Raw genomic sequence first — 115343 nt, 5'->3', positions numbered from 1 at the left:
GGAGCTGTTGGAACGGGTGGAGTTGCTCTTCCAGTCACGCCAGATGCGACGACAACAAACCTTGCCATGGGAGGTGCCAGCGGTAAAGTTGCTCTCGTTTCTACTCTTGCGCAGAATGTTTGCGGTTCTTCAACCACTCCTTGCAGCTCAGCTCAGCTAGCCCAAATTGTTGATTGGGTTGCTTATGGGGCGGCAGGAAATGGGACAGCTGGTAACGGCGAAGGCGGAACAGCCGTAAACAATGGGGCTGCTCTGACGGCAACCCAGGGCTCGGTCCGCAAAGCGCTTGGTTGCACCGATACCGACAACAACAACCTTGATTTTGATGTAGTAACGAATCCTGTCCCAAGAAATACAGCTACCGCAGTCAACATCTGTGCCGCCGGCCCGACACCGACGCCGTCACCAACGCCGGCTTTTTCGCCGACGCCGACTCCAACCCCCTCTGGTACGCCGACACCGACCCCAACGCCGGGAGCTGGCGGTTCGATCGTGATCAGCCAATTTCAAACCGGTGGAGCGACGGCTGAGGACGAATTCATCGAGCTTCATAACACCGGCACCGATCCGGTCGATCTAAATGGTTATCGCCTCGTCTACCGCTCCGCATCCGGCTCGACCGATGTGGGCCCTTTTGCGACATGGAGCACTCAGACGCTGATTCAGCCGGGCCAGTACTACCTTATCGCGGCGACCAGCTATGACGGCAGTGCGGCGGCTAACCTCACGTACAATCCCGCCACCTGCTCATGCTCTATGGGTGTCGCGGGAGGCGGTTTGGCCCTTCGCCCGTCAGTAAATGGAACGCCGGTCGATATGGTCGGATGGGGAACCGCGACAAATGCGTTTATAGAAGGTGCGGTTACGGCCGCGGCTCCGGTTAACGACAGCCGCTCGCGACAGAACAGCGGCTGCCAGGACACGAACAACAATGCGAACGATTTCGTCGCGACCAGCCCTTCTACGCCGCGAAATCAATCGTCAACCCCATTTCTGTGCAGCGGCAGCAACGGGGCAAATCTTTTCGCCTCAATGAACGCCAACCCCACTGCAGTTGCTCCCGGGGCCAGCATTTTGTTTACGGTAACGGTTACTCCCGCAACGGATCCGGCCAGCACCGGAATCGGCGTAGACGGCAACCTATCAACGATCGGCGGCCTTGCGACTCAGCCATTTTACGATAACGGCACCAACGGTGACGTTGCGGCTGGCGATAATATATTTTCGTACTCAGCAACCGTTCCCGGAGGAACAGCCGGCGGCAGTTACGTCATTACATCGGTAGCCCACGATGCACAAAACCGCACGGTAAACCTGAGCCAGACGATCATCGTCAATGCTCCGTTCGCCGGCGATAACCCGATAACATTTGGCAACCCGTCGAACGCAACGCCCGACACGGCAAATGAGAACAATTACCTGATGCACAAGCCACAGTATTCGCTCTCGTACAATCGATCCAAGGCAACGTCGAATTGGGTCGCATGGAGAATCGACAGTTCGTGGATAGGCAGTGCGAACCGACAGGATGATTTCCGCCCTGATCCGGCGCTTCCTAACGGCTGGTATCAGGTCGCCGACAATGATTATTCGGGTTCGGGCTTCGACCGCGGCCACATGTGCCCGTCGGGCGACAGGACGCGATCCGTTCCTGATAATTCCGCAACATTCCTGATGACCAACATGGTTCCGCAGCTCGGAGCCAACAATCAGGGTCCGTGGAACGATTTTGAGAATTACCTTCGCTCTCTGCTTTCGACCAATGAGGTCTACATTATATCCGGTCCGCAAGGCGTGAGTTCCATAACCCCGACGATATCGAACGGACGCATCACGGTCCCTAAATGGACATGGAAAGTCGTCCTCATTTTGCCGAACGGCACAGACGACCTGCGTCGCGTCAACCGCTCGACCCGTGCCTTCGGCATAATTGTGTCGAACGAATCGGTTACAGGCGGCAACGCGTGGCGGAATTATCGCGTCACAGTGGATCAGGTCGAAACCCTGACCGGTTACGACTTTTTCTCTAACGTTCCTAGAAACACGCAGGAATACATTGAGAGCAAGCGGGATACGCAGTAAATCAGGTTCAGCAGTATGAAGATCAGTTCTATAGTTTTACGCACGGCCGCGAGTGCCGTACTGGTGCTCGGCATCAGCGTTTCGCTGTTTGCTCAGAAGGAATACACGATAGCCCAGGTACAGGGTGACAAGGGCTCTTCGCCGGTCGTTAATGAAAATGTCCGCGTTACCGGCGTCGTCACCGCGATGCTTCGGAATGGGTTCTTTGTCCAAACGCCTGATGATAAGGCCGACAAAGATCCTAAATCCTCAGAAGGTATATACGTTTACGGTGCGGAAAGTGTCGCTCAGGTCGCCATCGGCAATTTGGTCCAGGTCGATGGTACCGTCACCGAGTTTCGTCCGCGAACCGAGAGGATCTTTCTAACCATCACAGAGATCACGAAACCGACCGTTAAAGTCCTTTCTAAAGACAATCCGCTTCCCGCTCCGATAGCTCTAACCCAAGCCGATCTGGATCCGAAAGGAAAGCTGGATCAGATGGAAAAATACGAAGGGATGCGGGTCAAGGGCGATTTTGTAGTCGTCGGCCCGACTGGTGGCTTCACGAATGATAAAACCCAGATCGCGACGTCGAATGGCGTGTTTTTCGCGACATTACATGGCACGCCGCGGCCGTTTCGCGAACCAGGACTGGGCATCCTGCAAATAATCGTCGATAAATTGCCATCCACGACACCGGCGTTCGACATGAATCCTGAGATCCTTCGCATCGACAGCCAGCAGCAAACTGGTGCAAAGGCCATCGACGTTCCGACCGGTGCGACAATCAAGGAAATGACCGGCGTTATCGACTATTCGCGTAAATTCTACACGCTCTACGTCGATGCCGCTACGCCGCCAAAGGTCGAGAATATCAAAGGTTTCGTACCGCTCAGTCCCGCCGGCGAACGCGAGGTAACGGTTGGCAGCTTTAACATCGAGAACTTTTTTGACGACGAAGTGAATTCCAGCAACGTCGAAAAAGAGGTGACCGTTCCTAAGGAGGTCTTTCAACGACGCCTCGCAAAAGTTTCGCTCGCGATCAGAAACGTCCTCTCGCAGCCGGACGTTCTTGGCATTGTCGAGGTTGAAAATTTGAAGGTCCTGCAGAAAGTAGCGGACAAGATAAACGCCGATGCCGTAGCGGCAGGCCAGCCGAGCCCGAAATACATGCCTTATCTAGAAGAAGGCAATGACGTACGCGGTATCGACGTTGGGTTTCTCGTAAAATCGACCAAGATAAAGGTCCTCGAGGTCAAGCAACTCGCCAAAGATGCCAAGATCGAGGGCGTTGCCGGAGCCGAGGGCCAAAATCTTTTCGACCGTCCGCCGCTCATGCTTCGGGCAGAGGTGATCGATGCGAGACCCGCCAAGCCCCTCGCATTCTCCGTCATCGTCAACCACCTCAAATCATACAACGGCATCGACGACGAAAAAGACGGCGATCGCGTCCGACAAAAACGCCGCCTCGAGGCCGAATGGCTTGCAAATTTTGTCGTCGAACGGCAAAAAGCCGACTCGACCGAACGCATTCTGCTCTGCGGCGATTTTAACGCGTTCCAGTTCAACGACGGCTACAACGACTTGATCGGCACCCTCAAAGGCAAATCGGACCCTAACGTCCTTGCTCCCTCAAAGACCTCATACCCGACCGGACTCGTCGCTCTGATCGACTATCTGAGCGACCCATTGAAGCGCTATTCGTATTCGTTCGACGGAGCAGCTCAGGCTCTCGATCACATCCTGATCAATAAAGCCGGGCGAGAACGGCTTCTTAAATTCGGCTACGCCCGCGTCGATGCGGATTTTCCACTCGTCTGGTCAAACGATGCAACGCGGCCGGAACGAATTTCAGACCACGATGCTCCAGTCGTTTTCCTGTCGCTTGACGAACCGGCACCAAAACCCGTAGCTTCGCCGTCACCGACACCGGGAAAGTAGATCAAGAAGAAGAGTAGCCACGAAATAACACGAAAGAAACACTAAAAAGAGCATTCTTGTTTCGTGTCTTTTCGTGTTATTTCGTGGTTACCTCCTAATATTTTTCTAGCAGAACCTGAGCGACCGCATGATCGGTCGTGTGGGATAGGGAGATGTGAACGCGGTCGGCACCGCGTTCTTTTAGTATGACAGCGGCTTCCCCGGTGATGACGAGATCGGGAACGCCGTCTTCGCCCGAGACGACCTCGATGTCGTGCCAGGAAATTTTGCCACGCCAGCCAGTTTTGAGAGCTTTGAGAAACGCTTCCTTGGCAGCAAATCTGGCGGCATATGACTGAGCGGCGGCAACGCCCTTGCTCTCACAATATTCGCGCTCTGCGGCGGTGTAAACACGTTCAGCAAACCGCGGCGTCCGCGCGATGCTTTCGCGGATGCGATATACTTCAATAATGTCGATACCGATGGAAAGGATCATGGAGCAGTTGTCAGAATCGCCTGCCTCAGCGAACAGTACGAAGTTAGAACAGGAACAACAGATTTTAACCGAAACTGGCTTCGCTTGGCGAGAAAAGGATGGCGTGAAGGTACTGGTTTGCTCCGCACTTGAGCACGCAGGTTTCACCAACGGCTTCTCAACTCGCCTCGGCGGCGTCTCCGCGTTTCCCGCGGGTGACCTGAATCTAGCAGGCTTTAACGAGGATGAAGCCGAAAACATCTACGAAAACCGCCGACGTTTTCTAAAAGCCTTCGACGGAGATTTTCGCCTCGCGATGGTCTGGCAAGTCCACGGTGATCAGATCAAAACCGTGAATTCACTCGACGAAATAGGCGATTCCGAAGAAAAAGCCGACGCCGTCATCTCAAACCTCACAAACGTCCTCGCCGGTGCCAAAACTGCCGATTGCGTTCCGGTCCTGATCGGCGATCCCGTGACCGGAGCCTTCGCCGCGATCCACGCCGGCTGGCGCGGAACAGTCCAATCGATCGTCGTCAAAGCCGTTAACAAACTCAAAGTTTTGTACGGCGCCGATCCTGCCAACATGATCGCAGCCATCGGCCCGGCGGCTGGATGCTCGCACTATGAGATCGGTACCGACGTCATCGATGCGTTCGCCGCAAACTTTGCAGGAAGCGAAAAGTACTTCAAAAGCACCCGCGAAGGTCATGCTCTTGTCGATCTGCATCAAGCCAACCGCGATCAACTCATCGCCAGTGGCGTGAGCGATAAAAACACTTACTCCGCGCCGTTCTGCACGATGGAGCGTCCCGATCTTTTCTTTTCATATCGCCTCGAAAAGCAACGCGATGGCAAAACCGGTCGCTTACTCTCGGTCATCGGCCGAAAAAACTAAAGTACGCGGGCCGTTAAAGTTACTTCCTTTGTTTTTGGCGGATAGCAAACTTCATCGTTACAAGCCTGATAACGAATGCTCGCGTTCACGCGGATCGATGACCCTTTAAATGTCGCGGGAACTGTTACCGTAAATGGAAATGAAACTCGGCCTTCGTAAACGTTGATAGTATCAGACGAAAAGCTGAATTTTCGGTTTTTTCCCCGAGGATAGCTGACACCTCCAACCTTAATTCCGGGCCCGCTAAGCCGAACGGTCGTAGGGATCGCGTATTCGCTTCCGGGACGATTGGAATTAGCATGGAGGCCGCCGGGAATGCTGAGAACGATCGTTCCCCGCGTCGCTTTGCCTTTTTCTATCGTGCCATTTCCTATCGAGCCGCTCACCGACTGAGCACTGACGTTCGCCACTACTCCTGTAGCGATCAAAAATAGAACTGAACTAATACTTCTTAAGACGATCTTTTTCATATCTCTCTTAGATGCTAAAAATAGCAGTTTTTATTTCACGTAATAGCTGGAAGCGATACCTGTTATTTTACGCGCGACGTCCTCGTTTGTTTCTTCGAGGGCAGTGATCTTTAGTTCGATCACATCACGCCCCGATTCGGTCAGCTTATAAAGCTCGACCATTCCTGCTCCTTTTTCAACGCGTTCAGCCTCGATCAGCAGGTATTTTCGCTGGTCGATGACTTCCGTCGTTTTCGACGTGATCTTTGCCGATCCACCTATTGTAGCGACCGCATCTTTTAGGGAAGAATTCCCGATCTTTCTCACCTCGACACGTCCCTGCCTTATATCTTCGGCCCCGTCGCCACCGAACTCTCGCGAATATCCTTCATAGTCCAGTTCCGGCTTGCCATTGAGCACGGTTAAAAATCCCTCAGGCTTTTCAAAATAAAAGAGCTCCGTGTCGATCGTCTCCGGCTCGAAGGCCTGCGCCGCCGATTTTTTGATACGCGTCGACGCATACACCATGAGTGCTACGAGAATAAGGCCCGGGATCAAAAGCTCCATAACTTATACCTATCTAAACCGTCCGGATCTGTACCAAATTCGGCTCGCTCTTTGCCGCAAGCTGACCACAGGCGGCATAAATGTCGCGTCCGCGCGGTTGGCGGACATACGCCGAAACGCCGCGAGACTCAAGCACGGCTTTAAACCGATCGACGCGTTCCGGTGTTGAGGTTTGGTAATCGAGCTGCTCGGCTCCGTTGTGCGGAATGAGATTAATTTTCACACGCGTGAGTTGATATTTTTCGAGCAGTTTCACGAGTTCGATCGCGTCGGCATCCGAATCGTTCACGCCGCCGAGCATTACGTATTCGAAGGTGAACCGCTCGCCGCGTCGCAGACTTCCCTCAAATTCCTTCGCCGCCGTCATCAGTTCGTCGAGATTCCACTTTTTGTTGATCGGCATCAGTGTATCGCGAAGCCCGTCCTTCGCCGACGAAAGCGAGATGGCCAGATGGGGACGGTTTTCGAGCCCCGCGAATTCATAGATCTTCGGCACAATGCCGGCGGTCGATATCGTTATGCGATTCGGCACTATGAAAAGCCCATCTTCGTCGGACATTAGATCGAGCGCGGCGATCAGATTTTCAAAATTCAGGAACGGCTCGCCCGCTCCCATTCCGACCAGATTCGTGCCATGCGGCGTCTCGCCATTGACCCCATAAACATCATTTAGCACAGTAATTATCTGCTCGACGATTTCGCCAACCGTCAGGTTTCGCAACAACCCAAGCTTTGCGGTCAGACAAAAATCACATTTCAGCGGACAGCCGGACTGCGACGAAAAACAGATCGTATCGCGATTCTCACTCGGTAAAAAAACTGCTTCGACTGGATAGCCGTCCGTTGTTTTCATTAAATAACGCCGCGTGCCATCGATCGAAACATACTTATTTTCAACTACCAGACGCGAGATATCCGCTGTCTCTTCCAGCTTCGCCCGCAGCTTTTTCGGCAGATCTGTAATCTCATCAAACGACTGCAAACGCCGCTCGTGAACGGCCTTAAAGACCTGCATTGAACGATATTTCGGCTCGCCAAGCGATAGGAAATATTCCTCAAGCTCTGTGCGGTTCATGCCGGTGATGTGAAGTTTCCCAGTCACTTTTTCTATTCTAACGCATTCTCAGCTGACTGGCTCTTCGGCGCTGGGAAAGAAGAGATCCGGTTTGTCCAGATCTCGTAGCATCCCTTGAATTTAATTGTCAATCGTAAACCGGGAAATTGTTAATTGGTAGGAATATTCCACGACCCAATTAACGATCAACCAATTTACAGTTAACGATTCAAAACAGGTCGGGCCAGACACAAATTCAGCACCGCAATATCAAGATACGACCAGAAATCCGCTCCGATTTGCTAAACTCGTCCCATCACTTTCTAATGAACCCATTCCGACACATACTGCTCCGGTTCGCACTGATGTCGATGATGCTCGCATCGAGCTCGTGTCAGCGAATATCTGATGGTACGAGCGGCGAACCTGTCAAACAACCCGATCCGCAAACTCCGCAAGTTGCTCTTTTACCGTTCGGCAATCCGTCAAATGCCGCAACCGACCCTGACAATTACCTGCTCATCCACCGAAGCCATACGCTCTCATACAACAACAGCCACGGCACGTTGAATTGGATCGTGTGGCGTACAAGGTCCAGCGACCTCGGCGAAAAACGGGAACGCAGCCGCTTTGAAGAAGACCCGTCGCTGCCAAACGGTTTTCGCCGCGTCCAGTATTACGATTATTCCGGCAGCGGCTACGATCGCGGCCACATGGTTCCGGCGGCCGATCGTTTTGCGGACGAGAGTTTGATGGAAGAGACCTTTTTGATGACCAATATCGTCCCGCAAACCGGCGATCTCAACCAATTCCCCTGGAATAAACTCGAATCCTACGCCCGCGGCATCGCCCGCAGCGGCAATGACCTTTACACCATCGCCGGAGTTTACGGCGAGAATGGCCGCCTGCGTGGCAAGGTTACGGTACCGACCAACTGCTGGAAAGTCATCGTCGTTTTCCCTCGCGGCCAAACGACAATAACAAGAACAACCCGCATCATCGCCGTCGATATGCCAAACATCGAAGGAATAGAGAACGAGAATTGGCAGCGTTTCCAAACGACCGTCCGCGATATCGAACAAAAAACCGAACTCGATCTTTTCTCGGCACTTCCAAGAGATGTTCAGGATGTTATAGAGACAAAACGTGTTTTAGCATCGCCATAGTGGAGTTCCGATGTCGCTCCGTGAGTTCCGTGGTCGGTATCTTGGAAGGTCTCCACTACTGTAGGCACGGAATTGGACGGATCGGATCACAGGACAAAACCAGCAAATGGACGTAGAATAATGATCATGAAAAATCTTACGATCATAATCTCAATGCTCTTTCTGCTCTCGTTCGCAGCCATCGCACAGCCGCCGACTACTTCGCCCACACCAAAAGCCGCCGATCCAAAAGACGTCGGTTCGCTGGACAGTATTATGAAGGCCGTCTATGACGTCATCTCCGGCGACGCAGGGAAACCGCGTGACTGGGATCGTTTTCGCTCGCTCTTTCACAAAGACGCGAGGCTGATCCCAACTGGCAAAAACGCCACGACAAAGGCAGTAACCGCGACATCCTTCACGCCCGAGGAATACATTAAACGCGCGGAGCCCAGCTTTGCCAAAGACGGTTTTCACGAACGCGAACTCGCACGCCACGTAGATATGTACGGCAATATTGCTCAGGTTTTCTCGACCTATCACGCCTTCCGGAAATTTGATGATAAGGATCCGTTCCTTCGCGGCATCAACAGTTTTCAACTCCTAAATGACGGAGCACGGTGGTGGGTCGTAACCATCTACTGGCAGGCGGAAACGCCGGATCAGCCGATTCCAAAAGAATTTCTAAAGAACCGAAACTGAAAAGCGAGTGACCACGAAAAGAACACTAAACGGAACACAAAAAAGGCTCCGTCCTATTTCGTGGTTACTTATTTTTATGGCCGAACATGTACTTACCCGAAAACAAACGCTCTACCTGCCCATCAAGGAGGTCTTTGATTTCTTCGCCGACGCCGGCAATCTCGAACGCATCACGCCGCCCGAGCTGAATTTTCAGATTATCACGCCGCAGCCGATAGATATTTACCAGAGCACGCTGATCGATTACAAACTAAAAATACGCGGCATCTCAGTGAAATGGCGAACCGAGATCTCCGTCTGGGAACCGCCATTCCGCTTCATTGATCAACAACTCCGCGGCCCGTACCGCCAGTGGATCCACACCCACACCTTCACCGAACTCAGCCCCACGCAAACCCTAATGGAAGACGAGGTCCGCTACCGCCTACCGTTCGAACCGCTCGGCGACCTCGCTCATTTTTTTGTTAAGAGTGAGCTCGCCTATATCTTCGATTATAGGCAGAAGGTCGTGACTGAAATTCTTACAAGCAAAAACTAAGCGGGCCAAATACCCGAAAACGCCAGATCGGCGCGTCCGTTAATGACAATCTCGTCGTCGTCACGCCAAACGACCCGGGTTGTGCCGCCTTCGGCTTTTACGTTTACGACACGTTCGGTTTTTAGCAGAAATGCCGAGAGAACTGCTGCCCCGCTCGAACAGGTACCTGACGACGAAGTTTCGCCGGCGGCTCGTTCCCAGATGCGTATCTCGATATTCTCGAGGTCGATCACCTTAACGAAAACGATGTTCGACCTTTGCGGAAAGACCTGATGCACTTCCATGGCCCGCCCGACGGTACGCCAATCAAAGGCGAAAGTCTCGACAAAAATACAGGCCACCGGATTACCAACATTCACCGCCGAAAACGAATGGATCTGGCCGTCAACATAGATCTTTTCATTGACGATCGCTTCGCGCCACGTACCGCTCCCGACCGGGATAAGGTCGCTCGCAAATATCGGTTTCCCGATCTCAGCCTCGAACCAGAATTCGCCGTCGCCTTTGCGTTCGATCAACTGGTACGTCTTAATTCCACTACGAGTTTCCAGCCGCAGTTTCGGTTCGCTCCAGATTTTTTGGTAATGGAGATATGCAACTGCACAGCGGGTTCCGTTTCCCGAGAAACCGGCTATACTCCCATCTGGATTAACGATCTCGCAAAAGTAATCAGCCGTCACGCCGTCCAGCTTTTCCAGAACCGCGATTCCGTCACCGCCCACGCCCGTATGGCGGTTGCAGATAGCCTTTACGAGTTCACTTAGATCAGCCGTCTGAGGAATCTTCGTGCGTTCGATCACGATATAATCGTTGCCAAACCCGTGAAACTTGCAAAAATCTATACTAGTCATTTTGTCTTTCCTATCTTGGTGATCGTCTCGGTCCCAGCCTTATATAGGATCGTAAACTCCACCTTGTCGCCGAGAGCAAGTCCTTTCAACAGGTCTTTGTCCGAGACGTAAAACTCCATCCTCATAGCCGACATCAATCCCGGAACCGCTTGATGATCCATCTCGACCGAACCTATGCCGAGATCGATCTTCGTGATCGTTCCCGTGCCCGCATAATCGCCGTCTTTAGGCGGCGGTGGATTCCCCGTCGTCTGATGCGTATTTGCTGCTGGGTTGGCTGTCCTAATATCCACCGTTCCGCAGCTAAGGCAAAAGGATATGGCTACAATGATCGGAAGAGAGTATCTCATAAGCATTAGAGCTTGATCGACCTGATAAACAGATCTTTGATGCTGGCATTCGACGCCGTCACATCTCGAACGGTTTTCAGATCATTCGCCGTAAGCCGATCACGAAGCTTGCCATCCTCGATCACGCGAACAGCCTTCGAACCCGAAAAATAAACCCGCCGCTCCGCCGGCACCTGATCGTCGTTTTCCGCCTTTTGAAAATAGAACATCAAAACGCCCGCGTCGGAGTAAAAAAATTCCTCGCTGTAATTTCGGTTCGATTCCCGCCGCTCGGTTTTGACGAAAACGAGCCTGTCGGGATACAGATGTTTCTCACTGTCGCCGCCGGCGTAAAAGAATTTGTAGGTCAATTGATGAATGCCAACGGCCCGCCATTGATGGTTACGGCTGTTGATCGTGAGCGTGTTCATTACGAGGTCGCCATATTGTCCGAGCTCTCCGTCGGTCTCACAGCCGCGGGCTTTCTCGGCGATGACTTGGTAACGGCTGCGAATAGATTCAACCGTTTTATCGACAGACTGAGCTGAAATGCCGGCGGAGAGCAAAAGCAGAAAAGCGATGATAGTCAGCTTAGTTTTCATACTGTTAGTGAACGCTCCACGCGGAGAAACTTGTTCTATTTAGACCACTCATCCGCAGTGTGAATATCGACCTTGATCGGCACCTTGCCAACGAATTCCTGCCCGGCGGTTAACATCGCGGAAGCGAGTTTCTTAACCGTTTCATCAGCCTCGGCTTTGTCGCATTCGACGATGATCTCGTCGTGGACGATGTTCACAAGCTTGCCCGAGGTGCCCCGCAGATCATCATGCAGCAGCCGTAACGCCCGCTTCAGGATGTCCGCGGACGTCCCTTGGATCGGCATGTTTTTAGCGTAACGCTGAGCCGCTCCGACCGACGAACGGTCGTTCGCGTCGAAGCTGATCCTTGCCAAACGCCCCGACTTCGTCCGTGCCGAACGCTCGGTCAGCACGCTCTTCGACTGGTTTCGCAGCCACTCGTCCATCTTCGGGTACGTCGCAAAATACTTCCGCAGCGTGCTCTCGCCCTCCGAAAGCGACAAGCCCGCCATCTGCGCAAACCGCGACGCCCCGAGCCCATAAACCACGCCAAAATTCAACCGCTTTGCAAACGAACGCTGATCCGGCGTCACATCTTTCGCATCGATCCCAAACACCTGAGCCGCTGTCGCCGAGTGAAAATCCTGGCCCGATTCGAACGCCTCTATAAAATTCCTGTCCTCTGAAAAATCCGCGAGGATCCGCAACTCGATCTGCGAATAATCCGCGATCACCAGCATTTTCCCGTCCGGAGCGCGAAAGCACCGCCGATATTCCGGCTCGTGCGGTATCTGCTGCAAGTTTGGTTTCGAGCAAGCAAATCGCCCTGTCGGAGCACCGATCTGCCTGAAATCCGCGTGAATTCTGCCCGTCGCCGGCTCGATGAATTCCAAAATATTCTCACCAAAACTCGATATCGATTTCGCGACGCCGCGATATTCCAAAAGCTTCGCGACCACCGGATACTCCTCTGCCAGAGGCTGCAGCTCCCACGCCCGCGTCGAATTCGGCATCGGAATTCCCAGCCCGACGAGAGCGTCAGTGACCTGAGCCTGCGAATCCAGATTGATCGTCGGAGCCCCGAACAACGAAGCCTGAGCGACACCAGCCGACAGCATAAACTGCAGTTCCTCAGCCGCCTTGACCTGAACCTTCGTCACCTTTTCGAGCTGCTCACGCGAACGCCCTTTGTCGATGTAAAACCCGTTCAGCTCCATCTCGGCGATCGGCATTACACACGCATTCTCAAGCGCCAAAACTTGTTCCAGCTCATCCGCGACGATGCGCTCGTGCACCTTTTCCCGCAGCTCCGTCATGATCGCCGCGTCCTTCGCCGCGTACTCGATCTGCGACTGCGACAGCGTTTCCGCTCCCCAATCGCTCACCTGCTCGGATTTGTCGAGCGTCCGCCCCAGGAAAAACTGCACCAGATCCGCCAGCCCGTGCCGCCGCTCACCCTCACCCGCCGAGATCAAAACGCTCGCCAAATAAGTGTCATAAACCGCCCCGACCTCACACCCAAGATGATGCCGCACCCACTTAGTATCAAACTTCGCATTATGCGCGATCTTCACCGATTTGGTGGAAGAAAGCAGTTCGCGCAAAGGAGCCAACTCCGGATTCGCCCTCAGCACACTGGTGCTGCTGCCGCTGCGACTGCCACTGCTCGAGCCCCACTCACCACCCGCAAACTCCTTCAGATCAATGACCTTAGTATTAGCCCCATCGCTCAACTGCACCAGCCGCACATCCCCGCGATACGGATCCAGTTCAGTCGTCTCCACATCAAACCCCAAAAACGCCTTCCCCGCCAGCTCCCCACAAGCGCGCGCCAAAGCCGCCCCATCGCGAATCAACTCAAAATAGATCTCCATATTCGATTGTCTTTATTGTAACGCGGTTTCGGATCGTGCGCCGAATCGGAAGCGGCCTTCCAGCCGAACATGTAGTGCGAGATCATCAACTTGGGCTTTTTATATTTACTTAACGATTTGATTCGTTTATACTACCTCCGGTTTGCACCGTTAGCGTTTAACACTTGCGGGGAAAGAGCAAACGTCAGAAGATTTTTTCAACGGACTTAGGTCTAACGAGATAAAGAAATTATTGGGTCTGAAGCACAATTTCCCACGGGAAATATTGGTGCTCCCCGAGGGCGAAAAAGCTAGAGCTTTTCGCTAAAAACGAGATTCCAGCGTGATCAAAATTCAATACTTGTCCTTTTGGAAAACTCCAAAATCAAGCTATAAAACCAAACTCGCACCCCTCGTTCACCCTCGAGCTACGGCCTAGAATTCTACCTAAGTTCCACAATTCTGACGCACTCTTCGTCCTCGCAAAACGGGCAATAGAAAACCCAATTTTTGAGGAAATATTTGCATGTCAAAAGAAATGATAGTCTCGGTCAACGGCCGGGAAAAAAAGATCGCCATTCTGGATAATGGTAAGGTCACCGAATTTTATATAGAACGCGGCGAGGAGAATTCCGGCGTCGTAGGTAATGTTTACAAGGGCCGCGTAATGCGCGTACTGCCGGGGATGCAGTCGGCCTTTGTGGACATAGGACTCGAGCGCGATGCGTTTTTGTATGTCTCTGATTTCTTTGACGAAGAGGAAGAGATCGAACGCGTGGTAATGGAAAAAGGCCGCAAGGGTTCCCCGGAAGACGCGAAACGAGAGGCCAACGAACAGATCGAACGCTCCAGAATTGAGCGTGAAAAACAGATGGACTCGACCCAAGAGCTCGCCGAGCCAATGGCCGAAACTGAAGCAATAGTTGAAGATACTCCAGTCGAAGAGCCCCGCGAAGAAGAGACCCGTCCATTCGTCGAGGACCGCCCCGAAAAAAGCAAACGCTCGCGTGGCGGCCGCGGTCGAGGACGTAAGGAAGAGCCAGTTTCGGAGCCCGCTCAGGAAGCTCAGCCCGAGCCGGTCTTTGAGATCGAGTTCGATAATTCGGGCTTCGAACGCATTAGCGACGATAGCGATACGGGCGAGATGTTCAAGGATGCCTACGTCCAGGAAGCCATCGTCAACCGCGTCCGAGCGGTGGAGTTCGACATGGAAACGACTGCAGAAGCTGCAGTTGGCTCGCTTTTAGGTGAAGTCGGAGGTAATGCGGGTGGCTTCGAACGCATCGCCGATGAGGACGAGGACACTCCCCCCACGGCCCCGACCAAAGGCCGTCGCAAGACAAAAACTGCAACTGAAGACCCGTCGGAAAGTCCGGCTCCAAAGAAAAAAACACCGGCCAAACGGGCACCTGCGAAAGGAAAATTCTCCAAGACATCAAAGGCTAAAAAGTCTAAGGACGACGGCCTCGAAGATGCCGAAGCCAGCGTAAAAGAATCCAGCGATACTGCCGAAATGGCGGTTCGAAGGGGTGGCCGAGGCCGTCGTCGCGGTGGTAAATCCAAGGCTGAGGACGGGTCAGAGGAGAGCCTCGACAGCACCGAGTCCGGTGATGATGAGGTCAATGGCAACGTCGCGGTACTGGAAGAATCAGAGCCGATCATTAGTGTCCCAAAGGAAGAATCCGCTCTCGGAGAACCACAACCAGAATCCGGCGAAGACCAATCTTCATCGTCCGACGATCGCCCACGTGGACGAAATGACCGCGATCGGAACAGGCGCGGTGGTAGAGGAAGAAATGACCGTCCTACCGGTGATCGACCGGCTAATGACCGCCCAAGCGGCGATCGTCCAACAAGCGATAGGCCGAGCAACGACCGTCCAAGCAATGATCGCCAGGGCAACGACGGCAAACGATTTGACCGTAATGACCGCAGTGACCGAGGCGGACGCCCGCCTCAGCCGACGATCTCAGATCTGCTTCGCGAAGGCCAGGAGATCCTTGTGCAGATCGCAAAAGAGCCGATCGCTAAAAAGGGTGCACGCATCACTTCGCACATAGCACTGCCGGGCCGATATCTCGTTTATATGCCGACAATTGAGCATTTGGGTGTGTCGCGAAAGATCGAATCCGCCGCGGAACGCAGCCGTCTTCGCACGTTGATCCAGCGTATTCGCCAGGACGCTGAGATCCCTTCGGGCGGCTTTATTGTTCGCACGGCGGGTATTGGAGTGGCAGAAGAAGATCTCAGGAACGACGCCAAATACCTAGCCCGCATGTGGGCTGAGTCGAAAAAAGGCTCCGAAAAGAAACGCTCGCCGGCACTGATCCATCAGGATCTCGACCTCGTTCAGCGGATCCTTCGCGACCAGCTTGCTGACGATTTCACGGCGATCCGCGTGGATAGCGAAGAGGAATATCTCCGCACCGTCGAGTTCATAAATCTGATCCAGCCGCGGATGGTCAACCGGATCAAACTCTACACCCGTGATGAACCGATCCTCGATTATTACGGGGTTCAGGAAGAGATCGACAAGGCCCTTAAACCCCGTGTTTGGTTGAAATCCGGCGGCTATCTCGTCATCAATCAGACCGAAGCTCTCGTTGCGATCGACGTCAATACCGGCAAATTCGTCGGCAAGGGCAATGCCCGGCTCGAAGACACGATCACCCGCACCAACATGGAAGCGGTCGATGAAATTGCCCGTCAGATCAGGCTTCGAGACCTTGGTGGGATCATCGTTTTGGACCTGATCGATATGGAAGACCGCCGCAATCGGCACAAGGTTTCACAGGCTTTGCAGGAAGCTCTGTCGACCGACCGCAGCCCGACCAAAGTGTTGTCTTTCAACGACTTCGGGCTGATCATCATGACCCGCAAGCGCGTCAAACAGTCGCTCGAACGCACGATGTGCACGCCTTGCGATTACTGCGAAGGTGCCGGTTGGGTCAAATCGCCGATCACCGTCTGCTACGAGATCCTGGCCGAAGCCCGTCGCCTGACCAAGAGCGTCGAGGACGTCCGTCATACGACTCTCCGGGTCCATCCGGACGTGGCCAAGGCCTTCCGCAGCACCGAACGTGAGGTCCTCGACGAGATCGAAGCCTACCTTGGCCACATCGACATCGCCTCGGACAAATCGATCCATCAGGCCCAGTTCGATTTCGCGTTCATCTAGACCGTCGAAGTCAATTTTAAAGAGCGGACGCATCCATTTTGCGTCCGCTTTTTTGCGCGAATTTTTCGTTCAACGCTAAATTTTCCCAAAATTCCCCAAAACGAAGCGATGCTCCCATTTTTACTGACTTTGGTAGAGCACTTTGGCCACTTTGGTACAGGAAAACCGTGAGATTGGTAGAGTTATTTCCGGGATTGGTCAAACGTTTTTTTGACCACAAAAATGACAGTTTCCGGGTCGCATCACCGCCAAATTTGATGGATCGCCGCTGACCGCCGAATTTCTCTCTATGGGCACCAAGATGGGGATAAGATGGAAAATCATGGAAATATTTGGCGGCTTCACTTCAGCCTACAACCGGTGCGGCCCGCGTAGAGCGACTGGTGTAAGCATTGGAAAGGTTTTGCAATAGACCGAAGATCTCATAGCTTCGTCTCGAAATGAACGAAGCTTTTTCCTGTTCCAACCGTAAAAATCATGTGATAATATCGAAAACGTAATGGAAATAGTAGTGGGCACAATTCCAAAACCCGTCAGAAAAGACTCGTATGGCGTTCTTCGCGTCGGACGAACGCATGTCCCGCTGGACTCCGTAGTCTACGCCTTCAACCAAGGCGAGGATGCCGCTGAGATTCAGCGCAATTTCGACACGCTCTCACTTGCCGAGGTCCATTCCGCAATTGCATATTACCTCCACAACAAAGCAAAGGTCGATGCGTATCTCGTGGAACAGGATCGCGAGTTTGAAAAGAAACGGCTGGAAAATCTAAAGGATTTTCCGCCGCGTTTAACCCGTGAAGTGCTTCTAGCCCGCAAGAATGGCTTTTCTCCAGACTGGAAGAAATGATCCGGTTCTTAACCGACGAACACTTTAGATCGGCTATATACGATGGCGTAAAGCGGCGTTTGCCCGAGCTTGATATCGTTTAACCGAGCGGTTAGCCCGGCGAGAATTGCAATATTGCAGGCCTGACCCCCGAATTTTGTCAATTTATCTGGCTGAATTGACCAACGTTTCACGCATATACTCTTGAAGCGATAAGAATCAAACTCTGTGCCGGAGGCCCAATGACGAATCGAACCGCCACCCGAAAACGTAAACAAAGTCGCAGCTATTTGCCAGCAAAGACACTCGTTCTCATAGGCGTTGCGGTGATCTTCGCCCTCGGTCTGTCGCTGGCTCATCATACGCAGACTGCGGCGATGCAAAAGATCGACCGAGATATGCCGTCGCTGAAGGGCGACTCGGCCGTTGAATATCTAGAAAAAAAATCTAGCTACGACTCGCTTGCGAACGCTTTCAAGTCGATCGCGGCCGACGATCTACGGGACAACCCCGAGGCCATGGTAAAGCTCACGCCGAATGACGGCATAGCGGGTGGGTTCTTCGGCTCGAGCGTGGCGATCTCCGGCAATACAGCGATCATCGGAGCAACGAACCTTCCTGAGGGCAGTGGCGGCAGTATTCCGGGAGCAGCCTACATATTTGTTCGCAACGGGGCATCGTGGAGTTTCCAGCAGAAATTAACCGCTCCTGATAGTTCTCCGGGCAATGGAAATGCCTTTGGCGACACCGTAGGTATTTCCGGTGATACGGTGGTCGTCGCGGCCCCTTACCACGATGTGCCTGAATCTTACTCAGGTGCAGCATACGTTTTTGTCCGAACCGGCACCACCTGGGCGCTCCAGAAGAGATTTACGAACGCTGATACCCCGTTGGTGTTTAATGGCGATATCGGTTTCAGCGTGGCGATCTCCGGCGATACGGTTCTTGTCACTGCATTCGGCTTCCTCCAATCTTCTCCCCACCGTGACTTCGTTCATGTTTTTGTCCGCGAGGGGACGACATGGACGATCCAGGCCACGCTCATCACAGGGGGCGACGAGACTTTTACATCGAGAGTAGCAATATCAGGTAATACGGTCGTGATTGGTAATCCTAACACTGCCGGGACAAGGCAGGAGGCGGCGTATATTTATGTTCGCTGCGGTACGACCTGGACCCAGCAACAACGACTGATCCCAAGCGATGGCTCAGCCAACATAGATTTCGGCGGCAGCGTCGCGATCTCAGGGAATACGGTGATCATCGGTGCCGAGACGGACCAACTTGGCACGAACCAAACACAAACAGGATCGGCATACATTTATGTATCCGACGGGACGACCTGGACCGAGCAGGCAAAGCTGACAGGAGCTGTCCATCGTCTTAATTTCGGCCGAAGCGTAGGAATTTTAGGCAATACGGCGATAATCGGAGCACACAATGGAACCTTCCAGGGAGGCACTCTAGCGGGCGGCGCAGAGGTCTTTGTGCGAAGCGGCACGACCTGGACGCGCGACACTACGATCACTGCGCCAGACGGCCAACCTAGTGATTTTTTCGGCTACAGCGTGGCTATTTCGAGTGACGTGATCTTCGTAGGTGCAACATATGACGACTTTGGCTCGAATAATCAAACAAATGAAGGGTCGGCTTGGGCCATAGACCGCACCACGGTAGCGCCGCCCCCATCGTCTCCTCCGTGCGACGATGACATTGAAGTGAATATTACGACCGATCAGCCCGACCTAGACCTCGAAGATGACGTGTGCGATGTCGACATGGCCCAGTCGGGAAATCAATGTAGCCTGCGCGCAGCCATACAGACGGCGAATGCGAAGGACGGGCCGGATGAGATATTGTTCAACATCCCCGGCGGCGGAGTTCAGACGATCTCTCCGGCGAGCGTCTTACCGCCGATCACAGAGAAGGTCACAATTGACGGTACGACTCAGCCCGGATACAATACTCGGCCCGTGGTCGAGGTAAGAGGGGCACTTTCGACTCCGACCGGCCTAGAGTTTGCTCCCGGAAGCGATGCATCCTCGCTACTCGGCGTAAGCATCTTGGGTTTTAGTGAACGCGGCATTCTACTGGTTTCAAATAACAATACGATCAAGAAATCGCATATTGGAACGGATTCGACCGGCCTGACCTCGGGCCAGACTCAGGCAGTGGGAGTCACCGTTAGGGGCAGCGGTAACAAAATAGGTGATACCGATAGTGGTAACTTGCTAGTCTTTAATGAGGAGAGCGAGATACGGATCGAAGGCGCGGGGGCGACCGGCAACTTCGTTAGGAAAAATGTGATCGGCTCTAATGGGAACGACGAAGTGGAAACGTCCGCAGAAGCTGGAGTACTTATAACTGATGGTGCCTCGGGAAACACCATTGGCGGGAATGGCGAACCAGACCAAAATAAGATAGCTGCTGCGCTTGCCGCAATTGAGATAAATCGAGGGTCGAACGACAATGTGGTCACGGGAAACGTACTGGCGTTCTCAGAAGTCGGTGTGCTCGTTCTAAATTCTTCCCGCAATCGGATCGGGGGCGAAATTGTTTCTGCAACGAACGTCGAAGGCAACCAGATCGACACAACGAAGTTTGGAGTGCTCTTGGATATCGAAGCTGATGTGCGACGGACACTTCCAAAATGGGCAGGTCAAGCGCGAATATTTGATGGAGAGCGGCCAACCGCAGTTGCTGGTGGTGCCGGTTCCGACAATAAGGTATTCGGAAACGTATTCGTAGTGAGTGACCCGGAATTCGCAGAGGAGGACAGCATTGGAGTAATGGTGGGCACGGCAAACGACTCTAAAATAGGTAACGGGCAGGGCAGCTTTCGGAATGTTGTGCTTGACTGTTCTTATGTCGGGCTGCTGGTGCTCAAAGGTGCTCAACGGACCAAAATCGAAGGAAACTTCGTCGGTCTTGCATCAGCGACTGTGATAAAGCCAAACAAAACGGGTATCAGGCTTGCAGGTTCCGGAACCGAGGTTAGGAACAATATTATCTCCGGCAACACCGAGGAAGGAGTATTGATCAATCGGATTGACTCTGAAGACGACATACCGACTTCAAATATCATCCACAACAACTGGATCGGCACCGACACCGCGGGTACGGCACAGTTTCCGAATCGCAATGGAGTGATCGTGGATGGTCGGCAGAACACACTAACCAACAATGTAATATCTGGCAACACATTGGTCGGGCTTCAGATTCAGGATAACCAAAACACAATTGAGAACAATCGAATCGGAACAAATGCTGTGGGTGATGCTGCAAATGGGAACGGCGACGGAGGAATGCTGGTCTTAAGCTCGAACAACACGATCTCAAATAATACCGTCTCAGCCAACGAGGGCGGGATCGCAATAGCTCGAGATCCCGAGAGGCCGACAATTCTCGCGAATAATAATACATTGCGGGGAAATACGGTTGGGACAAATCGTGCCGGAACGGCGGGACTGGGCGGTCAAATAGCTGGGATTATCATCGCGAACGGATCCCAAAACAATGTAATCGGCGGGACGAGTGCCGGTGCTAGCAATGTGATCTCGGGGAATGCACAGACGGGAATCTTCCTGCAGCTCGGAGAATCTCAAGGTGCTGTACCTCCAACCGACAACAAGATCCAAGGCAATTTCATCGGCACCAACATAAGCGGAACCGCAGCAATTCCGAACGGTCAGGACGGCATTGTGTTGTCGACTGCAACGCGGACTCTGATCGGCGGTTTCGGTGCAGACATGCCCGCGGCCCGGAACACTATCTCCGGAAACGGGCGCAATGGGATATCGCTCGTAAATGGTGCGAACTTGAACCGAATCTCTGGAAACTACATTGGTACCAAGGGAGATGGCCAAACTGCACTCGGTAACACGGAACGTGGAATTCGCGTGGGCGTATCAGTATCGGGAACGATCATCGGCGGGCCCGAGCAGAATGCGGGGAATACTATCGCATTCAATGGCTCGAACGGTATTTCTCTTACCAACGACGCCGGAAATAACAACATCATCGACCCGAACCGTATCTTTGGTAACGTGCTCGCGGGCATCGACATAGGCGAAAATGGGTTTACGCCGAATGATCCGGCGGATGCGGATATCGGGCCGAACAAGCTGCAGAATTATCCGACGATGACGCTGGCGCTCGTCGGTGGTGATCTGATCGTGAGTTATCAGGTCGATTCGGCTCCGCAGCATTCAACGTATGGCGGGTCGGGGATATATGTTGAGTTTTTTGAGGCGGACGCGACTGGTGCGGGGCAAAACTTCCTAGGGTCGGATCACTACCTTCTTAGCGACTACACTAACGGCACGCCAGGCATCCGGCAGAAGAATCTGGGGAACGCAGCCGCTCTAGGAATCGTAGCCGGCGACAGATTGACGGCTACTGCGACCGACGCAGACGGGAACTCATCCGAATTTACGCCTGCGGTCAATGGTCCGGGAGCGTCGCCTGTCACGGTGGGCGGTCGAGTGACCACGCCGACCGGGCTGGGGCTTCGGAACGCAACCGTGTCTATGATCGATCCGCTGGGTGTGAGGCGGACAGCAACCACGAGTTCCTTTGGATTGTATTCATTCACCAACGTCGCGGCGGGCGTGAGTTACACGATCACCGTCTCCTCGAAACGGTACCGATTTTCCCCGCGGGTCATGGTGATCTCGGACAATCTTTCAAATATAGATTTTGTGGGTCTCGAGTGACATCGCCACCGGCGACCTTACTACCCGAAAGCATCCAGGTGGGAAATTCGGCTTCTGAAGTAGATATCTCAGGCTGGGTAAAAGCGTTCGCAGAAAAGGTTCTTTTTCTCAGAGAAAAAGAAGGTTGACGTCCTTACATTTGGGCGACTTACGCCACTCGGATAAGCCGTTGAAACGGGCTGGAGGTCAGGCCGCAAACCCAGACCACGCCCTAAAGCCGCGTGGCTGTTTGCTGCGAGGAGGCGGTGTGGCCGTTGACAAAACGCGGATCGGTTGAGATCAATGAAGAATCCCGGTCGCGGTGGGTGGCGATGACCGCGAGTGCGAGGTTTTGTTCTGGGCGCGACTCGGCGGATGGGCGGGCCGTTGGTGTGATGAATTTGGGGCCTTCGCCGGTCAGGATCCAGTCGATCGAGGCTCCGGTGGCTTTTTTTATTCCGAGGAGCAGTTCGGCGGTTGGCAGGGTTTCGCCGTTGACGACATCGTCTATTTCGCGCCGTGTCGATCTGAGGCGAAAGACGATGTTCGCGATGCTTTGGTAGCCAAAAATCTCTAATATCCGTCGGCCGATGTTGAGCGAGATCGGCAAGATGTCTTCACGCTCTATCAGCCGCTCGCCCGGTTCCGAGGTCTCGCACATCGGCTCTGATTCCCTACAAATTCTTTTCATAAAAGCCTCGATAAAACTGCTTTCTGTTGAACTGATCTGATTGTATTTCAGGGCAGCTTGGCGGTATGTAGTGCTCGATACATTTGGAGAAAAATCGCGTTATAGAATGTGCATCTTGTAACGGCGGCTCCGTAGGAGCTAAATGTTTGTAGAAAAAGGCTATAGAAAATGAACGAAGCTCCGTAGGAGCGGCATCGATTCTCTTAGGACAGGAATATGCCGCTCCTACGGAGCTCAGTTAATTTCGTTTGCGATCTCTACAAACATGTCGCTCCTCCGGAGCTGCATGCGGATCCGCGGTTGCAGACGGTCTTTATGCTGCCGCTTCGCCTTTGGGGGCGATGTACATGATGCGGGTGCAGTTTTCGCAGGTGATGATCTCGTCGCCTTTTTTGACGTTGAGCTGGACCTGCGGGCGGAGCTGGATGTTGCATGCGCTGCATGAGCCGTTTACGACCTCGGCAACGGCGATGCCGTCGCGGCTGCGTTGTGATAGGCGGTCGTAGATCGACGCGAGGCGTGCCGGAAGCGTTGCAAAGGCGGCCGCGCGATGAGTCGTTTCCTTGTCGAACTCTTTCTTATCCGCCGACATCGACTTATCAAATTCGGCGAGGGCGGCGTCGCGTTTTGTGTCGAGCGTACTGATCTCTTCGGCACGTTCCTCGAGTTCCTTTTCGACGCCTTCGACCTCTTCGAGGATCTCGACGATGGTCGTTTCAAAGGCCGTGATCTGCTTTTGCAGAGCGTCGGTCTCGCGCATCGCGGTCTCGTATTCTTTCTGATTCTGGGCGTGCTTTAGATTGCGGTCGGCACGTTCGAGATAGGTTTTATTTTCGGCGATCTGCTTTTCCAGATCTGCCCGCTTTGCCTGCAGCGTATCGCGTCGGTTCTGTATCTCGCGAATAGAAAAGGCGTGCTGTTCAAACTCTTGTTCGATCTCGGCACGCCTTTGTATAGCTGTCTCTAGGGATTTCTTTAGTTTTCTGAGATTTGTATCTGTGGTCTGTAACTCTATCAGTTTATCAAGTTCTGCTATCACGTTGTATGCTTTACTCCCGTATTTCGAAACTAACTTTCAATATTACCGCACATTTTGCCGATAACAAAGGCGAAGTTTACGAACCGAGAAAAATCTCGAAGTGACGGCTGATCTCGCTGCTTTCAATGATCGAATCATCTTCGCCGAGCCATTGCGGCAGCGAATCGCCATGGACCAGACGAATTTCGGCCCCGAATTTCGGCATTCCGAAATGAGAGATCCGTGCGAAGGCAAGCGCACCGCTGAGCATAATTCCATCCGACGGCGTTCGCGCCCAACCTGCTGCGACCGAGAGACATCTCACTCCTTGACGAATTTCGAGGAGCGAGCCGACCATATTGGAATTTCCGCGGGCAAAATTGTGCGGCTCTTCGCGTTCGATAGTGATATTGCGGCGGTCTCGCAGGGCGTCAGACGCGATCTCGATCACGGTGTCGAAGAGCCACGAAACGCCTGCTTTTCTGATCGCATCGTTCGTTGCCTTCAGCCGCAGGTAGTCGACGATGTCCTGACGACCGGCGTTCGAAGCTTTGAAAGCTGCTTCGTCGAGCATTTTGGACCAGACGTGGTCGAGTTCGAGCATAGGCGAGGAAACGGGCTTGTCCGTGCTATCATTTTGACATCGGCGACGTGTTTTTACCATTGTTTTATGAGATTTTTGGGTGTTCTTTTCTTTTCCGGCGTTCTCGCCATGACCAGTTTTGCTCAGGCGGCAAAACCTAAACCGACGCCGGCCAAACCCAAGCCCGCCGCCGCTAAGCCAACGGATACCAAGACAAAAACGGCCGCAACCAAACCCAAACCAACGGATAACAAGGCGAAAGCCGCCGCAAAACCTAAACCGACGGATCAGGCGAAGAAGGTTGCTCCCGCCAAACCGAAACCAACGGCATCTAAAAACAACCCGATCTTGCCGAATCCAACATCCGCGAGCCAGAAGATCAAACCCGCCGAGGTAAAGCCAAAGCCTAAAACAGGCAGCCCGACGCCCGAGGAGATCGCTAAGAAGGAAGCGGACGAGGAAGCCGCTTACGAGCAGGCATCGACCGTCACCGACGGGGTCGACAGGATCGCGGCTCTGAAACGATTCATTAGAAAGTACCCGGCCGCCAAACGCATCCCCGACGCGGCAGGCTTGATCGTCACGGTCGAAACACAGCTCGGCAACGACAAATTGACCGCCGGCGACGTCCCCGGAGCGGTCGAATACTACAGAGCGGCCATTACTGACGCACCGAAGCCGGTTCCCGATCAGCTTTTCGCTGATACGCTCGCTCGATTTCCCGCAAATCTGTATTTTCGCGGTGCCAGGGCCGAGGGTTTTGAGCTGGCGAAGGCGATCGAGGCAAAGTGCGAGGCCAGCGTATCGCAACTTCTGGGCGTCGCAAATTTTTACATGAGCATCGAGAACGGCTCGGAGGCTCGCCGCGTCGCCGATGCCGCGCTTAAGCTTGATCCGCTTTCCTCGGCCGCGTACCAAACGCTCGGCCTCGCGAACCGGATGGATTTCCTGCTCGATGATTCGGCGGCGGCTTATGCCAAAGCACTCGAGCTCGACACCGAATCGCTCACTGCCCGCCGCGGCCTCGCCGAGATGAAGCGAGCGACCGGCAAAGCGGACGACGCGGTCGCCCTGTATCGCGAAATTCTGGCTAAAGATGAGGCAGACGTTCCAGCACGAACCGGGCTCGTTCTCGCTCTATTTGACGCCGGAAAACGCAGCGATGCCGAGGCCGAACTCGCGAGATCGCTCGAGGCGAATCCGGGCAATATCATCCTCCAAGCCGGCGCCGCGTATTGGTACGCGGCAAATAATGAGGGCGAAAAGGCCGTCGATCTCGCCCAAAAAGCGATCGCCACCGATCCGCGTTTCATTTGGTCTCACATTGCTCTGGCTCGCGGATTTATTGCTCAGAGAAATCCGATCGCGGCTGAAAAGACACTCATCGCTGCCCGCCGCTACGGCAATTTCCCGACGCTCGAATACGAGATCGCTTCGGCACGAGCAGCGGCAGGATTCTATCGCGAGGCGGCCGAGGAACTCGCGAAAAGCTTTTCCGTAAAAGATGGTTTGGTCTATACGAATCTTGGCGGGCGGATCAATCGCGGATCGAAGGACTTTAACGAGCTTGTCGGGTTTGAACGACGTGCCAGCATTTTCGCCCCGGTCGCGGCTGAGAGCCCGGAAAACGCGGCCCGCATGGCAGCCTTGCTCGACCTTAAGCAGGAACTCGATAAACCGGAGCCGAATGCGGCCGAGGTCGCTAAGGCAGCGGACGAATTCGTCAGCGGCGACGATAAGATGAAGGTGCATCGCATCGTCTTTGCCAGCTCACAGCTTTTGGATAAGAAAGTCGCGTTGCCAAAGGTCGTCGAGCTGACCAAGGCCGCCCCATCGGCGTTGGATGCAGGGCTCGAGGTTGCCGATCCGTCTGCCGCCGTGATGGCAAGCGAGCTTTACGAAAGTCGCACCATCGCATCGACCAGCGGCACCTATATCAACGTGCCGGTTGTTGCCCGGCCTACGCTTTCGGCTGTGCTCCGCGGCCGCGTTGAGGAGATCAACGGTTGGGCACACTTTCAGATGGATGATGCGCCTCAGGCGACGGTACATTTAAAACGGGCCGTAAGCGTATTGCCGGCTGACAGCGCCTGGTGGCGTTCGAGCACCTGGCGCCTCGGCACATCATTGCAGCTTGAGGGGAAAAACGCCGAGGCGCTTGAGATGTACATCCGCAGTTACAAGAGCGGCCAGCCCGACCCGCTGCGATACAACGCTATAGAAGCTTTATACAAACGAGTCAACGGCCATACAATGGGCCTCGAAAACCGGATCGGGCCGAATCCTTCGCCCACGGTTTCCACAGAGACCGTTGCGGTGCGTCCGACCCCGACGCCTGCGATCCCGATCGCTATTGCCCGATCGACGCCGACGCCAAGGCCGACGCCGATCGCAACTCCCAATCCAACTCCAGTTCCAACACCGGAAGAAGTAAAGGCAACGCCGACACCGGAACCGTCTCCGATCCCGACACCGATCGAAACACCAAAGGTTGCCGTCGAAGAGCCTTCGCCGAGCCCGACGCCTCTCGCGGTTCCATCGCCAACACCCGAGGAAACACCAAAAGTGACCGCAGAAGAACCAAAGGCCGAGCCCACGGCATCGCCAACGCCCGAGGCGACACCTACGCCGGAAGAGCCAAAGCCTACTCCGTCGCCTTCGCCTTCGCCGGAACCTTCGGCTACGACCGTTGCAAAGGAAAATACGGCATCAACAAAGTTGATCGACAACACGAACGGACTGTTTCCGCCCGTTATCATCAACATTCCGCCGCCGCCGGTAACGACAAAATATGTGCCCAAAGCGGAGCCAACGCCGGAAGCAAAACCAACGGAGACGAAACCCACAGACGCCAAGCCCGCAGAAGGGCGGCCGAGGGTGATCGACGGCGTTCCGACCAGCGAAGAGATCAAGCCGTGCACGATAACCATCGATCAGGAAACGATCAGCGTTCAAAGCACGGGGGTTGACCGGGCAGTCGTCGTTCGCCGAACGGACGACGGTGACATCGAAGGACTGACGGCGACATCGACAAGCCCGCAGGATGTCAGCATCAGGCGCGAGGCGATACCCGGCGTGAAGTGGACCGCGCTTTTTATTCTGCGGTCGGTCAGCTCAAAAACCGGAGTTTTTCAGGTGAAATTCGAGGCTCCGTGCGGCGAGAAAGAGGTTGTTGTCAGGGTGCAGTAGATCAATGATGGCGTTTCGATGGCCGGTCGTGAGCTGCTATCGCAGCCGTTGCAATGGCACAAAGCATCAGAAAGAAAAACGCATTTGAGGGCGTACGCAGCGGAAAATCAAAGAAGCTGTGGACAAGAACGCCTAAACATCCTGCCAACGCTCCGATCGCGGCTTCGTTTCTAAAACCGGAGGAACTCGCGATCGTCTTCAGCCCTTTCTTAAACAACAGGACGATGAAGCCCGCGAGGCAGATGAAACCAACGATCCCGGCATCCGCGAGGGTTTGAAGGTATTCGTTGTGGGCCTGTTCGACACGGAATTCCCCGCTCATTGTGTCGTATTTTGTGAAGGCGACCCCGAACGACTCGAACCCGGCGCCCAATATCGGATGAGCCAGAAATATCTTCAAAGCGATCGGCCAGAAATGCAGCCTGCCCGTCGAAATATCCCCGTCAGCCAGCACAACACCAGTGCCGCGAAGCAGAGCATCGTTCCCGCCGATCAGAAGTACGACACCAAAAATGACCACGATCAGAGCAATGCCGGCGGCAGCGATAACAAAATTTCGCTGCATGCCTGCCTTTGAACGGCTCTCACCGGACCAACGGCCGGAAAGAAAATTAAGCAGCGAAACAAAAGCCAAAGTCGCCAGAAAGCCCAACAATCCACCGCGCGAACCGGTCGATACCGTCGCAACGCCCATCACAACGATGCCGGCCGCAAGCAATATCTTCTGCTCCCGCCCTGCTTTTTTTCCGAATAGTAATGCAAGGGCAAGGCCGCCGGTCATCTGCATGAACGTCGCGAAATGATGCTGATTAACGAACGGACCGAAAGGCCGGGCACCGGACGTTTCCCGCACGCCGTAGATGCCCTCAGGACTTGCGAGGCGCTGTAGGATGCCGTAAAGCGCCATCAATGCCCCGAATATGATCACGAAATAGACCGCTTTTTTTAGACGCTTCTCATTATTAATGAAGGCGAGGCAGGCGGCAAAATACAAGAGATATACAACCAGTTTTACGGCAAAGAACCGGGTCGAATAAGGGTCAAGAGAGAGGGCATTCGAGGCGGGAACCGCTAAGCCTGTGACGGCTCCGCCGAGCGGCAGCAGCTGGACGAGGGCGATCAGGAGAAAGCCGGCAATCGGTATCTGAAGCGAGCTCGAATTTATCAAAAGGCCGCCCGTCGTCCATGTTTCGGCTATCCAAAGTAGAACGATCAGTGCCCAGGCTATCGAAATGAATATCCAGGTAACATTATCGACGCCGCCGAAGAGCACCGTCGCGAACAAGGGCAAAAAACACAGCAAAAAGAACACGGCCTTGCTCGGCAGCGAGGTATGATCACCGATGGTGACATCCTCGATCCCAAATATCGAATTCCCTTTTTCCTGCAGTTCGCTCATTTATAAACGCTTGATCGAAAGATCGTCAAATGATAATCGCCCGGTTATGCGGCAAGCCGGCCCGCCGCACCCTTCGCGGGCAAGCCTGATGATGATGCCATCACTGCCAGCGGGCACCGTAAATTTCACCTTGAGAGTCGTCCAGTCGCCGGCCAGTGCAAAGGGCGGCGTGCTGACGATCGTTCCCGTCGTCGCCGCATCCGCGATCTCCAGCTTCAGCGCCGCCGGTGTTTTCAGATCGGAGCGATAAAAGCCTTCGAACTCATATTCGGCGCCGGGAATGACCGCAACGGTTTGCGATACGGTGCGAAAATGCGACGAATCGAACGAATTGAACAGCAAAAACAGCCCGTACTGGCCGGAGCGTTTATGGACGTCGCTCTGGCCGACCTGCGGCTCGGCCCCCTCGGCGATCTGCCATTCAAAAGGCCCGGCTCCGCGAAGCTTTATCCCGCTTTCAAAACTTCCATTCACTATCTGCCCAACAACTGGCTTTTCCGTTCCTTCTGGAGCAAGATCGGAAACAACGCGAGCCGCGAGACGGAACTTTTTCGCGGAGAGCAGCTTTTGAGCCAGATCTTCCCCGAGCTTTTTGTAACGGGTGATTTTCGCCTGATCCGGCAGTTTCGCCCACGATTCGACCGCATCGTCCTCGCGTTCCTGGCCGATCAGCGATGTCGCGAGTGCCGCGTTTATCGCCTCGCTGTCGCCGAGCGACGTTCGCACCTGAGCAAGGTCCCCGTCAAAGATCTGAAGAGCCAGAACAACGGCGCTTCGGGCAAAATCGGAGTTAGTTTCTGCGGCTTTTGCCGCCAGCTTGAATCCGTCGTCGGTCTTCCCTTCGCGGATCAGCAGATTGCCGTATGCCCATTGTACGGCCGCGTAGTTCGGGGCCAGTTCCGATGCCCGTTTGATGGCCGCCTCACTGCCTTCGGTGTCGCCGTTTAGGTTACGCGCCCGGCTCACGTTGAGCCACATCAGATAATTGTTTGGAGCGAGCGCGGCGGCGGTTTCGTATTCGCTCAACGATCTCGCCAGATCACCGGGGTCGAATGTTTTTTCGAACAAGGCCGCCGCGGAATAATGCGTCTGCGGATCTGACGGGCCGAGGCCGATCAGCCAGTCGATGACGAGTTTTGATTCCGGCCGCTTAAGGTCGAGGCGCGAGGCGATGGCGTTCGAAAAGTTCCAACGGATGAAAAAGAACGTCGCCACCACGCAGATCAACGCGACCACGACGAGCGAAGCCTTTGCGAACTTTGGTTCGATTTTTATGAGCTTTAGCGACAAAATTGTTAAATAATATCCACGGCTTCGATCTTTATCTGGGCTCGTTTGAGCGTAACGTCCGCCTCGTCACAGGTCTTTCTCAGAGCGGTCAACTTCTCGGCCGGAAAATGGCGAACCGAGATGAGTATCTCGGCGACCTCTTTTTCCTTGCAGATCTCGGCCAGCGATCCGTTTCCGTCAAAAACTTTTAGCCCGTGGATGACTTTGTCTTTTTTCTTCGAGTCGTCATCAATAAACCCGATCGCCTGCATGTTCCATTCGGGATTGTTATTCAGCTCGCGAAGCACCATTTCGCCGCCGTCGCCCGCGCCGTAGATCAGAACCTTGCGGCTGCCGTGGGCGGCGACCGCCGGCAAAACCTGCCGTATCAAACGAAACGCCATTCGGCTGCCCATTACGCCGAGCAGCAGCAGCAAGGCGTCGACAAAGAAAACCTTTCGCGAAAATCCTTCGAACCGATAGATCGCAAGCACCGCGAGCATACTCGCCGCAGAACCGAGAACCACGCCTTTTCCGAACGTAATTGCATCGCCGATACTGGTGTATCGCCACAGGCCGCGATAGACGCCGACAGCGAGAAAGGCAGCGAGTTTTATCAGCACAAGCAGGGGCACAGTCTGCAGAAACAGCGTCCAGCTCGTCGACTCTTCAAAATTGCGATAAAGCAGCGCCCACGCGGAATAGTAGGCAAGCGTGATCAGAAATGCGTCGAGAAAAACCTCGAAGATCCGCCGTTTGTGCGAGACGTTGACGAGGAAGGCGAACACGGCGTTTTCCTGAATAGCCTGCTCCTCCTCGACGCCTTCGTAAACCTTGACCTTTGAAAGATAAACGCCGACGATCACCAGCACGATCGTAAAAACGCCGATCAGGCCAAAGCTCCTGAACGGCCCGACCCGCGCGACCATCACTGCCAAACCGCCGGCGATCACGGCAAAACCATATAACATCAGGACCGCATTTCGCTCGGACAATCCAAGGGCGACGAGCCGATGAGAGGTATGATCGCGGCCGCCCTGCGATGCTTTGCGGCCCCACAATTTACGTAAGACCGTCACGAATGTCGTGTCAAAGATCGGGACAAAAAGTATTAGAACCGGAACGGCAAGAATGGCAACGATACCGCGCGAACGGCCGCCGACTTGATTGAGCAGCACCGACCCGGAAAGCAGAAATCCGATAAACATCGACCCGGAATCGCCCATAAAGATCGACGCCGGATTGAAGTTGAAAACAAGAAACCCAACGAGAGCGCCGACAAACGCACTTGCGAGCAGCAGCTCGTTCGTCAATCCGCTCGATGCAAAGTTCATCGCCAGCGAAAACGCCGCAATAGCCGAGATCCCGGCCGCGAGGCCGTCCATATTGTCGAGCAGATTTATCGCATTTGTGATGCCGATCACCCAGAAAACGGTGATCCAGATATCAACTATCTCAAAACCGGTGAGCGGCAATTTCAGCCCGGAGATGACCAGAATTCCGGCGCCGATCAACTGCCCGATCAGCTTTTGATAGGGCCGAACGCTGATGAGGTCATCGATCAAACCAACGAGAAAAAGGAACGCACTGCCGCCGATAACGACCAATGATTCCCGGCTGATCGGAACAAGCGTGAAATATACGACGTTCGTCGCGATAAAGATCGCGATGCCGCCGTGCATAGCAGTTGGTTTCTTGTGCCAGCGATCCGATTTCGGCTTGGCGACAAACCCGTAGCGCACCGCGATCGACCGCACGGCGAACGTACAGATCACCGAGAGTATCGCCGCTACGGCCCCGACAAAAAATGGGCTTGAGACCAAACCGGGCATAAAAACGTAATTACAAGCCAATTATCGCAGAAAATCAACCGTTTTGCGTTTTCCGGTCAAAAGCAGCGATACGATCCGCGTGGCGTTCGAGCAGCATCTGATAAACCTCGGATATATCGGCGACCATTTTCTCAGTCCGGAAATTGGGATCGACATGGATCCTGCCATTGTCGCCGAGCTTCTTTCGCAGTTCAGGATCTTCGAGCAAATGGGCAATGCGATCTGCGAGCCCGACTGAATCGAACGCTTTGACCAAATAACCCGTGTAATCGTCGATAACGACCTCAGGTGCTCCGTCGATGTCGAACGAGACGCAGGGCTTGCCCATCGCGAGCGACTGCGGCAGAACGCGTGCGAGGCCTTCGCGTAAGGATGTATGGACGACTATGTCCATCGCCGAGATCATCTCCGGAATTCGTGTGCGGTCGATCAAACCTGCAAATACAAAGTTCTCAAGGATCCCGTATTCCGACGCCCGCTTTTGCAGATGCTCGAGCAGAATGCCGTCGCCGATCAGGAAAAACCTGACATTCGGCACGCGTTTAACAATCTCGGGAGCCGCGTCCATCAGCTCGTCATGGCCCTTGAGCGGGAAAAGTCTGGCGATCTTGCCGACAACTGGAGCGTCAGGCGGAATGCCGAATTCCCGCTTTACCGCGTCAGCGTCAAACTTTGCATTCAGGAACCAATCGAGTTCCATTCCACTGTAGATAGTTCGAAATCGCTCGGGCTCCGCGATATTCGCGGCAATCGCTTTTTTAACGATGATCTCTGAGACGCTGATGTAATAATCGGTTACCCGCGCGCACACTTTTTTAACAACACGCCAAGTTCGGTTGACGAGCCACGGCTGGTATTCATGGAAAACAAGACTGTGCAGCGTGTGGACGATCAACGGCGTTCCGGCGAGCCAAGCCGCGATTCTGCCTAAAACGCCAGCCTTCGACGAGTGCGTATGAACGATGTGGTATCGGCCTTTTTTGATGAGCTTGTATAGTTTCCAGAGGGCGACGAGATCTGAAAATGGGTTGATGCTGCGGCCCATTTCGGGGACGATGATAAGGTTTGTCGTCTCGCGTGCCTGCGAAAGCAGTTCGCCTTCCTTACCTTTGTCGATGCCGCTGATGAAATCAACCTCGTACTCAGGCATCGCGTCGAGACCGACAACGGACAGCAGGGTATTCTCCTGCGCTCCGCCGACGATCATTCGCGTAATGATGTGGAGGACGCGGATCGGGTCAGAACCGCCTGCGTGAGCGGGCGGCCTGGCCATTGATATCGCAGGACGTGCAGAATTATCGCCCATGCCGCCCGCTGACGTAGGCGGTTCTGACAAAAAGCTAGACATCGGCAACTACCAAATAATCGCGATCGAGATGAATAAATTCAAAGTTTTTTACGCCGGATTTAGCGAGGATGTCGCGAACCTGCGGCTCGGTATAGAGAAAAAGCGGCGTACCTTTCATCCAGAAACGAAGTCGACGCAGCGGCACGCGCCATTCGACCGCTTTCGGAAAACTCATGATCAGTTTGCCCCTTGTCAGCTCACGCATACGCGTTATAATCGGCACGGGATGCTCGACATAGTCGAAAAATCCATTCCCCGTACAGGCATCAAATGGCCCTTCGTCCAGACCGATCGCCTCGGGAAATCCCCCAACGACAAATTCGCAAATATCGCCGACGCCGGCCTCGTTAGCCAGTTCATCAGCGATCTCGATCATGACCTCGGCAAAATCAACGCCGACGACCTTCTCGGCCCCATTCTGCGCAAAGGCAATGCAAAACCTGCCCGATCCGCAGCCGACATCGAGTATCTTTTTTCCCTCGAAAGGCTTCAATTTCTCGACGTTGAGCTCGAGCCGTTTTTGTACGACACCGCGCCAATAATTATCGATAAAACCGGCGATCAGCCCTTTTTTATCGTCGTAGATCGCGTCGAACCGCTCGGCGTCATCATCAAAATGATCGCGAACTTTGTCCTCGACCGTCGTATTTCCCTTGTCAGTCATAAAACTCTTTGCACAAGCCCGCGCGTAAGCAAGGGCGACCCACTCAACGCTGTAATTCTAGCGGTGTGTCAATATTCAAAACCTCGCGCATCGGTGCCATCTTAAAATCTTTCAAAAGCTTTCGAAGCCGTCGCTCCGTCGCACCGAGATTAAAATAATGCGTTAAGGCGATCCGCCGAGGCACGTCGATCCGCGGATGTTCCGGGTCGAGTTCCCACGGGTGCAGATAAAACGTGACCGGCTCGCCGCCGCGATTCACCGACTTTATCGCCTGTTTCGTCACCTGATATGGGTAAATTCGGAAATACGCACCACCCGATATCGGCATCGTAAAACCCGGCAATTTGAGCGTCGAGATCGGAAACTCGATAAACTCAAATTTCTCGCGCGTGATCTTGTACGGAAATCGAGGAGCGTCTGCGATGCCATACCGGTAATTCAACACCGGGAAAATACTCGAATCGTACTTGATCCCAAGTTCGCCCAGAATATCTAAGGCCCAAAGCGATTCCTTTGTTATCGAAAAAAACGGGGCACGATGCCCGAGCACTTTTTTGCCCGTCAGATCCTCAAGATAATGGATCGCCCGCGTCAATTCCTGCTTAAAAAGCTCAGGCTCCTGCTTATAGATCAGCGTATGCGAAAACCCGTGCGTCCCGATCTCGTGGCCCTCGGCCTCAATGCGTTTGACAATCTCGGGGTGCTTTTCAGCAACGTAGCCGAGCATGAAAAACGTTGCTTTGGCACCGCCGTCGTCAAGAATTTTCAACAGCTTGTCGCCCGCAAACTCGATCCGGTCTTCAAACTTGTCCCATTCCGAATACGGGATCTCGATGCCTTGATACCAGTCTTCAAAGTCGATCGTTAAAGCATTCGTGATCGGGGCCTTGGCCATAAAAAACTCAGGCGGCAACCGGCAAATAAACCGCGCCCCGCAAATAAATGCGGGCGGCGGAAGATATGACGACAGTGCGGGGAAGTCGCTGCCGGTTGCCAATCCCCTATTTTACACCACCGTCCTACAAGTCGCATCTCGAGTTGTAAATTCGGAATAAGTGATAAGTGCTAAGTAAAAAGTTATAACTTCTCACTTAGCACTTATAACCTATTCCGGAGACATCTCCCACTAGTCGATAAACCGTTGAAACCACAGCTCGAGCATCAGAAATGTCCAGAGTTGGAACGAGTGGTCGCGTTCACCGGCAATGTGTTCGTTTACGTACCTTTCGAGAATGTCAGGCTTAACTATGCCGCGTTTTAAGGATCGCTCGGATAGCAGAACGCCGCGGACAAAATCCTTCATCTCGCCGCGAAACCATTTCCCTATCGGCACGCCGAAGCCCATTTTGCGCCGATAAATGACTTCCCTCGGGACCAGCCTTGCCGCAACTTTCTTGAGGAGCGATTTTGTGCCGACCCCGCTCATTTTCATGCTTTCCGGCAGGGTTGCGGCAAACTCGATCAGTTTGTGATCGAGAAATGGCGAGCGTGCCTCGAGCGAATTTGCCATCGTCGCGATATCGACCTTGACGAGCAGATCGTTTGGCAGATACGTCATCTGATCGGTCAGGAGCGTTGCGTCGAGCGTGCCAGTTCCGTTGGCCTTAGCAAACCATTTATCGAGCAGCGACAACGGGTCTTGTCCGGAAACTGACGCGGCGAAGTCCGATGTATAGAGTTCCTTCTTGGTATCGCGGTTAAATGTCGTCACCCATCGGAAATAGCGTTCGGTTCGCGGCAGATTTGCAGCTCGCAGAAATCGTTTCGCATCGCGAAAGCGGCTCCGTTTCAGTTCCGATGTTGGCAATAGACTCACAGGAACTTCAACAAAGACCTTTCGCAAAGCTGCCGGAACTCGGGCGTATGCCTCCGCGATCCGCATCGCGGCATAGCGTTCGTAACCCGCGAAGCTTTCATCGCCGCCGTCGCCATTTAGAGCGACGGTGACGTGCTTTCGCGTCTCTTTCGCCACGTAATAGGTCGGGATCGCACTCGAATCTGCATACGGTTCGCCGTAATGATCGACGAGGGTCGGAATAACGTCAAGAGCATTTGGGCGGACGATAAATTCGTTATATTCGGCTCCGACGTGCTCGGCAACGCGTTTTGCGTACTTCAGCTCGCTGAAATCCTGTTCTTCGAATCCGATAGAGAAGGTTTTGACCGGCTGTTCGCTTTCCTGCGCCATCAATGCGACAACAGCCGAAGAATCGACGCCGCCCGATAGAAACGCTCCGAGCGGAACTTCGGAGATCATTCGCAGCTTCGTCGATTCACGCAAGATCCGCGTGGTTTCGACTATCGCTTCTTCTTCCGTGATCTTGATCTTCTTTGAGAAATCAGGCTGCCAATATCGCTGCGTTTTGATCTCGCCGTCTTTCCAGAGAAGCCAATGCCCCGGCTCGAGCTTGCGAATCTGCTTGAATGCCGTCATCGGTGCCGGAACGCAGAGGTACGACATGTAATTGTCGATGGCCTCGAGATCGACCTCGCGGGAAACTGCCGGATGTTTCAGAACCGCTGAAAATTCCGAGCCGAAGATCAAATCGCCGTTCGGCTGATGCGAATAAAGGATCGGCTTTTTCCCGACTCGGTCGCGGGCGAGGAAAAGTGACTTGTCGCGTTCATCCCAGATCGCGATAGCAAACATGCCGCGAAGGTGCTGCAGGCCTTCCACGCCGTATTCGTCGTAAAGATGAACGATGACCTCGGTGTCCGATTTTGTGTAGAATTTGTGGCCGAGCTGGTCGAGTTTTTCGCGAAGCTCCTGATAGTTATAGATCTCGCCATTGAAAACGATGGCCTTCGTACGATCCTCGTTATACATTGGCTGCTGGCCGCTGGCAAGGTCGATTATCGCCAGCCGTCGCATCGCTAGGCCGACATTTTCCTTAACGTAGAAACCGTCCTCGTCCGGGCCGCGGTGGAAAATAGCCTGATTCATCGCCTCCAAAACGGAGCGATCGACGGCCTCGCGGTTAGAATTTACGAATCCGGTAATTCCGCACATTATCTAAGGGTACCGCCTCTCGCCGGCTCATACTGCATTTCGATCTCTCGCGGCTCTGCGTTTGCTCTAAGCTGCTCTTCGATACGTCGTTGGGCGGCCGCCCGGGTAAGGATCTTGTTTTCCCGATTTTCCTTAAAGACCGTCCATCCCGCACCGATCAGAATAAACAAAAACACCTGGATCTGCGTTCGCTGCCGGTAAGCCGTACCGACGTTTCCCTGAAAAACCGAATAAGCGATCGTGAGCATCAGGCTGAACATTAAGATCGGAAAGGCGTTTCGCAGCTTGTTCTTGATCGTATAGATCAGGCCCATTATCAGGAACGGGATCATCGCCCACCAGATCAAGACCTCAGGTATCGTGATCGCTTGCCGCAGATTTGTCGCCTGCCACGGGTAGGGAGCAAACATCAATACCGTAAAGCCAAGTGGTATAGCGGTCAGAGCTCCTTCCGCGGTGGAAACATCGATCTCTTCGCCGAAGCCGGTTTCGGCGGCACGAGCAAGATCCCTGCGGCTGCCCTCGATTCGATTAAGGTTGGTAAATGTGGTCAGCTCAACAGTAGCTCTCTGTCCGACACCTAAATAGGCAAGGGCAAATCCGATCACGAGCAGGATCACCGTGCTTCGCAGCAGCGATCGCTGGGTGGTGGACATACCAACTACGAAGCTGCCCACGACCGCCACGACCACCATGTAAAAAATATAGAACCGAAGCGAAAGTATGCCGAAAAGCGAAACGATCAGGATCGCAACCGCGGCATAACTGATCTTTGACTGCAGCTGCATCACCATCGTCATCGCGACAACGAGGAGAAAGATGATCAATCCATCTTTGAGCAGCTGTCCCGACCAGATAATGAAAGACGGAAAGATCGCGATCGCGATCGCAGCAAAACGGGCTACATTCCTATTGTTGTATATCTTTCTCGAGCAGAAATAGACCATCGGAGCCGTCGCCGCACCGAGGACCGCACAAAATGACTGGGCCGCGAAGATGTTCCTGCCAAAAATATAATAGATGCCGGCCGTGATGTAATACATTCCCCACGCGACGCCGCTGCGAGGATCAAATTCGAAAAATGTACTGTCAGGGTTGATTGCCAGGCCCATCCACGCCTCGACCATCTCGGCGCCCTTTGCATCATATGAGAATGCGTCACCGCCAAAGAACTCGCGAAGTTCGTAAATATGTATGAACAGGCCAAACGCCATTCTGAGAGCCAGGGCGACCAGAAAAACCGTCGTGATAAACTCTTTTTCCTCGGTGTATTTCCTGAATGCAATGATAAATAAACCGGCCAGCGCCATCACGAACGCGATCGCGGCAGCACCATCCGGAAATGGCACGAGAGCGATGCCCATCGCGATCACCAAAATACATGCTAGTGAAATGAACCGGTTTAGCATCAGCTAGTTTTCGTCGCGAAGAACGAGGTTGTTTTCAAGAACAAGTGCGTCAAAATTGGCGTTGCCAAAAGTATTGATCGCGTCCTGCGGGGTACAGACGATCGGCTCCTGCACATTGAATGAAGTGTTCAGCAGCATTGGAATGCCCGTGATCTTTTTGAATTCGTTGATGAGATTCCAGTAACGCGGATTCGTCTCTTTGTTGACCATCTGCGGCCGAGCCGTACCATCGACGTGAACCACGGCTGGGATCTTCGATTTGTATTCCTCAGCGACTTCGATGACCGTGATCATGAACGGATCATGATGCTCAACGCCGAAAACCTCATTCCCATGTTCCTCGAGCATCGACGGAGCGAGCGGGCGAAACCATTCGCGAAGCTTTACCTTGTGATTCAATATCTCGCGCATATCTGCGCGACGCGGATCGGCGAGAAAGCTGCGGGCACCGAGGGCTCGCGGCCCGAGTTCCATTCGCCCGTTGAACCAGCCGATGATCGCACCTTCCGATATCATTTTAGCGAGCTTTGGCAGTAGCTCTTCGTCAGGTAATGTATGATATTTGAGCCCGGCGGTATCGAGCGCGGTCTGGCATTGTTCGTTCGTAAATCCCGGTCCCCAATAGGCCGAATTCATTACGAACTTTCTAGGATTTCCCAGCTTTTGATGCCAAACCATCATAGCCGCACCGAGCGAGCATCCCGCATCGCCCGCCGCCGCCTGAACATAAAAGCGCTTGAACGGCGTCTCGTGAAAGATCCGCCCGTTCATCACCGAGTTGAACGCCACGCCGCCCGCCATGCATAGATTTTCCTCGCCGGTGATCTCTTTTAGATGCTTGACGAGATGTATCGCGGTCTCCTCGACTGCTTTTTGGGCCGAACACGCGATATCCCAATGATGCTCGTTCAATTCCTCACCCGGCAGTCGTGGCGGGCCGAGTTCGTTGACGATCGCGTCGGGAAACTGATAATGCTTAGCAAGATGATGGTCGAGAACACGGATGTTGAACTTGAAATCGCCCCTACCGTTGGTCGTCAACACCTTCTCGCGAAAGAAGTCGTAGTGTTTTGGCTGACCGTACGCCGCAAGGCCCATCACCTTCCACTCGTCGCCGGCAAACATATCAAACCCGATAAAATTCGTCACCGCGGAGTAAAACTGGCCAAGCGAATGCGGCAATTTGATCCGTTTCAGAACCTCGATCTTGTTCCCTTTTCCACGGGAAAAAAGCGTGGTTGTATCTTCTCCCGTTCCGTCCCACGTCATGATCGCGGCGGAATCGAATGGTGAGACAAAAAAAGCTGAGGCCGCGTGCGATTGATGGTGTTCCAGATAGTGAAATCTGAAATTCGAAGGCCCAAAATGCTCGCGGAGCCGCTTCGGATGCTTGAACATCCCCAAATAGCTATCGCTAACCTGCGCGATTCCGCGATCGGCACGAGCCTTGAACATGTCCTTCGAAATAAACGCCGACTTCGCCGCCTGCATCGCCTTGTGCCGCAGGATCCACGGCTTCCAATAATGCCCGACGTGCTCGACATCCTTCAGCTCGATCCCCGCCTGATCCAAACAAAACTGGATCGCCCGGTAAGGAAACCCCGCATGATGTTTCTTTCGCGAAAAGCGCTCCTCTTCCACGGCAGCCACAAGCTCACCGTCCTTTATCAGCGACGCCGCAGAATCGCCTAGTGTTGTCAGTCCGAGAATGTACATAAGAAAATAAAAGCAACAACGGATTAACGCAGATTTGCACGGATTATTCTATAAATTGCGTGCATAACAATTTTCGCTTCTCTCAAATTATCCGCGAAAATCCGCGTTAATCCGTTGTTAAAATTCCCGGTCTACTCAAACGGTTTATCAACCGATGATGCTCGAAGATTTTAGCCCCAAAATTAAAGATCATCCCAAGTTCGACACCAGTCGCTTTCAGGAAGTTGAGTACCTGCGCCTTATGAACATCGGTTATTCTATCCGCCACCTTAAGCTCAATCAGCACGTTCCCGTCAACCAGAACATCTGCACAATAATCGCCGACAATTTCACCTTCGAACCTAACTTTGATTGGGCACTGCTGTTCAGCATGGATCCCATTCTTACGAAAGAGAACCATCAATGAGTTCTCGTAAACCCGCTCAAGATATCCATTCCCCAATGTCGAATACACCTGCATTCCTAACCCGATCAGCTTGTAAGTTAAGTCACCGAAGGCCAGTTCACTACTCATAAACTAATCTCCAACAAATCAGCGAAAATCCGCGTTAATCCGTTTTTATGACTCCTATTTAACAAGACTCCGCTCCGCCAACTCCGCCGTGGCACTTTCGACTTTATCTTCAGCTTCCTGCTCAGCGAGCCAGTTTAACAGCTCGGCCAAACCATCCTCCAAGGTCACTTTCGGCTCGTAACCAAGCATCTTTCTCGCTTTCGAGATATCCGCAACACAGTGGCGAATGTCGCCTTCGCGGTATTTTCCTACGAGGATCGGGGCGATATCTTTGCCTAATCCGGCGGCGAGCAACTCGGAGATCTTCTTGATCGAGGTCGCTCGTCCGGTGCCGATATTGAAAGCATTGTAATCCCCGCCATCGGTTTCAAGGGCGAGAAGGTTTGCGGCTACGATATCTTTTACATTGACGAAATCACGCGACTGTTCGCCGTCTTCGAAAATGGTCGGAGCCTGATCGTTCATCAGTCGTGACGAAAAGATCGCACAGACGCCAGTGTATGGATTCGACAGAGCCTGCCGCGTACCGTAAACGTTGAAATATCGAAACGCGACCGTCGGTATCTTGTACGCACGGCCGACTGCGAGGCAGTATTGTTCCTGATCCTGTTTGCTGACCGCGTAAACCGAGGTCGGGAAAAGCGGTTTCACTTCGTGCGTGCCGATCGTCTCAAGCTGTCCGCCGCAGGTTTCGCATTTGAATTCCCAATCGTGTGCGGCAAGCTGTTCGTTTGGCCGCAGAAACGGAAAGACGGTTTCATTGCAGGTATTGCAGCGATACGCTCCTTCGCCATATATCGACATTGACGAAGCGACGATCAGCTTCTTGAACTGCTTCGGCCGTTTGATCATCTCCTCGAGCAAAACCGCAGTTCCGAGATCGTTTGCCTTCACATACCGCACGATCTCATACATCGATTGCCCGACACCGACCTCAGCCGCCTGGTGATAGACGACATCAATACCGTCGAGAGCCTCGGCAACAGCCTCGGCGTCGCAGACGTCGCCCTTGATAAACTCTGCTTCCGTGCTGAGATGAGGCGGCGGCGTGGGGCCGTGGACCTGTTCGACAAGTGAATCGAAAATGCGGACCGTGTGGCCGCGTTCGACAAGTGCGTCAACTAAATGCGAGCCGATAAATCCGGCTCCGCCCGTGACGAGAATATTCATTTTTTCCATCTAAACCTTCTTTTTCGAGGCATTTACCGCAGTTTCGAACACCTCTAAAACTTTTGGAGCTACTGCCTTGGCCGAGTATTCGCGCTCGACCGTTTCGCGTCCCGCACGTCCAAGTTCGCGTCGCAGCTTTGCCGAATGCATCAGCCGTTTGATCTTGTCGATCCACTCGGCCTGGCCATCAGCAAGGAAGCCGTTAACTCCGTCTTTGATAATTGTAGAGTTTACACCGACCGGCGAGCAAATCGTTGGAATGCCGAGGGCCATGTATTGCAGAGCCTTGAGGCCGCATTTTCCCTTGGTCCAATTCTCATCCGGCAGCGGCATCAGGCCGATATCGATCTGCCGCAAGTCGTGAAGCTCCGTCTCCGAACGCCACTGCATCGCCTCTGTATCGACACCAGCGATCTTGTAAACCGGAGCCCCGATCACCCGTAGCCGGAAATTTTCTTGCTTGGCAAGCTCCTGCAAGGTCTCGCGGATCGTGTCAAGGTGCTGGATCGTACTAAAACTTCCGGACCAGCCAATTGTGATCGTCTCGGGCTCGTCCGTTCTCTCAATAAAGTCGTATTTGTCGGTATCGATCGTCGTCGGAATTATCGTCACGGCGTGATTATTTGCCCGAGCATAGTCGGCGAGATATTCATTTCCCGCCATGATATGCGTCGAGAGCTTACAGATCTCAGCGATCTTTCCGGGGAACTTGAGGTAGCTCAAATAGCCATTTGACGGGCTTTTGTACGAAACAAACACTGCATCGTCAAAATCAAAAACCACCGGAACGCCTGACTTTGCGATCTTTCGCTCGAACCACGGCGGTCCCAAAAGTGCGGCTTCGCGGAAGATATAGACGAGGTCGTATTCGGATACGTCCGCGAGTTCAGCACGACGCCGTTTCATGTTACGCGTGACCGCGCTGACCTTGGTCAGAACCTTTCCGCCTTGATATAAAACGGCACGCAGCTCGTCATTCTCGAACGGCGCGTACGTGATCTTAACCCCGCCTTCGCGAAGGATCGGCTCCCACTGTTCTATTCGAAATCGCTGGCCCGGCGAGGTGTCGTAAATGGAAGGAACTACAGCTAGAACACGCATAAACAAAGGAGAAATCGTAACAACTAATTACCCTCTTTGCAAAAAAGCCGCTCGTAAAGGCTCCGGTAGCGAACGCCGCCGACAGTTTCCAGATCGAATCGGCGGAGAGCGACTTCGCGGCATCGATACCCGATATTTCCCAACCGCCGAAGCCGAAAGATCGCGTTTTGATACGCCTCGCGGTTGAATTTACCTATGAGCAGGCCGACGTTCTCGGTCTCGATCAATTCATCGACATCACCGACGCCGGAATTCGCAATAACGGGAAGGCCCGCGGCAAGATACTCCGGGATTTTGGTCGGCGAACGCGACTGAGTCGCGTAGGTCGCTTTCACAAACGCAAGCCCAAAATCCGCCGCGATCAGGTAGTCGAAGATCTCCGATGGGGCGACGCGTCCTATAAAATAATCGTTTTCAGTAAATCCCCGTTCGGTCAGAAGCTTTTTTATCTCGGCAGTGTCGGATTGAGTAAGAAACAACGCAAATGAACGGGGGTCGAGTTCGCGTGCCGCTGCAAGGAAATCGGCGAGTTCCTTCGTCAAATAAAGTCCACCGAGAGCCCCGATGTGTGCGTAAACCGTTCGCCCTGAAACACTGATCTCTTCGCGACGGCGTTCTCTAACACGTGGATCGATCCACGGAAAGCGAGCGGCAAAATCGACGCAGCACGGAATAACCTCGACCGGACGTGTCTCATCCGCGAGGATCATTGAACGGGCTTTTTCAGTAAGAACAACAAAGCCGTCTGCCACCTTCATCAGCCATTTCTCAACGCGTTTCGCTCCGCGAAACAGCAATCCTTTCTCAGGCCAAACGCCCGCATCGGTGTATTCCTCGGGAAAAAAACCGCGAATATCAAAGATCAGCTTCGGCTTTCGCCCGGAAAACTTCCTCGCCAACGCCCCCATCAACGTCGCCACATGTATCCGCCCATGAAGCACATCGAACTTTCGTTCGCGGATCTTTCGTCTGACAAAGAGCGTTCCGGCGAAAATATCATATGCAGTGGCGAGAGCAGACGGCGAGCGATGGTACGCTAGTGCATCCCATTCGATGCCTTCGGACGCCAATGTTCGCTTTGTTTCGGCGATCTGTTCCGCCGACCATTTTGCCTTAAGATCCGGCTCAAATGTGACAATCCCAACGCCAATTCCCCCCTTCACCAACTCACGCAAATACGGCAGAACCTGCGTTTGCACAAGCGGCTCGCGCATTCCAAAATAGCAAATATAAAGGGTTTGTTTGGCTGCCTCAGTCATTTTTGAACTCGGCAAGGATTATCGCACGATAGCCGTTCGCCTCGCTCGCCTTCGGCATCAGCGGAAGCAGAAATCCGGCGGCGAGATTGCCGAAAAGGTATAGGTATTTTGAGGTCGATGCTGCATTTCTCAGAAATCTTGCGACTGAGAGATGTTCGGAATGGTGGATCGTGACCTTTATTTTCCCCCCGGTATTTTCGGCCTCAGTTCTGAGCATTTCTGCAACTTCATTCGCATCCGGATACGGATTTTCAAGATGTTCCGACAGCCAGTCAGGAACTTCCTGGTGCGATGCGACAAGCTTAGTATTAAAAGCTTCATCAATCTCGCGGGCAATTTTCCCAGCCGGAAAAGTAATGATTATCGTATCTTTAGCGACCCGAACAAGCTGCCTGATCGCCTCGGGCCGCAGGCCTTCAGGCAGATGTTCCAGCACATCGACCAATGCCGCGACCGAAAACGAGCGCTCTGCAAACGGCAGCGTGATGATGCTGCCGTGAATGAAAGTAAAGCCATCGACCTTAACATCCGTCGGCAAAATATCGACGCCGACGACGCTTTTCGCCGCGACGAACGCCGACAATCCGTATTCCCCGCAGCCCGCATCAAGCACGGTCGTCTCCGCGTTCACAAACGGCCTCAAGATACGGGCGACGTCGACATTACGGCAACGCGTGTCCCACGCCATTTTGTAAAGAGTTTTTCGGATCGATCCACCCATGCAAATTACGCCTCGGCCTTTACGCCTCGCCGATTCGACGGACGGCGGCCGAATTTAAGGAAATAACTGATGTTTCGCGGCTCAAAATACAGGCTCTTGATCGAGTGGAAAATGAATGCCGGATAATTCCCTGCCACGAAATACGAACCCGCGAGAATCTGATGCAGGCTCCCATAGGCCGTCCGTTTTGCAGCCTGGATCTCCGCGTCGTTCGTGCGAAAAGCCTTTTCAAATGCCAACATCATGTCGTGTTCCATAACACCGACATTCGCGTGCATGTTCGAATTATGGACGCGATATTTGAGCAGTAACTCGGGCACAAAACTGACCGTATATCGCTCACTAACACGATATTGCAGATCCCAATCTGCCGAGGTCGAAAGCCGCAGGTCGAATCCGCCGATCTCGTCAAAAACTCTTCGCGGAACCATCATCCCGCTCCCGCCGCCGAGCACGCCTTCGCGTTTGAGCATGAGTAAAATTGTTGAGACTTTGCCTTCGACACCTTCGAGCCGCTCGACAAGCGAATTGCCGTCAGCGTCAACCTCTTCAACTCCAACGTGGACGAGCCCGAGTTTCGGATCGCTGCGAAACCTCGCAACCTGCTTTTCGATCTTCGTCGACAGCCACGCATCGTCGGCATCTAGGAAAGCGATAAATTCGCCGCTGCTTTCCTTAACTCCATTATTTCGAGCTGCGGAAACACCTTGATTCTGCTGAAAGATCGTGCGGATCTTGTCGCCGTAACCCGCAAGTATCTCTTTCGAATCATCCTTCGAACCATCGTCCACGACAATGATCTCGATCTCGTGATACGTCTGAGCGAGGACGCTGTCGATCGTCTCGCGCAAATAATGCGCGTAGTTATAATTTGGAATTACAACGCTGACGAGACCTTGTTTCATTGACGTTTCCAGCAAACTGCGACCAGCGTAACCGCCGTCGCAACCGTCGCCTCATCAAAATTGTAATCGATTTCCGTCGGATAGAACGGCTTGCCCCAGATCGACTGGCTCAGGCGTTCTCGCGTCGCAACCGGGATCTTGTTAAAAACCTTCCACCCGAACAGCCTCGCCTGCGTCCCAACATCATTCGGCATTCGCTTTTGACCCTCAAAAAATGGCGAGACCTTGATCGAGGCGTTGAGGTCCTGGCCGAGGAAGCGTTCGACGGTAAAATACTCTTCCAACTCAGCCTTTAGTTCGCCGGGCTCGTATTCGTGAATATGAAACGGATTTGCCGGAACGCCATTAACGGGCTGTGAGTAATTTGCATTCGGCGTGGAAAGGATAAGAGTGCCGTCAGGTGTCAGAACACGCTGTAATTCCGCCAAAAAGTCGCCACGTTCGTGCAGATGTTCGAGCGTCTCAAACGAAGTGATGACATCAAAAGTCGCCTCATCGAACGGCAGCCCCAATCCATTTCCCAGCAATACTGCTCCGTTCTCACCGCATTCCGCTTTCGCCTCGTTAGCGGCAACGGGATCGATATCAACGCCGGTCACAAACTTCGCCTTCGACCGCAGCAAGCCAATCCCGTAACCTGTTCCGCAGGCGATATCCAGAACTCGCTTGTTTTCGACAAACGGCAAGGCAAAGACATAGCGAGCCGCGTGTTCACCCCAATACGGCGACAAACGCCCGGCGTCAACCACATTCGCTCCCTGAAATCTCTCCGAAACCGCCATCCTTTTCCCTGGGAACGCAGGCGCCCTCGCCTGCAACGCCGGTTCCTCCGGCGTAACCGAGTCTAGTATTCTTCAACCAGTTCAATCACCACTCGTGTCAGCATCCCGAAGCGGAACGCTTGCAGGCGGGGGCGCCTGCGTTCCCGGCTAAGCGAGCCACTTTTGATAAAGCTCAAATTGCCGCTCGACCATCCGCTCCGCCGTAAAACTCTCGGTCACTGTTTTTCTTGCCGCGACGCCAAGCTGCCGCCGTAATTCCGGGTCGCGACTCAAGCGAATGACTTCATTCGATATCGCCGAAACGTTATTCGGCTCGATCAGTACGCCGTTCTCACCGCTCACGATCACTTCGTTCGCACCGCCGACATTGGTCGCGACGACTGGCAAACCAACGCCCATCGCTTCCATTATCACCTGACTGAATGCCTCGGAGAGCGACGGCTGGACGAAAATATCGATCGCATTTAGAAACGCTGCGATGTCGTTTTGCCAGCCGGCGAAAACGATCTTTCCAGCCGGAAACTTCGCTGCGGCTTCGTTAACCTCGGCGATCTCGCCGCGTCCAGCAAAAACAAGCCTAGCGTTTGGGATCTCAGCCGCGATCTTTTCAAATGCCTCGACGAGCTGAATATGGCCTTTGCCGTGAGCGAAATTCGCGACATAACCAACCACGATATCTTCTTCAGCAAAGCCGAATTCTGCACGAATCCGCGATCTATCAACGGCGCTCGGCGCTAGTTGCTCAAAATTAAACCCGAGATGAACAACCTCGATATCATTCCGCCTGATGCCATCCACATCTAGCATGTACGCCTTGGCCGCGTTCGAAACGGTCAGCACGTGATCGGCTTTTTCAGCCATCCACTTGTCGGCTTTGACATGAAAACGCGAGCCGAGCATCCGCACGACGCTCGTGTGATGCCGCATCAGGGCGACGATCGAGCGGTTGCCCAAGCGCCTTGTCAAAACCCCGATGAGGCCTGAGTAAAAAAGGTGCGTGTGCAGAATATCGACCTTCTCGGCCTTCAAAAACCGTGCAAGATGACGGACGGCACCGGGATAATGCTTCTTGCCCGCTGCGTTCAGCGAACGATACGTTACGCCCGAAAATTCTCCCAGCCACGTCGGCGGCTTTCCCGGCCCAAGCTCAACCAATGACACACGAACGCCCTTTCGCGTAAGCCCGGCGGCGATATTGCGAAAATAATCGCCCTGCACCGACGAGTCGCAAATGTGGCAGACATGCATCACTAAAAAGGTAACAAATTAACGTCGAACAGAGCAGGCTGTGAGCAAAACCAATCTTTCTCGGCCGGTTTGCCTTCAAAAATGACCTGCATTTTGTATTCCGCGAGGATCGCCCATATCTCATCCAGCGACTGCCCGTTCTGCGTGATGAACGGCGGATGAAGCCCGAGCCGCGCAACTGGACGATGCGTGAGAAAAGTCTCGCGTGCTCCCTTGAGAACATCGAGTTCGACACCCTCGACATCGATCTTCAGGCAATGTGGCTTGATGCCCTTTTCTTTTACAAACTCGTCAACACTGATCAGCGTGATCGGAATTTCCGTCTTGCTGCGTTCGGTTTTCACAAGCGAATTGGCGTTCGAGATCGTATCGCCCGTGTCAAAGAAAACCGTCTGGCCGCTCTTCGACGAAACTGCCTCTGAGCGAACTTCGACAATGTCCGAAAGGCCGTTCAGATCAACAACCTCCTGCAAAACGCCACGCGTGAACGGCGTCGGTTCAAATGAGTAAACCTTTCCTCCCGCGCCAACGAGCCTCGCGGTTACAACCGCAAAAAGCCCGATGTGCCCGCCGATATCGAGGACGGTATCGCCCTTTTTCACATTCTGTCGAAAGAAAGCAAACGTCTCGGGTTCGTATTCAGCCTCGTAATATCTACTCCAGCGGGCCGGAAACTTGATGTATTCACCGCCGATGTTTCGCCCTACGCCGCGGCCGAGCGTGACGATATCGAGGGCTTTGTAGGCGATCGTTTTTATTGCATCCATCTAGTTTTCCATCTCTCCGCGCCGCAGGTATCTGAAATATTTGAGTAGTCCGCTGGGAATGCTCGATGAGATTATCTGCCGGATCACGTTCGATTCACGGACGACGCTCGCGTCGTATTTCAGCGAAGCTACATAATACGAAAACGCATTTCGGTTGTCATTGAGCAGGAAATAGTTGTCGCCGATATTGAGATAGAGCCTCGCTATCGCGGGCTTTTGTTCTTCGAGAGGAAATTGCGGCACGACCTCGGCAAGGTGTTTTCGCGCGACCTCGATCGCCGTGCGGCGAACTTCCGTCTTTGACGTGTTCGTCCCATGAAATCTATATCGCTGAACAATATCCGTCGTGTCAAAAAGACTGCCGTGAGCGGCTAGTCGAAAAGCGAAATCGAGATCCTCGGCCGCCGAATACGCCGTGTCAAAATGGATCCCATTCGCCCTGATCAGATCTGTACGCACCATGTAGCTTCCCGGCGAAAAGAATACATCGCGAAGAGCCCGAAGATACGCCTTTCTAATAAATCCGCGTGCGACCTTACCGACATTTTCTGCATAAGGCCCGCGGATCGTTTTCCCGTCGTCATCGAAGAACTCGGCCCGTCCGATGATCACATCCGCTTCGGGATGTTCAGCCGAATGCTTGTGAAACGTCTCCACCGCGTTCGGCACAAGCTGATCGTCGGAATCCAAAAAAACGATCCAATCGCCTTTTGCTGCGTCAATCCCGAGATTACGTGCCGCCGAGCGGCCCTGATTTGTTTGATGCTGGTACTTAAAACGGCTGTCTGATCCGAATTCTTCGAGCAGCGTCGAGGTATCGTCAGTCGAACCATCATCGACGACAATAACTTCGAGGTCATCGACCGTCTGCCGCAGAGCGCTGTTCACGCTTTCGCAGATGTATTTTTCCCGGTTATATGTCGGGATTATGACGCTGACTTTCGGCATTTTGCGGCTCGCTCAAATATCTAGATTACCGCATTTTGATGCGGGCACGGCGATCGCGTTCGTAAATCCCCATTTGTTGAAGTGCAGCCCCGAAAAATCCGAGACCGGTTCGATCCGGCCATTGACCACCTCAAAGAACCGATATTCCGCATTTTCCAGGCCTTGCAGAAAGCGAAATGTGGCGTCTGCTTCGACCTCAAATGCCTGCATTGACTTCGGATTCACCTCGAACATTATGATCGGTGCATCCACGCGGTCGAGTGTTGCTCTGGCTCCCCTAAAAACTGACAGTTCCGCTCCTTCGACATCGCATTTGATAAAGTCGGGCTGCGGGGCCTTCCCCTCGGAGATCAGATCGTCGAGCGGCTGCATTTGGCAGGTTATTTTGTTGACCTTCCAGCCGAGGTCGTCTGTCCAGTTCGTTAGGCTCGCCATCGACGCGTCTTCCCACGGCACAAAGAAATCGACCTCGCCCGTTCGATCCGATAATGCGACGCCGTGCAGCGTCACGTTCCCAAGCTTTTCAGCGGTCATCTCGAGACAGCGATGCAGGCTGCTGTTCGGCTCAAACGAATGAACATGGCCCGTGGGCCCGACCATTTTCGAGAGATATGCGGTGTAAAGGCCCCAGAAAACGCCGATGTCAAACGCCGTTTCGCCCGCCGAGACAAACTTTCGCATCACGATCTCTTCGTCCGTCTCCTGTCCCGAATAGACGAGCAGCCCGCGATAAACCGGCATTCGCATATCGCCGAAAACGGTGCCGCCGTTCGTCTCGAATGGCACCGCTTCCAAAAATTCGAACCGCTGAGACAGAAACTCCGTCAACCGGCTGCTGCCGCGAAGCCCGCTGCGGAAATAGGCTCCGAGAAATTTGATAATAAGATTCTTCATCGAGAAATAAACGGCAGACGCAAACGCTCGGCGAGCCAGATCAGTTCCTCACGCTCGAGAACCCAACGCCAAACCAGAAGTGCGTATATCGACAACGCCACGAGCGTCGCCGCTGCGACCCAAATATCGAGTTCGCCGAGATAAAAATAAAGTGCAAGCGGCAGTGCCATAACCAGTATTGTCATACAAAACCGCCCGACACGCTGAACTCGAAATGAAACTCCCGCCACATTCTTTGCGATCACAAACAGGCAAAACGTATCCACGATCCCGCGAATGCTCCACGCCGCCGCCGCTCCGGCGATGCCGAATTTTGTCGTCAGCAGCCACACCAAGGGAACGTATAGCACGAGCTGGATCCAATACAGTTTCGCAAATATATCCGTTCGCCCCGCCGCGAGGATCGAGGCGTATGGAAAATGCGCGAGAACGCTGAACGCGATACCGCACAGCAAAAGATAAAGCGGTCGAGGGCTCTCGCGAACGAAATTCTCATCCTTGAGCCAGAGCGCCAAAAACGTTTTCGCCACGATCGCCAGCACGACCAGTGCCGGCACGGTAACGATCATATTCAGCCGTAGGCCGCGGGAGAATAGTGCGTTCAACCTTCCCAGGTCTTCCTTACCCTGAAGCTGCGAAAACGCCGGGATAAGCGACTGTATCATCGCGACCGAGAACATTGGCACGATCGCCGCGACCGTAAATGCGATCGAGTAATACCCCAGAGCGTCGGTCGAAACTGTTTTCGCGAGAATGCCCTTTTCTGCATTCACGAGTACTGTACCGGCGAGCCCGGCTCCGACAAAAGCTCCGCCAAACTTCAGCAAGGTACGCATCTGTTCGCGTTCGAGCGTCAGGGCAAAAAGCTGCGGCAGCAGGCGGCCTGAAATATACAGATGTCCGGCCAGCGTCAGCAAACTTGCCCCCAAAAGGACTCCGGCGGCAGCCGGGATCCCAAATCCAAGATACAAAACCACCGGCGTCGAGATCATCCCCAGCATCCGAAACCCTGACGTCACGAACGTATTCAGATCCATCCGCAGACGCGTGAGCTGCGGTGTGTTGAATATCGTGTTCATGAAATTCACCACAAACGTGATCGCGGCAAGTTTCAGCCCCAGTGAGGCGTCGGCAAGGAACTCCTCTCGCACCTCAAAATACCTCGCGATCCACGTCGAGAAAGCGAACATCGCGATCGCGAACGGAAGGCTTGAAAGCAGGGCGACAAATGCCGTCGTCCGCACGATCCGTGCTTCTTTCTCAGGATCGCCGTCAGCAAACGCCTGTGACGCGAACTTGGTCGAGGCAATTCCCATCCCAAAATCCCCAAAAAGAAAATACGTCGGTATCAGGCTGACCCACACCAGCACACCATAGCCCTTGTCGCCCAGCATCCCGATCACGAGCCGCGCCGTGACAAATGAGACGACCAACGGCGCGACCTGCCCGGCAAGCGTCCAGAATGAGCCCTTGACGACCTTGGTCGTCAATCCGCCCCTCGGTGCCTCTTCCGGCGCCATCTCATCGGCTGCTATCTGGTCTGGATTCACTTTGGAAGTTTATTGACCGCGTGGATGATGTGTCAAACTAGTTGTTACGTCTCGCCCTAGATATTGTCGGCTGTTTCGCCGCCAACCAAGCTGGTCGAGTAGATCTCTGCTTTCAGATTCCGCAGCAAAGCTGTATATTTGCTTCGCTACAAAATTTTTCACCGTACAATTTTCGCGAATATATGACTAAAGTGAATCGCCGTGACCTATTAAAAACTCTCTCACTCTCGCTCGGAGCAAGCCTTGTTTTACCAGCCTCCGGGTTTTCTGAATCAGAATTAACGGCTGAGACCGAGCGAGTTTTCCGGTCGGATCTGCAACTAGATAAACCCGTTACGGCGATCACGCTCGGAGCCGGATCGCGCGGGAATGTTTATGGGAATTACGCCGTCAGCTACCCGAAGAATCTAGATATCATCGGCGTAGCTGAGCCTATCAAGATCAGGAACGAGCGATATACAAAAAAGCACAACATCCCTGAGAGCAATAGATTCGATACATGGGAAAGAGTGTTTGAGCGTCCGAAATTTGCCGATGCGATCATCATTTCCACGCCCGACAATCTTCATTACGCTCCGTGTATGAAAGCTCTCGAAATGGGATATGACATTCTGCTCGAAAAGCCGATCTCTCCAAGCGAAAAGGAATGCCGCGACATCCTGCAGTCGGCCAAGCGAAACAAACGCATCGTCGCCGTTTGTCATGTCCTGCGTTATGCTCCATATTTCATCAAGTTACGCGAATTGATCCAGAGCGGCGTCCTCGGAAAGGTTGTCTCGATCCAGCACCTCGAGCCTATACAACACATACACATGAGCCATTCCTACGTTCGCGGGAATTGGCACAACAGTAAGCAGACCACGCCGATAATTCTTGCGAAATCTTGCCACGATCTCGATATCCTCCGATGGATGCTTGGCAAACAGAGCAAGAGTATTCAGGCATTTGGCGATCTAAGCTGGTTTAGAAAAGAAAATGCTCCAGCCGGAAGCACCGCGCGGTGTTCAGACGGCTGCAAGGTCGAGAAGTCATGTCCATATTCGGCACTCGAGATCTATCATCGCAAGAGGACGTGGACATACGTCTTTGATCTGCCCGAGAAGAAAGAAGAGCAGGGTGATTTCATCATGGAGCATCTGAAAACAACCAACTACGGCCGCTGTGTTTACCGGATGGAAAACGACCAACCCGACCACTACACCACCAATATCCTGTTCGATGACAACGTCACCGCTTCATTCTCAATGGAAGCCTTCACATCATACGACGGCCGGAGAACCCGCGTCATGGGAACGCTCGGCGATGTTGTCGGCGATATGACCTCAATGACGCACACCGATTTCCTGACCGGCAAGAAAACCGAATGGAAACAGGAATCCGACGGCCACGGCGGCGGCGACTGGCGATTGGTAAATGACTGGCTGCTGGCGATCTCCAAAAAAGACCCGTCATTGCTGACCTCGACCATCGACCAGTCGATCGAGAGTCATGTAATGGGTTTTATGGCCGAGAAAAGCCGAAAAACGAAAAAAGTGATGGATATCAAGATGTAATCTTCCGACCGACGAACCTGATCACCGAGCCTTGTCCAACGTGATAAAGCCCTTCGTTCAGATCGATCTCGGTTTCATATAATTCGAGAGCGTCATAATTTGGAAAATCGGCTTTGATCTCTTCGATCGAAAACAGCGAGCCGATATCCTTCGGCCCGCCCATTTTGGGATCTCTTGCGAGATATTCGAGGTGTTTTTTGCTGAAAGCTTCGAAAATAATCACGCCGCCTGGCCGTAAATATCTGTCCAGCGACCGATGGATCTGAGATTTGATCTCGGAAGGAAAGTGAGCGTAGATGAGCGCGATGGCATCGAATTGACCGTCGGTGTAGTTCAGATCTTGCAGCTCGCCGACTTGATAGTCGATAGTTACATTGTTTTTTGCCGCCAGGCTGAGAGCTTTCTTCCTGCCCTCAGAGCTGATGTCGAAAGCGAAGATATCCCAGCCAAGTTTGGCAGCAAAGACCGCATTTCGCCCTTCACCTTCCGCCGGAAACAGAATGCTTCCGGCGTCCAGTTTTTCCAGTTGTTCTCTCAGATAAACGTTGGGCTCTTCGCCATACGCGAATTCGTCTTCGCGGTAACGTTCGTCCCATCGGCTTGTCCAAGCGTCAGTCATATTTTCTCTCGCTGAATCAATGATGGTCGCCGCCGCCTTCCGGCAAGTTGCCGTGGTAGATCTCGCTGCCGGTGGCGACAAATTCCCTCGCCTTCTCGCTCATGCCTACTGCCAAAGCCTTTTCAGCCTCGATATTCTGAGCATTTGCGTAATCACGAACGTCCTGCGTGATCTTCATCGAACAGAAATGCGGGCCGCACATTGAGCAGAAGTGGGCGAGTTTTGCTCCTTCGGCAGGGAGCGTTTCGTCGTGAAACTCTTTTGCTTTTTCAGGATCGAGGCCAAGGTTGAATTGGTCTTCCCAGCGGAACTCAAATCTCGCTTTGCTTAGAGCATTGTCGCGATACTGCGCTCCTGGATGTCCCTTTGCGAGGTCGGCCGCGTGAGCAGCGAGTTTGTAGGTGATAACGCCTTCTTTTACGTCCTGTTTGTTTGGCAGGCCTAGATGTTCTTTGGGCGTGACGTAGCAAAGCATCGCCGTGCCAAACCAACCGATCATCGCGGCTCCGATGCCCGAAGTGATGTGATCATAGCCCGGAGCAATGTCGGTCGTCAGCGGCCCGAGCGTGTAGAACGGAGCCTCGCCACAGATCTCGAGCTGCTTGTCCATGTTCTCTTTGATGAGGTGCATCGGCACGTGGCCCGGCCCTTCGATCATCGTCTGGCAATCCATCTCCCACGCGATCTTGGTGAGTTCGCCCAGCGTATCAAGCTCGGCAAACTGCGCCTCGTCATTCGCATCGGCGATCGAGCCCGGACGCAATCCATCGCCCAACGAGAACGCAACATCATACGTCCGCATGATCTCGCAGATCTCTCTAAACCTAGTGTATAAGAAGCTTTCCTCGTGATGGGCGAGGCACCATTTCGCCATGATCGACCCGCCGCGGCTGACGATGCCCGTCGTCCGTTTTGCGGTCATCGGAATGTACGGCAGACGCACACCCGCATGGATCGTGAAATAATCCACGCCCTGCTCGGCCTGTTCGATCAGAGTGTCGCGAAAAATTTCCCACGTCAGATCTTCAGCTTTGCCGTTAACTTTTTCGAGAGCCTGATAGATCGGCACCGTTCCGATCGGTACAGGTGAATTTCGCAGGATCCACTCTCTAGTAGCGTGAATATTCTTCCCCGTCGAGAGGTCCATCACGGTGTCTGCACCCCACAGCGTCGACCAACGCATCTTCTCGACCTCTTCCTCGATGCTTGATGCGATCGCGGAATTACCGATATTGGCGTTGATCTTCACCAGGAAATTACGGCCAATGGCCATTGGCTCAGATTCAGGGTGATTGATGTTGTTCGGAATGATCGCCCGACCGCGAGCAACCTCGTCGCGCACGAATTCCGGTGTGACAAACGTCGGAATGGACGCTCCGAACGACTCACCTTTATGCTGATGATTCAGAGACGATCGGTCGCTTCGTTCTGCTTTTGTGAGGTTGTCGTATTCCGCCTGTCGCCCAAGATTCTCGCGGATCGCGACGTATTCCATCTCGGGCGTAATGATGCCCTTTCTCGCGTAGTGCATTTGCGTAACGCAATGTCCGGGTTTTGCCCTGAGCGGCGCACGACGCAGGCCGGGAAACTCTTCCAACGTACCGCGTTCATTCGCCTTCGCGATCTCCTCAGCACCTTTGGTCAAATAACCATTGTCCTGCGGCAAGATCTCGCGGCCCTCGTATTCCTCAACATCGCCACGCCCGACTATCCATTCCCGCCGCAACGCCGGCAAGCCTTCGCGAACGTCACATTTCTCCGCCGGATCGGTCCAAACGCCGCTCGTGTCATACACGCGAACCGGAGCATTTTCGACAATAGTGCCGTCCATCTCCTTCGACGGCGACAAAGCTATCTCGCGAAACGGAATTCTTAAATTATGTTTGTTTTGATTGACCGTAGAGCCGTTCGTCTCAACATAAACCTTCCGCGAAGCAGGCAATTTTACCTGATCGCTGGTCATCTCCACTGACAACTGACCACTGATATCTGACAACTGTTCTTTCATCGTTTTTCTTCCTCCGGCGGCATTATCCGCGTCAGGTTTTTAGGGTAATGTCCGGCTCCACCGAACAACTCTCAGCTGGCTTGCTCCCCTGAAAACATGCTTTCTAAGATTCTAGCGAAATCCGGCAGTTTTGCCCAGACAGACCGTCGCTGCTACGCAACGTCTTTTACGAGAACCCAAGTCGTCATACACCTTAGATTTTCAACATTGGTAGTCTTGATCGGCTCGAGAAAATGGCCTCCGACAGCCGCCGTTGCGTCTCTCAGAATTTGTTCATCAACAACAAAACGCTCAGATCCATCGGGCATCAAAAACCGGCCGTTCGAGGTTGGGATAAGCAGTTCCTCGATGCCGATCGACGACGCAAGCCGTGCAAAAAATGCTCCGCCGGGTTTGAGTACACGCCATTGCTCGTAAAGCCATCGGTCAAACTGCTCTCGATCATCGGCAAAATGCATTACAGCATTGCAGATCACCCAGTCGAAACTCGCGTCCGCAAATGGCAGCGAATCAAGCGATGCGACCTGAAAATTCTCCTGCGGAAGCCCCGGAGAGAGCCTTTTTGCCAAATCCTGGATAGCGCCGATCGCGTCCGGGTTGATATCGACAGCGAAAACGTCGAAGCCATTTTGCAGCAGCCAATAGATATTTCGCCCGCCGCCGCAGCCGGCATCTAGGACCTTCATCCCGGGCACAAACCGGCCTTTCTGGATCTGATCGAACAGATAAATATCGATATCACCGAATGTTTCGCGAAGATCGTCCATCTTTATTCCTCAACCTGGATCCAACCGATCTTTCCTTCCTTATTCATCCTGAAATAGTAATAGACTTTCTTTCCCGGAAGCGTCATTCGGTAGCGAATGAATTCATCCGCCGTTGCGTCGAGCATGAAATGATCGGTTGTGATCTTTTCACGGCCTAGATAAACGAAAGATTTCATTTGTTTCAGATTTTCTGCGAGCTGCTTGCGAAAGGCGTCAGGAACCTTCGCGGTATAATTTGTCGACATCTCGCCGGTCGATCGACCGGCGGCGATCTCGCTCAGGATGTGAAGCGCGTTTTTCGTTTGCCCGGGCGTCAAATCGGGCGTTTCCTTCATACCGTCGGCAAATGCTCCCGGAATAAAATGATCAGCGATGCGTTTAGCGATGTATTCGGCACCGAAGCCGCCATCCTCGAGATTGCCGATGACAGAAACTGTTATTTTTTCCCGCGGGTAGTAACGCACGATGCTGCCAAATCCGCCGACCGTCGAGCCGAAATGCTGCACCACCTTGTGTCCATTGAACATATCGGTAAAGAATGCAAAACCATGCGCGACCGATCTGCCGTCATTTAGCCTCGTCGGTGTAAGCATCTGGTCGAGGCTCGCCGGTTTCACTACGCGGCCTTTCATCACCGCTTCCCACCAGCGGGCAAGGTCGGTTGCGGTTGCCAATATGCCGCCGCTCGCGGCGATCACTTTTGGCCGAAACGGCTCGCCGTTTTTCAAAACATCGTTTCGCAAAACATAGCCCGATGCTCGATTTGCAACGACATCTTCCTGATGCTTGAACCGAATGGTCGGAAAATTCAAGGGCTTGATTATTCGCTCGGTCACAAACTCCTCGAACGTCCGCCCGCTCGCTTTTTCGACGATAATGCCGATCAGCGGCAAATTCGTGTTCGAATAAAGCCAGTTGTCGCCCGGCTGAAATCCGATCGGAAAACCCTTGACCAGATCGACAAACTCCTCCGCCGAATATTCACGTCGGTACGAGAACTCCTTTATTTCTGTCCAGTCCTTCAAGCCCGAAGTGTGATTCAGCAAATTGCGGGTCGTGATCTTTTGCCAGATTTCAGGAGCATTTGCGGGCAGGTATTTTGTGATCGGATCGTCGAGGTTGATCTTACCATCCTCGACCAGGAGCATTACGGCCTCTGCGGCGAATTGCTTTGAGATCGACCCGATCTCATAGACACTATCCTTTGTTGCCGGAGTTTGCGATTCGAGATCGGCAAAGCCGTAGCCACTCTCCCTCACGACCTTTCCGTCACGCAGAACGGCGATCGATACGCCCGGGATCTTTCGCTGCTTCATCTGGCCGGTGATGAACGTATCAAGCGAATCGGCCCGCGCGAACGACACAAAAACAAATAGCAATACGACCAGAGCCCACGCTTTAAGTTGCTTCTTCACGGCTGCCATTTCTCCCAACCAAAAATCCTTTAATTCGTCGATTGTACGCGAAAATCTAAGAGTACCGCATGCGAATTTTGAGGCCAGCGATCTTCTGCGACAAGCTTTGGGAACAATTCCCATGAAAATGCGTGTAAAACGCAGTTTTGTTAATTCCCAGTTCAGAAAATTGAAAAGATCCGCTTATGCAACCTTTTGCCTTAAGCGCTATACTAATCACAAGAATGTTTATCATTGATAAACGATTCATACACGGGGGTCCGGGAAAATGAAAAAGTTGGTACTGGCGATATCGGGCGTTTTCTGTCTTCAGTTAGGTTTTATTGCGTATCATTCAAGCGATCCGGCGGCCGAAACGTCGTTCCTCGTGGTTGACGAGCAAGCGACTGACCGAAGTTTAAAGAGCAACGTGGTTGAGCCATTCGTGGGTAATGGAGAGATCGCGGAGTTCGACCCGGACTCTCTGGACGAAACTCCAGAAACCTACGAGATCGAGCGATCCTTCTATCCGCGTCCTGACTCCGCTCCGCAGACGGCCCGCTATGTTGCCCGTAAACGTCCTGCTCTCAACACTTTCGTATCTCAAAATACTGCCGACGATCTGCGTCCGGTCAGCGTCACGTACAACGTTTACCAACCTGTCGAATTCAAAACCCGATCCATTCGCCCTCGTACTGAATACCCGCGAGCTATCGCCGACCAGGCTCCGCAAACATACGAAATGAACGCGAAGATAGCCTCGAAACCCAAAAAAAAGAACTTCTTTGGCAAAACGCTCGCCGTCGTCAAAAAACCTTACGACTGGCTAAAGGCCGTCGGCTCGACCATTAAGTGATAGCTAGGAGAATTGCTTGGATCTAATTGTCAATCGTAAACTGGCTGATTGTTAATTGGCAGAAGAATTCCTCCTTCCAAATAACAATCTGCCCGTTTACAATTGACGATCTCTAGACGTTTTGTGCGTCGGGCTTGTACCTCGCGAGAACTAGATTTAAACTCAGAACCTATGAGTTTACTCGACACAATAATCGCCGATATGACGACCGCGATGCGGGCGAAAGAGGCTGAAAAGCTCTCGACGCTTCGCATGGTCAAGGCCAACCTGATGAACCGCAAGATCGACAAAGGCGGTGAGTTGACCGACGAAGAGATCTCAAAAGCCCTGCAGTCGCTCGTCAAGCAGCGGCGAGATTCGATCGAGCAGTACGAAGCCGCCGGACGCAGCGACCTTGCCGCAAAAGAAAAAACTGAGATCGCCGTCATCGAAGTCTATCTGCCGCAGGCAGCGACGCCTGAAGAGATCGCCGCCGCCGTCGATGCCGCAGTTGCCTCGACCGGAGCTTCGACGATGAAGGACATGGGAATGCTGATGAAAGCGGCCCTCGCGAACCTCGCCGGCAAAACCGCCGACGGCAAACTCGTCAGCGAAACCGTAAAATCGAAACTGTCATAATCAAATGAGCTGGGCCGAATCAAAGCTGGAGGAACGCGGCCGGCGGGCTCTCGAACGCCAGCTCGATTACCAGGAACACAAATCCGCCGCATATTCGCCGCACGAAGCCGAGCTCGTCCGGACAAATTTCCTTCGTTCGCAGCAAGTCCGTCAAAAGCTGGAATCGATAAAGCCTTTTCGCGAATCCGACATGGTCCTCGAGGTCGGCAGCGGTGCTCACGGCCTGGTTTTCGGCATCGCGAACAGCTTCGGCGTCGGCGTCGATCCGTTGGCGGTCGACTACAAAAAACTCTTTCCACGCATCCAGCAAACCGCTCCGACCGTGGCTGCGATCGGTGAGGAACTTCCATTCGCTGACGCGTCATTCGACATCGTCATGAGCGACAACGTCATTGACCACGCGACGCGGCCGTTCGCCGTGGTTGACGAGATAATCCGCGTTCTAAAACCCGGCGGGCTGCTTTATTTCACGGTCAACGTCCATCACCCGTTCTACGATCTCGCCTCGCGAGCCCACGGCGCGTGGAATGCGATCGGTCTCAAATTCGAACTCTCCGCCTTCGCCGACCACACCGTCCACCTCAGCGAAAAACAGATAGCCGACGTTTTTGCCAAACTCCCGCTCAAAGTTTTCCAGCAAAACACCACGATCGCCGCGACCAAAAAAGCCCAGCGATCCGCCCCGCTGACAAATCTCGACGCGTTATTGAAAAAAGTATTTTTTAAGAATGCTTTGTTCGAAGTTGTCGGAGTCAGAACCGAAGAGCGATAGCGACCGGGTTCTTCAACCACTGGAAGAAATAGGCCACAGATAAACGGACAAGATGGATTCACACAGATCTATTTAAATATCCGTGTAAATCCGTCCTATCCGTGGCTAATTTCCTGTCTCTTTTTGAGTTGCCACTAGCTTCAGCTAGTGGTTGTGGTCTAACAAAACAAAGGCTTTAGCCGAATTCCTGATAAGGCTTTTGCTAAAGCCTTTTATTCTACATACCTTGTCCACTAGCTAAAGCTAGTGGCAATTCATGGGCAAAAACAGCTGAGGAGAACAATTAGTCCGGCTTCTTCTCATCCCCAACGGTCGCATCTTTGACCTCGGTCTCGAACCGCCGGTAATCGCCATATTTGATGAGATTGTTGATGTTTATGCCTGCGAACAATATCTTGATCTGCAGGTTGATGTCAGCCTGCGACGGCAGCCAGATCTCGTTGTTGACGATCTCATTCTCGAGGCTGAACGATGCTCCGCGTTTCGCCTTCGCCAGGAAGTTCCCGGCACTTTGCGTCAAAACCGCTTCCAACCGCACTACCTGTTTCGTGGCAGTATCTACCCAAACGGCTCCGTTGCAAAGAGCAAAAAGCTTCTCGTTTCGCGTCTGCGGCTTGAAGGCCGGATTCGGCTCATAGTCAAAAACGATCACATCGCGGTTCTTAAAACGCTCGCGGCGAGGGTTCGTCAGGAGCGATCCCTTGAGAGATTCGGCGATCGTAATTCTCTGCCCCTCGCCCTTCGGCTGGCCGACAACGCCGGCTGCTACTGCTTTCTTTTCTTTTTCCGCGATCTTTTTTTCGATCTCAGCGACCTGTTTTTCGACGTCCCGATCTTCTTTCGCCTGATCCGAAGCAGAAAGCGGCTTGTTGTTTTTCTCGAGAGTCCGGCTGATACGATAGCCCTTGTAGAACGTGTACGAACGCTTTTCAGAGCCTTTGACAACAAAGTCGCCGTTGCTGTTCAGGTCGCGGTCGATGCGGGTCTCGGTGTAGCTGTAATTTTCGAGGATCTCATCGACCTTGTCAGCGTTCGCCCGGATCTCATTCAGCAAACTCGGAATATCCGGCAGCGGTTCGCCCGCCATCTTCGGAAAGTCGAACGACGAACGAGCCACCGCGACGTTGTATTTAACGTCATCAAGCTTAACGTCATACGTCTCGTCTCCATCGGCAAAACGAAACGCAAACGGCGTCGGTACGCCATTAACAACCCGATGATCGCTGTACTCGAACGACTTCCCGCCCTGCGGCACTTCCTCGCGAACCAGCATTCCGGTTGCCGCATCGAAGAAAAGCTTGAGCTTTACCGCCTTTGCTGTGGTCAGCACGACGACGTTTGCAGGCTTTCCATTGACAGTCGCTGTACCACCGGCGGTGAGCTTCGATTTCTCATCCTTCGCCCTTAGCCAGCGGGTGTTGCGGTACACCGCCTCCGCCTGAAAGGCATTCCCGGCTTCTCCTGTCAGCGTTTTTAACCCATTTTTCGAATCCCGTATCCAGCCCGACTTCCCGTTGTAGCCGTAAGCAACCTCAAACCCGTTCAGATCATACATCCCGCCGTAGAACGTCCCACCCGACCCAAACGCCGAATAATTGCCAGCCGCCCCGTCCGAAACACGCGTTATCTTCCCCGTCTGCTGCCACGAAGTAATCGCTTTAAGCGGCTTTTCACCGCCAAGAGCCTTGTTAGCCTGGCTGATCACCTTCGAAGGCGACTGAGCCAAAAGCCCTGCAGTTAGAACAAAAACAAAAGCGAAGGATGATAGCAATTTCATATCAATTCGGTATCCACTGTATCTACGGAAATAGTACACGGATAAAACGGATGTAACGGACCTTCAAAGATGATATTTTTCATATCCGTGTAAATCCGTCCGATCCGTCAAATCTGTACCCTATTTTCGGCCCGGCTAATGCCGCTTTTGCAGAGCCATATTCGACTCGCCACTCCTGCTTCTACAATCATTTCGCTCCTCGGAAGCTAATAGATGCGCTGCGTCTAATCGATCTTAATATCATATTTCCCCAGCAACCCCGCGATTCCCGCGTGTGAGAATTTCGCGCCCTTAACACGATTCAGTTCCGGGGCAAGGCTGTAATTGAACGCGGTGCGGAAATCGGCCTTTTCGAGATTGGTTTGGACGAACGAGGCTTTCATCAGATCGCAGTTGTGGAACACTGCAGAAGTGAGATCGGCGGACGTGAAATTGGATTCCTTGAGCGAGCAGTCCGCGAACCGCGTTGCTTTTAATTTCTTCTGGAAGAAAGACGAATAGTCGAGCTGGCAATTCTGAAAACTCACAGCAAAAAGAAAATCGCTGCATTTGCCAAAATCTACGCCAACGATCTTGCAATCGAAAAGATCGACTGTTTTCAGGGCGGCTTCCTTTAGTTTCACCAGCGATAGATTGCAGTCACGAAAGACGCAATCGACGAAAACCGTCCCACTGAGATCGGATTTGGAGAGATCACATCGCAAGAATTCACAGCTCTCGAATTCTTTGTCGGTAAGATCTTCTTCCTGAAGATCGACTCCGTCAAATTCCTGATCTTCGTAATATTGAGCGTCCATATGGTCAGAACCGCCTGCGTGAGCGGGCGGAACGGTGCCGGGGCTTTCAAAACCGTTGCATTGGATCCTCGCTGACGTCATTCCGCCCCCTTACGGGAGGCGGTTCTGACACGGGTCACGGCGTCGGAATTTGCTCGACCAGCACAGCGTTCCCGGCTTTGTCGAAATAGGTACACGTCATAGCAGCCATGTCGATCGTCCAATGGTCGACGCCGGTTTCTGCGCAGTCGCTGCAGAATTTCGGATAGTCAGTACCGCCCTGCTGATGTAGCTTCAACCTGGCTTTAAACTCATCGACGTCGCACGCGTCAGCTATTTCTGTCGAGGGATACGCCGCGTCAGAAACCAACCGCTCTCCGTCCTTATCCCAATATTCCGCATGGCCATCGGCCACGAAAATGCTGTTACCGGTAACGCCAAGCTCGATCAGATCCTGCAAGAACTGCGGAAAATCCGCACCACTTGTGACGCGTGAATGGGCTTCGTGTATCTGTTCGAGAGTAAACATTATTTTATCAGCGGCAAATGACTGGAACGCAGGCGCCCTCTCCTGCAACGCCGCAGTTTCTGCGGTGTGACAGACGCCGCCATTTTACAACGCACGAGTATTTCTTTGCCGAGGCTTCACGCCGGAGGAACCGGCGTTGCAGGCGAGGGCTCCTGCGTTCCCGGGCTCTACCCAAAAATATTCCGCACCTTATCGATGAACGACTCGTCCGAAAAATCTACATCCTCGATCTCGGCGAGCTGTTCGAGCAGCTTTCGCTGTTCTTTGGTCAGCGTCTTTGGCGTCACAAGCGTGACGGCGACAAAAAGGTCGCCTTTGCCGCGATGGCCGAGGTTTGGCATTCCCTGGCCCTTGATGCGAAAGACGGTACCGGTCTGTGTTCCCGACGGGACTTTCAGCTTTTCAACGCCGTCGAGCGTTTTGACCTCGATCTCAGCTCCGAGTGCGGCCTGAGCAAATGTGACCGGCACGGCAGCGTAAAGATCGGCTCCCTGACGCTCGAAATTCTCATGCGCCGCCACGTGCAGCACGATGAACAGGTCGCCAGACGGCCCGCCGTTCACGCCGGCTTCGCCTTCGCCGGTGACGCGCAAGCGGGAACCGGTCTCGACACCCGCAGGTATCTTGATCTCGATCGTTTTTTCTTTCTCTACGCGGCCCTGGCCGTGGCATTTTTTACACGGCGATTTAATGATCTGGCCCTTGCCCTGACAATTGCCGCATGGCCGCATTACGCTGAAAAAGCCCTGCTGATATCGCGTCTGCCCGCTGCCGCCGCACGTGACGCAAGTCTCGGCGGTCGTGCCTTTTTCGGCTCCCGTGCCGGTGCATTCGTCACAGGTTTCTAAACGCGGGATGCGAAGTTTTTCGTCTTTGCCGGTTGCGGCATCCTCAAGCGAAATTTCGAGATCGTATCTCAGATCCGAACCGCTGAACCGTCGTCCGCCGTTTGCCCTGCTGGCCGAACATATCGCCGAACCCGAAAATATCGAAGATATCCTCGATATTAGAAAACCCGGGATCAAATCCGCCGCCCGCACCGGCACCAACGCCTTGATGCCCAAAACGGTCGTACGCCGCCCGCTTTTGCGCATCCGAAAGCACGGAATACGCCTCGGCAGCCTCTTTGAATTTCTCTTCCGCCGCCGGATTGTCAGGATTCTTGTCAGGATGATACTGAACCGCGAGGGTTCGATAGGCACGCTTGATCTCGACCTCGGTCGAGGTCTTCGTCACGCCCAGAATTTCGTAATAATCTCGTTTGCTCATTTATAAATCTAAAAATGCGACAGTCCATCGAAAGAACTGACGCTCTTATATTTTGCGACAACCTTACTTTTTTTTCAACTTTTGAGCCTAACCCGATGCAAAAGCCCAGGCATTGCCCAAGCCCGCGCGTGAGCAAGGGCGATTAATCCAACTTAACCATCACTCGACCAAAAACTCGATTCAAGTAACCCCAAAATGAGTGAATCGCCCTTGCTCACGCGCGGGATTTCGCACCGTTCTCCATCCGCAGATTTCCTCTTAAGAGACATTTGAACAATCTCCCAAATACCTCTACCAATCTGCCGGCAATGACGTAAAAACGCCCTATTTACCTCTACATACCCATTGGCGATTTTTCGCCCGATCGATGTGGTCCTGTTCGCTGAAACCCAGTATTTACCGGCATCTGAGACTTCGATTTAGCAAAAGTGTGAAACGATTCACACTTTTTATGCCGTATTTTTTGGTAAAGATAGCGAAAAACGGAAATTTCACAAAAATTCCGGTCGAATCCGACTGGAGCGCGAGCGTCTCGCTTGCCCGCGGCGAAGCTCGTGGTGTTCCGGCGTTGCAAGCGGGACGCCCAGCGCTCCCGTCGCTCTCCAATCAAAAAAGCCACCCTTGCAGGCGGCCTTTTTGCGCATTAGCTCAAGATCTGTCTTAGGACATATTCAGCATCGCTGTCGTGATGCGGTTGGCGGCGCCTTCGACCTTGTCGAACTGGATCTTCAGTTCCTCGACGCTGCCTGATTCGAGCATCGATTCAGCCTCGTTGAGGATCTCGTTGATCGCCTGCTGCTCCTGCAGATCGAACGATTTGCCGATCTCGGACATTGCCCGGCGTGAGTTGCGAACCAGCGTATCGAGACGATTTTTCTCGACGATCAGTTCCTTTTCATCCTTGTCACGCTCGATCGACGTTTCGGCCTCGATGATGAGGCGTTCGATCTCGTCCGGCGAGAGCCCCGACGAAGGCGTGATCTGAAGAGCCTGCTCGAGGCCCGTCATCTTGTCCTTAGCCGAAACACTGACAATGCCGTTCGCGTCGATCTCAAACGAAACATCGACCTGCGGAACACCGCGTGGTGCCGGCGGAATGCCGACGAGTTCGAATTTCGCGAGCGAGCGGTTTGCCGAAGCGATCTCGCGTTCGCCCTGCAAAATGTGGATCTCGACCGATTGCTGATTATCGACAACCGTAGTAAACGTCATCGTATTCTTGAGCGGAATGGTCGAGTTTCGTGAAATAAGTTTGACGAACAAACCGCCGCGAGTCTCGAGACCGAGGCTCAATGGCAGAACGTCGAGCAGGACGATATCCTTAACATCGCCGGTAAGAACGCCGCCCTGAATAGCAGCTCCCATCGCGACGACCTCGTCCGGATTGATCTCCGCCGACGGCTCCTTGCCGAAAACTTCTGTAACCGTTCTCGTAATGATCGGCGAACGCGTCTGGCCGCCGACCAGGATGACCTTATCAACATCCGAAGGCTGCAACTTAGCATCCCACAGAGCTTTCTGGCACGGCTCTACCGACGATTCGACGAGATCCTGGACCAGCTCTTCGAACTTGGCTCGCGAGAGCGTCATGTTGATGTGATTTGGCCCTGTCGCATCAGCCGCGATGAACGGCAGGCTGATGTTCGTCTCCGTTACGCTCGAAAGTTCGCATTTTGCACGCTCAGCGGCTTCCTTCAAACGCTGCAACGCGAGGCGGTCACCGCGGAGGTCGATGTTGAATTCCGTGAGGAATCCCTCGACCAGCCAATCAATGATCCTATGGTCAAAATCCTCACCGCCGAGGAACGTGTTGCCCGAGGTAGACAGCACTTCGAAAACGCCGTCGTTGATCTCGAGGATCGAAATATCGAACGTACCGCCGCCAAGGTCATAGACGGCAACCTTTTCGGTCTTGCTCTTGCCAAATCCATAGGCGAGAGCAGCGGCCGTAGGCTCGTTGATGATGCGTTCGACCTCAAGGCCGGCGATCTTACCCGCATCGCGAGTCGCCTGACGCTGCATGTCGTCGAAATATGCCGGAACGGTGATGATAGCTTCCGTGATCTTGTCACCGAGAAATTCTTCAGCCGAGAGCTTCAATCTCTGAAGCACGATTGCCGATATCTCTGGCGGACTGTAAACACGGTCGAGAACGCGGATGTGAGCGTCGCCATTAGGTGCCTTGACGATCTCGAATGGTACGGTCGTACGCATCTTCTCGACTTCCAGCGACTCAAATTTGCGGCCGATCAGTCGCTTGACAGCGTACAGCGTGTTCGCAGCGTTAGTCACAGCCTGACGCTTGGCGATCTGGCCGACGAGCCGCTCGTCTTTATCGGTAAAACCTACGACCGACGGCGTTGTGCGGCCGCCTTCTTTATTGGAGATGATCTGGACTGTGCCGCCTTCCAGAACGGAGACGCAGCAGTTTGTTGTGCCGAGATCGATACCTATTACTTTGCCCATAGCTTTGAATTCCTTTGAGGGGTTTTGGTGATGTGATTATTCTGCGGGGTGGCTGTTCTCATCCTCGTTGTTATACGGCGGATCGAGATCGGGGAGTTCGTTTTCGGGAGATGAGAGAAGGACAATTTCTCCTTCAGGCGCCGGACCGGCATCCTCCGGAGAAGCAAATTTTACCGGCTGAGGCCCGAGAGTGACTTTCACCATTGAATGGCGGATCACACGGTTGCCAATTCGATAGCCGCGAAGCAGTTCCCCGGACACAGTATTTCCGGGGATATCGCTCCGCTCCTCCGTTGCGACTGCCTCGTGGAAATTCGGATCGAACGGCTCGCCAACCGTCGCTATAGGCTGAACGCCCATTTCGGAAAAGACTTCGTTCACCTGCTGATGAACGAGAGCGATGCCGTCGTAAAACTGTTGGAATTCAGCAGATTTCTCGGCCTGCGACCTGTCGAGTGCCCCCATCGCCCGGTCCAGATTGTCGAGAACAGGCAGCATCTGCTGGGCAAGGTTACTTATCTGATCGATGAAGGCACCGCGGCGTTCGCGGTCCATCCGGTACTTGTAATTTTCAAAATCCTTTAACCGTCGGTCGCTTTTTTCCTGAACGTCATTCCTCTCCGCTCGAAGCTCCGAAATACGCCTGTTGAGCGTATCGATCTCGTTCTCAAGCTCAAAGACACGCGTCTTCAATCCCGGCTGTTGAAAGCCTCCCGGAGATTCACCCTGACTCTGCATACGTTCCTGAGCGATTTCCTGCGGAAGAAAGTCCGGAACCGCCCGCGGGTCATACTCTGACTCTGAGATCTCGATCTTCAGATCCGACGTTATGTGCAGGTCCTTTTCCTTTGCTTCGAGTTCCTTGATGAAATCATCGACCGAGGCAAATGCATCCATATCGAGCTCATCGAGCGATTCGTTGGGCATTGGGATTGGTACTTTGGGGTTCATTTGTTAGGCAGCGCGGCAGGAACGAACGCTGGATCTAGTTTTTCGAAAGGTCTGCCGACATCAATTTTTCAAGCGTGCGGGCGACATAGCTGACTATCGAGATCATTCGCGCGTATTCGATCCGGGTTGGGCCGAGTACGCTGAGTGTTCCGATCGCCGAACTGTTGCCAACCCGGTATGGGGCCGATATCAGCGTACAGTTTTGAAAGGACGGCGTGCGGTTCTCAGAACCGATAAAGACCTGAACATCGCCTTTTGCGGCCGCTTCGCGTTCAATGCATTCGGTGAGGATCTGCATCAGACGCGACTTCTCGCCTATAGTTCTCAAAAGGTCACGCAGGCGTTCGAGGTCGGCAAAATCGCTTTTCGAAAGAATATTCGACGTGCCGTCCACAAAAACTTCGCCCAGCCGGTCGCCCTCGTCCTCGATACTGCCAGAACAAAGGATCACCGCCGTTTGAAGAAGCTTGTCAAACAAGGCCTTTTCCTCGTGCATCAGTTTCATGATCTCTGCACGGATCTCGGCCAAACTCTTTCCTGCAAATTCCCTGTTCAGATAATTTGCGGTGCGTTCCAACTCCTCCTTCGAAAAGGTCACGTTGAGCCGGATTATCTTGTTATGGACAATATTCGGCGCTGAGACCAGAACGACGAGGATGCGGTTGTCGCTCAAGTTAACAAACTCGATATGCTGCAGGCGATCACTCGCCAAAGACGGCGAAACCACGATGCCCACATTATTAGAAAGAGCTGAAAGTAACTGGGAAGTACGTTCCATCAACCGGTCCGGCGTGTCTGAAATATCAAGCGAATTCAAACCGTATTCCTCGCCTATGCGAAAGAGGTCGTCATTCGAGATGCTCAAAACACCGAGCAGATTGTCAACGTAAAACCTGTACCCCTTGTCGGTGGGAACCCGTCCGGCCGAGGTGTGAGGCTGCTCAAGCATCCCCATTTCCTCAAGTTCACCCATCACGTTGCGGATCGTTGCCGAACTCATTCCGGCGAGATTCGCAAACTTGTCGGCAAGCACTTTCGAACCGACAGGCTCGCCCGTGACAAAGTGTTCGTTTATTATGGCCGTTAAGATAACCTGACCGCGGGAATCGGGGAAAACGGTATTTTTTTCACCGGCACGACCAGATATTTGGTTCATTTGATGCATACAGCCAACGGGGCGTATGCTGTTCCCATATAAAGAGATAGCATTTACGCAGCCGCAGTGTCAATAAAAATTGTTTAAACCTGTTGTAAAAACATTATAAAGCTTGCTCGAACAGATCACAGAACTCTACAAAGAAGCTTTCCGCTGGTACGACCCAAAGCGTGCCGTGCCGTCGCTCCACGTTTCATTTTACCCGTATATCGGCATAAATCATACAATTAGGATCCGCAATGCCGAAATTTTTGTTCGCATCGGCATCATCTGCGAGGAAATGCCGCTCGTCTGCCACAAAGGCCTCGCGTACATCCTCGTGGGAAAACTGCTCCGCAAGAAAATTCCAGCTGGCGCCCGCGAGGTCTATTCGGCTTATGTAAAATCCGAAGCGATCCGCCTAAAGGCCACCGATAGCAAGCGTACCCGGGGCCGCAAGGTAGTAACCAGCTCAAAAGGCTCGGTTTACGACCTAGAAGAGATTTTCGACCGCCTGAACACCCAATATTTCCACGAAACTATCTCAAAACCGGCCCTGACCTGGTCGGCCCGAAAAACGTTCCGCATTCTCGGCCATCACGATGCGACGCACGACCACATTACGATCAGCCGCTCGCTCGATTCCCTAACCGTGCCGAAATACGTGGTCGAATACGTCGTTTTCCACGAAATGCTCCACATCCACCACCCGACCAAACACATCAACGGCCGCCGCTACAACCACACCCCAGCGTTTAAACGCGACGAACAAAAGTTCGCGCATTACATCGACGCCGAAAAGTGGATCGAGAGAAATGTTAGAAAGCTAAAGAAAGACGCTCGTCGCGGCTGAAAGCACGAAATTTACACCTACTCTGCGGTCGTCTGGACGGTCAGCCAGCCGATGAATCCGAGATCGGAAACGGTGCGTCGCTCAATTCCCCATCGGTTGAAACGCGTTTCGGTAATTGACATGATGTTGACAGGCTTAGCGTCGGATTTCTTTTCGGACAGCAGATCGGCGATCTGAAGGGCTTGTTCGTTCTCAAAACTCAGTGACGCGGCTGAGTTGCCCGGACGGAAAAGCTGAATGGTCGCAGGACTGAGATTTGAGCCGCTGGACTTAGACTGAAGGCATGCAGTAACTGCGTCGCTGTCGCCGGCAATGATAGTGCTGCCAGCAAAAACGGCCATCGAATCTTCGTCCTTCAAAACCTCAAGACCGAGCTGGTCGCTAGCTGCTTTGTCCGGTTTGAGATCTTTCGAAAGGGCGCGTCGCACGGCTTCAGCGTTGGTGATGTTCGCGATCAACGCAGGTTGATCGCCCTCGGCATCGGTTCGAATGCTGACGATATTCGGACCGACACCCGAAAGGAAGAGTTCTGCGTCGCTGATCGCATACGGTTCAGCAAAAGCGTTCGAGAATTCGCCGATCATCTTTGCTCCGAACGCATCGACCTTTGAACTGGTCGTCGAGATCAATCCTCGCCACGCGACGTTCGGTTTATTGAGGTTGTAAAGCGTTACTGCCGAGGCCTTGTTCGTAACGAACTGGAAAAGCTCCGTATTCACCTGTGACGCGGGAGCAAATGTCTCGCTCATCACGGGTGCCGTGTCGGGAGTTCCGCCGAACGCAAATTTATCCTCGTAACCTTTCGCCCCGCGCGTCGCTGTCCAGGAAATATCGGTGACGGTTCCGCGGATCAGTTTTGGCAAAACACCAGCGACAGCACTCTGAACCTCTTCGTCATCGCTCGCCTGCGTCGCGAAACTCAGCCCGGCGAGGGCTGCGATCTGGGCGACTCCGTCGGTCGAGACGTAGCCTGAGGCGAGCGATTCTGGAACGCGGTTGGGAAGTTTTCCGGTTTTTGCGATGCTGTCGGATTCGCCCTTTTTGACAGCGACGCATTTTTCGATCGCGGTCGCGTCATTGCCGAAATAGATGAGGCTGTCGATAACCAGAGCGAACGCTTTGCGGCCGTCTTTTGCTGTCCACGTGAAATATTTACCGCCATGTTTTTCCGTCTTCTCGAGTTGCGGCTCGCTGCGGTAAACGTCGGCAACAAAGCCGCCGAGTTTCTTCTCGGCAAACCCGACCGCCTGATAGTTCCACGCATGCGTATCCGCCACCGCCACAAACCTCGGCTGCACCCGTCCCACGGAATTCTCATCCGTCAACCGCTCCTCGCTGGTCTCAAACCCGGTCACGGCAATTGCCATCTGAACGCCTTTAAGAGCCGAAAGATCCGGTGTAGTTTTCGCAGCTTGTTTGAATGCGTCGCTGTCCAGGATCGGTTGGATAGCTGCGGCGAGGTCGTTCGTTTCGAGATAGATAAGCGACTCTGCCGGAACGAGCGTACGGAGATCGGAAGGTTTTGAAGTGCAGGAGCCTAGGAAAATTAACCACAGATAAATACAGATGAAGGCGGCTATTTTTTTCCAAGAACGAACACTCCTCTTTGTTATCTCCGAATGGAATTTTGGATGCATTGGTTTTCCCTAATTCGTCGTCAAAGCCCAAGTCTGTCCAAAATCGGTGGTCTCATAGATAACTCTGAGGCTACCGTTCTTGTCATAGTAGTCCTGCAAATAAATAGAGCCTGTACCGTCTGCGTCGATGCTGACTCGAGGAATCTCGTGATTGTCAAAACGTTTGATCTTGTCTCTATCCGTCATCGTGCTGTAAGCATCAAACAAGTGCCAGTTCTTGCCACCATCAACGGTGACTCCGAAGTATGTCATCCTGAAGAAATAAGCTATGTTGGGATTCAAAACGCGTACTTCAAAATCAGTCAGCGGCCAAGGATCCTCTTGGGCCCATTTAACGACATTCCACCAGTAACCATCGCCTCGAGCAGAGTCGATGGCATAAGCGTAGGGCCCCATTGGTAAAAGACTCGTAAGCGTAGTGGCCCTTCGGATGCGAAGTTTGAATCCGCCATTCTCGGATACGATCTGATCAGACTTAGCCACGTCCCCGCATGAAAAGGAGAAAACGCCAAGCATTAAGGCGATCGATGCAAGCAGAAATTTGGCCCCCCGTCTTCTGTAGCTGTTCATCTGCGGTTACCTCTCTTTCTCTCTATGCTAAAATCCCTACCAATATGGAAAAAATATTCGCTGATAACATTTTACAGGGTAAGGTGGCGTTTGTAACTGGTGGCGGAACCGGGATCACGGGCGGCGTGGCTCGAGCATTTGCTGAGCATGGTGCAAAGCTTGCGATCACGAGCCGCAAGGAAGAGAATCTCGCCGCGATGAAAGCCGAGGTCGAGGCGTTTGGCGGCGAGTGCTTTACGGTCGCGGCGGATGTTCGCGATTATGAGGCGGTCGAGAATGCGATCGCTAAAACAGTCGAACATTACGGCCAGATCGACATCGTTGTGAACGGTGCCGCCGGGAATTTCCTGTGTGCGGCTGACCAGCTTTCGTCGAACGGTTTTGGTACGGTCGTCGATATCGACACCAAAGGCACTTTCAACGTCTGCCGTGCCGCGTTCGAAGAGCTGAAAAAGTCGAAAGGCCAGATCCTCAACATCTCGGCAACGCTCCACTATCTCGCCACGCCGATGCAGATCCACGTTTCAGCCGCCAAGGCCGGCGTTGACGCGATCACGCGAAACCTCTCCGCCGAATGGGGCCGCCACGGCATCCGCGTCAACGGCATCGCCCCAGGCCCGATCGAGGATACCGAAGGCATGAAACGCCTCCTGATGCCCGAGTTGAAAGAAAAAATGACTAAAAAGATACCGCTCGGCAGATTTGGGCGAATCGCGGATATCGAGAATTCGGCTCTGTTTTTAGCCTCCGATGCCGCGAGCTACATCAACGGCGTAACTTTGGTCGTTGATGGCGGACAGTGGTTGTTGGGGACGAGTTTAATGTAGGTGTCGGAATTTCGGCTTTGTTCCGTGCAATTCCGTGTGTTCCGTGGTTAGTATTATAGGGATTTTCACCACGGGACACACGGAAATTCACGAAACACGAGATTCGCTTCATCGAACTAATTCAAAACCAAACCAATATCCGGATCTTCCTGCGAGGTTTCCTTTGGGCTGAGGATGGTTCGCAGCACAAGCATTTTGGCAAGGACTCGGACTTCCGGGCGGTCGAAGGTATTGGTGATTGCCTTGGTTCTTGCGAAATCGGCTTTTGCGAGGCTGCGGAGGGTTGGTTGGGCGATCTTGAGTTCGCTGGTCAGCCCACGAAGCATCGAGCCGCCGAACTGGCCGACCTGGACCTCGCCGTCATCGATCATTTCGCCGCGCACGTCGATGAATTCGGCGGCTTTGATAAATGCCGAGACGGTATCATTCAGACGCAAAACGGTGTCGGTCAAAAGAGGAAATGCCTTGTCAGGGTCGGCTTCGGCATATCCCGAGATCAGCATCCACGAGAGCATAAAGTCCTGATAGTTCTTTGGCTGCGAATTAACAAATCGCTCGGCGTCCTTCATGATCTCCGCCGCAAGCTCCTTGTCACCGACCTTGGCGACCTGAGCTGCGAGCAGGCTCAGACCAACAATTTTCTTGTCTTTGCCCGGCGTCTGGCTGATGATCTTGCGTGCCTGGGCTATGATCTTCGAACGCTCTTCTTTGGGAAGCGGTTTGGTACTGAGGTTTGCGACGTCCTCCATCAGCTTCGCATCGGCAAGTGCCTTTTCCTCCATGGCCTTGGCTTTTCGCTCAGCGATCGGATCCGGCGGCGCGGCGACCGCAACCGCGACGTTTGCACTATTCCCAGGGGTACTTACAACATTCGCTGCGGCACTTGCTCCGCCTGAGCGTTTTCGATACTTAGCCTTGATCTGGGCGGAACGCGTGGGCGTGAATTTGTCGAAAAGGTCCATATATCCGGCCCCTATCTCGCCGTCGTCATCGCCATCGAGAACGCCGCGGGCCATGACCTCCACAAGGTCGCGCATCTCGCCCGCTGACATGACCGGTTTTTTGGCACCCGCCTTTGGAGGCGTCGGCGCCGTCTCCTCGCCAAAGCGGACGAGTGAGCTGATCACATAGAGATCTTCTGCATCGGCCTTGTCCGATTTGATCTTGCTGATCAAAGCCTGGGCGAACTCAATTCCCTTTTCAGTGTCTTTTTTGTAGATCTTTTTGAGCAGCTCAATATGCTGGAAGCCGACGCCCTTGTCCAGGGTTTTGACACCGTATTGAGTGGCCTTTGCAGCGTTCGATTCCGCGATCATGGTCATAAGCTGAACCTCAAAATACGAATCCTGATCGCTCGCGCTCTTGCGGCTCTCGGGATTTGTCAGTGCCGTCAGGCTGTCCTGGTAGAACGCTATCGCAAGATCAGGTTCGTGTTCAGCGAGGCTCATGGCGATCTGCTTACGCATTTCAAGTGCCTTCGCCAGCTTGCGCTGAATGTTCGTCTTGGGGCTCGCATCATCGAAAAGCCCCATCGATACCGCTTCGTCCGCATCAGCCGATTCGGTCATCGCAATAGCATTTAGCTGCGTATCGAATTCGACCAGGAGCTGCCTAAAATCGCTGGTCACGCTGAGATACATAGCCCGCGCTTCCTTCTCGTCATGAAACCACATGAGTGAGGCCATTTCGGCATTGAAGCTGAGGCGATTTTCGAGCGAACGCATCGTGTTAACGTCCGCCATAGTTTCGCGCAAGAAATCAACAGCTTCTTTTTTTAGCTTCTCGTCTTGCTCATCTTTTTTTGGATCAGACGGGTTCTGAGCCGAAACAAAACTAACTGAAAGGAGGAAAATCGTAAGGAAGAATAGTTTTTGCAGCATTTTGGTTCGGCCTCTCGCGTAGCGTTTGTTTATGATAGAGTCATCACGCAACTTAGTAAACAAAAGAACGGTTTCGCGATAAAGATGTTGCAAAGAAATATTTAGATGCTTTTAGTTATTGATAATTACGATTCGTTCACATACAACCTGGTCCAATACCTCGGCGAACTCGGTGCCCAAATGCGTGTCGTGCGAAACGACGAGGTCACCGTTGACGAGATCGAAAACGACCTTCGGCCGGAACGCATTCTGATCTCGCCGGGTCCGGGAACACCTGATTCCGCTGGAGTTTCACTCTCGGTGATCGAGCGATTTGCCGAAAAATTGCCGATCCTTGGCGTTTGCCTGGGCCATCAGGCGATCGGCCAGCATTTCGGCGGAACCGTCGTTAGAGCCCCTGAACCGGTTCACGGCAAACCGGTCGAGATACTGCATGACGGCAAGACCATATTTGAAGACATTCCGAACGGCTTTGCGGCCGGGCGTTATCATTCGCTGATCGTGGAAAAGGAAAACTTGCCCGATTGCCTCGAAATATCGGCAGAATCGCCCGATGGTTTAGTGATGGCTCTGCGCCACAAAACTCTAAAAATCGAGGGAGTGCAATTTCACCCGGAATCGATCCTGACCGATCATGGCAAAAAGATCTTGCAGAATTTCCTGGAGCTTTAATGATTTATATGTAAACTCGCGAAGAAGAAATGAAACCACAGATGAACCCTGATGGACACAGAATTAGACCGATCGGTAAATGGTTTTGTTTTCCTTATTTGTTTTTATCCGTGTCCACCTGTGGTTAATTTCGCTTCGCGGCTTTGCTCCTTTGCGACTTTGCGTTAAATATTCCTATTATGTCTCGTTCAGACTGGATCAAATCGGCCCCCACGAGTGCTACGAGCGATAAAGCGAACACGCCGCTGTTCCCTTTTCTCGTTAAGCTTTTGCACGGCGACGATCTGTCGATGAAGGAAGCGGCGGGATTTTTTCGCGCGTTGACGAGCGGTGAATCCGGTTCAAACCAGGTCGCCGCCGCCTTGACCGCGATTACTGCCAAGGGTGAAACCGACGAAGAGCTTGCCGGCATGGCAAGCGTGATGAAAGAACTCGCAACCAAGGTCCGCGCTCCAAAAAATGCAATGGACATCGCCGGAACCGGTTCGTCGGCGGCAAAAACCTTTAACGTTTCGACCGCTGCCGCTATCGTGGCCGCCGGTGCGGGCCTGACCATTGCAAAACAATCTAATCGCGGCGTGACCAGCAAATCCGGCAGTGCCGACGTCCTGGCCGAACTCGGCGTCAAGATCGCCAATGACCCGACCATGGCCCAGACGAGCCTCAACACAGGCATGTGCTTTCTGTTTCCGCCAAAGTTCCACCCGGAACTCCGGCGGCTTGCTGATATTCGCGGGCGTCTGGGCATTCGTACGTGCCTTAATATTCTTGGGTTGCTCGCAAATCCAGCAGGCGTTTCACGCCAATTGATTGGCGTTTGGCACCGCTCGCTTGTCGTTCCTACGGCAAACGCACTTGCCTTGCTCAAGACGGACACAGCCTGGGTAGTTCACGGGGAAGACGGCCTCGACGAAGTTACGCTCACCGGAAAAACGCACGTCGCAACCATCCAGAATGGTGAAGTTCATTCGTATGTGGTTTCTCCCAAGGATTTCGGCCTGAAGGCCGCCGCGACCAGCCATCTCAAAGGCGCAACCGCAAAAGAAAGCGCGGCGATCATCAAAGATATCCTCGCCAGCCGCCGCCGCGACGAGGCCCGCTCGCTCGTTGTCTTGAACGCCGCGACCGCGCTCATCGTTGGCGGCATCGCCAAAGACCCAATGCAAGCCGCACGCCTCGCCGAGCAAAGCATCGACAGCGGCCAGGCCCAGAATAAACTTGACCGGCTCGTTCAGATCACAAACAAACGGTCGCAGCCTTGATTGATCCCTTCAGACAGCCAGAATTGTCATCTTTACACCGATGAATGATAATTACCGACATGCTCTCGCTCATCGGACATATCTATGGAAGAGTCGCCGATCTTCGTAACCGCCTCTACGACCGCGGCATTCTGGAATCCTTCGATCTCGGAGCTCGAACAATAAGTATTGGCAACATCACGACCGGCGGAACCGGGAAAACTCCGCTCGTTGCTTACGTCGCAAACCTGCTCGCAGATGGTGGCGAAAAAGTCTGCATCCTGACACGCGGATATGGGCGGAAAGATCCGTCAAAACGGGTCTTGGTTTCTGATGGCAATGAGATACTTGCCACGCCGGAGGAATCGGGCGACGAACCATTCGAACTTGCGAAGAAGCTTCCCGGAAAGGCGATCATAATTGCCGACGCGGACCGCGTTGCCGCGGCAGAGTGGGCAATTCGAAAATTCGGCGTGACCACCTTCGTTCTGGATGATGGATTTCAACACCGCCGGGCAAAGCGCGATGTCGATATTGTCTGCATCGACGCGACGGAGCCGTTTGGCCGGCGCCAGATGCTTCCCGCAGGCCGGCTTCGCGAGCCGATCGAAAATCTCCGCCGCTCTGACGTTGTCGTGATCTCAAGAGCCGACCTGGCAAGCATTGATAATCTGAGATTTGAGATCGCTGATCTAAACCCAGACATACCGATCTTCACCACCATGAACAGGATCTCAAGGGTGTTGTCGCTTCGATCCGATCTTGACGGCTCCGTGGACGTCGAGTCACGACGGGCCCTTGCCTTTTGTGGGCTTGGAAATCCGGAGAATTTTTATGCTCTCTTGCGCCGCGATGGTTTCGCCGTGACGGAGACGAGATCCTTCCGCGATCACCATATTTACTCGCAGGCTGATGTTAAGGTTTTGGAAGGGCTGGCAAAGGATTGCCGAGCCGAGATATTCCTGACAACTGCAAAAGACGCAGTGAAACTATCGGCCGTCGAATTCGAATTGCCCTGCTATGTGGTGGAGATCGATATTGAGATCAATGATCCGGCAGCGTTTGCGCAAATTCTTTAGCGTTTCTTTTCCGGCGGCCGTTTCTTGTCACCCCAGTAAAAGAACTTTACGACGAGAACGTAGACCAGGATGGCAAGAAACATCAAGATCAGAAACAGTGTAATTAGCCAGGCTAGGGGTGACATTTAGGACGGTTCCTCCGTTTTTGGTTCCACTTCCTCGATCCAGTCGGAAACAATGCCTCGGCGGCCCTGGTGTTCGAGAATGTGGCGGTAAAAGACAGTTGCAACCGCAACCAATGGGATCGAAAGAAAAACTCCGGGGATCCCGGCAACCTGTTCACCGGCGAGGACAGACAGAATTATCGCCAGCGGGTGCAAGTGGATCCCGCCCCTGACGATTCGCGGATACGTCACGTAATCGTGAATGATGCGAAGCACGATCAGGAAGATCGCAACATAGAGAGCCTTCCAGGGATCGTCTGATGCGGCGGCTGTGGTGGTAACGATGAGTCCTATCGTGACAGGCCCAAGAAGCGGCACGAACTCGAATATTCCAGCCAGAATTCCGAGCAGTAAGGCATATTTCAGCCCAAGCACATAAAATCCGGCAGTACAGATCACCGCAATAATTACGCAGGAAATAAGTTGTGCCCGCGTGTACGCGGCTAGAGTCGTGTTTACGTCTGCCATCACCGCCTCGGCGCGGTAACGCCAGCGGCCCGCCGGGAACATCCGCAAAACGGCAAGGCGAAACTGATTTACGTCCTTTAGAAAGAAGAATGCGAGTATCGGCACCAGCAGAATCCAGGGCAGATACGTGACAGACATTAGCACGGTCCCACCAACCGAAGCCGTTATCGCGCCGCCCAGATCACTGACCTTTTTGCTCAACTCCGCCTGTACCTCGTCAGGAATGCGAAGGCGGTCGAACCTCTGATTAAGTTCATTCACACGAGTCCGGAGCGATTGCGCGTAACCCGGAACGTTTGTACCGAATTCCTTCGCCTGTTCCACGGCCTTCGGCGCGATATTAGAGATCGTAATGCCGACGACCGTAAAGACGAGTATGTAAGCCAGGACGATCGCGAAAGAACGCGGCATCCATTTTTCAAGGTTACGTACCTTGAAAGGCTTTCGAATAAGCTTGACCAGCGGATCGATCAAATACGCGAAGAATACCGACAAGATGATAAGGAAAAAGAGCGAAGCGACCGAGCTGATTATCGTCTGAACCGAGCCGGCGACAAAAAGGATCAGCAGAGTTACCACCACGACACGGGCAATCGATCGTATCGACGGTGACGACGGATCTAGCTTGACACTGACTGGTTCTGTACCGCGCACACGTGTCAATTCCGGCTCCTCTACTCCTGTTACTTTTAGTTCTTTCATCACAGGGAAGAAATACTAGCGATTAACATTCTGGTTTTCAGACGGCAGCGGAACTATCGGCGATGACGGAGCCGGGGAATAGTTCTCAACAGCAAAACGCTGATAAATTGCCGCCATATTATGCGGAGCAAGCTGAAAATTTGACCCGACAATAACCGCCTTGCCGTCGTCGGCCGAGACTCGGCGATTTGCCTGTGTTGTCTGAACGCGGATCACGCTCTTATCTTCCGGATCGATCACGCCTCCGTCTTTTCTCCGCAAAACGTAAATAAAGCTAAAACCAGCCGTTCGCATCGCTTCGAGATCCGACTCAAAAGACGTTATGACCGGCGTAGAATTCGCCCGCCCCGATGTATTGTCCTTGCCCGAACGCAGGATATTGTCGTTTGCCCCGCAGCTAAACGTTATCACGCTGACCGCAAGTATAAACGCTTTCGCCCAATTCGCATGACCGGCCATACTAATTATCGTCGTCCTTTTCGAGATTGGAATTTGATTTTGGAGCTTCGTTCTTTTCAAGTTCGTCCAGGATCTTCTTTTCCTCGGGCGTTTCAGGATCAGCTTTCGCATCGTCCGGAGCCTCACCTTTAACTTCCCGGATCTTGAGCAGGCGGGCTTCGTCGTCCTCGTAAATGATCTCGACCCAACCGCTGTCGAGGGCCTTGGCTACCATATCTACGTTTTCTTTCGCGTCTGCAAAAATGTAGTTTGCCCCGAACTTCTCACGGATCACAGGTGCGGGATCATCGATCTTGCCCTCGGTCAGATCCTTGAGCGATGTGTAAAGCTCGGGATTTTCCGAATAGAGATAATTCGGATCGAGGCCGTAAACATAGCGGTGCTTTGTGTCGTAAAAGAACAGCTTCGGAAAATCATCCCAGGTACAGTTAAAGATGATCTCGCCTTTTGGTATGTTCTCAGCCCCGGTCTCGTCGAGGCCGGTCGCAAATTCCATTGCACGACGGTATTTGTCGCCGGGTTCATTGGTCTTAATATTGTCGATCATTCCGGCTTCATCAAAGCCGAATTTGTGCAGCCCGATCAGATTGTAGAACCAAAAGACGAAAAGGAAAATGCCAATTATCCACGGTGCCGCCGCCTTTGCGGAAGCCCACCATTGCTGGCTCTCTGTGGGAACCGGAGCGTCCAGATAAGGATCGATCTCGCGCTTGAAGTCTTCGGGCAATTCCACGATCTTCGGTGCGGTAAACGCCTGCCATGCAAATGCCGCGAACAGGATCGCGAACGGCGGAAAATACTCAGCAAAACGCTTCGACCGGAACTGAGCCGCGAGCAGGATCGTCGTGAAGGCGAGAAAGAAAGCCGCCTTCTCAGGGAGCTTGCCGCCTCTCGGAACGAACAGAATGTAACCGATCAGCATTGCGAACAAAGCGATCGGGAAATTCATGATCAACTCCATGCCGGAGTACGGATACCATTCGCCGCCGACCGCTACCGCAAAGTCAGAACCAACCTTGAATTTCGTCCAGAAATGCTCGAAAAAGAGCAGAAAGTTGTTCGGGAAATAGGGATTTATCAGATTTCCCAGGACCATACCGCCGCCCGCATAAGCCAACGGCCGCCATTCGAAACGCCGCTCGTTCCATGCGATGATCACCGTCCAGATCAAGGCCGCAAACAGCAGCAGCGGGAACAGGCTGTACGTCCATACGAAGGCGAACATCAGCGGCAAAAGCCAAACGTATTTTCGCTGAAACAGCAAATGAATTCCGAGGATCGTGATGATGATGGTTAGTGGCGGGGCTTTGCCCATGTTCATGCGGTAAAAGAACGCATTCGAGCAAACCATCAATGCCGCCAGCCAGACCAGTTGATGCTTGATCTCATAGCGAAACATCATCCAGTAAACCGAAAATATCGCGAGAGTTGCGTAAAAGACCGTCGAAACCTTAGCCGCCGTCACCGGCTCGAAAAACCACAGGAATGGTATCTGCAACAAGTGAAACAGGAAGTGATGATCGGCGTAATCCTTGGCGTTCAGAACCGTCAGCGGCAGCCATTCAAAGCTCGGCAGCCACTTAAATTGTCTGAAATTTTCCCACAGCAGCGACGACCATTTGATGTGGTAATAACCATCCCAATCCCCGCAGCAGATCGCGTCCGTCCGCGATTGCAGGAACGACATCACCATCAGGATCGCGAGGAACCCAAAAATTAGATAAATAACGCGAACAGCCTTTTCGCTCTCGAGATATTGGCTCCATGATTGAGTCTTAATTTCCGTAGGCTCAGCCGGAGTTTCAGGTGTTTCGCTTGTGATTTCTTCCATTAAAAGACGTGTTTTTCGAGGCCGAGAAAGTATAGATCAAACAAAAAAAGTACCACGAAATCAGGGTAAATATCTAGAAGCTGAAATGAGTTCTGACGCCCAAACTTCGAGCGTGTTGCGAAACCAGCCGCCAAAACCTAGAATCAAAGATTCGATATGTATCCAAAAGGCAATCTATTCATTCCGGCATCGCACGGCCAGCTTGAAGCGATATTGAAGGAACCCGCAGGCGAACCTCGCGGCGTTGGCCTCGTCTGCCATCCGCATCCGCTCGGCGGCGGGACGATGCATAATAAGGTGGTGTTTCGGGCAGCGGCGGGTTTGGTCGATGCGGGACTCACAACATTCAGGTTCAACTTTCGCGGCGTTGGCGGCTCGACCGGTGAGCATAACGAGATCGAAGGCGGACGCGAAGACGTCGCCGATGTTCTCGATTACATAACCGAGAATTATCCCGCCCAGGATTTGACGCTCGCGGGATTTTCTTTCGGCTCGCGAACCGCTCTCGAGGTCGGCTACAACGACGACCGCATCGCTCGCCTGATCAGTATCGGAACGCCGATCGATAAGTACGGCGATTACGAATTCCTGTTGCAAACCACAAAACCGATCCTCTTCATCCACGGCGACCGCGACGAATTCGGCTCGCTCGAAAGGCTGAAAAAGCTGGTAGATGAGGTGTCGAATAATGCAGATACGGAATTAGTAGTCTTCGAAAACTGCGGCCATTTCTTTGACGAGCACTTGAACGATCTCCGGGAAACGATACGCAAATGGGCCGAAGAAAAATTAACCGCAGATAAACGCAGATGAACACAGATAAGAGTTCTCCGAATCTGTGTCCATCTGCGTTTATCTGCGGTTAATTTCTCTCATAATAGACTATTTCTATGGAACAAGAACAAATAAGAGATGCCGCAATTCGCCTGACGATGATGCCGCGCGATACTAACGCTCACGGCACCGTTTTCGGCGGCGTGATCCTCAGTTATATCGACGTCGCAGGCGGCGTTGAGGCGGTGCGGCATACAAAACACGAGCGTTTCGTGACCGTGGCGATGAAAGAGGTCATTTTTCATGAACCGGTCTTCATCGGCGATCTGGTCAGTTTTTACGCCACGACTGTTAAGGTCGGCAAGACCTCGATCACGGTCCATGTCGAAGTCGAAGCCGAGCGGTTTGGGAATAAGGGCGAGGTCGTTCGGGTTACATCCGCCGATCTGATCTTTGTCGCCATCAACGAGAAGCGCGAAAAAGTCGCAATAGGAAAATAAATGCCAACCTGGAAACTAGAGATCGAATACGAAGGAACCCGATATCGCGGCTGGCAGATACAGCATAATGCGAAGTCGATACAGGGCGAATTCATGGAAGCCGCGCGGCAGTTATTCTCGGAACGCGTCGATTTTTTTGGAGCGGGACGAACTGACGCCGGCGTTCACGCGATCAGGCAGATCGCCCATCTAAAGGTGCCGCAGATCAAGGTCGATCTCACGCCTCGAACCATTCAATACGAATTCAACGACCTGCTGCCGCACGATATCAACATCGTAAAAGTCTCGAATGCCCCGGACGAATTCCACGCCCGTCACGATGCGGTAGAGAGAAGTTACCTATATCAAATATCGACCCGGCGAACGGCGTTCGGTAAAAACTTCGTCTGGTGGATCAAAGACCGCCTTGATGCTAAGGCAATGGCTGAGGCCGCTAAATTAGTGCTCGGCAAACACGATTTCCGCTCATTCTGCGAAACCGAAGAAGGCAAACGCCAATCGACCGTCGTTGAGGTAACGCATTCCGAGATCTTCGTCGACGGCGACCTGATCTGCTACCGCATCGGAGCCTCGCATTTCCTCTGGAAAATGGTCCGACGCATCACCGGAATGCTCGCCGAGGTCGGCCGTGGGAATCTCAGTTTTGACGGATTTGAGCGGCTACTAAAATTTCAGTCGGACGTTCCGGCCAAATACACAGCACCGCCGTCTGGTCTGTTTCTGGAAAAGGTTTTGTACAAAGGCGACAGCTTTTCGCCCGAGCGAAAATCAATGTTAACGGTGCGCTAACCTCATAGGTCTTGCTTTCACCACGCCATTGTGACAAATTCTTTATATACGATTTTCAATCTTAACTAACGATCAGGGAGACATTTTTTAATGCCAAAAATCATTGCCGAAACGGCAGCTGGACAGGTGGCCTTTGAGGCGGCGAGCGGGCGAAAGCTGGTTCTGGCGCTTGAGGACAACGGAGTCGACATACTGCACCGCTGCGGCGGAAATGCACGCTGCACGACCTGCCGCGTCGAGGTTTTGTCGGGCGATCCGGGCGAGATACTCGAGGCCGAGGCCGGAATTCTTGCGTCCAAGTCTGATCTCAACGATCACACGCGTTTGTCTTGCCAAATACACATCGCAGACGACCTACACGTTAAAGTAATCAACCAGGCAAGCGTTGCCGGTATCGACGCCGGAACGCGGCCTGAAGAATAAGGATCTGAGTTAAAACAGGAGAAAAAATGGGAACAAGCACGACATACACAGCAAAAACATTTGACCTCAGCGACCTGACCGGCATCTCGAACGAGACGCTGGCCATGCACTTCAAGCTTTACGAGGGCTACGTAACCAACACCAACGTCCTCAACCAACGCATCGCCGATCTTATTGGAACCGGAACACTGGACCCAACCCAGTCAGCCGCTTTCAGCGAGCTAAAGCGCAGATTTGGTTTCGAATACAACGGCATGGTTCTGCACGAATATTACTTCGAAAACATGCAGAAACACGGCACCGGCGATCCGTCAACGGGCGATCAGTTTGTAAATGCGGCGACCGACAGCTTTGGCGATTACGACGTTTGGAAAGCTGATTTCATGAACACCGGCAAAATGCGCGGCGTAGGTTGGGCAGCGGTTTACCAGGATCCGTCAAACGGACAGATCTCGAACCACTGGATCAACCTCCACGAAACCGGAAACGTCGCCGGGTACAAACCGATCCTCATCATGGACGTCTGGGAGCATGCCTTCATCAAAGACTACGCCCCGGTCGACCGCCCGAAATATATCGAGGCATTTTTTGCGAACATCAATTGGGATGTTGTGAATTCACGATTGGGCTAGGCGAAGAGTCCGCTGCAAAAAGGCACAAAAGACGCAAAAATGAGATAATTAGTTTTGCGTTTCTTGTGCCTTTTTGCGGCAATTAGTTTTTATGATCGAAGAAACAGTTTTAGTCGAAAAATTTCTTAATCGAAAAGAGCGTGGCCGACTCGCGAAGCCCGACTGGCTCAAGATCAAGCTCGGCGACCCGAAGAATCAGAATGCCGTCCTCGAACTGATCGATGGCCTCAATCTGCACACCGTCTGCCAGGAAGCCAAATGCCCCAACATTTTCGAATGCTGGACGGACAAGACCGCGACATTCATGCTCGGAGGCGATACGTGTACGCGGCATTGCGGATTCTGTGCCGTCAATAAAGGCAAGCCGATGGATCTCGACCCGATGGAACCAACCCACGTCGCCGAGGCTGTCAAACATCTCGACCTCAAACACGCTGTTATCACTTCGGTAAATCGCGACGACCTGCCGGATGGCGGTTCGATGCATTGGGCGGAGACGATCACTAAAGTTCGCGAGATGAATCCGACCTGCAAGGTCGAGGTGCTGATCCCTGATTTTAACGGAGATGAAGCTGCTCTAAACAACGTCCTCGTCGCTCGCCCGGACGTCCTCAATCACAATACCGAAACGATCGCCCGGCTTTACCGGCGAGTTCGCCCGGACGCAAAATACAACCAAACGCTCGAACTGCTCGAACGCTCAGCCCATTTCCGCGACACCCAATTTCCCGAAATGAAAACCAAAAGCGGCATAATGGCCGGGCTAGGCGAGACTTTTGAGGAAGTCGTCGATCTCATGAAAGACCTCCGCAGCGTTTACTGCGACATCATGACCATCGGCCAATACCTACAGCCGTACGAAAAACGCCTGCCCGTCGAACGATACGTCACGCCCGCAGAATTCGCCGAATGGAGAGCCATCGGCCTCGCTATGGGATTCAAACATGTCGAATCTTCGCCGCTGACGCGGAGTTCTTATCATGCGAGGGAGCAGGCTGAGTAAATGGATCTACAAACTGAAAGGCTCAATATTCGCGAATTGAACTCCGCTTCCGACGCGGAGTTTATTTGTGCTCTGCTTAACAGTCCTAAATTCATCAAGTACATCGGCGACCGAGGAGTACGTTCCGGGTGGGAAGCCGCCGATTTTATCGAGAATCGATATCGTACAAGCTATCGCGATCACGGCTACGGCCTTTACGCGGTTGAGCTTAAAGACGGAACACCGATAGGAATTTGCGGTTTTGTCCGCCGTGACACTCTGCCCGGGCCCGATATCGGCTTTGCGTTCCTACCGGAATTTGAGCATCAGGGATTTGGCTACGAATCCGCGGCCGCGATGATGAAATACGGCCGCGACACATTCGAATTTACTACGGTCTACGCTATTACTTCGCCCGACAACGACGCGTCCGGCAGCTTATTGGAAAAGCTCGGTTTCTCCTTCGACAGAATGATCGCGAACGGCGACCAAACTGTAAAACTCTTTGTTTCAACTTCCTAGAAGTTCTTGCCACAGAGAGCACTGAGTTTCTATAGAAATACTCAGCTTTCTCCGTTTCCTCTGTGGCAGATTCCTTGTTAACTCCCCAACAGCTCCTTCACCGCTCTATCGAGCTGCGAATCCCTACCGGTCAACGTCTCGCCGATCGGCCTGGTGACCGGAATGTCCGGCGTTCGCGGATTCAGTTCCATATTCTTGCCGTCCGAACCGCGTATCAACTGCCGCGGCAGCCTGAACGTAGTTCCGTCAAAAAGAGTCGTGTTCCATGTGAATATGATCCAGCCTGATGTCGGTTCGCCGACAACCTTACCGAGTTTTAGCGATTTATAGCCTTCGGTCAGGTCTTCGGCATCCGAGAGTGAATGCTGATTTGTGACCAGAACCGTCGGCCGTTCGAGTGCCCGCTGTCCTAGTGCGGAACGAGCGGGTACTTCCCACAGCCCGCGTTCGTGCATCGTCAGATATCCCTTTCGGGCCAAAACGTCGATCACGTACGGATTGATAAATCCGCCGTTGTTATTGCGAATATCGATCACAACGCCCTGTTTTGCCTGATTTTCCACATCGAGGTCGATGTAGAGCTGATTCAGCGAGCCCTGGGACATATCAGGCAGGTGAACATAACCAAGCTTTCCACCGCTGACTTTTTCGACATACGCTCGATTGCTCTCGACCCATTGACGGTAAAGCAGGCTTTTCTCAGCAGCGGTCGAAATGGGCTTTAATACGACCCCGCGTTTGCTCGAGCCGTCAGCTGCGGAAGAAAATTCAAGTTCCACACGCTTGCCAACTTTGCCTTCGAGCAGCTCGTCGATGTTGACGCCGGCTCCGATCTTTGTCCCACCAACGCTGAGAAGATAATCGCCGACCGCTATACCTTTCGAAACCGCTGCCGGGCTAAGAGTGATCACCTCAGTCACCTTCAAACGGCCATTTGTCTCGTATTCGCTGCGATCGAATCTCAGGCCCAGCTTCCCGACCGTCGTCGCCGTAAATCCCGATGGCCCGCCGACGCCGAGGTGCGAAGCATTGAGCTCGCCGACCATCATGTTCATCAAACGGCGGACTTCGTCCATCGTTCGAGCCCCCGCGATCAGCGGCTCGTAGGTTTTCTTAACGGCATTCCAGTCCGTACCGTGGAATTTGTCGTCGTAAAAATTGTCACGCATGTAGCGCCAACCCTGCTTGAAAACCTCAATCTTTTCCTGAGCAAAATTCACGTTCATGTCCATGCTGACATTAAGAGGCCGAACGTCGCGGCGGTCGAGACTCACAATGCTAATGCGGCCATTCTCGACGTAGTAAACCTCTTTGCTGTCAAGCGAAAACTGGGCCTGCGATTTGAATCCGGGCGTCGACGTCAATTGCCGGACAGCCGTATCTGTCGCGAGCTCATCTAGCGACATCGTATAGAAATTGAATTGCCCCTCGGCCGATCCGAGTATGAGCAGCGTTTTGCCGTCCGGACTAATGATGACGCCGTTGTTATTGACGCCGGTATTGATAAAGCTCAATCGCTTTCGAATGTCCTCGAACACGATCTCCGTCGCCTTCGATTCATCCTTTTTCTCCGCGGCCGGCGTTGCAGCCGGCGACGGCTGAGGTGACGCAGGCGGACCGGCCGGCTTATCACGCGGATTTTCCTGCTTAAAGAGATCGCGGAACTGATCCTCGCGGAATTTTGGTGTCCGTAGCTTGAGATCGATACGAGCGATCATTCCATCCTCCGTCCGTTGGCTTGAGCCGTAAAGGATGTAGGAACCATCTGCACTCCAGGCTATCGACCCGGCGTTCGAGTTAGAAAGAAAGCTGATAGGCTTTGCCTCGCCGCCGCTCGCCGGCACTACGCTAACGTTGGTGTATGACCGTGTAAGTGGGGACGCCGTCAGAAACGCGATCCATTTGCCGTCCGGCGACCACTTGAAGGAGTCTCCGCCGAGTGGTGCTGTATCGGTGTACGTCTTACAAAGTTCTTTTTCGACCTTGGTCTCGATATTGTAGGTAAATATCGCACGTGCATTTCTGACAAATGCCAGCGTCTTGCCATCAGGCGAGAACGCCGGAGCGATATCTTCGTTAGTTCCTCGCGTCAGCTGGGTCTCGGTTTCGGTTGAGAAATCGTACTGAAATATCTCGTAAGCCCCGCCGCGTTCTGATGAATAGACCAGCCTTTTGCTGTCCGGCGACCACGCCACGTTCGATTCCGGAGCGACAGTATGCGTGATGCGAACCGCCTCGCCGCCGTCTTTTGATGAAGCAGCAAAGATCTCCCCGTGTGATACGACTGCAACCTTTTTGCCGTCGGGTGAGAGAGCGAGTTCGCCGGCCTGGGTCGACAGATTGAGCCGCTCGATCATCGGGCTCGATGCCGCACCGCGGAGCGTGATCGCGAGTTCCTGCGGCTTGCCGCCTTCGGCCTTCATTTTCCATATATGGAAGTTTCGCTCGAAAACTATTTCCGTCCCGTCAAAGGATAAACTTGCCCACAGCACCCGGCCGTCGGTGAAATTCGTGATCTGTTTCGCCGCTCCGCCCTTCGGCATCGACCAAATGTTTTGAGGGCCGGTGCGGTCTGATACGAAGTAAAGTTTCGAGCCATCAGCCGTCGCCATCGGCCACATTTGCTTTGCTCCGCGTTGGGTTAGCTGGGTATAGGTATCGCCCGTTTTCTGCCACAATTCGCTCTCGTCCAGGTGGCTGCGGCCGCGACGCCACCATTGCGATGCGGAATTTCCGCGAGCTGCAAAGATTATCGAGCCGTCTGCCAGCGGCGTCGATTCGAACTCATTCGTAAATCGATCGGAGCTGATCTGCATCGCCGTTCCGCCGCTAGCCGGAATGCGGTAAATATCATTCATCCCCGCGATATCGCGGCTGCTCGAGAAGAAATAGATCCATTTGCCGTCACGCGACCACGCGTCGAGATTTTCGTTCAAATCGTCAAACGTCAGGCGTCTCAGACTTCCTGTTTCGATCTCAAGAAGATAAATATCGCCGTTCCCTGTGCGGTTCGAGGTGAATGCCAGCCATTTGCCGTCAGGTGAGAAAAGGGGCTTAGATTCATTCGCCGGATGCGAAACCAGTAGCCTCGCTGCTCCGCCCTCAGCCGAAACCGACCAAATATCGCCGCCCGAAACAAATGCGATCTCCTTTCGGTCAGGCGACAATGACGGCTCGGTCATATACGGCGACGGAGCCTGAGCAAACAAAACGGACGAACAAACGGACAGAACGAGAGCCGCGAAGCCAAGCATTTTGATCATATTTTTTCTCTGTTGAGGACGGAATATCCTAATGAAAACAAAAACGATGGTTGATACGCAAATCAGAGCGGAATGTTTTGACTGGAGATGCAGAAGCCCGCACGAAGTAAGGGCTCCCTACGCATTGGATCAGCCGGGTTCCTGCGACGACTACGAAACAAAACAGTTTCCTTATATACTCTCATCTATGCTCGACGACTACGGATTCGAGGTCTACGAAGAGAATATTTTTCCAATAGCCTATCTGCTGACATTTAGAACGTTCGGAACCTGGCTTCATGGCGATGAACGTTTCGCCGTTGCCCGAGACGGACGTAACCATTATGGCAGGGAAAAGATCCGTCCTAATCCGTCGCTCGCCGCAGCAATGTTAGAACGGGCGAAGCAAAAGCCGTTTATACTAAGCGACCCAATGCGGTTGACCGTGGAATATGCGATCACCGAATTGTCCGAGCGACGTGAATACCTGCTTCGAGCGGTAAATGCCCGAACAAATCACGTCCACGTGGTTGTTTCGGCGCAAACGGAACCTGAACGATTGACGGACGCGCTTAAGGCCAACGCAACAAAGCATTTGCGGGAAAAGGGATTGGTTTCGACAGAGACAAGGATTTGGTCGAGGGGAAGGAGCAGACGCTACCTGTGGAAACCACGACACGTCGCCGCAGCAATAGATTACGTTTTGAATCAACAGGGCGATGGGCCGTTTGAGCTGCTCGATTAGGTTTGGCGGCCTTCCTCAGACCTTTACCCGTTTGATCGCACAGGGGAGCCCTTACTTCGTGCGGGCTTCCGCATATTTTCTGCATTTATGAAATACGGACTCATCGCCGGCAACGGCCAGTTTCCCTTCCTTGTCGCCCACGGCGCTAAAAAAGCCGGAGTTGAGCTCTTTGTGGTCGCGATCAAGGAAGAGACCGATCCGCAGATCGATCAGGCGGCTGAGAATGTCACGTGGGTCGGCATCGGCCAGCTTGGGAAAATGATCTCGTATTTCAAAACCAACGGCGTCGAAAGGGCGATGATGGCTGGCCAGGTGAAACACGTTCAGCTATTTTCGGGAGCGATCCCTGATATGCGAATGGTCAAAATGTTATGGAATCTGCCTCGCCGCAACACTGACGCCTTGATCGGCGGGATCGCAAACGAACTCGGTAAGGACGGGATCGAGCTGATCGATTCAACATTTTTCGTTCAGGACCACGTTGCATCCGGCGGCGTACTGACAAAACGCGAGCCCTCAGATGTTGAGCTCGAAAACATTGAATACGGCCTCCACATTGCCGACGAGATCGCCCGCCTCGACCTCGGCCAAACGATCGTCGTCCGCGGCAAAGCCTGTGTGGCGATCGAGGCCATGGAAGGTACAGATGCGACCATCAAGCGGGCGGGCGAACTTGCCAACGGTAAGCTCACCGTCGTAAAAGTCGCCAAACCCGACCAGGACATGCGTTTCGATGTTCCAGTTGTTGGAACGCCAACCATCCGCACAATGATCGAAGCCGGAGCGACATGTCTGAGCGTGACTGCGGATAAAACACTGATATTCGACCGGGAGGAAATGCTGAAGCTCGCCAATGACAATAAGATCTGCATCGTCGGATCGGAACAAACGTCGAAGCGGTGAAACTTAATCGCCGCTGATGCGTAATAAACTTTTGATTCAATATACAAATTTGCTGGAGAAAATAATGAGGAAGAATTTGATCGCTGGATTTCTGGGCCTGGCTCTTTTGCTGCCGACCGCAGGGTTTGCCCAGGCACCTGCAATAAAGATCTCGGCTGACGAGAAAAAAGCCGCTGAACACATCACCGCTAAACAGTTGAGTGACTATCTCTATTTCGTCGCTTCTGACGAAATGGAAGGCCGCGACACGCCTTCGCGAGGGCTCGACCTGACTGCGAAGTTCCTTGCCACCAACCTTTCCCGCTGGGGTTTTAAGCCAGCGGGCGATGACGGTACGTTCTATCAGAAGATCGCTTTGCGACGTGACGCGGTCGATCCGGCAGCGACATCGGTGGACATCGGCGGACAGAAATTCTCGTACGGCGACGACCTGGTTCGCGTGTCGGGAACACAGACCGGAACGATGACGGCAAAGGTCGTCTTTGCCGGCAACGGCTGGATGATCAAATCAAAAGGCCTCAATCCTTACGAAGGCCTCGATGTGAAGGGTAAGATCATTGCTGTTTACGGCGAAGGCCAGCCTTCGCAGCGAAGCATCGTACCGATGCCGGCAGGTGTCACGCAGGCTGATCTGCCCAACGCAGGCCGTGGTACCGAATGGGCGGATGTTGCGACCTATGCACGTGCAAATGGGGCTGCGGGCGTCTTGGTCCTTCCTTCAAAGTTCTTTGCAGAAAACTGGTCGATGATCTCAGGAAGTTTCGGCCGCAACCGTCTCGTCGTCGATAAACTAGCTCAGGCCCCGCCACCCGCGGCTGCTGGAGCAGGTCCGGCACCTACTGTTTTTATTGCCTCGCCAAAGCTCGCCAACGCACTGTTTGCCGGTGAAGCAGGAAATCCGCTTGCGGGAGCAACCAATTCGTTCTCGCTGAACAAAGATTTCACCTTCAGCATCGGAACCAAGACCGAAACCGTCTGGACTCAGAACGTCGTCGCCCTGTGGGAAGGCAGCGATCCGGTGCTTAAAAGCGAAATGGTCGCGATCGGAGCTCACTACGATCACGTCGGTGTCAACCCGAATGCTCCGGGCCCGGATAAGATCTTTAACGGAGCTGACGACGACGGTTCTGGCACGGTCGCCGTGCTCTCGATCGCCGAAGCTCTAGCAAAAACGGCCAAGCGCCCAAAACGCTCGGTCCTTTTGGTCTGGCATTGCGGCGAAGAGAAAGGCCTATGGGGCAGCGAATATTTCAACAAATTCCCAACCGTCGACATTAAAAAGGTCACTGCTCAGCTCAACATCGACATGATCGGCCGCAGCAAGAAACCCGGCAACACCGAGCCGCGGGACAAAGACCTTTCGGGCGAAAACACGATCTACGTCATCGGAAAAGACATGATGAGCTCGACGCTCGGAGCGGTTGTCGATGGAACGAACAAGGGCTATCTAAACATGGATTACGATACGCGGTACGACGATCCCAAAGACACGAACCGTTTCTTCTTCCGCTCAGATCACTTTAACTATGCAGTCAACGGCATCCCGATCGCGTTCTGGTTCGACGGTGTCCACGTGGACTATCACGGAGCAGGCGATCACCCGGACAAGATCGATTACGCCCGGATGGAGAAGATCACCCGAACGATCTTTCTGACGCTGTGGCAGCTCGGAAACCTTAAAGAACGTCCGGCAGTGGACAAGAAACTTCCGCCGGAACTTTCGGCGAGGTAGTTTGAAACGCACGAGAAGGCTGCCTGAAAATGGCAGCCTTTTTTAGCTCTCCGAAGTGGTACTTTTGTGTTTTTTCACTTTTCGCCTATTTTTACCAAAAATTGCCGCATAAAAAGTGTGAATCGATTCACACTTTTGCACAAATTAGGTACGGAGTGACGAAAATACTGGGTTTTCGTGAATTGGAAGGCGGCCTCCGGCCCAAAATGCAGTATTGCATTGGTAGAGGGAAATCAGGGCTTTTGGGTCTCTTTTCAGCTGATTGGTAGAGGTATTTGGGAGATTGGTCAAACGTCGAGGATGAAAGTTATGGGACGCTCAATTGAGAGATCATAAATGCCCACCCTTATTTCGGCAGAAGCATGCGGTACGCTTCGGATTTGCTGATGCCTAGGTCTTTCGCGGCCTTCTTTAGAGCGGCTTTGTGATCGAGCCCGGCGAGTTCGTAAGACCGAACGATGACCTCGATCGAGAGCTCAGGTTTGGCCGACGCGACGTTTTCGCCCGCTCGGTCGATGGCAATGACGATCTCGCCTTTTACTTTTGCTTTCTGAAAATGATCGAAGAGGAATGACAGCGTTCCGCGAACGGTTTCTTCATGCAATTTGGTCAATTCCCGCGAGACGGACGCCTTTCGATCGCCGAGAACCGCGAGGCAATCGCCGATCGACGACGATAGGCGGTGCGGAGCTTCGTAAAAAAGCAGCGTCGCCGGAATATCCCGAACCTCCTCGAGGCGCTTCCGCCGCTCACCTTTTTCGAGGGCAGAAAGCCGCCAAAGAACAGCGAATCTGTCGGCAATCCCGAGACGATCACGCCGCCAACGAAGGCGGCCGCTCCCGGAATTGGAACAACCGATGCCCCGATCTCGCTCGCCCGCTGCACTATCCAGAATCCCGGATCGCAAATGCCCGGCGTTCCGGCGTCGGAGACGATGGCGATATTTTCGCCGGCGACGAGCCGGTCGACGAATTCCTCCGCGCGTTCCTGTTCGTTGTGTTCGTGGTAACTGATGGTCTTATTCGAGATGCGGAAATGGTTGAGCAGATTTCGCGTATGCCGCGTGTCTTCGCATGCGATCACGTCAACCGTGCGCAGAGTCTCTAGGGCCCGCAGCGTTATGTCCTGCAAGTTCCCGATCGGTGTTGCGACTAGATAGAGCGTTCCGGGCATCCTCTTATTCTAGCCTAAGACTGGAGGGTGAGCATCTTGCTCGCCCGTTCTGATGCCGAGCACGGGCGAGCAGGATGCTCACCCTCCAGTCAAGAAAAAAGCCCGCGTTCTCGTCGAACGCGGGCTTGCAAGAGATGTGAATTAACTAAGTGTTAGAAAGGCCACCAGCTTGGCAGGCCCTGGCGATTTGTGTTGCCGCGGCCGTTTCCGTTGCCGTTGCCGTTTCCCCAGCCGGTGTTGCCGTTGCCGTTGCCGTTACCATTTCCCCAGCCGGTGTTGCCGCGTGGGTTGTAGGTGTTGTAGCCGCGGCTGATCACCTGCAGGTCGTTGCGGATCGAGCTCCAGAGGCTGCGGGTCTGGCCGCTTACATTTGCCCGGCTGATCGAGCGTTCGATCTCAGAAGCGTACTGGAATACGCGTCTCATCTCGCCGTCATTGCGGTTGTAGCCGCGATTGTTGTTGTAATAATTGTTGTCGAGATCGTTCACCGCATCTTTGAAACGGTCAGCCATTCGATTGATCTCATCTTCGCGGCGTGTGCCGTTCAGACGGCTGCGGTCGAGGTCGCGGTCGAGCTGACGTGCAAACTCACGAGTTTTCTGCTTCAGGCTGCGTACCGTGCCGTTTACATTGCCGTACTGACCGTTGTTGTATCCACCATTGCGGTTATTATTGCCATACGGATCATACTGTCCATATTGTGCCGAAGCTACTGCTGGTATGCCCAAAACCAAGAGTGAAAATGCTCCTACTGCTACCCAATTCTTAAATCTGTTCATCGTTTTTCTCCCTTATCGTAAAACTAGGCAATGACTTCGACATTGCTCGATATGGGTAATGGCAAAGAGTGTGCCAAAGAGGTGAAATGCCGTGTTTACAGGGCTTCCGGGCGTGATCGCAGAAATTTTGAACGAATGCGGGTAACGATGTGGTTTATGTTTGCTCCATAACGTTGAGTGCGGGGGAATGAAAGGAAAATAGACCACAGATAAAACGGATCGGACGGATTTACACAGATATAACTAGAAAATCTGTGTTGATCCGCTTAATCCGTTTTATCCGTGTTCTATTCCTTCCAAAAAATGAAAAGAGGCTGTCTCTACAAGACAACCTCTCCTGACTACTGACTACTGGCTACCGACTACTCATTTATGCAAATGCACCTTCACCGCATTCCCTAACGCATTTGCCGCGCAGAGGCTGCCGCCGCTGGAGACTTTGCCTTTGAGATTGTCCTGTTTGTCGACCGAATCCAGCAACCGCGTTCTGAGGTCTTTCATTGAGATCGAAGGATCGCTGGCGATGATCAGGGCGGCGACGCCGGAAACGTACGGTGTTGCCATTGAGGTTCCAGAGGCTTCGCGGTAATTGTCGCCGATCCAGGTCGAGACGATCTCTTTGCCGGGAGCCGCGATGTGGACGGTTTTCACGCCAAAATTTGAGAAGCTCGCGAGCTTGTTGTTGCGGTCGAGAGCCGCGACGCTGATGACGTTTGGCAGGTCGTAGTTCGACGGGAAATGCGGACGGGCATCGTTGTTAGTGCCGTCGTTACCGGCTGCTGCGATAAACAGGATTCCCGCATCGCCCGCTGCCTTAATAACATCTTCCAGAGCCTGCGAACGTGCCGTCGAGCCCCAGCTTGCCGAGATAATACGAAGGTTCACGCCGTCTTTCTTGCGTTCGATCGCATAGTTGATCGCCGCGATCGCATCGTCGGTCGAACCCGAACCATTACGGCCCAAAAACTTCAGCGGCATGATCTGAACCTTCTGATTTATACCCGAAACGCCGATGCCGTTGTCGCCCTCAGCGCCGATGATCCCGGCACAATGCGTTCCGTGGCCGTTGTCGTCCATCGGATCTGTGTCGCGAATACTCGGTCTGAGCTGAAAACGATCAGGATCATATCCACCTTGAACCGGCGGATCAAATCCGTGCAAATCATCTACATCGCCAAGTTCGTCGTCATGATACTGAGCAAGATTTGCAGGACGAACCCACATATTGCCCATCAAATCTGCGTGTTTGTAATCGACGCCGGTATCAAGCACAGCAACGACCACCTCTTCACTGCCTTTTGTGACAGCCCAGGCGTTGAGAGCGTCCAAATCCTTTCTTTCGGTTCCGCCATCTTGTCCAGTGTTGCTCAATGCCCACTGATCGCCGAAAAGCGGATCATTTGGAGCGTCAGCGGCGAGCGGACGGTCGAACGAATATCTGGCCGAGGCATCTTCCGAGGGATCGTCGAGTTTGATTAACGAGTTTACCTCAGCATACTCAACCACGTCTTTCATAGCTGAATACTGTAGAGCAACTGCCGATGGGTCGGCATCATTCAGGTCATCAATTACGGCCAATCCTTTGACCGACTCTATCTTGTCGAAAACAACATCTTCGTTCGCCGCCGTCAAGGAACGAATCTTATCCCGTGAAATTCCTGGTTTGAACCGCACGAGAACTTCCGGAATACCTCTATTCGCCTTCGCGGCCGAGATGCCGCTCGTCGTGGTCGAACTCGTCTGCTTTTGAGCAACTGTCGAAGGCGTTTGCTTTAGCACCGCTCTCCAACGATCTATCTGCCCGAGTATCGCGGCGAGCGTGATCAGAACTACGGCTATTCCAACGTGTATCCAGATATTATTGCGATTCATGGTACTGCTCCCGATGTTAATGCGGGCAAGCTGCCCGCGTTCCAATTTATACTACGACGTAGTTTTCGCCGTTAAAGTTGTGCAGGCGGATCTGGTATTTATCCGCCCGGTATTCGTACGTTTTGCCCTTTGCGGCCAGCTTGATGATCCACCCGTAAGCGATCATCTGTGCCGCAAATTCGCCCGCCGCCGCGGTTCCGAGCGACATATCAGAAAACTCTTTGTCGGAAATGCTTTTAACCTCGATATCATCCGCCTCGATGTTTAAACGTTTCGCCAGGTCAACCCTTGCACGATCCGCCGCATTTTCCTTCGTAAAACCCATATTTTTGCGTCTCTATTATCTTGCTCTTCTTTACGTCCGATAGTCAACAAAAGTTCTGACTGGAAAGGCAAGCATCTTGCTTGCCAACGCCGGTTCCTCCGGCGTGACGGCGCCGGACATCGCATTGAATGCGTGGTCAACTCCCTCACACCGCCGAAGCGGCGGCGTTGCACGCGGGGCGCGTGCGTTCCCGGCCTTACGCTCGACGCTTGTTGGTCATGTTACGCGTGATCTCAACGATCGCCGGAACGATATACGTGGCACAAGCAATGCCGAGAATAAGCCCCGTGATCACGCGGGAGATCTGAGTATTTTCCCAGATGCCGAAAATGGTCAGCGACCAGTCGATGGCGATCGGGATCATTGAGAGAAAAAGCCAAAACCGTGCGAGCGGCTCGATCTCGTCGATACGACGCCAAAGCGGATAGATCGCGAAACCCGCGAAAAGCCCGAAATAAACCCCTGAACAACGGGAACACACGCCGAACTGTTCGCCCGCAATGTGAAACGACCTTTCGGGAATGCGGTGGCAGATGTAGTGGTAAAAACCGTTCAGCGACGCGGCGATCGATTCGAAACCGTATGCCTTGGCAAGCGGAGCGAGGATAATGAGAAACGCCCAGACAAAAACCACCCCGAGCCCGACCGCCCAAGCCCGCCATGCCTGACGACGCATCGCAGCCTGGATGGATCGGGGAATGTAATTCTCAACAGGTTCGGACATGGCTGCTTCGCGGCTTTGCCGCTCTATTTGCGGCGAGGCTTGCCTCGCCGGTGCGTCAAAAAACTTTGCGGCTCTGCCGCCGCTCTTCGATAGTCTCACAAAGCGGCGGCATAGCCGCAAGGATCGATTGATACTGAACGGAAAAGCAGAGCTTTTCCGCAAATAGAGCGGCAGAGCCGCGAGATAAATTAGAACCGTATCACCGCATCCGGGCCGCCTTCGACGTGGACGGTGTCGACGAAACGAATGTTTTTCGAGTCCGAGGTCATAACGACCGAATGCGTGCGTTTGCCGGCACCGAAAAATCTCACGCCGCGAAGCAGTGCTCCGTCAGTGACGCCAGTTGCCGCGAAGATGATCTTTTTGCCGGGGGCGAGGTCGTTGGTGTCGTAAACCTTGTTCGGGTCGTTGATGCCCATTTCGTTGAGACGTCTCATCACCTCGTCATGTGGCGGAACCTTCGATTTATCGACGCCCAAACGTTCCGGATCCCAGACGAGTTTCGCGAGGATCTCGCCATTCAGGCATTTCATCGCGGCGGCGGTGATCACACCTTCAGGTGCTCCGCCGATACCCATCAGGGCGTGGATGTTGGTTCCGGCAACCGCGGCCGAGATACCGGCCGAAAGGTCGCCGTCGGAGATCAAGCGAATGCGGGCTCCGGCCGCACGAACCTCGTCAACAAGCGATTTGTGACGCGAACGGTCGAGGCACATGACGGTCAGATCCTCGACATCGCGTCCCAAACGGCGGGCGATATTCTTAAGGTTTTCCGTCACGGGAGCGTCGATATCGACCGACCCGCGGCACGAAGGCCCAACAACGATCTTGTCCATGTAGAGATCCGGTGCGTTGAGCAAACCGCCACGTTCGGCAGCCGCGAGAACGGCGATGGCGTTGTTGGCTCCGAGTGCGCAGAGGTTAGTTCCCTCCAGCGGATCGACGGCAATATCGACCTCGGGAAATTCGGAGCGGGCTTCGTCGGAGAACATTCCGCCGCCGACTTCCTCGCCGATATAGAGCATAGGAGCCTCGTCGCGCTCGCCCTCGCCGATGACGATCCGGCCACGCATCGGAACGGTGTCCATTACCTCACGCATCGCCTCGACGGCGACGTGGTCAGAGTATTTACGGTCGCCCTGGCCCATCGTTTTAGCAGATTCGATAGCAGCGGCCTCAGTAACGCGCAAAAAGTCCAACGACAGGTCGCGCTCAGCTTTGATGTTTTTCATGTAAGTTCCTTAAGAGAAGAGATACGGTTTTCACCGCTATTTGAGGGCATTTTACCACTTGTCTCACCTGATTTGACAAGTTCGACTTAGGATATTACGGTTTTACTTTGGCTTTTACGATTCTGACCGCCTAGTGGCGGATATTTGAACTAATTATGACCTACATTGTCACAACCCCCTGCGTCGACTGTAAATATACCGACTGTGCCGCCGTTTGCCCGGTCGAGGCTTTCCACGAAACGCCCGACAGGCTCTTGATCAACCCCGATTCTTGCATCGATTGCGATGCCTGTTTGCCCGAATGCCCGGTCGAAGCCATCTTCTCGGATATGTCTGTGCCCGAGGAATATCTCGACTGGCTCGAAAAGAACAAGGAAGCCGAGAATTATCCGATCATCAGCACCAAGCAGCCAGCCCTCATGGGCGCGGGATGCTCCGGGCCGCCCGAGTAGTTTTCCATTTCAAACCGATCAGAAAGCCGTGGAAACTCGTGTTCCACGGCTTTTTCTATTCAGATTCGCCAATTACCGCCATCGAAATCCGATCCGCAAATTTGTCGGCGAGGCAACTGTCCGTATTGGCGTTTTACCGACCGAATAGCGTGAGTTGAGCACATTCTCGACCGCCGCATAGATCTGCAAGTTTTCGCTCAACTTTCGCGATACGAACAGATCGATCTGAGCAAAAGGCTCGAGTCGAAAGGTGTTCAGGTCATCATCAAATTGCTCGCCCGACGCCCGGCCCTGAACGGCAAAATTCCACTTCGACTTCGTATATCGAGCTTGAAACGTGAACTGATTTTTAGCAACCTGCGGGGTCGCGAGCCCGAAAAGGACGGGATTGGACGGAAAGCTCGTAACTATCGAATCTGCAAACAGATAACCTGCCGAAAGGTCCATCTGTTTGAATCGAAATTCCGCTTCGATCTCAACTCCGGCAGACCGGGTTTCGCCCGCATTCTGACGTTGCCGGGTGATCAGCGTCGGTGTTGTCGCGAGCGTGACGTTGGCGACCGGTTGGCCGATGCGTGTCCAGAAAGTATTGGCACGAATGGCAAACTGGCGCTTGTTGAATTTGATCCCGCCTTCGAAATTATCGGCACGTTCAGCCCTGAGGTTCTCGTTGGCGGTCGTCAGGACGTTTCCGACGCGGAACCCACGGTATAGTTCATTCAATGTGGGCGAGCGAAAGCTGCGGGAGGCGTTGGCGTAGAACGAGAACTGGCCGGAGAGATGCAGAAGAAATGAGATCTGCGGACTAGATGCATCTTCGGTGCGATCGATAAAAGCGTTTATCACAATCGCGTTTGTCGCGATCGCACGGGTCGAGGTGAACGCCCGGTAATTCTCCCAACGGTCATACCGCAAACTGCCCGCGATCACGGCTTTGCTGCCGATCCTGACGAAATGCTGAACGAAGAGCCCAGCCGTCAATTGCCGCCCGCCGGAACCGATATTTGAAGTAGGCGTATTGTTCGCGATAACGATCTCATCGCTTGCTCCGCGAACATTCCGGAGCTCGAAACCAGCGAGCAACGTATGATTGCGATAGACCGCCGATGCCTGGGCTGAGAACCCAACTGTTTGGGCGGGCACCCGCTGTACGCGGTTGAGAGCTTCGGCGGTTCGAGCTGAATTCACGGTCGAGAACGTTTGATCGTAAACCTGTGTTCCGCCAAACGCTCGCCACCGGAAATTAAATAAGGAACGATCCGCCCGAACATCTCCGCCTGCGATCATTTGGCGAATATGTGTACGATTCGTCTGCAGACCGGTGCCGTTTGTGCGAACCTCGCCGAAGTATGATGGGCGAAAGAAGATCGTCGCTTTACCTGAGAAGGAACGGAGGATCCGCGTCGAAAGACTTGAGCTCCGCACGCCGGCAAAACCATCGACGGGGCCGCGGACGGCTTCATCGACGATCTTATAGCCTTTTGTTTGATAGCTTGCAGCACTCAGATCGAGGAGCCAATCATTGAGCCTCGAGCCAATGAAAGTCGAACCGGAGATCGTATTCTGGGTACCGCCAAACGCATCGGCAGCAACGGTGAATTTGTCCTGGGCCGATCGGGGCAGCACGTTAATCGCACCGCTAAGGCTAGAATCGCCGTAGAGGCTGGATGCTCCGCCGCGTAAAATTTCGACATTTTCTACGGCGACTGAGGAGACTCGATTCCACTGAACCCAGCCGCCGAATGGGTCATTGAGCGGCACACCGTCGAAGAAAACTCCGGAACGGCTGGCACCGCTGGCTCCGACACCGCGAAGACTGACGCCCTGAGATGTCGGGTTTGCATTACGACTGCTCGTGCGGCGAAATATCGAGAATCCGACGGATTGCCTGAGAGTATCGTCGATCGTCGGCGCCGCAGCCGTCTCGATCTCGACCCGCGAAAGGGTGAAAACACTTGCAGGTGTGTCGCCTATCCTGGTCTCGATCCGGTTGGCTATAACTGTGACTTCCTCACGTATTGGAGGTGGTGTTGGCGTCGGTTCCTGCCCGCTAACTCGAAGAAAAAACAGTACAAAGAGCAGCGGTAACGCAGAGAGCCTCATAAAAAAATCATTGCAAAAAGGAACCTAACAATGTTTAAGTATATATTAGCACGGGAGTTCCCCTGTGTTTTTACGGCTAAAAAATGTCTATGTTCGACAACGTGGCTCCAGGCCCAGATAAAAAACTGCGCGGTGTGGTTGATTGGCGCATGAAGGTACTCGTGCTATTTGGAACGCGGCCCGAGGCGATCAAACTCGCTCCGGTCGTGCATGAACTGCGCAAGCGGTTTTTCCAGACGATCGTGGTCTCATCAAGCCAGCATAAACAGATCCTTAAGCCGTTTCTCGAAACGTTAAAGGTAGACGTAGATTTTGATCTCGGCATCATGCGGCGTAACCAATCCCTCAACGAAGTGTGTTCCCGCGTGATGGCCAAGCTAGATAAAATACTCGATCTGGAAGAACCCGATCTTATCCTCGTTCAGGGAGATACCACAACTGCCTTGGCCGGTGCTCTTGCGGGATTTAACCGCAAGATCCCGGTCGGACACGTTGAGGCAGGATTGCGATCGGGCAATCTGATGAGCCCGTTTCCCGAGGAAATGAACCGCCGCGTGGTTTCGCAGATCGCATCATTCCATTTTGCTGCGACTGAGAAGAATCGCCGTAATTTGCTGGCTGAGAATGTACCGAGCGAAAAAGTTTTTGTAACCGGAAACCCGGTGGTCGATTCGCTCAAGTACATGCTCAAAAATCTTACGCCTGACCCTGCGATCGCTGAGCTCATAAAAAAGACCGAAGGCCAGAAAAGGATCCTGCTCACTACTCATCGCCGTGAGAGTTTTGGCTCGGCAATGTCTGCCAACCTAAAGGTACTCGCTAACTTCGTCGCCAAACGACCCGACGTTTGCCTGTTCTTCCCCGTTCACCCCAATCCAAATGTGAAATCGGTCGCCAAAGAGTTTCTCGGCGGCCACGACCGCATCCACCTTTTGGAACCCCTCGACTATTCGGACTTTTTAGCTATTATGAAGTCGACCTGGCTGATCGTTTCAGATTCAGGCGGCGTTCAGGAGGAAGCTCCGAGTTTGGGCAAACCACTTCTTGTGATCCGTGAAAACACCGAACGCCCCGAGGCGATACGGTCCGGAGTCGCAAAACTGGTCGGCAGCAGTCCCGGAGCATTGAAGCAGCTTCTCGAAGAAAACTACGCCGTTGAGACGTGGACCAAATCGGTAAAAGAGGTTGCAAATCCATTCGGTGACGGCAAAGCTGCGTCGCGGATCGTCAAGATCATCGAGGAAAAACTGGCGTCAAAGGCGATCAGTTCGAAAGCCCAACAGGCGAATCTTTTCTAGCTCTCTCTCTATGAGTTCAGATCCTAACAAAAAGAACTTGTTAACGATCCTGGTCGAGGATTATTTTCACGTAGGTGCGTTCGAGACGCTCATCCAGCAGCGAAACTGGGAGAATTTCGAACCGCGCTACGAGCAAAATACTCTTAAAACACTCGACCTGCTTGATCGTTACGATACAAAGGCAACATTTTTTGTCCTTGGCTGGATCGCCGATCTCAATCCCGATCTGGTGCGCGAGATCGTATCACGCGGGCACGAGGTTGGGAGCCGCGGATTTTATCACCGCAGTGCAAAAAATCTGACGCCGGACGAATTTCGCGAAGATCTTCGGCGTTCGAACGAAGCCATCGAAAACGCCTGCGGTCAAAAGGTGGTTGGATATCGTGCTGCTGAAAAGCTCGAATTTGATCAAAGCGAATGGATCCTGAAGACTCTCTCCGAAGAGGGATTTGCTTACGATGCGTCCTTTTTGCCAACTTCAAACAATCCGGTCGAAAAACGAGTTGCACACGAGATCGAAGTTGGTGAGCAGAAGATCTGGGAATTTCCATACACAACGACCGATCTTGGTGTCGGATTGCTGCCGATCTCGGGCGGTAATTATTTCCGCCAATTGCCCTACACGCTCATGCGTCGCGCGATCAAGCGGTGGCACAAACAGCACGATAACGATCCGTTTGTCTTCTACTTTCATGTCTGGGAACTCGACCCGGAACAGCCCCGCATTTCAGCCGCGTCAAGCATGAACCGCATTCGACATTATCGAAAACTCGATAAGATGGAATGGATCCTGCACGAAAACCTCGCTCTATATAAATGCACGGGTATCCCTGATCACTTGGGCCTCAAGCCGCAGTTGGTTGAGAGCACGGTCTCCGCATCGGCGGCGGCAGAAGCAATTAACGTCAAACCGGTCAACAAGGCCGCGATGACCCCGGTGACGATCATCATCCCTTGCTACAACGAACAGGAATCACTGCCGTACCTAGCAAAAACGCTTGCCTCGGTCGAGACCGAACTGAACGGCATCGGCTACGCATCGCAGCTCTTGTTTGTTGACGACAGAAGCACTGACAACACCATCGAGGTGATCAACACGCTATTTGCCGGACGCGACGATGTTCAGGTAGTAAAACATGAGGTCAACAAAGGTGTCGCGGGCGGCATAATGACCGGCATTCGAGCGGCGAGAACCGAGATCGTCTGTTCGATCGATTGCGACTGCACATTTGACCCGCACGAACTCGTCAACATGATCCCGATGCTGACCGAAGGGGTCGATCTGGTCCAGGCTTCGCCGTATCATAAGGATGGCGCGGTTCAAAATGTTCCCGGTTGGCGTTTGCTGCTCTCAAAAGGCGCATCAGTTCTGTATCGCCGCATCCTTAGAACAAAGATCGCATCGTACACTGCATGCTTCCGCGTGCTTCGCCGCAGTGCGATGCTTGATATTGAGCCTCAGGAAACCGGCTTCCACGGAGTTCCCGAAATGCTCGGACTGCTCGACCTCAAGGGCGGTACGATCGTCGAATATCCCACCGTTTTGGCCGTCAGACTCTTTGGCGCGTCCAAGATGAAAACGCTGAAAACCATCGGCGGTACCGTCAAACTGATGTCCCGGCTTGCAAAGTTGCGTTTCTTCGGGAAATCCACCCCAATTCAAACTTCTTTAACACCAGCAAGGCTGACCGCAGTCTCAAAAGATGTGACCAAATAATTCAGGAAAGATCCTCCTGAATTTTGGACATCGAGCCTGAGAAGGCATAACTGCTCTCATGGTCGCCGCACTATTCCTATGAAAGAAAATATAGCCATTGTGGGGTCCGGGTTTCTAGGTTTGACGCTCGCGAAGCGCCTCGCTGATGCGGGAAACAAGGTCACGCTTTTCGAATCAGCCGCAGAGATCGGCGGCCTCGCCTCCGTTTGGGAGATCAACGACATTATCTGGGACCGCCATTATCACGTCGTCCTCGCGTCGGATCGTTACACCCGCAACATCATCGAAGAGATCGGCCTCGGCGACGAATTCAAATGGGTCGAGACCAAAACCGGTTTTTATACCGACGGCGAATTGCTTTCGATGTCGGATACGAAAGAATTCCTGACCTTTCCGGCCTTGGACATGATCAGCAAACTCCGTCTCGGAGCGACGATCTTTTTCGCATCAAAAATAAAAGACTGGAAAAAGCTCGAAAAGATCACGGTCGAAAAATGGCTGACCAAAATGTCGGGGCAGAAAACCTTTGAGAAGATGTGGAAACCGCTTCTGAAAGCGAAACTTGGCGAAGCCTATAAAGAAACCGCCGCATCATTCATCTGGGCCACGATCCAGCGAATGTACTCGGCTAGGCGCTCGGGAATGAAGCGCGAAATGTTCGGCTACGTTCGCGGCGGCTATGGCCGCGTCCTGGAAAAATTCAGTGATACTCTCCTGAAGCGAGGTGTTGAGATCCGGTTAAATTCCAGGGTCGAGTCGATCGAAAGACTCGAAGGCGGTAAGATCCGCGTTACAACGGCGGCCGCTCGTCGGCACAAAGACATCAAGCCGAAAGTTCAAAAAACCAAATACGCTGCTTTTCAGGCTGCCGCGACGGTTGCTCCGGGCTTTTCAGGAGCGTTCATTTCGGAACCGCAAATGCCTTCGTCGGTCGTTGAATTCCCTTCCGCATCGACCATTTTTGACAAAGTAATTGTCACGGCCCCGTCAAACGTAGCTGAAAAGATGCTGCCGCAGCTCGATAACGTCGAACGCAATCAGCTCAAGAGCATCAAGTATCAAGGCATCGTTTGTGCATCGCTGATGATGCGATGCTCGCTTTCGAACTACTACGTAACAAATATTACCGACGATACGCCGTTCACCGGCATCATCGAAATGTCCGCTATCGTCGATAAACGCGAATTCGACGGCAACGCCCTTGTATATCTGCCGCGCTATATTACCCCGGACGACCCGCTTTTCGACAAAACGGATGAGGAGATCGAACACTACTTCCTGACCGGCCTCGAGAGAATGTACCCGCACTTCCGCCGAAAAGATGTTGTGGCATTCAAGGTCTCGAAGGTGCGTCAGGTGTTCCCGGTTCCTGTCGTTCGCTATCACGAAGGCCTTGCTGATATGAAGTCATCGGTCGATGGCGTTTACATCGTCAATTCGTCGCACATCGTCAACGGAACGCTGAATATCAATGAGACCGTTCAGCTTGCAGAGAAGTTTTTCGAGAGCGAATTCAAGAATTAATATGAAACCGATCGCGAGCATCTCGCTCGACCTCGACAATCAGTGGTCGTACATGAAAACCCACGGTGATGCGGGCTGGCAAAAGTTTCCGTCATACCTGGACCTTGCCGTGCCGCGAATTCTCTCGTTTCTTAAGGAGAGAGATCTCACGATCACCTTTTTCATTGTCGGGCAGGATGCCGCGCTTGAAAAAAATCATGCCGCCATCCGCTCGATCGCTGATGCCGGGCACGAGATCGCGAACCATAGTTTTAATCACGAACCTTGGCTGCACCTGTATTCCCGTGAAGAACTGGTCGAGGAATTCGAAAAAACGGAGAATGCTCTGGAAAATGTTACCGGCGTTCGTCCGGTCGGATTTCGCGGCCCCGGATTCAGCCTTTCACCGACCGTTTTAGACGTGCTTGGCGAACGTGGATATGAATACGACGGTTCGACTCTGCCGACATATATCGCACCGCTTGCGAGGGCGTTCTTCTTTCTAAAATCTCCGGCAATGTCACCCGAGGAGAAAGAAAAACTGAAGAAACTGTTCGGGAAATTTTCGGATGGCTTTCGCCCATTGACCCCACATCTGGTCGAAGCTGGTTCTAGAAAGATCGTCGAGATCCCTGTTACAACATTTCCGATCGTAAAAGTGCCCGTCCACGTTAGCTACTTGATGTATCTGAAAAGCTTTTCTTCGCTTTTGGCCAACGCATATTGGAAAGCGGCGATGCTCGCGTGCAGAATGACGGGAACTCAGCCGTCGCTCTTGCTGCATCCACTGGATTTTTTGAGTGGTGACGAGATCGAGGAGTTAAAATTCTTCCCCGGCATGGCAGTGCCATCCGCAAAGAAGGTTGAGTTTCTTGACCACATTACTGGTCTCCTGTGTAAGCACTACGAGGTCGTGACAATGCGGCAGCATGCTGAGACAGCATCACTCGCCTTACGCCGCACTTCGCAAGACCTGGCCCTGGAAAGGGCATAGGCACCTCGCAGAACTGATGTCACCCTCGCCATCAAAAAATGTTCCCCTCAATATTGCTGTACTGATCGCGATACACCTTGCTATCGCGATCCCGCTTGCATATCTACTGGGAATTTGGAACGACGAGGCTTCAACGCTTTACGCTACGCGCGATGGATTTTGGCTCGCCTTTCAGACCGCCGCTACCGAACAAAAGCAAGCCCCTCTCTACTTCTGGATAATAAGTTTGTGGCGGCAATTGAACGAGTCGATATTCTTTGCCCGGCTCTTCTCGATCGTCTGTAGTGTTGCTGCCATCTGGCTATTTTCGCGGCTTAGCGTTCGCATTCTGCCTGCAAAAAGAGCCCTTCTGGCGACGGCTTTCTTCGCTCTTCATCCAGCTCTAATATGGGCAAGTCTCGAGATACGCGTTTACTCTCTCGTGATACTTCTCTCGGTTGCACTCATACTCTCATTTCTGGACGCATTTTGGGAAAATAGCGAGCCAAGGTGGCCCTCGAAAGCACAATTCCTCGTTTTGGCTATCATCAGCCTGTACACGAACTATTACCTCGGCTTTCTTCTGGTCGGCTTTCTCGTTCCGCTTGTGCTAATGCGTCGATGGCGGAGTGCATTCTCCTACATCGCCCTAATGGCAGTCGCCGGACTCGCATTTCTGCCAATGCTGCTCGCGGTCAGATCGGAATTCCAGGACCGAAGCAGCTCCTATAGGGATCCTCGATCTCTTATCGTGGGGCTAAAACTGCTCTGGGAATATGTCCTAAGCTTCTTACTTCCGACCGAGTTATTCCCGGCCGGGGAAGCATCGACGGTGTCGATGATCCGGCTATGGCTGATACGGCTCTTGTTGTTGATCACTGCCGGATTTACCCTTGCTCGCTGGAGGCGATTGTCGTCTCAAACTGTGGGCCTGGCTGCGATCGCCGGCACTACCCTTGTCTTCCTGCTGGTCGCGTATTTCCTCCTCGGACGATGGCTTGTCGAATTCAGACATGCAACCGTCCTTTTTGCACCGCTGATAATATTTGGAGCGTCGCTGCTCAACGACATCTTTCCGGAACGCATTAATGAGCGGTCGATATCGGATCGTCTAGGAGTACCGGCCTTTGCCATTATTGTTATCGTATCGTTCTGTTATGCGGTAGTTAATCTTTATCCCAACCTTACAAAGAAAGGGGATTGGATACGTGTGGGCAAATACCTGGAACAAACCGAACGTCCGAATCAACCGATCATAATTTTTAACACTTATGATGCGATCGCCTTGCCGTACCATTACAAAGGCGTCAACCGGATCTATCCGGACGAGCGATTTTTTGAGTTCAGTTTCGGCACGACGTCACCCGATCGAACAAAAAAGAGAACTGACTACACTATCTCGAAGATCCCACCGGATGCCGCCGAGATATGGCTGATCGTCAGTGACGAATGCAAATGGCCAGGCGTTTGTGAGCCATTCGAAGAATTTATGCGGAATAATTATGACCGCGTAGAAGAAATGGAATTTTACGATCAGAAAGTTACATTGCTGCGAAAGAAGGATGTGGCCACGAACGTCCGGTAGGATACGCGTGTGATATTTGGCATCGGGCGGTATTCTCGAGGCTCGGCACCATTGGAAATTCTGTCGAGGCAGACTACAATGAGCTACGAGAGAAATTTGATCGTAAAAGATAGCCGATCAAAGAAGTAAAAAATCAATGTTTACTACGACTGATCCCAAAACAATGGATAAGCCAACGGTTAGATGCGCGGAGTGCGATCGTGAAGTGGTTCACTTCAATACGTTCCTATCACCGACGAACGTCGAAAGTGTAGTTTGCTGGCAGTGTCTGGAGCGAAAAGAAAAGGGTTTTAACGCAAAACGCGACTTTCGCCGCGTTTCGCGATCCGGCGTGATTCCGAGGTGATCGCGGGGCGATTCCTTTGATTGTAATAGACTGCAGTAGATAACATTATTTTTGGCAATGGCCGTTAGAAAGATCACGGAATATCCGGAAAAGGTGCTCGCTGAGGTTGGCAAATCGGTGACGGTTTTTGACCAGGATCTTGCAGATCTGTGCGCGGACATGTTCGACACGATGTACGATGCCGAAGGCGTCGGGCTCGCGGCTCCGCAGATCGGGCTTAATTTGCGGCTCTTCGTCATGGATTGCGAAGACATTAAACTCATCGCCGCCAACCCTGAGATAATCCACACCGAAGGCGAGCAATCGAGCCAGGAAGGCTGTCTTTCGGTCGGCAAAGTGCCGGCGGTCGTCGTTCGGCCAATGAAAGCAAGACTGCGGGCTCAGGATGAAAAAGGCGAGTGGTTCGAACGCGATGCCGAGGGTTACGCCGCACGGGCGTTCCTTCACGAGACAGACCATTGCGATGGCAAGCTCTTCATCGACCATCTGCCGAAGCTCCGGCGAGATATGGTCGTCAAAAGATTCAAAAAGGAAAAACGCTGGGATTGAGGGTTTATTTCGAGTACATCGAAAGGTCGCAAAAGGACATCTCAATGGGCGCGACAGATCGTTCGCACATTTCTAAATAGTTCAATAATGGGTCAGGAGGACCCGGCCATGAAAAAATATTTTCTAATTTTCGCGTTTCTGTTCGTCACTGCATTCGGTGCGGTCTCCGCATCGGCCCAGTGTGACCCAAATACCCTATCGCAGATCAAATGCAGCTATTACAACGAAGGCTATCAGGACGGCTCAAATGATGCCCGCAGCGGGCAGTCGAACGACTATAGGCGCTACAAAAACAAGTACGAACGTAAATACGAAGATAATTACCGCGACGGCTACAATGCCGGCTATAACAGCATCGGCTACGGCGGCGGTTCGAACGCAAGCGGCGAGGTGATCGCTTACGATCGCGGTTACTGGCTTGGCGGCAGCGATGCTCGTGCTAATGTCAGACGAAACTACAAGAACTATTCTGGCCAATACGACCGAAACTTTGAGAGATATTTTAGAGATGGATATAACGACGGGTATGATTTCAAACCGCGTAAATATCCTGCTCCTGAAAGGCCTGGAACGGTCTATCCTCCAAATCCAACTTATCCGGTTCCGCCGATCTATCCTCCGGTTTATCCGCAACCGGGCCTCGAGAACGGAACCGCTACTTGGAGCGGCCGCGTCGATGACAGGGCAAACATTGTGATCCGCGGAAATGCTATTTATGCTGAGAACGTTTCTGGAAACGGACTTCAAACAACCTATCAGAATATGGGTGGGTCGCTTCCGCGACGAAATTCGACGATCACGGTACAAAAATCAAGCGGCCGCGGCAATGTCACGGTAATTCAGCAGCCAAATCGCTCGAATAACTTCACGGCGATCATCCAGATCTCTGACACGAAAGGCGGTGCAGGCGATTACAAGATCGATGTCTCATGGACGGGAACCGGCGGTAACGTCGAGGAACCATACCGTCCGGGCAGCGTAATTTGGCGTGGCCGCGTTGACCAAACCGTCAACATCAGCGTCGCAGGAACCAGCGTTATGGCGGATGACATTTCCGGCACCGGACTTTCGGGAGCGGATTTCACGATCAACGGCTATCTAGCCAACCGTCCCGGCTCTGTAAACGTCCGCAAGGTCCGCGGACGCGGAACGGTCAAAGTATTAGAACAGCCGTCGTGGAACAACGGTTTCGCCGCCGTCATACAGATCTTTGACGCAAATGGCGGAGCGGATAATTATGAGATAGAGATAACCTGGTAAATCTGGACACCTAACTCACTGTTATTAAGGCCGGGAAATAGTTTCCGGCCTTTCTTTTTTGCTTAAGTGCGATTACGATACCCGATATCGAGTTATGAGATTTTTTCTAGCCTTTCACATCGCTTTGCTTTTGCTAACGACCTTCGTATTTGCTCAGGATTCGGAGATTCGAACCCTGAATCAAAACATCGCAGCGCTTTACCATCAAGGCAAATTTGACGACGCCATCCCTCTCGCCGAAAAGGTTGTTGCGATCGAGAAAAAAGCGTCGAAAAAGTCGATCGGGCATGCTTTCGCTCTGACAAATCTCGCCCAACTCAATAAGGAGAAGGCCAAAGCGATAAGAGCAAATATAGCCAAGTTTGAACCCCGAAATAGATTTGGTGCAATTTCCGAATCGAAAGCATCTGCCCAAAGGGCAAAGCAGTTTTATCGCGAGGCTCTCGACATTCATAAGAGCAGCAAGTCAGAAAACTCACCTCCGGCCATCTCGGTCAAGAATGAGCTCGCGTGGACCGTTTACAACTTCATCCTAAGCGATTCGATCGGCGAATCCCGCGCTCAGATCGACGAAGCTGAAAAACTCTATTCTGAAGCTCTTGCCGCCTCGGACGGCTTAGCTCCACCAGACATCGCCCTGCAATTGCTTACATTGAATAACTTCGGCGATTTCTACATGAAATTTGTAAATTTCGAGAAGGCTCTGCCATTATACGAGCGTTCTATTAAGGCCGGCGAAGCTAAATACGGTGATAAGAGTTCGCAGCTTATTGGTGGTTTGCGTGGCCTCTTTGAGATCTATTCGATCACGAGTCAGGATGTTGAGATGCGGTCAACCAAAGCAAGGATCGAGGCGATCTCCGGCACTGCCGAACAAACGCCCAAATATCGCGACCTTACCGCACGGTCCCGCGGGATCGCGAAAGTCGACGCGACTGGATTTATTCACACAGACCTGACCGATCTCGACAGATCCTACAAAACAACGGCCGAGATCCAAAGGATGCTGACTCCGCCGGGCCAATATATTGTGAGGTCGATCGAGGTCGAGTTGCTCGTGAACGAAGACGGAACCGTCGCTGAGGCGAAAGTAATAACGCCTTCGAAATATACTAAGCAGGTTGAAGAAGCCGCCATGGCCTCGAAATTCCGCCCGTTCGAATACAATGGAAAACGTCAGAAATTGAAAGGAAAGATCTATTTTAATTACAAGGATTAAAGATCACTTTTTCGTGAATAATGTGCGGTAAACCGGCAGCTCCTTGTCCTCTACCGCTTTTTCGCGCTCAGTTCGAACGGGAAACGGGTTGTGATCGATGGGAGTTTCGATGAGGTTTGAGTCCGCCCGAAAAAGCTCGAACATTTCGTCGGCCAAAAACTCGATATCGGTTTGAACGAATATCTTTCCGCCGGCCGCGAGTCTTTTGATAACGGCGTCGACAAGCTCCGTATTTACCATTCGACGCTTCGCGTGGCGGTTCTTGAACCACGGATCTGGAAACTGGATCGTTACCATCTGCAACCGGCCGGCGGGAATTTCGGCGAGCAGATTTCCGAGAAAAAGCATGGCATTGGCGAATTGATATTTAAGGTTTTTCAGTCCGGCCTCGTCCGCGAGCGAGTTTGCCTCATGAACTAAGGGCTCACGGATCTCAACGCCCAGATAATTCCACTCCGGCCGCTCAGCCGCCATACGCAAAATGAAACGCCCGCGAGCACACCCGATATCCAGGTGAAGCGGCAGCGTGGGATCAGCAAAAGTTGAAACATCGAACGGCGTCGGTTCTTGCCGGTAATAAGGTGAAAGTGGATTGACGTGCTGATGAACGCGAACGCGGGCCATAGATCAAACGATTCGAAGAATTAGCAAAATACTGAAAACACAGGTAGCGACATAGATCCCAAGAGCTGCTAGGCCGGCGATCTGAGTAAGGTTTCCGGCTTCCCTTGGATCCGTATGGTCGTCCGCGGGGATCTGCAAAAACGCATAAACGGCACCAACTATTAGCCCGCCGATGTGTCCGAAATTGTCGATCTGCTGAAATAGAACAAGGCCGAAGATCAGAATAAAGCCGATATTCATCAATAGGCTCTTCCGAAATTCCGCCGAAATGAAATGCCTGCGGCGAAACGCGTAAACGGCGAGATAGCCGATAAGCCCGACGATGCCGCCCGATGCTCCGACCGAAATACCGTCCGGAACGAAGATCAAACTCAAAACCCCGCCACCGATTGCCGATAGAAGGAAAACGATCGCGAGATGCGCGCGGTTAGTCAGCAGCTCAAAGACCTTTCCAAAGCTGTAAAAGGCGTAGCAGTTCATTAGCACGTGAAGCAGCCCGCCGTGAAGTGCCGCACCCGTAAGTATTCGCCAATATTCGTGCGCCCGCAGGAATGCCGGTTTATCAAAGGCGGCAGCTTCGATCGATTGGGAAAGTCCGGCGATCATTTGCACGACGAAAACTGCCCCGATCGCAGCGATCAAAACGATCGTGTAGACAGGTAAGGGCTGCCGCATCGCCTGCTGTGCAGGTTCTGCGGCGCGTAGTTCGTCTTCTTCTGTTTGATATTGCAGTGACATTTACATTGCCACGCCGCCGTCGGCCTGCATGACGTGTCCGGTAACGTACGCAGCAGAAGGTGAAAGCAAGAAGCATACGATCTCGGCGACTTCCTGAACATTACCAAGTCGGCCAAGCGGGATCGAGGCGAGGATCTTTTCGCGATATTCTTCGTTCATCTCGCTCGCCATATCGGTTTCTATGAGGCCGAGTGCGAGAGCGTTGACGGTGATCTTCCGGCTTGCAACTTCTTTCGCGAGAGATTTTGTCAGCCCGATCATCCCTGCCTTGGACGCCGAATAATTTGACTGGCCGAGCATTCCGACAACACCAGAGATCGAAGAAATATTCAGGATCGAACCGCCATTCTCATTACGCATCATCGGACGAACGGCAGCTTTCGAAAAATTCCAAGCACCTTTCAAATTCGTATCAATAACTGAATCCCAATCTTCTTCCTTCATTCGAAGGATCAGTTGATCGCGGGTTATTCCGGCATTGTTAACTAAGCAGTCAATGGTTCCAAATGCGTCCTTAACCTGACCGACAAATTCCGCCGCGGCGGCGGTACTGGCAACATCGCACTGAGCAACGTAAACCTTTACGCCCAGAGCCTCAACCTCAGCCTTCAGCTTTTCGGCTTCTTCAGAACTCTTGGAATAGTTAAACGCAACATTCGCTCCGCGTTTTGCGAGTTCGAGCACGATCGCCTTACCGATCCCGCGTGTTCCGCCGGTGACGATGACGGATCTTCCTTCAAATTGTTTTTCGCTCAAGATCGTAGATTCTCCTGTAAATTCAGTCTCGATTTTAGTTTGTCGCACGTAACGCGTCAAAGTCGCCGGTTTCTGCGTTGGACGCGGAAGCAGACTTTCTTTATGATTTCAGTACTTATGAAACCAGGCTACAAACTTCTCCGAGTGATCGTTAGTTCGATCCTGGTATGTTCTTTTGCCATATCTGCGTTTTCACAAACAAAGCCGATCCTCTTCCAAAATGCCACGATCATTGACGGAACGGGTAAAAAATCAGTTCGCGGCGATGTGCGTATCAAAGACGGCAAGATCGAGAAAATTGGCAAGGTCAAACCCTCGAAGGACGATGAGCTGATCGACGCCAACGGCCTCGTACTTGCTCCCGGATTTATTGATATTCACAATCATTCCGAATCCGGCCTTCTACGCGAAGGAACTGCCGCGAATCAGGTTTCGCAAGGTATCACGACCATTCTCGTCGGCCCTGACGGCGGAAGCCCTTGGCCGCTAGCGGAATATTTCACAAAGCTCGACGGCAAGATCGCCGTGAATGTCGGAGCCTTCATAGGCCACGCCGAAGTGCGCAGCCAGATCCTTAAAGAGGATTACAAACGAACCGCCACGCCTGAAGAGATCGCCGCCATGGCAAAGCTCGTCGATCAGGCGATGAACGAAGGAGCTTTTGGCCTATCGTCAGGTCTCGAATATGACGTCGGCTTTATGGCGACGATCGAAGAGATGATCGAGCTTGCCAAGGTTGCCGCAAGATACAAAGGCATCTACATGAGCCACATTCGCGACGAAGAAGAAGGCTTTCGTGCGGCGATGGAAGAGGCTATCAGGATCGGAAAAGACGCGAAACTCCCCGTGCAGATCTCGCACATCAAGATGGGCAATCGAAATGTCTG

Annotated in this window: 97 protein-coding genes, 2 pseudogenes and 1 riboswitch (2 of these 100 only partly in view); of the genes and pseudogenes, 39 read left to right on the top strand and 60 right to left on the bottom strand. The window is 53.1% G+C overall.

Annotation, left to right across the window (positions count from 1 at the left end; all coding sequences use genetic code 11):
• Together IPG22_12140 and IPG22_12135 are read left to right on the top strand one after the other, a co-directional pair.
• On the top strand, positions 1 to 2082 hold the 3' portion of the coding sequence (locus IPG22_12140) for a DNA/RNA non-specific endonuclease (protein MBK6589035.1). Its footprint begins 345 nt before the window's first position; the window shows 2082 of its 2427 coding nt (coding positions 346-2427); its start codon lies off the left edge, out of view; the stop codon is at positions 2080 to 2082.
• 15 nt (positions 2083 to 2097) lie between these two features.
• Positions 2098 to 4005, top strand: coding sequence for a hypothetical protein (locus IPG22_12135; protein ID MBK6589034.1), 1908 nt, complete (start codon positions 2098 to 2100; stop codon positions 4003 to 4005).
• A 94-nt stretch (positions 4006 to 4099) separates the two neighbouring features.
• Here IPG22_12135 and IPG22_12130 read toward each other — a convergent pair whose 3' ends face one another.
• Positions 4100 to 4480: a holo-ACP synthase gene (locus IPG22_12130; protein ID MBK6589033.1), complete on the bottom strand. Its 381-nt coding sequence runs from the start codon at positions 4478 to 4480 to the stop codon at positions 4100 to 4102.
• Between IPG22_12130 and pgeF the strand changes: the two genes are divergently transcribed.
• Positions 4455 to 5357, top strand: coding sequence for a peptidoglycan editing factor PgeF (pgeF, locus tag IPG22_12125; GenBank protein ID MBK6589032.1), 903 nt, complete (start codon positions 4455 to 4457; stop codon positions 5355 to 5357). The two genes, IPG22_12130 and pgeF, sit on opposite strands and share 26 nt — an antisense overlap.
• On the opposite strand, the gene IPG22_12120 is transcribed toward pgeF, so the two are convergent.
• From IPG22_12120 to rlmN, 3 genes are read right to left on the bottom strand one after another with little or no spacing between them, the layout of a single operon-like run.
• Positions 5354 to 5827: a hypothetical protein gene (locus IPG22_12120; protein MBK6589031.1), complete on the bottom strand. Its 474-nt coding sequence runs from the start codon at positions 5825 to 5827 to the stop codon at positions 5354 to 5356. The two genes, pgeF and IPG22_12120, sit on opposite strands and share 4 nt — an antisense overlap.
• 30 nt (positions 5828 to 5857) lie before the next feature.
• Positions 5858 to 6373 (bottom strand): hypothetical protein, encoded by a 516-nt coding sequence (locus tag IPG22_12115; GenBank protein ID MBK6589030.1) that lies wholly within the window; start codon positions 6371 to 6373, stop codon positions 5858 to 5860.
• A gap of 13 nt (positions 6374 to 6386) precedes the next feature.
• Positions 6387 to 7448 carry a 23S rRNA (adenine(2503)-C(2))-methyltransferase RlmN gene (gene rlmN / locus IPG22_12110; protein MBK6589029.1) on the bottom strand — a complete coding sequence of 354 codons (1062 nt, stop codon included), beginning with the start codon at positions 7446 to 7448 and terminating at the stop codon, positions 6387 to 6389.
• Positions 7449 to 7753: 305 nt separating this feature from the next.
• On the opposite strand from rlmN, the gene IPG22_12105 reads away from it, so the two are divergent.
• The 3 genes from IPG22_12105 (at position 7754) to IPG22_12095 (ending at position 9812) form a co-directional block, all read left to right on the top strand.
• A complete protein-coding gene (locus IPG22_12105; GenBank protein ID MBK6589028.1) occupies positions 7754 to 8593 on the top strand; it encodes a DNA/RNA non-specific endonuclease in 840 nt (279 codons plus the stop codon).
• Between the two features lie 126 nt (positions 8594 to 8719).
• Positions 8720 to 9274 carry a nuclear transport factor 2 family protein gene (locus IPG22_12100; protein MBK6589027.1) on the top strand — a complete coding sequence of 185 codons (555 nt, stop codon included), beginning with the start codon at positions 8720 to 8722 and terminating at the stop codon, positions 9272 to 9274.
• A 76-nt stretch (positions 9275 to 9350) separates the two neighbouring features.
• On the top strand, positions 9351 to 9812 hold the full coding sequence (locus IPG22_12095; protein ID MBK6589026.1) for an SRPBCC family protein: 462 nt from the start codon (positions 9351 to 9353) through the stop codon (positions 9810 to 9812).
• Here the strand turns inward: IPG22_12095 and dapF are convergent.
• The 4 genes from dapF to IPG22_12075 are packed head-to-tail and all read right to left on the bottom strand — an operon-like array spanning position 9809 to position 13447.
• Positions 9809 to 10663 carry a diaminopimelate epimerase gene (gene dapF, locus IPG22_12090; GenBank protein MBK6589025.1) on the bottom strand — a complete coding sequence of 285 codons (855 nt, stop codon included), beginning with the start codon at positions 10661 to 10663 and terminating at the stop codon, positions 9809 to 9811. The two genes, IPG22_12095 and dapF, sit on opposite strands and share 4 nt — an antisense overlap.
• Positions 10660 to 11013 carry a copper-binding protein gene (locus IPG22_12085; protein ID MBK6589024.1) on the bottom strand — a complete coding sequence of 118 codons (354 nt, stop codon included), beginning with the start codon at positions 11011 to 11013 and terminating at the stop codon, positions 10660 to 10662. The genes dapF and IPG22_12085 overlap by 4 nt, the downstream gene beginning before the upstream one ends.
• Before the next feature lie 5 nt (positions 11014 to 11018).
• Entirely contained in the window at positions 11019 to 11594 is a 576-nt protein-coding gene (locus IPG22_12080; GenBank protein ID MBK6589023.1) for a hypothetical protein, read from the bottom strand.
• A 35-nt stretch (positions 11595 to 11629) separates the two neighbouring features.
• Positions 11630 to 13447 carry a hypothetical protein gene (locus IPG22_12075; GenBank protein MBK6589022.1) on the bottom strand — a complete coding sequence of 606 codons (1818 nt, stop codon included), beginning with the start codon at positions 13445 to 13447 and terminating at the stop codon, positions 11630 to 11632.
• A gap of 646 nt (positions 13448 to 14093) precedes the next feature.
• On the opposite strand from IPG22_12075, the gene IPG22_12070 reads away from it, so the two are divergent.
• From IPG22_12070 to IPG22_12060, 3 genes are all read left to right on the top strand, one after another.
• Positions 14094 to 16604 (top strand): Rne/Rng family ribonuclease, encoded by a 2511-nt coding sequence (locus IPG22_12070; protein ID MBK6589021.1) that lies wholly within the window; start codon positions 14094 to 14096, stop codon positions 16602 to 16604.
• A 499-nt stretch (positions 16605 to 17103) separates the two neighbouring features.
• Complete coding sequence (locus IPG22_12065) at positions 17104 to 17451, top strand: DUF433 domain-containing protein (protein ID MBK6589020.1); 348 nt, start codon at positions 17104 to 17106, stop codon at positions 17449 to 17451.
• Between the two features lie 221 nt (positions 17452 to 17672).
• Positions 17673 to 22145 carry a right-handed parallel beta-helix repeat-containing protein gene (locus IPG22_12060; protein MBK6589019.1) on the top strand — a complete coding sequence of 1491 codons (4473 nt, stop codon included), beginning with the start codon at positions 17673 to 17675 and terminating at the stop codon, positions 22143 to 22145.
• 211 nt (positions 22146 to 22356) lie between these two features.
• Here IPG22_12060 and IPG22_12055 read toward each other — a convergent pair whose 3' ends face one another.
• The 3 genes from IPG22_12055 to IPG22_12045 form a co-directional block, all read right to left on the bottom strand.
• The gene (locus IPG22_12055) at positions 22357 to 22815 is read right to left on the bottom strand and encodes a hypothetical protein (GenBank protein ID MBK6589018.1); all 459 of its coding nucleotides are present in this window, start codon (positions 22813 to 22815) and stop codon (positions 22357 to 22359) included.
• A gap of 313 nt (positions 22816 to 23128) precedes the next feature.
• Positions 23129 to 23854 (bottom strand): hypothetical protein, encoded by a 726-nt coding sequence (locus tag IPG22_12050; GenBank protein MBK6589017.1) that lies wholly within the window; start codon positions 23852 to 23854, stop codon positions 23129 to 23131.
• Between the two features lie 76 nt (positions 23855 to 23930).
• The gene (locus tag IPG22_12045) at positions 23931 to 24437 is read right to left on the bottom strand and encodes a hypothetical protein (protein MBK6589016.1); all 507 of its coding nucleotides are present in this window, start codon (positions 24435 to 24437) and stop codon (positions 23931 to 23933) included.
• Positions 24438 to 24503: 66 nt separating this feature from the next.
• Here IPG22_12045 and IPG22_12040 point away from each other — a divergent pair, with 66 nt between their 5' ends.
• Positions 24504 to 27605: a hypothetical protein gene (locus IPG22_12040; protein MBK6589015.1), complete on the top strand. Its 3102-nt coding sequence runs from the start codon at positions 24504 to 24506 to the stop codon at positions 27603 to 27605.
• A gap of 1 nt (position 27606) precedes the next feature.
• On the opposite strand, the gene IPG22_12035 is transcribed toward IPG22_12040, so the two are convergent.
• From IPG22_12035 to IPG22_11935, 21 genes are all read right to left on the bottom strand, one after another.
• Positions 27607 to 29004, bottom strand: a complete 1398-nt coding sequence (locus tag IPG22_12035) for an O-antigen ligase family protein (GenBank protein MBK6589014.1) — start codon at positions 29002 to 29004, stop codon at positions 27607 to 27609.
• The gene (locus IPG22_12030) at positions 29005 to 30294 is read right to left on the bottom strand and encodes a carbohydrate binding domain-containing protein (GenBank protein ID MBK6589013.1); all 1290 of its coding nucleotides are present in this window, start codon (positions 30292 to 30294) and stop codon (positions 29005 to 29007) included.
• Between the two features lie 5 nt (positions 30295 to 30299).
• Positions 30300 to 32105 (bottom strand): hypothetical protein, encoded by a 1806-nt coding sequence (locus IPG22_12025; protein MBK6589012.1) that lies wholly within the window; start codon positions 32103 to 32105, stop codon positions 30300 to 30302.
• Between the two features lie 34 nt (positions 32106 to 32139).
• Positions 32140 to 33441, bottom strand: coding sequence for a glycosyltransferase family 4 protein (locus IPG22_12020; GenBank protein ID MBK6589011.1), 1302 nt, complete (start codon positions 33439 to 33441; stop codon positions 32140 to 32142).
• A 4-nt stretch (positions 33442 to 33445) separates the two neighbouring features.
• Positions 33446 to 34117 (bottom strand): methyltransferase domain-containing protein, encoded by a 672-nt coding sequence (locus tag IPG22_12015; GenBank protein ID MBK6589010.1) that lies wholly within the window; start codon positions 34115 to 34117, stop codon positions 33446 to 33448.
• A gap of 43 nt (positions 34118 to 34160) precedes the next feature.
• Positions 34161 to 35012 carry a DUF3473 domain-containing protein gene (locus IPG22_12010; GenBank protein ID MBK6589009.1) on the bottom strand — a complete coding sequence of 284 codons (852 nt, stop codon included), beginning with the start codon at positions 35010 to 35012 and terminating at the stop codon, positions 34161 to 34163.
• A gap of 231 nt (positions 35013 to 35243) precedes the next feature.
• Positions 35244 to 37127, bottom strand: a complete 1884-nt coding sequence (gene asnB, locus IPG22_12005; protein MBK6589008.1) for an asparagine synthase (glutamine-hydrolyzing) — start codon at positions 37125 to 37127, stop codon at positions 35244 to 35246.
• On the bottom strand, positions 37127 to 38536 hold the full coding sequence (locus IPG22_12000; protein MBK6589007.1) for a glycosyltransferase family 39 protein: 1410 nt from the start codon (positions 38534 to 38536) through the stop codon (positions 37127 to 37129). The genes asnB and IPG22_12000 overlap by 1 nt, the downstream gene beginning before the upstream one ends.
• A gap of 3 nt (positions 38537 to 38539) precedes the next feature.
• A complete protein-coding gene (locus IPG22_11995; protein ID MBK6589006.1) occupies positions 38540 to 40252 on the bottom strand; it encodes a carbamoyltransferase in 1713 nt (570 codons plus the stop codon).
• Between the two features lie 106 nt (positions 40253 to 40358).
• Positions 40359 to 40766 carry a GxxExxY protein gene (locus IPG22_11990; GenBank protein MBK6589005.1) on the bottom strand — a complete coding sequence of 136 codons (408 nt, stop codon included), beginning with the start codon at positions 40764 to 40766 and terminating at the stop codon, positions 40359 to 40361.
• 54 nt (positions 40767 to 40820) lie between these two features.
• Positions 40821 to 41945 carry an NAD-dependent epimerase/dehydratase family protein gene (locus IPG22_11985; protein ID MBK6589004.1) on the bottom strand — a complete coding sequence of 375 codons (1125 nt, stop codon included), beginning with the start codon at positions 41943 to 41945 and terminating at the stop codon, positions 40821 to 40823.
• Positions 41946 to 43037, bottom strand: coding sequence for a glycosyltransferase family 4 protein (locus tag IPG22_11980; GenBank protein ID MBK6589003.1), 1092 nt, complete (start codon positions 43035 to 43037; stop codon positions 41946 to 41948). It lies immediately after the preceding gene.
• Between the two features lie 23 nt (positions 43038 to 43060).
• The gene (locus tag IPG22_11975) at positions 43061 to 44296 is read right to left on the bottom strand and encodes a glycosyltransferase (GenBank protein MBK6589002.1); all 1236 of its coding nucleotides are present in this window, start codon (positions 44294 to 44296) and stop codon (positions 43061 to 43063) included.
• A complete protein-coding gene (locus IPG22_11970; protein MBK6589001.1) occupies positions 44289 to 45017 on the bottom strand; it encodes a methyltransferase domain-containing protein in 729 nt (242 codons plus the stop codon). The genes IPG22_11975 and IPG22_11970 overlap by 8 nt, the downstream gene beginning before the upstream one ends.
• A gap of 5 nt (positions 45018 to 45022) precedes the next feature.
• Positions 45023 to 45922, bottom strand: a complete 900-nt coding sequence (locus tag IPG22_11965) for a glycosyltransferase family 2 protein (GenBank protein MBK6589000.1) — start codon at positions 45920 to 45922, stop codon at positions 45023 to 45025.
• Positions 45919 to 46704 carry a class I SAM-dependent methyltransferase gene (locus IPG22_11960; protein MBK6588999.1) on the bottom strand — a complete coding sequence of 262 codons (786 nt, stop codon included), beginning with the start codon at positions 46702 to 46704 and terminating at the stop codon, positions 45919 to 45921. The genes IPG22_11965 and IPG22_11960 overlap by 4 nt, the downstream gene beginning before the upstream one ends.
• 147 nt (positions 46705 to 46851) lie before the next feature.
• Complete coding sequence (locus IPG22_11955; GenBank protein ID MBK6588998.1) at positions 46852 to 47952, bottom strand: glycosyltransferase family 4 protein; 1101 nt, start codon at positions 47950 to 47952, stop codon at positions 46852 to 46854.
• A 2-nt stretch (positions 47953 to 47954) separates the two neighbouring features.
• Positions 47955 to 48719: an FkbM family methyltransferase gene (locus tag IPG22_11950; GenBank protein MBK6588997.1), complete on the bottom strand. Its 765-nt coding sequence runs from the start codon at positions 48717 to 48719 to the stop codon at positions 47955 to 47957.
• Complete coding sequence (locus IPG22_11945) at positions 48720 to 49667, bottom strand: glycosyltransferase family 2 protein (protein MBK6588996.1); 948 nt, start codon at positions 49665 to 49667, stop codon at positions 48720 to 48722.
• Positions 49668 to 49679: 12 nt separating this feature from the next.
• Positions 49680 to 50561 carry an FkbM family methyltransferase gene (locus IPG22_11940; protein ID MBK6588995.1) on the bottom strand — a complete coding sequence of 294 codons (882 nt, stop codon included), beginning with the start codon at positions 50559 to 50561 and terminating at the stop codon, positions 49680 to 49682.
• Positions 50558 to 52111, bottom strand: coding sequence for an oligosaccharide flippase family protein (locus tag IPG22_11935; protein MBK6588994.1), 1554 nt, complete (start codon positions 52109 to 52111; stop codon positions 50558 to 50560). Before IPG22_11935 ends, IPG22_11940 begins: the two co-directional genes overlap by 4 nt.
• Before the next feature lie 182 nt (positions 52112 to 52293).
• On the opposite strand from IPG22_11935, the gene IPG22_11930 reads away from it, so the two are divergent.
• Positions 52294 to 53664 (top strand): Gfo/Idh/MocA family oxidoreductase, encoded by a 1371-nt coding sequence (locus IPG22_11930; GenBank protein ID MBK6588993.1) that lies wholly within the window; start codon positions 52294 to 52296, stop codon positions 53662 to 53664.
• Here the strand turns inward: IPG22_11930 and IPG22_11925 are convergent.
• The 4 genes from IPG22_11925 to IPG22_11910 all read right to left on the bottom strand — a co-directional run bounded on the left by IPG22_11925 (position 53654) and on the right by IPG22_11910 (position 58473).
• Positions 53654 to 54283, bottom strand: a complete 630-nt coding sequence (locus tag IPG22_11925) for a class I SAM-dependent methyltransferase (GenBank protein ID MBK6588992.1) — start codon at positions 54281 to 54283, stop codon at positions 53654 to 53656. The genes IPG22_11930 and IPG22_11925 overlap by 11 nt on opposite strands.
• Before the next feature lie 16 nt (positions 54284 to 54299).
• On the bottom strand, positions 54300 to 56246 hold the full coding sequence (gene thiC, locus IPG22_11920; protein MBK6588991.1) for a phosphomethylpyrimidine synthase ThiC: 1947 nt from the start codon (positions 56244 to 56246) through the stop codon (positions 54300 to 54302).
• Positions 56247 to 56282: 36 nt separating this feature from the next.
• A riboswitch (TPP riboswitch) is annotated at positions 56283 to 56391 on the bottom strand.
• 52 nt (positions 56392 to 56443) lie between these two features.
• Positions 56444 to 57058 (bottom strand): class I SAM-dependent methyltransferase, encoded by a 615-nt coding sequence (locus IPG22_11915; protein MBK6588990.1) that lies wholly within the window; start codon positions 57056 to 57058, stop codon positions 56444 to 56446.
• A 2-nt stretch (positions 57059 to 57060) separates the two neighbouring features.
• A complete protein-coding gene (locus IPG22_11910) occupies positions 57061 to 58473 on the bottom strand; it encodes a beta-lactamase family protein (protein ID MBK6588989.1) in 1413 nt (470 codons plus the stop codon).
• Positions 58474 to 58741: 268 nt separating this feature from the next.
• Here IPG22_11910 and IPG22_11905 point away from each other — a divergent pair, with 268 nt between their 5' ends.
• The 3 genes from IPG22_11905 (at position 58742) to IPG22_11895 (ending at position 60698) form a co-directional block, all read left to right on the top strand.
• Positions 58742 to 59308, top strand: coding sequence for a hypothetical protein (locus IPG22_11905; protein ID MBK6588988.1), 567 nt, complete (start codon positions 58742 to 58744; stop codon positions 59306 to 59308).
• A 171-nt stretch (positions 59309 to 59479) separates the two neighbouring features.
• Positions 59480 to 59926 (top strand): GatB/YqeY domain-containing protein, encoded by a 447-nt coding sequence (locus IPG22_11900; protein ID MBK6588987.1) that lies wholly within the window; start codon positions 59480 to 59482, stop codon positions 59924 to 59926.
• A 4-nt stretch (positions 59927 to 59930) separates the two neighbouring features.
• Positions 59931 to 60698, top strand: a complete 768-nt coding sequence (locus IPG22_11895) for a class I SAM-dependent methyltransferase (GenBank protein MBK6588986.1) — start codon at positions 59931 to 59933, stop codon at positions 60696 to 60698.
• 283 nt (positions 60699 to 60981) lie between these two features.
• Here IPG22_11895 and IPG22_11890 read toward each other — a convergent pair whose 3' ends face one another.
• The 7 genes and pseudogenes from IPG22_11890 to hrcA form a co-directional block, all read right to left on the bottom strand.
• Positions 60982 to 62475 carry a hypothetical protein gene (locus IPG22_11890; GenBank protein ID MBK6588985.1) on the bottom strand — a complete coding sequence of 498 codons (1494 nt, stop codon included), beginning with the start codon at positions 62473 to 62475 and terminating at the stop codon, positions 60982 to 60984.
• A 224-nt stretch (positions 62476 to 62699) separates the two neighbouring features.
• The gene (locus IPG22_11885; protein MBK6588984.1) at positions 62700 to 63353 is read right to left on the bottom strand and encodes a pentapeptide repeat-containing protein; all 654 of its coding nucleotides are present in this window, start codon (positions 63351 to 63353) and stop codon (positions 62700 to 62702) included.
• A gap of 34 nt (positions 63354 to 63387) precedes the next feature.
• On the bottom strand, positions 63388 to 63780 hold the full coding sequence (locus IPG22_11880) for a DUF1398 family protein (protein ID MBK6588983.1): 393 nt from the start codon (positions 63778 to 63780) through the stop codon (positions 63388 to 63390).
• A 167-nt stretch (positions 63781 to 63947) separates the two neighbouring features.
• Positions 63948 to 65049 (bottom strand): annotated as a pseudogene (dnaJ, locus tag IPG22_11875) (molecular chaperone DnaJ).
• A gap of 660 nt (positions 65050 to 65709) precedes the next feature.
• Positions 65710 to 67515 (bottom strand): molecular chaperone DnaK, encoded by a 1806-nt coding sequence (gene dnaK, locus IPG22_11870; GenBank protein MBK6588982.1) that lies wholly within the window; start codon positions 67513 to 67515, stop codon positions 65710 to 65712.
• A 36-nt stretch (positions 67516 to 67551) separates the two neighbouring features.
• Positions 67552 to 68442 carry a nucleotide exchange factor GrpE gene (locus tag IPG22_11865; GenBank protein MBK6588981.1) on the bottom strand — a complete coding sequence of 297 codons (891 nt, stop codon included), beginning with the start codon at positions 68440 to 68442 and terminating at the stop codon, positions 67552 to 67554.
• Positions 68443 to 68500: 58 nt separating this feature from the next.
• Positions 68501 to 69622, bottom strand: coding sequence for a heat-inducible transcription repressor HrcA (gene hrcA, locus IPG22_11860; protein MBK6588980.1), 1122 nt, complete (start codon positions 69620 to 69622; stop codon positions 68501 to 68503).
• Between the two features lie 112 nt (positions 69623 to 69734).
• Here hrcA and IPG22_11855 point away from each other — a divergent pair, with 112 nt between their 5' ends.
• Positions 69735 to 70454 (top strand): M48 family metallopeptidase, encoded by a 720-nt coding sequence (locus IPG22_11855; GenBank protein ID MBK6588979.1) that lies wholly within the window; start codon positions 69735 to 69737, stop codon positions 70452 to 70454.
• A 17-nt stretch (positions 70455 to 70471) separates the two neighbouring features.
• On the opposite strand, the gene IPG22_11850 is transcribed toward IPG22_11855, so the two are convergent.
• Positions 70472 to 72091 (bottom strand): hypothetical protein, encoded by a 1620-nt coding sequence (locus tag IPG22_11850; protein ID MBK6588978.1) that lies wholly within the window; start codon positions 72089 to 72091, stop codon positions 70472 to 70474.
• Between the two features lie 9 nt (positions 72092 to 72100).
• Positions 72101 to 72661, bottom strand: coding sequence for a hypothetical protein (locus IPG22_11845; GenBank protein MBK6588977.1), 561 nt, complete (start codon positions 72659 to 72661; stop codon positions 72101 to 72103).
• Between the two features lie 44 nt (positions 72662 to 72705).
• Here IPG22_11845 and IPG22_11840 point away from each other — a divergent pair, with 44 nt between their 5' ends.
• On the top strand, positions 72706 to 73488 hold the full coding sequence (locus IPG22_11840) for an SDR family oxidoreductase (protein MBK6588976.1): 783 nt from the start codon (positions 72706 to 72708) through the stop codon (positions 73486 to 73488).
• 116 nt (positions 73489 to 73604) lie between these two features.
• On the opposite strand, the gene IPG22_11835 is transcribed toward IPG22_11840, so the two are convergent.
• Positions 73605 to 75368, bottom strand: a complete 1764-nt coding sequence (locus tag IPG22_11835; GenBank protein MBK6588975.1) for a hypothetical protein — start codon at positions 75366 to 75368, stop codon at positions 73605 to 73607.
• 105 nt (positions 75369 to 75473) lie between these two features.
• Between IPG22_11835 and IPG22_11830 the strand changes: the two genes are divergently transcribed.
• From IPG22_11830 to lpxK, 3 genes are all read left to right on the top strand, one after another.
• Positions 75474 to 76040: an aminodeoxychorismate/anthranilate synthase component II gene (locus IPG22_11830; GenBank protein MBK6588974.1), complete on the top strand. Its 567-nt coding sequence runs from the start codon at positions 75474 to 75476 to the stop codon at positions 76038 to 76040.
• A 179-nt stretch (positions 76041 to 76219) separates the two neighbouring features.
• On the top strand, positions 76220 to 77302 hold the full coding sequence (gene trpD, locus IPG22_11825; GenBank protein ID MBK6588973.1) for an anthranilate phosphoribosyltransferase: 1083 nt from the start codon (positions 76220 to 76222) through the stop codon (positions 77300 to 77302).
• Positions 77303 to 77346: 44 nt separating this feature from the next.
• Complete coding sequence (lpxK, locus tag IPG22_11820; protein ID MBK6588972.1) at positions 77347 to 78360, top strand: tetraacyldisaccharide 4'-kinase; 1014 nt, start codon at positions 77347 to 77349, stop codon at positions 78358 to 78360.
• A gap of 125 nt (positions 78361 to 78485) precedes the next feature.
• On the opposite strand, the gene IPG22_11815 is transcribed toward lpxK, so the two are convergent.
• Genes IPG22_11815 through IPG22_11805 form a run of 3 tightly spaced genes read right to left on the bottom strand, consistent with a single transcriptional unit; the run spans position 78486 to position 81984 of the window.
• Positions 78486 to 79694, bottom strand: a complete 1209-nt coding sequence (locus IPG22_11815) for an AI-2E family transporter (GenBank protein ID MBK6588971.1) — start codon at positions 79692 to 79694, stop codon at positions 78486 to 78488.
• Positions 79695 to 79709: 15 nt separating this feature from the next.
• Positions 79710 to 80153: a hypothetical protein gene (locus IPG22_11810; protein MBK6588970.1), complete on the bottom strand. Its 444-nt coding sequence runs from the start codon at positions 80151 to 80153 to the stop codon at positions 79710 to 79712.
• 1 nt (position 80154) lies between these two features.
• Positions 80155 to 81984 carry a hypothetical protein gene (locus tag IPG22_11805; protein ID MBK6588969.1) on the bottom strand — a complete coding sequence of 610 codons (1830 nt, stop codon included), beginning with the start codon at positions 81982 to 81984 and terminating at the stop codon, positions 80155 to 80157.
• 156 nt (positions 81985 to 82140) lie between these two features.
• On the opposite strand from IPG22_11805, the gene IPG22_11800 reads away from it, so the two are divergent.
• From IPG22_11800 to IPG22_11770, 7 genes are all read left to right on the top strand, one after another.
• Positions 82141 to 82797 (top strand): alpha/beta fold hydrolase, encoded by a 657-nt coding sequence (locus tag IPG22_11800; protein MBK6588968.1) that lies wholly within the window; start codon positions 82141 to 82143, stop codon positions 82795 to 82797.
• Positions 82798 to 82874: 77 nt separating this feature from the next.
• Entirely contained in the window at positions 82875 to 83258 is a 384-nt protein-coding gene (locus tag IPG22_11795) for an acyl-CoA thioesterase (GenBank protein ID MBK6588967.1), read from the top strand.
• Positions 83259 to 84047 (top strand): tRNA pseudouridine(38-40) synthase TruA, encoded by a 789-nt coding sequence (gene truA / locus IPG22_11790; protein ID MBK6588966.1) that lies wholly within the window; start codon positions 83259 to 83261, stop codon positions 84045 to 84047.
• 90 nt (positions 84048 to 84137) lie between these two features.
• Entirely contained in the window at positions 84138 to 84470 is a 333-nt protein-coding gene (locus IPG22_11785) for a (2Fe-2S)-binding protein (protein MBK6588965.1), read from the top strand.
• 26 nt (positions 84471 to 84496) lie between these two features.
• On the top strand, positions 84497 to 85102 hold the full coding sequence (locus IPG22_11780) for a superoxide dismutase (protein ID MBK6588964.1): 606 nt from the start codon (positions 84497 to 84499) through the stop codon (positions 85100 to 85102).
• Positions 85103 to 85193: 91 nt separating this feature from the next.
• Complete coding sequence (gene lipA, locus IPG22_11775) at positions 85194 to 86105, top strand: lipoyl synthase (GenBank protein MBK6588963.1); 912 nt, start codon at positions 85194 to 85196, stop codon at positions 86103 to 86105.
• Complete coding sequence (locus IPG22_11770) at positions 86106 to 86606, top strand: GNAT family N-acetyltransferase (GenBank protein MBK6588962.1); 501 nt, start codon at positions 86106 to 86108, stop codon at positions 86604 to 86606.
• A 77-nt stretch (positions 86607 to 86683) separates the two neighbouring features.
• On the opposite strand, the gene IPG22_11765 is transcribed toward IPG22_11770, so the two are convergent.
• Positions 86684 to 89869: a PD40 domain-containing protein gene (locus IPG22_11765; GenBank protein ID MBK6588961.1), complete on the bottom strand. Its 3186-nt coding sequence runs from the start codon at positions 89867 to 89869 to the stop codon at positions 86684 to 86686.
• A gap of 31 nt (positions 89870 to 89900) precedes the next feature.
• Between IPG22_11765 and IPG22_11760 the strand changes: the two genes are divergently transcribed.
• From IPG22_11760 to IPG22_11750, 3 genes are all read left to right on the top strand, one after another.
• Complete coding sequence (locus tag IPG22_11760) at positions 89901 to 90593, top strand: transposase (GenBank protein ID MBK6588960.1); 693 nt, start codon at positions 89901 to 89903, stop codon at positions 90591 to 90593.
• An 87-nt stretch (positions 90594 to 90680) separates the two neighbouring features.
• A complete protein-coding gene (gene lpxI, locus IPG22_11755; protein ID MBK6588959.1) occupies positions 90681 to 91496 on the top strand; it encodes a UDP-2,3-diacylglucosamine diphosphatase LpxI in 816 nt (271 codons plus the stop codon).
• Positions 91497 to 91560: 64 nt separating this feature from the next.
• The gene (locus IPG22_11750; GenBank protein MBK6588958.1) at positions 91561 to 93228 is read left to right on the top strand and encodes a M28 family peptidase; all 1668 of its coding nucleotides are present in this window, start codon (positions 91561 to 91563) and stop codon (positions 93226 to 93228) included.
• A gap of 346 nt (positions 93229 to 93574) precedes the next feature.
• Here the strand turns inward: IPG22_11750 and rsmI are convergent.
• The 6 genes and pseudogenes from rsmI to glpX all read right to left on the bottom strand — a co-directional run bounded on the left by rsmI (position 93575) and on the right by glpX (position 99333).
• A pseudogene (gene rsmI / locus IPG22_11745) lies at positions 93575 to 94401 on the bottom strand (16S rRNA (cytidine(1402)-2'-O)-methyltransferase).
• Positions 94402 to 94553: 152 nt separating this feature from the next.
• Positions 94554 to 95180, bottom strand: a complete 627-nt coding sequence (locus tag IPG22_11740; GenBank protein MBK6588957.1) for a hypothetical protein — start codon at positions 95178 to 95180, stop codon at positions 94554 to 94556.
• A 366-nt stretch (positions 95181 to 95546) separates the two neighbouring features.
• Positions 95547 to 97052: a S8 family serine peptidase gene (locus IPG22_11735; GenBank protein MBK6588956.1), complete on the bottom strand. Its 1506-nt coding sequence runs from the start codon at positions 97050 to 97052 to the stop codon at positions 95547 to 95549.
• A 46-nt stretch (positions 97053 to 97098) separates the two neighbouring features.
• Positions 97099 to 97377 carry a hypothetical protein gene (locus tag IPG22_11730; GenBank protein ID MBK6588955.1) on the bottom strand — a complete coding sequence of 93 codons (279 nt, stop codon included), beginning with the start codon at positions 97375 to 97377 and terminating at the stop codon, positions 97099 to 97101.
• A 196-nt stretch (positions 97378 to 97573) separates the two neighbouring features.
• Complete coding sequence (locus tag IPG22_11725) at positions 97574 to 98200, bottom strand: DUF2085 domain-containing protein (GenBank protein MBK6588954.1); 627 nt, start codon at positions 98198 to 98200, stop codon at positions 97574 to 97576.
• An 89-nt stretch (positions 98201 to 98289) separates the two neighbouring features.
• Complete coding sequence (gene glpX, locus IPG22_11720; protein ID MBK6588953.1) at positions 98290 to 99333, bottom strand: class II fructose-bisphosphatase; 1044 nt, start codon at positions 99331 to 99333, stop codon at positions 98290 to 98292.
• A gap of 155 nt (positions 99334 to 99488) precedes the next feature.
• Between glpX and IPG22_11715 the strand changes: the two genes are divergently transcribed.
• Positions 99489 to 99785 carry a ferredoxin family protein gene (locus IPG22_11715; protein ID MBK6588952.1) on the top strand — a complete coding sequence of 99 codons (297 nt, stop codon included), beginning with the start codon at positions 99489 to 99491 and terminating at the stop codon, positions 99783 to 99785.
• Between the two features lie 72 nt (positions 99786 to 99857).
• On the opposite strand, the gene IPG22_11710 is transcribed toward IPG22_11715, so the two are convergent.
• Positions 99858 to 101888 carry a TonB-dependent receptor gene (locus IPG22_11710; GenBank protein MBK6588951.1) on the bottom strand — a complete coding sequence of 677 codons (2031 nt, stop codon included), beginning with the start codon at positions 101886 to 101888 and terminating at the stop codon, positions 99858 to 99860.
• A gap of 149 nt (positions 101889 to 102037) precedes the next feature.
• On the opposite strand from IPG22_11710, the gene wecB reads away from it, so the two are divergent.
• The 8 genes from wecB to IPG22_11670 all read left to right on the top strand — a co-directional run bounded on the left by wecB (position 102038) and on the right by IPG22_11670 (position 112338).
• Positions 102038 to 103186 carry a UDP-N-acetylglucosamine 2-epimerase (non-hydrolyzing) gene (gene wecB / locus IPG22_11705; GenBank protein ID MBK6588950.1) on the top strand — a complete coding sequence of 383 codons (1149 nt, stop codon included), beginning with the start codon at positions 102038 to 102040 and terminating at the stop codon, positions 103184 to 103186.
• A 10-nt stretch (positions 103187 to 103196) separates the two neighbouring features.
• Entirely contained in the window at positions 103197 to 104903 is a 1707-nt protein-coding gene (locus IPG22_11700) for a DUF3473 domain-containing protein (protein MBK6588949.1), read from the top strand.
• Positions 104904 to 104981: 78 nt separating this feature from the next.
• Positions 104982 to 106427 (top strand): NAD(P)/FAD-dependent oxidoreductase, encoded by a 1446-nt coding sequence (locus tag IPG22_11695; GenBank protein MBK6588948.1) that lies wholly within the window; start codon positions 104982 to 104984, stop codon positions 106425 to 106427.
• Between the two features lies 1 nt (position 106428).
• A complete protein-coding gene (locus IPG22_11690) occupies positions 106429 to 107400 on the top strand; it encodes a polysaccharide deacetylase family protein (protein ID MBK6588947.1) in 972 nt (323 codons plus the stop codon).
• Between the two features lie 16 nt (positions 107401 to 107416).
• Positions 107417 to 108964, top strand: a complete 1548-nt coding sequence (locus tag IPG22_11685) for a glycosyltransferase family 39 protein (protein MBK6588946.1) — start codon at positions 107417 to 107419, stop codon at positions 108962 to 108964.
• A gap of 403 nt (positions 108965 to 109367) precedes the next feature.
• Positions 109368 to 109859: a peptide deformylase gene (def, locus tag IPG22_11680; protein MBK6588945.1), complete on the top strand. Its 492-nt coding sequence runs from the start codon at positions 109368 to 109370 to the stop codon at positions 109857 to 109859.
• A 108-nt stretch (positions 109860 to 109967) separates the two neighbouring features.
• A complete protein-coding gene (locus IPG22_11675) occupies positions 109968 to 111119 on the top strand; it encodes a hypothetical protein (GenBank protein ID MBK6588944.1) in 1152 nt (383 codons plus the stop codon).
• Between the two features lie 94 nt (positions 111120 to 111213).
• Positions 111214 to 112338 (top strand): energy transducer TonB, encoded by a 1125-nt coding sequence (locus tag IPG22_11670; GenBank protein MBK6588943.1) that lies wholly within the window; start codon positions 111214 to 111216, stop codon positions 112336 to 112338.
• Positions 112339 to 112341: 3 nt separating this feature from the next.
• Here the strand turns inward: IPG22_11670 and trmB are convergent, their stop codons facing one another.
• Genes trmB through fabG form a run of 3 tightly spaced genes read right to left on the bottom strand, consistent with a single transcriptional unit; the run spans position 112342 to position 114456 of the window.
• Positions 112342 to 112962, bottom strand: a complete 621-nt coding sequence (gene trmB / locus IPG22_11665; GenBank protein MBK6588942.1) for a tRNA (guanosine(46)-N7)-methyltransferase TrmB — start codon at positions 112960 to 112962, stop codon at positions 112342 to 112344.
• Between the two features lie 3 nt (positions 112963 to 112965).
• A complete protein-coding gene (locus IPG22_11660; protein MBK6588941.1) occupies positions 112966 to 113700 on the bottom strand; it encodes a rhomboid family intramembrane serine protease in 735 nt (244 codons plus the stop codon).
• A complete protein-coding gene (fabG, locus tag IPG22_11655) occupies positions 113701 to 114456 on the bottom strand; it encodes a 3-oxoacyl-[acyl-carrier-protein] reductase (GenBank protein ID MBK6588940.1) in 756 nt (251 codons plus the stop codon).
• A 102-nt stretch (positions 114457 to 114558) separates the two neighbouring features.
• On the opposite strand from fabG, the gene IPG22_11650 reads away from it, so the two are divergent.
• On the top strand, positions 114559 to 115343 hold the 5' portion of the coding sequence (locus tag IPG22_11650) for a D-aminoacylase (protein MBK6588939.1). The gene runs 727 nt beyond the window's last position; only the first 785 of its 1512 coding nucleotides appear in the window; its start codon is at positions 114559 to 114561; its stop codon lies beyond the right edge, outside the window.

This window comes from Acidobacteriota bacterium (assembly GCA_016703965.1).
GTDB lineage: Bacteria > Acidobacteriota > Blastocatellia > Pyrinomonadales > Pyrinomonadaceae > OLB17.
Note: the sequence above shows the minus strand (reverse complement) of the source record. Positions and strands in the feature narration are given on the sequence as shown.

Excerpts from the sequence above, each read along its gene's own strand:
- IPG22_11955 (MBK6588998.1), bottom strand. The coding sequence starts at position 47,952 with ATGCATGTCTGCCACATTTGCGACTCGTCGGTGCAGGGCGATTATTTT.
- IPG22_11695 (MBK6588948.1), top strand. The coding sequence starts at position 104,982 with ATGAAAGAAAATATAGCCATTGTGGGGTCCGGGTTTCTAGGTTTGACG.
- IPG22_11660 (MBK6588941.1), bottom strand. The coding sequence starts at position 113,700 with ATGTCACTGCAATATCAAACAGAAGAAGACGAACTACGCGCCGCAGAA.
- dnaK (MBK6588982.1), bottom strand. The coding sequence starts at position 67,515 with ATGGGCAAAGTAATAGGTATCGATCTCGGCACAACAAACTGCTGCGTC.
- IPG22_11740 (MBK6588957.1), bottom strand. The coding sequence starts at position 95,180 with ATGAACAGATTTAAGAATTGGGTAGCAGTAGGAGCATTTTCACTCTTG.
- IPG22_11780 (MBK6588964.1), top strand. The coding sequence starts at position 84,497 with ATGGGAACAAGCACGACATACACAGCAAAAACATTTGACCTCAGCGAC.
- IPG22_12080 (MBK6589023.1), bottom strand. The coding sequence starts at position 11,594 with ATGAAAACTAAGCTGACTATCATCGCTTTTCTGCTTTTGCTCTCCGCC.
- lpxK (MBK6588972.1), top strand. The coding sequence starts at position 77,347 with ATGATAATTACCGACATGCTCTCGCTCATCGGACATATCTATGGAAGA.
- IPG22_11895 (MBK6588986.1), top strand. The coding sequence starts at position 59,931 with ATGAGCTGGGCCGAATCAAAGCTGGAGGAACGCGGCCGGCGGGCTCTC.
- IPG22_11880 (MBK6588983.1), bottom strand. The coding sequence starts at position 63,780 with ATGTTTACTCTCGAACAGATACACGAAGCCCATTCACGCGTCACAAGT.
- IPG22_12130 (MBK6589033.1), bottom strand. The coding sequence starts at position 4,480 with ATGATCCTTTCCATCGGTATCGACATTATTGAAGTATATCGCATCCGC.
- trpD (MBK6588973.1), top strand. The coding sequence starts at position 76,220 with ATGTCTCGTTCAGACTGGATCAAATCGGCCCCCACGAGTGCTACGAGC.
- IPG22_12010 (MBK6589009.1), bottom strand. The coding sequence starts at position 35,012 with ATGGCCAAGGCCCCGATCACGAATGCTTTAACGATCGACTTTGAAGAC.
- trmB (MBK6588942.1), bottom strand. The coding sequence starts at position 112,962 with ATGGCCCGCGTTCGCGTTCATCAGCACGTCAATCCACTTTCACCTTAT.
- IPG22_11805 (MBK6588969.1), bottom strand. The coding sequence starts at position 81,984 with ATGGAAGAAATCACAAGCGAAACACCTGAAACTCCGGCTGAGCCTACG.
- IPG22_12055 (MBK6589018.1), bottom strand. The coding sequence starts at position 22,815 with ATGAAAAGAATTTGTAGGGAATCAGAGCCGATGTGCGAGACCTCGGAA.
- IPG22_12040 (MBK6589015.1), top strand. The coding sequence starts at position 24,504 with ATGAGATTTTTGGGTGTTCTTTTCTTTTCCGGCGTTCTCGCCATGACC.
- IPG22_11785 (MBK6588965.1), top strand. The coding sequence starts at position 84,138 with ATGCCAAAAATCATTGCCGAAACGGCAGCTGGACAGGTGGCCTTTGAG.
- IPG22_11980 (MBK6589003.1), bottom strand. The coding sequence starts at position 43,037 with ATGCGTGTTCTAGCTGTAGTTCCTTCCATTTACGACACCTCGCCGGGC.
- IPG22_11865 (MBK6588981.1), bottom strand. The coding sequence starts at position 68,442 with ATGCCCAACGAATCGCTCGATGAGCTCGATATGGATGCATTTGCCTCG.
- IPG22_11850 (MBK6588978.1), bottom strand. The coding sequence starts at position 72,091 with ATGCATCCAAAATTCCATTCGGAGATAACAAAGAGGAGTGTTCGTTCT.
- IPG22_11995 (MBK6589006.1), bottom strand. The coding sequence starts at position 40,252 with ATGTACATTCTCGGACTGACAACACTAGGCGATTCTGCGGCGTCGCTG.
- def (MBK6588945.1), top strand. The coding sequence starts at position 109,368 with ATGGCCGTTAGAAAGATCACGGAATATCCGGAAAAGGTGCTCGCTGAG.
- IPG22_12015 (MBK6589010.1), bottom strand. The coding sequence starts at position 34,117 with ATGACTGACAAGGGAAATACGACGGTCGAGGACAAAGTTCGCGATCAT.
- IPG22_11845 (MBK6588977.1), bottom strand. The coding sequence starts at position 72,661 with ATGAACAGCTACAGAAGACGGGGGGCCAAATTTCTGCTTGCATCGATC.
- hrcA (MBK6588980.1), bottom strand. The coding sequence starts at position 69,622 with ATGAACCAAATATCTGGTCGTGCCGGTGAAAAAAATACCGTTTTCCCC.
- lpxI (MBK6588959.1), top strand. The coding sequence starts at position 90,681 with ATGAAATACGGACTCATCGCCGGCAACGGCCAGTTTCCCTTCCTTGTC.
- IPG22_11750 (MBK6588958.1), top strand. The coding sequence starts at position 91,561 with ATGAGGAAGAATTTGATCGCTGGATTTCTGGGCCTGGCTCTTTTGCTG.
- IPG22_11840 (MBK6588976.1), top strand. The coding sequence starts at position 72,706 with ATGGAAAAAATATTCGCTGATAACATTTTACAGGGTAAGGTGGCGTTT.
- IPG22_12120 (MBK6589031.1), bottom strand. The coding sequence starts at position 5,827 with ATGAAAAAGATCGTCTTAAGAAGTATTAGTTCAGTTCTATTTTTGATC.
- IPG22_11975 (MBK6589002.1), bottom strand. The coding sequence starts at position 44,296 with ATGACTGAGGCAGCCAAACAAACCCTTTATATTTGCTATTTTGGAATG.
- IPG22_11905 (MBK6588988.1), top strand. The coding sequence starts at position 58,742 with ATGAAAAAGTTGGTACTGGCGATATCGGGCGTTTTCTGTCTTCAGTTA.
- IPG22_11985 (MBK6589004.1), bottom strand. The coding sequence starts at position 41,945 with ATGGAAAAAATGAATATTCTCGTCACGGGCGGAGCCGGATTTATCGGC.
- IPG22_12045 (MBK6589016.1), bottom strand. The coding sequence starts at position 24,437 with ATGCTCGAACTCGACCACGTCTGGTCCAAAATGCTCGACGAAGCAGCT.
- IPG22_12035 (MBK6589014.1), bottom strand. The coding sequence starts at position 29,004 with ATGAGCGAACTGCAGGAAAAAGGGAATTCGATATTTGGGATCGAGGAT.
- IPG22_12115 (MBK6589030.1), bottom strand. The coding sequence starts at position 6,373 with ATGGAGCTTTTGATCCCGGGCCTTATTCTCGTAGCACTCATGGTGTAT.
- IPG22_11915 (MBK6588990.1), bottom strand. The coding sequence starts at position 57,058 with ATGGACGATCTTCGCGAAACATTCGGTGATATCGATATTTATCTGTTC.
- rlmN (MBK6589029.1), bottom strand. The coding sequence starts at position 7,448 with ATGAACCGCACAGAGCTTGAGGAATATTTCCTATCGCTTGGCGAGCCG.
- IPG22_11945 (MBK6588996.1), bottom strand. The coding sequence starts at position 49,667 with ATGCCGAAAGTCAGCGTCATAATCCCGACATATAACCGGGAAAAATAC.
- IPG22_11675 (MBK6588944.1), top strand. The coding sequence starts at position 109,968 with ATGAAAAAATATTTTCTAATTTTCGCGTTTCTGTTCGTCACTGCATTC.
- truA (MBK6588966.1), top strand. The coding sequence starts at position 83,259 with ATGCCAACCTGGAAACTAGAGATCGAATACGAAGGAACCCGATATCGC.
- IPG22_11735 (MBK6588956.1), bottom strand. The coding sequence starts at position 97,052 with ATGAATCGCAATAATATCTGGATACACGTTGGAATAGCCGTAGTTCTG.
- IPG22_11670 (MBK6588943.1), top strand. The coding sequence starts at position 111,214 with ATGAGATTTTTTCTAGCCTTTCACATCGCTTTGCTTTTGCTAACGACC.
- IPG22_11760 (MBK6588960.1), top strand. The coding sequence starts at position 89,901 with ATGAAAACAAAAACGATGGTTGATACGCAAATCAGAGCGGAATGTTTT.
- IPG22_12100 (MBK6589027.1), top strand. The coding sequence starts at position 8,720 with ATGAAAAATCTTACGATCATAATCTCAATGCTCTTTCTGCTCTCGTTC.
- IPG22_12135 (MBK6589034.1), top strand. The coding sequence starts at position 2,098 with ATGAAGATCAGTTCTATAGTTTTACGCACGGCCGCGAGTGCCGTACTG.
- glpX (MBK6588953.1), bottom strand. The coding sequence starts at position 99,333 with ATGAAAAACATCAAAGCTGAGCGCGACCTGTCGTTGGACTTTTTGCGC.
- IPG22_11835 (MBK6588975.1), bottom strand. The coding sequence starts at position 75,368 with ATGCTGCAAAAACTATTCTTCCTTACGATTTTCCTCCTTTCAGTTAGT.
- IPG22_11815 (MBK6588971.1), bottom strand. The coding sequence starts at position 79,694 with ATGAAAGAACTAAAAGTAACAGGAGTAGAGGAGCCGGAATTGACACGT.
- IPG22_11990 (MBK6589005.1), bottom strand. The coding sequence starts at position 40,766 with ATGAGTAGTGAACTGGCCTTCGGTGACTTAACTTACAAGCTGATCGGG.
- IPG22_11685 (MBK6588946.1), top strand. The coding sequence starts at position 107,417 with ATGTCACCCTCGCCATCAAAAAATGTTCCCCTCAATATTGCTGTACTG.
- IPG22_12085 (MBK6589024.1), bottom strand. The coding sequence starts at position 11,013 with ATGAGATACTCTCTTCCGATCATTGTAGCCATATCCTTTTGCCTTAGC.
- IPG22_11925 (MBK6588992.1), bottom strand. The coding sequence starts at position 54,283 with ATGACTGACGCTTGGACAAGCCGATGGGACGAACGTTACCGCGAAGAC.
- IPG22_11965 (MBK6589000.1), bottom strand. The coding sequence starts at position 45,922 with ATGAAACAAGGTCTCGTCAGCGTTGTAATTCCAAATTATAACTACGCG.
- IPG22_12075 (MBK6589022.1), bottom strand. The coding sequence starts at position 13,447 with ATGGAGATCTATTTTGAGTTGATTCGCGATGGGGCGGCTTTGGCGCGC.
- IPG22_11970 (MBK6589001.1), bottom strand. The coding sequence starts at position 45,017 with ATGGGTGGATCGATCCGAAAAACTCTTTACAAAATGGCGTGGGACACG.
- IPG22_11885 (MBK6588984.1), bottom strand. The coding sequence starts at position 63,353 with ATGACGTCAGCGAGGATCCAATGCAACGGTTTTGAAAGCCCCGGCACC.
- IPG22_12060 (MBK6589019.1), top strand. The coding sequence starts at position 17,673 with ATGACGAATCGAACCGCCACCCGAAAACGTAAACAAAGTCGCAGCTAT.
- IPG22_12025 (MBK6589012.1), bottom strand. The coding sequence starts at position 32,105 with ATGCCCGGTTTGGTCTCAAGCCCATTTTTTGTCGGGGCCGTAGCGGCG.
- thiC (MBK6588991.1), bottom strand. The coding sequence starts at position 56,246 with ATGACCAGCGATCAGGTAAAATTGCCTGCTTCGCGGAAGGTTTATGTT.
- asnB (MBK6589008.1), bottom strand. The coding sequence starts at position 37,127 with ATGTGCGGAATTACCGGATTCGTAAATTCTAACCGCGAGGCCGTCGAT.
- IPG22_11795 (MBK6588967.1), top strand. The coding sequence starts at position 82,875 with ATGGAACAAGAACAAATAAGAGATGCCGCAATTCGCCTGACGATGATG.
- pgeF (MBK6589032.1), top strand. The coding sequence starts at position 4,455 with ATGTCGATACCGATGGAAAGGATCATGGAGCAGTTGTCAGAATCGCCT.
- IPG22_11690 (MBK6588947.1), top strand. The coding sequence starts at position 106,429 with ATGAAACCGATCGCGAGCATCTCGCTCGACCTCGACAATCAGTGGTCG.
- wecB (MBK6588950.1), top strand. The coding sequence starts at position 102,038 with ATGAAGGTACTCGTGCTATTTGGAACGCGGCCCGAGGCGATCAAACTC.
- IPG22_11940 (MBK6588995.1), bottom strand. The coding sequence starts at position 50,561 with ATGAAGAATCTTATTATCAAATTTCTCGGAGCCTATTTCCGCAGCGGG.
- IPG22_11890 (MBK6588985.1), bottom strand. The coding sequence starts at position 62,475 with ATGAAATTGCTATCATCCTTCGCTTTTGTTTTTGTTCTAACTGCAGGG.
- IPG22_11960 (MBK6588999.1), bottom strand. The coding sequence starts at position 46,704 with ATGGCGGTTTCGGAGAGATTTCAGGGAGCGAATGTGGTTGACGCCGGG.
- IPG22_12105 (MBK6589028.1), top strand. The coding sequence starts at position 7,754 with ATGAACCCATTCCGACACATACTGCTCCGGTTCGCACTGATGTCGATG.
- IPG22_11710 (MBK6588951.1), bottom strand. The coding sequence starts at position 101,888 with ATGAGGCTCTCTGCGTTACCGCTGCTCTTTGTACTGTTTTTTCTTCGA.
- IPG22_11950 (MBK6588997.1), bottom strand. The coding sequence starts at position 48,719 with ATGGATGCAATAAAAACGATCGCCTACAAAGCCCTCGATATCGTCACG.
- IPG22_11900 (MBK6588987.1), top strand. The coding sequence starts at position 59,480 with ATGAGTTTACTCGACACAATAATCGCCGATATGACGACCGCGATGCGG.
- IPG22_11765 (MBK6588961.1), bottom strand. The coding sequence starts at position 89,869 with ATGATCAAAATGCTTGGCTTCGCGGCTCTCGTTCTGTCCGTTTGTTCG.
- IPG22_11700 (MBK6588949.1), top strand. The coding sequence starts at position 103,197 with ATGAGTTCAGATCCTAACAAAAAGAACTTGTTAACGATCCTGGTCGAG.
- IPG22_11730 (MBK6588955.1), bottom strand. The coding sequence starts at position 97,377 with ATGGGTTTTACGAAGGAAAATGCGGCGGATCGTGCAAGGGTTGACCTG.
- IPG22_11830 (MBK6588974.1), top strand. The coding sequence starts at position 75,474 with ATGCTTTTAGTTATTGATAATTACGATTCGTTCACATACAACCTGGTC.
- lipA (MBK6588963.1), top strand. The coding sequence starts at position 85,194 with ATGATCGAAGAAACAGTTTTAGTCGAAAAATTTCTTAATCGAAAAGAG.
- IPG22_11930 (MBK6588993.1), top strand. The coding sequence starts at position 52,294 with ATGACTAAAGTGAATCGCCGTGACCTATTAAAAACTCTCTCACTCTCG.
- IPG22_12065 (MBK6589020.1), top strand. The coding sequence starts at position 17,104 with ATGGAAATAGTAGTGGGCACAATTCCAAAACCCGTCAGAAAAGACTCG.
- dapF (MBK6589025.1), bottom strand. The coding sequence starts at position 10,663 with ATGACTAGTATAGATTTTTGCAAGTTTCACGGGTTTGGCAACGATTAT.
- IPG22_11715 (MBK6588952.1), top strand. The coding sequence starts at position 99,489 with ATGACCTACATTGTCACAACCCCCTGCGTCGACTGTAAATATACCGAC.
- IPG22_11770 (MBK6588962.1), top strand. The coding sequence starts at position 86,106 with ATGGATCTACAAACTGAAAGGCTCAATATTCGCGAATTGAACTCCGCT.
- IPG22_11810 (MBK6588970.1), bottom strand. The coding sequence starts at position 80,153 with ATGGCCGGTCATGCGAATTGGGCGAAAGCGTTTATACTTGCGGTCAGC.
- IPG22_12000 (MBK6589007.1), bottom strand. The coding sequence starts at position 38,536 with ATGCTAAACCGGTTCATTTCACTAGCATGTATTTTGGTGATCGCGATG.
- IPG22_12095 (MBK6589026.1), top strand. The coding sequence starts at position 9,351 with ATGGCCGAACATGTACTTACCCGAAAACAAACGCTCTACCTGCCCATC.
- IPG22_11800 (MBK6588968.1), top strand. The coding sequence starts at position 82,141 with ATGTATCCAAAAGGCAATCTATTCATTCCGGCATCGCACGGCCAGCTT.
- IPG22_12070 (MBK6589021.1), top strand. The coding sequence starts at position 14,094 with ATGCGCGTACTGCCGGGGATGCAGTCGGCCTTTGTGGACATAGGACTC.